We start from the raw sequence: 115343 nt of genomic DNA on the forward strand, positions 1-115343 counted from the left end.
AATACAGCAGTTTTGTAGCAAAACTAAATACGTTTACCCAAACACAGTGGCGCATTGGAAATGTGCAGCGCCGTTTTAGATGGGATATGGCAATACTTGTTGATCATAACGAAAAAGTACCACCGAGCGATAAAGACGCCATTGCCCGCTTTATAAAAGCAGCGGCTAAGCATGGTATTAATGCTCAAGCATTAAGCTTTGAAGAAATAGACAATATTGCCCAGTTTGATGCGTTATTTATTCGCCAAACAACAGCGATTGACCACCCAACGTACCGCCTTGCAAGCAAAGCGCAGAGCCTAGGTTTAGTGGTAATTGACGATGCTGAATCTATTTTACGTTGTTGTAATAAAGTGTATTTACACGATGCGTTTAATTATCAAAAAGTGCCCAGTTTAAAAACGGTGGTAGTGGCTGATCAAGCAGCGCCAACGCTTGAGCAATTAGAAGAGTCGTTTACCTATCCGCTGGTTTTAAAAATGCCTGAAGGGTCGTTTTCTAAAGGGGTGTTTAAAGTTGCAAACCGCAGTGAGCTTGAAGCTAAGCTAACCGAGCTGTTTGAATATAGCGCATTGGTACTTGCACAAGAATACATGTACACAGAATACGATTGGCGAGTAGGTGTATTAAATGGCCGCGCTATTTATGCGTGCCGCTACTTAATGGCGCGTAATCATTGGCAAATTTATAATCATGATGCTAAACGGTTTTTCTCTGGTGGCTTTGAAACGCTACCTACCTTTGAGTTACCAAAAGTTGTGTTAGATGCCGCTTTAAAAGCATGTAAAACAGTGGGCAAAGGCTTATATGGCGTAGATGTTAAAGAGCATCAGGGCAAAGCATATGTGCTTGAAGTAAATGATAATCCAAGTATTGATCATAAAGTAGAGGATGGCTATTTAGGCGACGAACTATACATGATCATTATGGACGAATTTAAACAACGTTTAGAAGCGCGAGGCCGTGGTTAATACATGAGTAACCTGGTTATTCGAAAGGCTATTGGTAGTGATTTAACTGCACTGATTGACGTTGAAAACGCGTGCTTTAATAACGATAAATTGAGCCCGCGTAGTTTAAAGCGCTGGTTAAGTGCTAAGCACGGTATTTTGCTCGTTGCAGATAATGGCGAGCAAGTATGCGGCTATGGGCTGGTGTGGTGCCATAAAGGCACGGGTTTGGCGCGTTTATATTCGCTTGCTGTAAAACCAATAATGCAAGGTAAAGGCATTGCCAAAATGCTATTAGCTGCGCTTGAAAAACAAACCAGCGAGCGTGGGCGACTTTATTTACGTTTAGAAGTGGCCGTAAATAACGAAAGTGCGATTGGGCTATACAAAAGCTTGGGTTACAGAGTATTTGGCCAATATAGCGATTATTATGACGATCACAGTGATGCACTGCGAATGCAAAAAAATATTCGCCAAACGCGTGAGCTAAAAGTAGCGCGGTTAACGCCGTGGTACCAACAAACTACCGAGTTTACCTGTGGGCCTGCTGCGTTATTAATGGCAATGGGGGCACTTGAGCCAAAGACTGAGCTTAGCCAATCGCATGAGCTGGCACTTTGGCGTGAAGGCACCACCATTTTTATGACATCGGGTCATGGTGGTTGCCATCCGTTTGGTTTAGCGTTAGCGGCTAATAAACGCGGCTTTAAAAGCGAGGTAATGGTAAATACCACAGAGCCTTTGTTTTTAGATGGCGTACGCAGTGAAAATAAAAAAGTGGTGCTTTCAACAGTACACCAACAATTTGTAGAGGGTATAGCGCAGGCAAATATACCGCTTAGCTATAAAGATGTAGAGCTTGAGCATATTGAACAGTGGTTAAGCCAAGGCTTTAGTGTGCTGTTACTAATTAGCACATACCGGTTTGATGGTAAAAAATCACCTCATTGGGTATGTGTTACACACCTTGATGAGCACTGCGTGTATGTTCATGACCCATTTTGCGAGCCAGGCAGTGACAAACAGCTCGCAATAGATTGCCAGTACGTGCCTATAGCGCGCAGTGATTTTAGTAAAATGTCAGCATTTGGTAGCCAACGTTTAAGAACCGCAGTAGCCATTGCTAATAATTAATAGGTTTTAAGTAAAGAGTGACTTTTTTAGATTTAATTGATGTAGCCCCTTATTCGTGGGCGGCCATTGGTACCGCCGCTTTTTGCGGTGCAATAATTGGGTTAGAACGGCAATTGCGCGGTAAGCCTGTGGGTATTCGTACCTCTGCGCTCATAACGCTGGGCACGTATTTGTTTTTATCGACCGCGTTTAACTTACAAGGCGATGTGATTGATCATTCGCGTGTAGTGGGGCAAATAATTACAGGCATTGGCTTTTTAGGTGCAGGGGTCATGCTTGCAAAAGACGGCGCTGTAGTAGGGGTAACATCTGCTGCAACCATTTGGGTGCTTGCCTCAATTGGCGTAATGATAGCCACCGACAGTCTAGCTGCTGCCATTAAAATTTCGGTGCTGGTGGTTGGTATTTTATACGGTGTAGATGTACTGGAGGCAAAATTTAAAAGCCTAAGCAAAGGCGTGCACACTAAAGTAAAAAATTATCAAAAGCGTTACTACCGAAAAGACTTTAACGACACAGAAAGCCACTGATTTAACGCCACTAATTTAGTGGCGTTTTTATATGAGTGTATTAGCTAAAGCGTGACTGCTTGGTACTCTATTGCCTCGTTAATAGGCGCAGGGCGACCAATAAAGTAGCCTTGGACGTTATCTACTTTTAGCTGCCTCAATGTGAGAAGCTCTTCTTTATTTTCGATACCTTCAGCTACAATCGTACAATTAATTGCTTTTGCAAAACCACATAATGCTTTTGCGAGTAAAAACTTTCTTTGGTCGTTATTTATATTTTCAGTCAGGCTTATATCAAGTTTTATAATATCGGCTTCTAGCTCAAGTATGTGCTGAAAAGACGAAAATCCAGCGCCTACATCGTCAATAGCTAATTTTACGCCTTTATTTCTCAGTGGCTCAAGTGCCGCGCGCATAGCTTGGTAATCTAAAATAGGCGAGTGCTCTGTGACTTCTAATATAATGCGGGTGCAATCAACATTTTGTAGTACATTATTAATTGAGCCCGATAATATATGTGCAGGGGATGTATTTATAGTCACGTAGGCATGTGGGGCAAGTTCATCCATACAATGTAGGGTGTTTTGTATAGCAAGAATTTCCAGTGCTTCACCTAGCCCTAAGTTGTCGGCATCTTTAAACCATACATCGGGGGTTTTGTAAGGTTGAGTAAAAAAGCGTGAAAGCGATTCATAACCCGATAGCCGATTCGTCGCTAGGTTAAAAATTGGCTGAAAATAAATAGTGATGGCATTTGTTTTTATAATATTTTCAATCAGGATTTTTGTTTCATTACTTATGGTGTCTGATTGTGATCTTTGTTCAATGAGCTCGGTAGCAAGCTCTGAAATTAGTTTTAAAAAAGCCAGGTCTCTATCATTTAAGTTGTCATCAAATGTGGTTTTATAACAGCAAAAGGTACCGTACGTTTTGCCTGATGCTAAAACAATCGGCACACCTATGTAAGCGCCTATATTTAATTTTTTGGTGACCGGCATAGTCTTAGTAATAGGGTGTTTATGTGTGTTAGGAATTATTGGTTCAAGGTCGTTGTCTGAAATTTTTTTACAGTAAGTCTCACAAATAGGATCTGAATTACCTACTGATACGCAGTGGTTATTGGTATGATTATCGACCACCTTAAAAACCCGATCTGTTTGTGTAAATTCTGATATAAACGCCACATCCATTTTAAGATGTTTGCGCACAAGCGAAAGTAACCTTAATAACTTTTCGTCTACTGAGCCATTATTTTGTTGTTCAAAAAGGTGCTGTTTTATTTCATCGCTCATACAATAACCTAGCTAGGATTTTAGCTAATAGTGTAATTTATATAAGGAAAAAAGCCACTTAATTGCAGCTTTGTATTAGCCAAATAGTTTTCTTCGTACTACTTTTCTGTACTCGCTTGGCGTTTGGCTAAGCACTTTTTTAAACACGCGGGTTAAATGACCTTGGTCGTTATAGCCGACCTCAAGTGCCACCTCTTGAATCGTTAAATTAGATGAAGCTAATAGCTCTTTAGCGCCTTCTACCCGTAATTGTTGCCAATATTCTATAGGGCTTTGATTAGTCGCAAGCTTAAAGCGGCGGGTAAATGTACGATAACTCAAACTAAATTGTGCGGCTACTTCTTGTAAGTTTAACTCGCTGGCTAAATTAGTTTTAAGCCAAAACTGAATTTGCGCTATGAGTTCATCTGGATGGCGGTCAACCGCGCCTTCAAGGTAGCGCTGATCTTCGTATGGTTTACGTACTTCGTGCGAAAAGTTACGCTCTACATGTTGAGCTGCTGCTTTGCCATAGTATTGGCTAATAATATGAACGATTACATCGGCAAGGGCATTTAAACTTGCCACTGTATACATGCGCTCTGACTGGGTGATAAAAAAGTCGGGCTTTAAGCGCACTAACGGGTAGTCGTGGCTAAATTGTTTGGCGTAATGCCAATGGGTTGTTGCAGGGTGCCCATCAAGTAAGCCTGCCTCTGCAACTAAGCAATTACCCGTGCCTACACCAATTATATGACTGCCGGTTTCAAAGCTTTCTTGTAGCCATTCAACCACTTCTTTATTAGTACGTACTACAGGGCGAGGGTTTCGCCAAATCCCAGGTACAATAATTAAGTCGTTGTAGGGCGCGTTGTGTGTGGTGCAGTCGGGAACTATGGCAAGCCCAGTACGGTTTTGTATTGGCTCATTATTTTTAGCAATTAAATTTATACTAAGCGGTCTAAAATCCGTGTGGCTTAAATGGCCTTTTGCATATGCCTCACCCGCTCTTAGCATTTCAATAGGCAGTGTTAAACTGGTAATAAGTAAATGTGGGTACACCGCTATGGCAATATTTAACGCTGGATTTACTGATTTTTTATGCATGTGAATGCTCCGACCAGTACTTTTTGGCCTTTAATGCTGAATATTTGGCTATTAAAGCACAAAGTGTTGTGGTTAATCCAATTAAACTGTTGGCTTCTCCTATAACACGTTTTAAAGGTTAATTATGACAGCATTACCCGTAATAGTAGGCATGGGTGGTATTAACGCCGCTGGCCGTACTTCTTTTCATCAAGGTTACCGCCGTATCGTGTTAGACGCATTAAACGCACAAGCTCGTAGTGAAACATTTTTAGGCCTCGCCACATTAATGAACTTAGTACGCGTTGTTGATGGTCAATTACAAGACACAAACGGTAATAATGTTGAGCAAAGCGACATAGAAGCACGCTTTGGTGAGCAAATTATTGCTGGCACACTTATTCGTAAAATTGAAAAAGAACATTTTGACGCAGATGCCACGCCTTGGCAGCAAAAGATGACGTTAAAGTCCTCTGATGAAAACGCAATTGTATTTGAAACGCGCGCACGCGACTTACCAACCCCGGTGCCTGCCAGTTGGAAAGTTCAAGAGCTTGAAGGCAAAAAAGTAAAAGTGACTATAGCGGCAGAGCTAGATGTAAAATTAGATTCTACCCGTGATAACCCAATTAAATCGGCAGGGCAGTTTCCTACCGGGTTTGATCCGTCAATAATGTATAACAGCCGTTACCAGCCACGTGGTTTGCAAGCCACTATATTTGCAGCAAACGATGCTATTAAGTCAACTGGTCTTGATTGGCAACGCATAATGAATAGCGTAGAGCCAGATAAAATTGGTACTTATTCAGCCTCGGTTATTGGCCAAATGGACGACAAAGGATTAGGCGGTTTAGTTAAAGCACGCCAGCAGGGCGATCGTGTTAGTACAAAGCAATTAGCACTTGGCTTAAACACGATGTCGACTGATTTTATAAACGCATACGTTACAGGTAATGTAGGTACTACGTTTTCTACCTCGGGTGCATGTGCCACATTTTTATATAACTTACGCGCTGCAGTAAACGATATTCAAGCAGGGCGCACCCGTGTTGCGGTGGTAGCAAGTGTTGAATGCGCTATCACGCCTGAAGTAGTAGAAGGCTTTGGTAATATGAGCGCCCTTGCCAATGTTGAAGGTCTGCGCCGTTTAGATAATTTAAGCAGTGAACAAGAGCCAAATTACCGTAAAAGTAGCCGTCCATTTGGCGAAAACTGTGGTTTTACATTAGGTGAAGGCGCACAAGTGGCCATTTTAATGGAAGATGCGTTAGCACTTGAACTAGGTGCAGACATTATGGGCTCAGTACCGGATGTATTTGTAAATGCCGATGGTATAAAAAAATCAATCACCTCACCGGGCCCTGGTAACTACATTACAATGGCCAAATCTGCAGCGCTTGCAACAAGTTTATTAGGTAAAGAGGCGTTACAAAAGCGCAGCTTTATTTTAGCGCATGGTTCTAGCACGCCGCAAAATAGAGTAACAGAGTCACTTATTTACCATAAAGTGGCACAAACGTTTGCCATTGATAGCTGGAAAGTGACGGCGCCAAAAGCTTATGTAGGGCATACAATTGCCCCCGCCAGTGGCGATCAGCTCGCTATTGCGCTTGGTGTATTTAGCCATAATATTATGCCGGGTATTACTACCATAGATAAAGTTGCCGACGATGTTTATGCTGATCACTTAGATATACGTAACAGTCATTACGACTGTGGCGACATGGACATAGCCTTTATAAACTCAAAAGGTTTTGGCGGTAATAACGCCACTGCAACTGTACTTAGCGCTAAAGTAACACTACAAATGCTTGCTAAGCGTCATGGTGAAAAAGCGATGAATGATTACGCTGATAAAAACACATCCGTTGTTGCTGCGCAAAATACCTATAAAGCGCAAGCTGACCTTGGAAAGTACGAATTAGTATATCGTTTTGGTGATGGCGCCATTGACGATAACGACATTGTAATTGGCGAGGACGGCATAGAGCTTCCTGGTTTTGATAAAGCAATTTCGTTTAATACAACCAACTCCTATCAAGATATGTTTTAAGCACACATACTTGAATCCAAAGGCGCTGTTTAAGGCGCCTTTTTTTATGCCTGTGTCTTTTATAAAACCCATAATAATACCAATCCGTAATACTCAATCATTTTGCACGGCTAAACATGTCGCTACAAGCGTTAAAATTCTCAATTAGATTAATTAAATAGCGAATTTTTTACCTAGCTACAAACACGTTTTTCCAGCCTCATAATAGCTCACTTAATAAAGCAGATTGGTATAAAGTTGATTAAGAAATGACGTGTTTTTTATGGATTAACTTGCATTTATGGAGTACCTTTGTTTTTATAATAGAAACATAATCTAGGATGGATATATCGATGAAAAAACTTTTACTAGCACTTTCTCTCGCTTCAACCTTTACTCACTTATCAGTATCAGCAGATGATTTTGTAGCTGCTGAAATTATTAATAAAAATTACGACCAGCTCACTAATACCTCGCCGCGTGCATCGAGGTTAGAAGGGATTAATTTAAGTAGCTACGTGGTTGATGAAAACGGCCAGGTGAGTGATATCGAAATTGTGGCTTCGCTTGGTCAAAAAAAATATCAACGAGAAGTTCTCGATTATGTTTCTAAGCTTAATTATAAAAGTGCACAGATAAATGGCAGTGCCGTGCCTACGGCGAAAACTATTACGGTAAGCTCGCAAAATGTACATGCTAGTTTTTCTAACAATCAGGCATCCCCGGCGTTTTTTGACGATTATGAGAAAGCCAGCCAGCTTATTGATGATAAAAAGTACGATGAAGCTAAAACGTATATTACTGAGCTTGAAAACGAACACACTAAAAACACAGTCGAAATAGTTTTACTGACTTGGCTTAAAAGCCAACATAGCTACTTTGTGCAAGATTGGAAAAGCTTTGATAAGTCTATTTATGAAGCCTTTTTGTTTAGAGATAACTTACCGGATCAAATAAAAAAACGTGTTATTAAAAATGCCTTACAGTGGTTTATTTCAAAACAAGACTACTTACGTGCTTACGATGCAATTGATGCATTAGGCGATATTGAATCAATAACGTTTAGCGAGGAAAATAGAGCGCAATTACTTGCACAAGTGAATGACATTTATAAAAATTCTGGCGCTATAAATCAGCAAATAACGCTTGAGTCTGAAAAAGCGGTTTTACCTTTACTTTCTAAAGGTACGGTTGAACTTAGCGCGAGTAAACCGTTATCTAAAGTACAACTTCGCTGTGAAAACAAAGTCGTTAATTATAATACCAACGAGATTGATAAAATATTAATATCAAAAAATGATATTCGTTGTGGGCTATTAATTAAAAGTGCACAGGCGCAAACGGTTACTTTAAAACAAACTGGTGAAAGCTTTTTATAAAGTATTTTATTGGTAATAAACACTTAAATAAAAACCCCACAATATTATGTGGGGTTTTTGTTATATATATTTAGCAATTAGAGTGTGCTTATTATTGCGCTTCCAGCCTAAATAGCGTTTTGCAAGTAAAGTGGTTAAGCCTATAACCACAGCTATAAATAACAAAGTTGCGCCATAACTCATACCGTACCCCGGTGGAAGGCCTACTAATGTGTCGCCGTATGTCATATCGCTAAAACTAAGTCCTAAAACAGGGATAAGCAACCAAGCGACAGCGTGCAATAAATACAAATGTGCAAGGTATGAGAACATACTGGTTTTACCAAGCACTTGTAAAAAGTTGCGAGAAAAGTCGGCTTTAACATGGCTTAAAAGTTTAAGCGCAATTAGCCCAAGGCCTACGGTTAGCAACATAAATTGTAATGACAGTGGGTATTTAGTCGGGTTTAAAAACGACATAACAGTATTAATAGTATTGGTATGAATAGTAAATACTGAAGTGTCGCCGTATAAATTAAAACCGCGAAGCACAGTATATAAAGCAAGGCAGCTTGCACCTAATATAGCTGCATAATTCATCACCTGAGCTTTGTACTGGTGTTTTTTATAATATACCCCCGCGCAGTAAGCTAAAGCCATTAAACCTACAATGGGCGCAACTGGGTAAGTTGTTCTCATTCTTAAGCCCAAAGGTAGTTCAAGTACATTTTTTTGATGTGTAATAGACCAAAGTGTATGTGCAAACGTATTTGGCTCAAAGCTTACGCCATCAAATAGGTTATGGCCAAACACCAACAATAAAGCACTTATTAGCACTGCATAAATGCCTAATAAACGTAATAAGCCTAATATGACAAATCCCCAGCCTATCGCCCAAATGACCTGTGCGTATAACATTGGAAAAGCGGGGTTAAAGCTCCATGACCAGGAAACAATGGTAAATTCAAAAATGATTAGCACCAAACCACGGACAATTAAATTGTAAGAAAATGCCTTAGTTGAAGCGTATTTATGCTCGGTAACAGCTGCCGAAAGGCCTGCTAAAAAAACAAATAAAGGGGCGCAAAAGTGCGAAATAAAGCGGGTGAAAAAAGTAACAGGGCTGGTACCCGGAACCGTCATAGGATCGGTTACTGAGTAATTAAGACAATAATACATACCATGGTCAATCACCATAAATATAATGATAATGCCACGCAATGAATCAATATGATGCAACCGAGGGGCTGTAAAGTGAGACGACATTATTAAGCTCAAATATGTTGTATAAATTTGCCGATATTATATGTTATATAGTATCGTCATGCGAGCTTGAGCGCTTTTAAGCACCTTGATTTATTACATTAATTTAGGTTGCAGTAGTTACTCACAATTTATCTTCTTTTTAGTAATTTCATAATGGTACACCCTAGCATTACTTAAACTTTTTAATGTACCTCAGTGTTATAAAATTAATGATAGCTAGTAAAATTGCAATTTCGTAACGGCTGTAGGCAACCGCTATACCAATTAAACCCATATTCCATATGCTTGCTGCTGTTGCGGTACCCGATGTAGAGTTATTATTTTTTAAAATTGCACCACCGCCAATAAAGCCTATGCCGGTAATAATCCCTTGTAGCATTTTAGATTGTGCTTCTGCACCTTCTAGCACTGACATAGCAATTACCGCATAGCCACATGAGGCAACTGCAACAAGTGGAAAAGTCCTTAACCCTGCACCATGGTGGCTTCGCTCCCTGTCGTAAGCCATAGGCAGGGCGAGTATGTAGGCAATGCCAAGGTGTACTAAATTATCGATGATTTCGTTCCACTGTAAATCAATTTCCATAATGGTCTCTATTGGTTAAGGGTGTAAACTAATAGCAACCTATAGGCCAGCTTATTTTATTATATAAATTCAATGTGTTAAATCTAAATGTGAGATGCATTCATTAATTAATTGGTAACATTTACATAGTTAATTTACGCTTTTACAGATAAACCCTGCCTATGCGTTTAATTAATTATGCAAAGTGCGTATTATTTTATTATTAAACATAAATAAACAGTATTTCACTTGCCTTTACATACAACCAAGCTTGAAAAAACAGCGTTATTACTTTGCCTTACTCTTTGTGCTATTGCATTTTTGGCGCCTCAATTACTCACCAATCATTTGCAACCGCTTATAAATAACGCTTTAAGTTTTTTAGGGGCGCCGTTTTTTTTATTAGTAAATTTTTTATTACTTGCAGTTATCGTTATTGCCATAAGCCCGCTTGGGAGGCGAAAAGTAGGCGGTGACAATGCCCATATTGAATTTGGCTTATTTGGTTGGCTTTCTATGCTTTTTGCCGCAGGGATGGGGTCGGGTTTAATTTTTTGGGGAGTTGCAGAGCCTGCGTTGAATGTAGTCAACTCTCCTTTAAAACATACACTTTACCCTGACAAAGTAAGTAGTGCTTTAGCGCTGACGTTGGTTAACTGGGGGGCGCATGCGTGGGCTCTTTATGCAGTATTTGGGCTTGTGTTAGGTGGCTTAACAAAAAACAGTCATTGCAGTGGTGATATTAGCGCACCGGTAATCAGTGCATTAAAAGGCGCAATAAATATAAAATACCAAAACAGGCTTACCTTTATTGTTAAATTAGTGGCCGTGCTCGCCATTTTTTTTGGTGTGGTTGGGACAATTGCAAACTCTACGTTATTGCTACGCAAGGGAATTGAAATAAACTTAGGGATAGAGTCCGCGCTTGTATCTGGTTTTATCATAATCAGCTTAATTGTATTGCTGTATACAATATCGGCCAAGCTTGGGCTTAAAAAAGGTATTCAAACGCTGAGTAAGTTTAATGTTTGGCTAGCTTTTTTACTTTTATTGTGGCTGCTTTTGTTAATGCCCATACAGCCTATAATGGCTATTGCCATTGAGGGCACAAGGGATTACTTACGGCTTATTTTTACAGGGGCATGGCAATTACAAAGCCAACTTAATAACCCCGAGTGGGCAAATGGCTGGACCTACAATTATTATTTTTGGTGGTTAGCGTGGGGACCTTTTGTTGGCGTGTTTTTAGCTAAAATTAGCCAAGGCCGGCCAGTATGGCAATATATATTGGGCGTAGTTTTGCTACCTACGCTTGTGACTATTGTGTGGTTTAGTGTGTTTTCGGGCTCGGCTATCGCATGGGATAAAACCTACCATGCCGGTATTTTAGATGCCATTAAAGCCGACTACACCCAAGGGCTATTTATATTTTTTCAGCAGTTAGGCTGGCAAGGCGCCGTACTTATTTGGTCAAGCTTGTTACTGTTACTTATTTTTGTGGTTACCTCAGCCGATTCGGCCATATTAGTAATACGTGATTTAACAAATAGCAAAAAGGCAAAAGCATGGAGTATTTATGGTTGGTCACTCGCGCTTGGGCTTTGTGCCTTTATATTGCTGGTACAAAATAATGAGCCACTAAACAGAACCATTGCTATTATTGGCGCTTTACCGTTTTTAGTTATTTTTATTTTGCAGCTGGTGGGCTTTATAAAAGAGTGTATAAGTGAATTTAAGTATTAGGGCTTAAACCCATTTTATTAATAAAAGGATGACGCACTGTATTAAATTGTACGCTTAGGCCGTTCAAAATTAAGTATATAGAACAGGTATACATATTTTTACAATACTATTTTTAAAGATGTTTATAATTTAGGTAATGTTTTTGATCAGGATGAGTCATGAGAGCGCTAACTTTATGTTTATGTGTTATTTACCTAAGTGGCTGCACAGTCGCTGGTGTTATAATTGATGGGCAGGCACAGTCAAATGCACGCGCCAATAAATATAGTAATAGCCCAGCTCGCTCTGAGCCTTATAAAAATCCACTCGAACCTCTACCGAAAGACAAAAACGGGTTTAGTTTTACCGATATAGGGTTAAAAATAGATTCATTGCTGATCAATTTAGTAAAAGGTGAGGGCAATACGGTACAAGTGTGTAGGCAAGTGAGTAAAGTATTGAAAGAGTGTGTAGAAGTAGATAAGTCTGATCTACACACTAATGAGATTACGCAGTTAAAAACTGACTATGAAATGATAAGTGTTGGTCAATAAAGCTGCTTATAAAAAAGTAACTATGATCGTAGCCAGCTTGCATTTCAATGCTAAGCGGATAGCCTTTATTTTTAGCAACAGCCGCTAAATTTTGTGGCTTAAGTTGCTCCTCTAAAAACCCATCGGCATCGCCCTGTGTAACAAGCATGGGGAGAAAATCAGCCTGCTGCGCTTTTTTCATCAACTCGCACGAATCGTATTGAGCCCAGAGCTCTTTGTCAGTGCCTAAATAACCCGTAAATGCTTTCACGCCCCATGGGCAGTCAATTGGATTAACAATAGGGCTAAAGGCCGAAGCGCTAACAAACGCTTTAGGGTTTTTAAGTGCCACCATTAAAGCGCCGTGCCCGCCCATAGAGTGACCACTAATTGCTTTAGTACTGGTTACTGGGAAGTGTTGCTCAATAAGCATAGGTAGTTCATCAACTACATAGTCATACATATTAAAATGTGTATTGAACGGTGCTTGTGTTGCGTTTACGTAAAAGCCTGCGCCTTGGCCAAAGTCGTAGTTATCGTCATCAGGGACATTATCACCACGTGGGCTTGTATCAGGCGCTACAATTGCAATACCCAGCTCAGCCGCTTTTTTAAATGCGCCGGCTTTTTGCATAAAGTTTTCGTCTGTACAGGTTAAACCCGATAGCCAATAAAGTACCGGCACTTTATTTGTTTCGCTTGCGCCTGGGGGTAAAAATACCGCAAAACGCATTGTGCAATGGGTACTTGTTGCAGTGTGGGTGTACTGTTTGTGCCATCCACCTGCTACTTTTGTACTTGAGATATTCTCTAACATAAAAATCCTTAAAAGCCGCAAACAATTAAGTATTACGGCTTTTTAATACATAGGTTACCAATAGCGTATTAGTAGTGAATTACTGTACGAATACTTTTACCTTCGTGCATTAAATCAAACGCATCGTTAATTTCTTCAAGGCTCATGGTATGCGTAATAAAGTCGTTAAGGGCAAATTCGCCAGCCATGTAACGCTCAACTATTTCAGGTAACTGTGAACGGCCTTTAACGCCACCAAATGCGCTACCACGCCATACACGCCCTGTTACTAGTTGGAATGGACGGGTTGAAATTTCTTGGCCAGCACCGGCTACACCAATAATTACCGACTCACCCCAACCTTTATGACAACACTCAAGTGCTGAGCGCATTACATCAACGTTACCAATACACTCAAACGAGTAATCAACACCGCCATCGGTCATATCAACAATGACTTCTTGAATTGGCTTGTCGAAATCTTTAGGGTTTACTAAATCGGTTGCGCCAAGTTTTGTTGCAAGGTCAAATTTGCTGGTATTAATATCAACACCAATAATGCGACCCGCGCCGGCCATTTTTGCACCAATAATAGCCGATAAACCAATGCCACCTAAGCCAAAAATAGCCACGGTATCGCCAGGTTTTACGTTTGCAGTGTTTGTTACCGCGCCCATACCTGTGGTTACGCCACAGCCTAATAAACAAATTTCTTCAAGCGACGCTTCTTTGTTTACTTTTGCGAGTGAAATTTCTGGAAGTACTGTGTACTCAGAAAAAGTAGACGTACCCATGTAGTGATAAATTGGTTGGCCGTCTTTAAAAAAGCGTGTAGTGCCATCTGGCATAAGGCCTTTACCTTGTGTTTCGCGCACTGCTGAACACAGGTTAGTTTTGCCTGAAGTACACATTTTACATACGCCACATTCAGCGGTGTAAAGTGGAATAACGTGATCGCCTACTTCAACACTGGTTACGCCTTCGCCCACTGCATACACAACGCCTGCACCTTCGTGGCCTAAAATTGCTGGGAAAATACCTTCAGGATCTTCACCTGATAAAGTAAATGCATCAGTGTGACAAACACCAGTAGCGGTAATTTTTACCATTACTTCGCCTTTTTTAGGCATCATCACATCAACTTCTTCAACGCTTAGAGGTTGGTTTGGACCCCACGCAATAGCTGCTTTTGATTTTATAAATTCAGACATGTGTTTATCCTTTGTAGTGGTTTTAAATAACAATTGTAGACCCAATTTGTTTGGGTGATGGCTCCATTGTATTTGTTTCTCAAATAATGATAATCTCTGATTTATTAAAACACTTTTACAGTATGGTAATAATGGCGCGTTGGGATGGCATAGACGAATTTATAGCAGTGGGTGAAGAGGGCAGTTTTACAGCAGCGGCTAATGTACTGGGGTTGTCGGTTGCTCATATAAGTCGCCATGTAACGGCGCTGGAGCAGCGTTTAAATACCCAGTTACTCACCCGTACCACCCGCAAAGTGGTATTAACCAAAGAAGGTGAAGCCTTTTTACATCAAACTAAGCAATTACAACATGCTATGGACGATGCCACGCAAAGCTTAGCAACGCAGCAAACAACGCCTAAAGGTAAAATTAAATTAACAGCACCAGTTATGTATGGTGAAACTTTTATTATGCCCATTGTGCACAATTTCATGCACGCTCATCCTGAGGTCGAAGTTATTGCTACGCTTTCTAACGAGCAAGAAAATTTACTCGAAGGCGGGTTTGATTTAGCCATTCGGTTAGGGCATTTAAAAGATTCAAGCCACAGAGCACGGCGTTTAAGTGCTAGGCGCTTTATAATGTGTGCCTCCCCAGATTATTTATCCCGAGTAGGTGAGCCTCATACCCTAGGCGAGCTAAACCAACATCAATGTTTAATTGGTAACAGCAGTTACTGGCGAGTAAACGAAAACGGCCGCGATAAACACATTAAAATTGCAGGACGCTTGCGCTGTAATAGTGGTTGGGCATTAGTTGATGGTGCAAAAAAAGGCTTAGGAATAGTGCAGCTGCCAAATTATTACATTGAAAATGAGCTACGAACGGGCGAGCTTGTGCCAGTATTAACTTCTTATCAGCCAGATCAAGAAGGCGTGTGGGGAATTTACCCACCGCGTCAGTTTGTTGCCACCAACGTAAGAGTATTACTCGATTATTTAGTGGCTGGGCTTGAATAAAGCGCGCTTAAAATATAGCCAAGTATAAGATTTATAAATTATTTCTTACATTTATGGTCATATTCAATTCATCTTAGTTCGTGCTACTATAGCCGCACACTTTTAGCATAAATGTTTTAAATAATATGTTTCAACCGGTTAGCTTATTTATAGGGCTCAGATATAGCCGCTCCTCCAAAGGAAATGCGTTTATATCGTTTATCTCGTTTTTTTCTATTGCCGGAATAGCCATAGGGCTAATGGCCTTGTTCACTGTAAGCAGTGTAATGAATGGCTTTGAAAACAGTTTAAAAACAAATATGTTAGGGCTCATTCCTCACGTAGAAGTACAATCCAATAAACACACCAGCGAACAAATGACAGCGTTAAAAGCCGAATTAGAGCGCTCAGATTATGTAGATCACGTAAGCCTTTACCGCCACGGTGAAGCCATTTTGCAAACCAATAAAGATTTACACGGCGTATTACTGCAAGGCTTGTATGGCAATAACGGATCGCTATATAAAATTACCGATAAAGTTGTGCAGGGCGATTGGCAAAACGTTTTAAATAATAGCTACAACATAGCTATTAGCCGTTACTTAAGCCGAAAACTTGGCGTAGGTATGGGAGAAAAACTGCGCGTAATTATGCCTAACGCCTCTACTTACACGCCACTTGGGCGCGTACCTAGTCAGCGTTTATTTAAAATAGCCGCAATATACGAAACCGGCTCAGAGATAGATATGAGCCTTGCATTTACCAGCGGCGCATCTTTACAGCGGGTATTAAAGCTTAACAAAAATACCGCGCCTAACTTAAGTGTGTCGTTACATGAACCCTTTGAATTAGCGCAATTTACAAAGGACAGCCAGCACACTTTACGCGATTACCAAGTAAGTGACTGGCGCAGTAGCCAAGGTACTTTATTTGCCGCGGTTGCCATGGAAAAACGTATTATGTCTATGTTGTTAGGGCTGATTGTATTAGTGGCTGTATTTAATATTGTTTCGGCACTGACTATGATGGTGAGTGAAAAACAAGGCGAAGTGGCGATATTACAAACCTTAGGTTTAACGCCTTCACAAGTACAAAAAGTGTTTATGGTGCAAGGCTTGTATAACGGGGTTATTGGCACCGCGATAGGGGCACTTTTAGGTGTATTGTTTAGCTTATATATTAATGAACTACTCGCTGCTGTGGGGCTAAACCTACTAGCAGGTGTAGAGCTTCCGGTAAAATTTAATGTGTTAAGCCTCGTTATTATTGCGCTTAGCAGTATTGCAATGAGCTTTTTAGCCACTTTATATCCTGCGCGCAAAGCCGCAAAAGTAAAACCAGCAGAGGTATTGCGTTATGAATGATTTAGTTATTAGCTGTCAAAACTTAAGTAAAGTTTATCAAGATGGCCAAAACCAAGTAGAAGTATTAAAAGGGGTGGACTTATCTCTTAACCAAGGTGATATGCTGGCTATAGTAGGCAGCTCAGGCTCAGGGAAAAGTACCTTATTGCATATTTTAGGAACCCTTGATACGGCTACATCGGGTAGCGCTAAAATAAAAAATCAAGACGTTGCTAAATTATCGCGAACAGAGCAAGCGGCGTTTAGAAATAAAAACTTGGGCTTTATTTATCAGTTTCACCATTTATTAATGGAATTTAGTGCGGTTGAAAACGTGGCTATGCCGCTTCTAATTAAAGGGCTCAACGCAAAAGAGTCGAAAGAGCAAGCCCTGCAAATGCTAGATAAAGTAGGCCTAGCGCATCGCAGTGAGCATAAACCTTCGGCACTGTCTGGTGGAGAGCGCCAGCGTGTTGCTATTGCTCGTGCTTTAGTGACTAAACCCGCATTAGTGTTAGCCGACGAACCTACCGGTAACCTTGATAAGCAAAACGCGATTAAAATTTACGATTTAATTAATGAGCTAAATAAAAGCTTAAATACTAGTTTTGTGGTGGTTACTCACGACTTAGAGCTTGCAGACAAACTAGGAAAAATTGCGTATTTAGATGATGGGAAACTTGCTATAAAAGAGTCGCACTATGTTGCTTAGTTTATTTTTAAGTGAACGTTTTAGAGCGTATTCTGGCCATAAAGACGAAAAAAACGCATTTGTAAGCTTTATTGCCAAAGCCTCTACTGTTGGTATTTTATTAGGGGTGGCGGTGTTAATTGTTGCGCTTTCGGTTATTAATGGCTTTGAGCAGCAATTAGTGCATCGTTTATTAAGTGTGGTACCGCAAGTTGAATACGTAGCGCCTAGCCGACCGATTGCTGATTGGCCTAACAAAGTAGAAAAACTTAGAGCAGAGCCTCATGTTACAGGTGCTGCGCCATTTATAGCAGTAAATGGTATGGCGCAATTTAAAAGCCAGCTAAAAGCGGTAGAAATACGCGGCGTTGAACCTAGCTATGAAGGGAATGTATCGGCCATAAATCAATTTACCAAAGGCACACTGGTTAGTCAGCTGCGCACGAATGACGTTATTTTAGGCAAGCAAATTGTAAAGCAATTAGGCGCTAATATAGGCGATAATATTACTTTACTCATTCCTAAAATTAGCGAGCAAGGCAAGTCTCTATTAGCCCCTAAACGCGTAACGTTAACACTTGCGGGCATTATAGAAATGGGTGGGCCAATTGACAGTAGCGCTGCATTTATTCACTTAAATAAAGCACAGTCAGTTTTAGGTTACGACGCCAGCCAAGTGACAGGTTTACGATTGAGCGTAGATGATGTGTTTGCTGCGCATCAAATTGCACTGCGAGTAGGGCAAACTATTAGTGATTATGTGTATGTCTCTAGCTGGTTTAGAACGCAAGGTAGCCTGTATCAAGATATTCAAATGGTACGCACAATTGTGTACATTGTGGTGTTTTTAATTATAGCGGTAGCTAGTTTTAACATTGTATCGTCGCTTGTAATGGAAGTGCGCGAAAAACAAGGCAACATAGCTATTCTAAAAACTATGGGTGCTAAAGACAGTACCATTTTAGCTACCTTTGTCATGCAAGGTTTAACGCAAGCCTTTGTTGGCGTGTTACTTGGCACACTAGTTGGGGTTATATTAGCGCTTAACATTAGTGAGCTGTTTACATGGGTTAGCCAGTTATTTGCAGCTAATCCGCTTGAAGGTGTTTATTTTATTGAATTTTTACCCAGTAAATTAGTACTCAGTGATATTGGAATAACAGTTATTGTTACCTTTGTTTTAGCTGTACTTGCTACTATTTACCCAGCGTGGCAAGCAACTCGAGTCGACCCTGCCAAGGTACTGGGTAATTAACAACTCTTTATAGTGTAAATATCAATAGGGCAGCGTGCCTTAAGCTGCTAAACTGCGCGCTCATTTAAGGTGGGCGCTCTAATTTAGCCTCGCTCTCAACTCAGGAAATTACTTTGACAAATAACGATATTTTACGCCGTGTTCGCTATACCTTTAATTTAACCGATACTGCCATGGTCGGTATTTTTGCTGCCGCAGAGGCTACAGTTACCACTGAGCAAGTCGTTGCATGGTTAACAAAAGAGGGTGAGCAAGGGTTTGTTAAAATGTCAGACACTGAGTTTGCTACGTTTTTAAATGGCTTTATTAATACTAAGCGTGGCAAGCGCGAAGGCCCACAGCCAGTGCCAGAGGCTAAGTTAAATAATAATATTATTTTTATGAAGCTACGTATTGCTTTAAACATGAAAGCAGAAGATGTAATAGCAACACTTGCACAGGTTGACTTTGAATTAAGTAAACATGAGCTCAGTGCGTTTTCTCGCAAAGTAGAAAATAAACATTACCGTGTGTGTAACGACCAAGTTTTGCGTTTGTTTTTAACAGGTGTTCAGCAGCAGTATCGCCCTGCAGAGTAGATAAATTATTTAACGCTAAAAGCTCAGCAATTGCTGAGCTTTTTTGTAGTTAATGTTTGCGGTTAAGAAAAGGCCTTATCAGTAAGAGATTGCTGCATTTGCTCTCGCATTTTAAACTTTTGCAGTTTACCTGTTACTGTCATTGGGTAACTCTCTACAAAGCGAATATAACGGGGCATTTTAAAATAGGCGAGTTTGTCTTTTAAAAATGCACGTATTGCTTGCTCATCAAGTACTGCATCTTCTTTTGGCTGGATCCACGCACACACTTCTTCGCCGTACTTCTCATCACTAATACCAAATATAGCGGCATCTTGAATACCTGGGTAAGTGTAAAGAACCTCTTCAATTTCGCGTGGGTAAATGTTTTCGCCACCTCGAATGATCATGTCTTTAATGCGGCCAACAATACTCACAAACCCTTCGCTGTCCATTACCCCTAAATCACCAGAGTGTAACCAGCCTTCGTCATCTATAGTGGCTTTTGTTTTTTCTTCGTCATTCCAATAGCAGCGCATTATACCGGCGCCCTTACTGCATACCTCACCAGGTACACCTATTTTTTGAATGTTACCCAGTTCGTCAATAATTTTAACTTCAGTGTGAGCAAGGGCTCGGCCAACGGTTGTTACTTGGCGCTCTATTGATGAGTCGGTTTCGGTTATATTGTTGATTGGGCTGCACTCAGTTTGCCCATACGCAATTAATACTTGATGCATGTTCATTTGTGTTTGGACTTTACGCATGACTTGCTCAGGGCACGTTGAGCCCGCCATTACACCAGTGCGTAAAGTGCTGAGGTTATAATTGGTAAAATTAGGCAGCTCTAGTTGGCTAATAAACATAGTCGGCACACCATGCAGCGCGGTACAGCCCTCTTGCTGCACAACATCAAGTGTGGTTTTTGCATCAAACGCATCGCTTGGGTATATAGCTGCGGCGCCTTTACTTACACATAACAGGCTGCCAAGCACCATCGCAAAACAATGATACAGAGGCACAGGTATGCACAGCTTATCTTGCGCTGTAAAATGCATAGCCTCTGCAACAAATAGCGCATTATTTAGTATGTTTTTATGGGTGAGTGTAGCGCCTTTAGGGTTGCCCGTGGTGCCAGAGGTAAACTGTATATTTATGTCTTGATCCGCGTTTAAATTTGCTGCAATCGCATTTAATTCAAGCTTGTGGGCTGGGGTAGCAAAATTCATCACATCAGCAAACGTAAACATACCAGGGCTTTTTTCATTGCCAATGCGTATTACATTTTTAAGGCTAGGTAGGGCATGTGCATTTAGCTCACCGGGTTCACATTGGGTAAGTTCAGGCGCTAAGCTGTTAAGCATGTCTATATAATTGCTGCCTTTAAAATGTGACGCGGTAATTAATGTGCTGCATTCTACCGAGTTCAAAGCATAGGCTAACTCGTTTGGTCTGTAGGCAGGGTTAATGCACACCATAATGGCACCTATTTTGGCGCTCGCAAATTGGATTAAACACCACTCAATGTTATTAGGTGACCATATTCCTACTCTATCTCCTGGTTTAACGCCGATTGCTAGTAGCCCCATAGCGAGTTGATTAACTTCATTTTGAAATACTTTATACGTTAAGCGTACATTTTGATGGCTAACAACGACAGCGAGCGAATCAGGGTGTTTGTCGACAATAAAGTCAAAGTACTCGCCAATCGTTTTTTCCGTTAGCGGCGTGCTTTGCGCACCTTTAAAATAGCTTTTTGTGAGCGGTAATGTGTTTATTTGTTCTACTTCTTTTACCGAGCGCGATGGTGTGTGCATATGCTTCTCCGTATTAATGTGTGTCAGTTACTTATATCAATCCGTGCTGATAAGACAGTTTTCATTTGCTTAGCCACGAATAGCTGTGTAGCTAAATAAAAAATAGTTAAGCGAATTGATATAGGCTGTAGTTAAAATAAACACAAATTGTCGACAAAGAAAGGGTGGTTAGACTAATGTACTAAGCATAAAGAAAAGTTAAATGAAACGTTTTACAGAGGGGCAATAAAAACTAACTTTTATAAAGGCATAAAAAAACGCCACTAAATGGCGTTTTTTATAGTTTATTTTAATCGCTGTGTGACTTATAGCTCGTCACTGCGGTAGGTTTTTTTCATAATGTATACATAGGCATTAACAAAAGCGTTTTCTTGGTACTTTTTAAGGCCTGTATCTTCAAAAGCAATAGGTATAGGGTTGCGTTTAAGCTGCTCTTTAATTTCGGTCGTTGAGAACACGCGAACGTCTAACTCTTCAATTAATTGAATCGCTGTTTCCATTTTAAAGCCCTTTGCACTGCCTGCAAATTTACCTTTAGGTTGGCGCTCACGAATGGCAACAGAATCAATTTGGTAATCTTGCATTAGTTTTGCAAAATCAAATTGAAATTTACGCATTATTTCAGTGTCGTTACCGTTACCTAAGGTAAAGCGTGTTTGGCGCACATCGCGAATATCAAATACGTCGTTATCTTTACTTAAAATACAAAGTAGTACATCACTACCGGTAATTTCTACACCACATGTTCTCATTGCTGTTCTCTAATATAACTTAATTGCTTGGTATTATACCCAACATCTAATAAATTGCGAGAGCAAGGCGGTGTAGGTGCATTTTAATAATCAGTAAACTCAAGTTGTCACATGCTTAATTTAAATTAGCGAGCGAAAAACAAAAAAATGACAATTTTAGGTGAAATTTCAAGTAATGAGCGCGCTTTAAACTTGTAATTGATACTCTATCACGCGACAATATCTTTTTTGTAGTTGAGCAGACTCAGCATCTACATTAGTCATTTATGGCGAAAAATAGTCAATGCTTATTCGTAAAAGCGTTGTCGAGTCATTCTCATTTAATTTATTTAAAAATACACGTGATACATTGTAGGTGTCACCACTGTATGTAAGGATTTATAATGCCAGTTATTACTCTTCCTGACGGCAGTCAGCGTAGTTTTGAAAACCCTGTAAGTACTCTTGATGTAGCTAACGACATTGGCCCAGGCCTAGCTAAAGCAACCATTGCTGGTCGCGTTAATGGCGAGCGTGTTGATGCGTGCGATATGATCAACGAAGATTCGCGTCTTGAGATCATCACCGCAAAAGATGACGATGGCCTAGAAATTATTCGTCACTCGTGTGCTCACTTAATCGGTCACGCAGTTAAGCAGCTTTTCCCAGACGCTAAAATGGCTATTGGTCCAACTATTGATAACGGTTTTTACTACGATATTGATATGGAACATTCTTTGTCTCAAGAAGACTTAGACGCCATTGAAAAGCGTATGTTGCAACTTGCAAAAACAAACTACGACGTAGTGAAAAAAAATGTAAGCTGGCAAGAAGCACGCGATACGTTTGAAGCGCGTGGCGAAACATACAAAATGGAAATTTTGGACGAAAACATCGCAAAAGATGATCGCCCAGGATTATACCACCACGAAGAATACGTAGACATGTGTCGTGGTCCGCACGTACCAAACATGAAATTCTGCCAAAACTTCAAAATAATGAAAGTAGCTGGCGCTTACTGGCGTGGCGACTCTGAAAACAAAATGCTACAGCGTATTTACGGCACAGCGTGGGGCGATAAAAAGCAGCTTAAAGCGTACCTTAAACGCTTAGAAGAGGCTGAAAAACGCGATCACCGCCGTATTGGTAAAGCGCTTGATTTATGGCACTGGCAAGAAGAAGCGCCAGGTATGGTATTTTGGCACAACGATGGTTGGAGCATTTACCGCGAGCTTGAAGAATTTGTTCGTGAAAAACTGCGTGAGTACAGCTACGAAGAAGTTAAAGGTCCAATGATGATGGACCGCTCTTTGTGGGAAAAATCAGGTCACTGGGAAAAATACTCAGACGCCATGTTTACCACAGAGTCTGAAAAACGCGAATACGCTATAAAACCAATGAACTGCCCAGGTCACGTGCAAATTTTTAACCAAGGTTTAAAATCGTACCGTGATTTACCACTGCGTATGGCTGAGTTTGGTTGTTGTCACCGTAACGAACCATCAGGCGCTTTACACGGCTTAATGCGTGTACGTGGCTTTACACAAGATGATGCTCACGTGTTCTGTACAGAAGAGCAAGTAATGGACGAAGTTTCAGCGTGTATTAAGATGGTTTATGATACATATGAGACATTCGGTTTTGACAAAATTGTAGTTAAGCTTTCTACGCGTCCTGAAAAACGCATCGGCGATGATGAAATTTGGGACAAAGCAGAGGTTGCATTAGCCGATGCACTTAAAGCAAACGACATTGAATTTGATTACCTACCAGGTGAAGGTGCCTTTTACGGACCTAAAATTGAATTTACTTTGTACGATTGTTTAGACAGAGCGTGGCAATGTGGTACAGTGCAACTCGACTTTGCATTACCGGGTCGTTTAGGCGCTACTTATGTAGCAGAAAATAACGAACGACGCACTCCAGTTATGATACACCGTGCTATTTTAGGCTCAATTGAGCGCTTTATCGGTATTTTAACTGAAGAATACGCTGGTTTATTCCCAACGTGGCTTGCTCCAAAGCAAGTGGTAATTATGAACATTACCGATAAACAAGCAGATTACGTGCACGAAATTGTACAAAAATTAAATAAACTTGGAATTAGAGCCGCTGCTGACTTGAGAAATGAGAAGATTGGCTTTAAAATCCGAGAACATACACTTAAGCGTATTCCTTACTTACTCGTTGTTGGCGATAAAGAAGTTGAACAACAGGAAGTAGCAGTACGTACCCGCACAGGTGAAGACCTAGGCAAATTTAATGTTGATGATTTTGTAGCTAAAATTAGCGAAGAAATTAAAAATCGACAGTAAAAATCGAGCGTGTAGGGCAATCACAAACAGCCAACTACACGCTTATATTATTGATATTCTTGGAGGAACGTACCATTAGAGGCGGCAAGAAAGGGCAACAAACAGCTCAAAAAAATCGTATTAACGAAGAAATTACAGCTCAAGAAGTTCGTTTAATCGACATCGAAGGCGAACAAGCTGGAATTCAGTCATTAAAAGACGCACAAGCTATGGCTGATGCAGCGGGTGTTGATCTTGTAGAGATTAGCCCAAACGCTGAGCCGCCTGTTTGTAAGGTTATGGACTACGGTAAGTTCATCTTTGAAAAAAGCAAAGAACTAAAAGAGCAGAAGAAGAAGCAAAAGCAAATCCAGATTAAAGAAATCAAATTCCGTCCTGGCACGGATGAAGGTGACTATCAGGTTAAGCTGCGCAACTTACGTAAGTTCTTAGAAGCTGGCGATAAAGCTAAGATTACTATCCGCTTCCGTGGCCGCGAAATGGCTCACCAAGAAATTGGTATCGAATTATTAAACCGTGTTAAGGCTGATTTAGAAGAACTTGCAGTAGTTGAGTCTTTCCCAAATCGTGTTGAAGGCCGCCAAATGGTTATGATGATGGCGCCTGTTGCTAAAAAATAATTTTTAAGCGATAATACGCACCGAATTTAGCGCAGGTACCCAAGTAATATGCAAATATTCACCTGTGCTAACCGGTTTTAAAGTAAAATTGCGGCATTTTTGCTGGGTTTTCACCGGAATATGGCAGTAAGTTAGGCCTAAAAGTGGAGCTATAGAAATATATCTCACGCCTGCTTACTAATTTTTAAGCAATACATTTGGAGTTATTGCAATGGCTTATAAGCTAAAAAGTCACAGAGGCGCTGCTAAGCGTTTCAAGAAAACTGCTTCTGGCGGTTTCAAGCGTAAACAAGCGCATCTTCGTCACATTCTGACTAAGAAAACTTCTAAGCGTAAGTTACACCTACGTCCTAAGATGATGGTTCATAAAAATGACCATGGTCTAGTTTCACGTATGTTACCATTCGCTTAATAGGGGTTTTTAGAAATGGCAAGAGTTAAACGCGGCGTTGTCGCACGTGCACGTCACAAAAAAGTTTTAAAGCAAGCTAAAGGTTACTACGGAGCACGTTCACGTGTTTACCGCGTAGCTTTCCAGGCAGTTACTAAAGCGGGTCAATACGCTTACCGTGACCGTCGTGCTAAGAAACGTACTTTCCGTCAATTATGGATTGCACGTATCAATGCAGCTTCACGTCAAAATGGTCTGTCTTACAGCCGTTTTATCAATGGTCTTAAAAAGACTTCTGTAGAAATCGATCGTAAGATCCTTGCAGATATCGCTGTTTACGACCAAGTTGCATTTGCAGCGCTTGTTGAAAAAGCAAAAGAAGGTCTAGCGGCAGCTTAAGCTTTTTTAAATAAGTAATAAAGAGGAGCCCTAGGCTCCTTTTTTTGTGCCTGTAATTTAAGACTCGCTTAATAATATCCCCCCGCAATAATACTTTATAATTTTGTGGGGCTAAATGTGTCGTTATCTGCGTTAAAAAACTCTCATTAAGAACTACTAAATAGCGAAGTTTTCCTTAGCTATTAACACGTTTATCCATTCTCAAAATAGATCACTTAATTAAGCGGATTGGTATAAACAACGAATTTTTTAGCAAGCTATTGACACTTTTCCCCAGCCTTAAAATTAACTACTTTAATAATCACTTTATTGAGTCCATGGGTATAAACGGGCTTTCTTTTTTGTTGAATCACCGCACTTTTATAATATCGCTATGTTTACTTGGTATAATTTATTTTATTAAAGCGTTTGTTAGAGAAAACTATGTTTGCAAGCCTGTTATTTTTATCTGCAATTGTGGCAGATAACAGTCATTTACCGCCTCTTATTCCTTGGCAAGGTGATAGCGTTTCGTTATTACAGCAGCAAGGCCCGTTAACCACTGATTTTGAGTTATCTCAGGGCAAAGCCTCGCCAAACTATGCCGATACTATGGCGTTTGTAGATAGGCTTGTAGCGGCAAATCCCACGCAGTTTCAGTCTCAAATAATAGGCTACAGTAATAGTAATCGCGCAATTAAAATGGTGGTTGCCAGTGAACAAGGTTTTTTTGAAGCAGGGCAAATGGCCAACAGCACTAAGCCAACCGTTTTTATCCAAGCCGGTATTCATGCAGGTGAGATTGATGGTAAAGACGCCATGTTTATGTTGCTGCGCGATATTGCAACCGGTAAGCGCCGTGATATTTTAAAAAAGGTAAACATACTTTTTATTCCTATTTTAAACGTAGATGGGCATGAACGCAGCAGCGCATTTAATCGCATAAATCAGCGCGGCCCTGAAAAAATGGGCTTTAGAACCAATGCAAATAATCTAAACCTTAATCGCGATTTCACTAAGTTAGATACACCAGAGGTGAGAAGTGTTTTAAAGGTTATTAATGATTACAACCCAAACTTATACATTGATGTGCATGTTACCGATGGCGCCGATTATCAGTACGATGTGACCTATGGTTATAACCCTGTATTTGCAAGCGAATCGCCTGCTATATCTGATGCATTAGATCAGTATATAAAGCCGGTTATTGACGAAACATTACAAAAGCAAGGGCATATACCTGGGCCATTGGTATTTGTTATGGATAAACGCGACTTTAAAAAAGGCCTTGCAGGTTGGGTGGCTACACCGCGTTTTTCAAACGGGTGGGGCGATTTAAAATCATTACCAACAATTTTAGTCGAAAACCATTCTTTAAAACCTTATCAACAACGCGTATTAGGCACCTATGTATTTTTAGATGGGGCAATAAACGCGCTTTCTCAGTACAGTCATGAGCTTTCGAACGCCGTTAAAAAAGAGCAAGAATTTGTACCTGAGAAACTAATTGTTAAACGAGGTTATGCTAAACAAGCAGACACGATTAGTGAGTTTAAAGGGGTAGAATACACATCAAGTGTAAGTGCGCTTTCGGGGCAAACTGAGGTTAAATATTTAGGTAAAGCCTATACCTACACTGACTTACCGATTTATTGGCAAAAAGAGGTTGAACGAGTTGTTGATGTGCCCCAAGCGTTTTTTGTTCCGCCTGTATATAGCGATATAATAGAAAAGCTTAAGTTACATGGGGTGTCAGTAAACAAACTTAAAGGCGCGAATACGCAACCTTTAAAGCTTGCCAAGGTACTTGATTACTCGTTTGACAAAGCCCCATTTGAAGGGCGCTTTAGAGTCTCTGCAAGTTTTGATTATGTACCAGCAATAAATGTAGATTTAGACGGATGGTATCAAGTAAATACGCAGCAAAAAGCAGGGGAGTTAGCGGTTCATTTATTACACCCAGAGGCTCCTGATTCATTTTTTGCGTGGGGTGAGTTTAATACAATTTTTCAACGAACAGAGTACATGGAAAACTACGCGTTAATCCCTTACGCAAGGAAAATGCTTAAAGACAACCCAAAACTTGCTCTCGAATTTGATAAAAAACTTCAAGATAAAGCATTTGCGCAAGATGCCAATGCACGTTTGCACTGGTTATATTCACATACACCGTTTTATGACGAAGCGTATTTGAAATACCCAATTTTAATGTCATATGAGCAAGTAGCCGTTATTCCCGATCAAAAAGATAAAGAAATTTAATATGCACGTTATTACGATACCCGTGACTGATTTTTCTCAAAATTGCAGAATAATTAGCTGTACAGAAACAAAGCAAGCTGTGGTGATAGACCCAGGTGGTGATACACAAAAAATTATAGCCACGCTTAGTGAGCACAAATTAGTACTGAGCGCTATTTGGCTTACACACGGGCATTTAGACCACGTAGGTGCGGCCGATGAATTACGCTCACACTACAATATGCAAATTATTGGCCCGCAAAAAGATGACTCATTTTGGTTTGATAACCTGCCTATGCAAGCACAAATGTTTGGTTTTTCAGCTATTGATGCTTTTTACCCTGACATTTGGCTTAATCATAATGATGTATTAACGCTTGGTAAACTTAGCTTTAGTGTTAAGCATTGCCCCGGGCACACACCGGGTCATATTGTGTTTTATGAGCCTGAACAGCAATGCGTTATTGTTGGCGATGTTATTTTTAAAGGTGCTGTAGGGCGTACAGATTTCCCTAAAGGCAATACAGAGCAGCTCATTGAGTCTATTAAAAGCCATATTTTAACACTTGATGACAACACGCGTATTTTAGCTGGCCATGGTGAAGATACTACTGTAGGCCACGAAAAACGCACTAATCCATTTGTAAGTGGCCAATTTGGTTAATTAAAATCCATGAAAATGCAAAATTATTGCAGACGGAATTTTAAATTGGCTGTATAATTTAACCAGTTTATTAGATAAATAAGAAATAAAATGTCTCTAAATCACGTAGATCGCCAAATTTTGGCACTATTACAACAGGACGCAAGTCTTTCAACTGCTGAAATTGCAGACAAAGTAGGCTTATCTCAATCACCTTGTTGGCGACGCATTGCAAAGCTTGAACAAGATGGCTATATCAAAAGTAAAGTTGCGCTTTTAGATGAGAAAAAGCTTGGTTTTGACATGCTTGTATACGCACATGTGCGCTTATCAAATCATGGCAAGAAAAACTTAGCTGAATTTGAAAAGCTAATTATGAGCTATGACGAAGTGACAGAATGTTACACAATGGCCGGCACCATGGACTTTATGCTGCGTATAATCTCACAAGGTATAGAAGGCTATGAGCACTTTGTACGTGACAATTTACTCAGCTTAGAATACGTTCAAGAGGTACACTCTAACGTAACCATGACATGTGTAAAACGCAGTACATCTCTTCCTCTATAAAATAAACGACACAAAGTTAAGCTATACTAAGAAAGCTAATAACGGTGTGTGCGAATTGTTAAATGAGCGCTAATTTGGTAACATTTAGCGCTTTTTCGATCCTAACCTAATAACCCCCTGAGGAACTCAATGTTTAACTTACTCAGCAAAGCGCCTAGCTCTGCTAAAAACGATATTTTATCTGGCTTAACTGTAGCACTTGCTTTAGTTCCAGAAGCTGTTGCGTTTGCTTTTGTAGCAAATGTCGAACCTTTAGTTGGTCTCTACGCCGCGTTTATCGTTGGTTTAATTACGGCTATTTTTGGTGGCCGCCCTGGTATGATTTCGGGCGCAACCGGTGCATTAGCTGTTGTAATGGTAAGTTTGGTACTTGATCACGGTGTTGAGTATTTATTTGCCACGGTGTTGCTGATGGGAATACTGCAAATACTCGCGGGGATATTTAAGCTCGGTAAGTTTATTCGCATGGTCCCTCACCCAGTTATGCTCGGCTTTGTTAATGGATTAGCGATAGTAATATTTTTAGCGCAACTAGGGCAGTTTAAAGTGCCAGATGGCGCAGGTGGCCAGCAATGGATGACGGGTAACCCGCTTTACATCATGTTAGGTTTAGTTGCATTAACTATGGCTATCATTCACTTTTTACCTAAGCTCACCACTGCAGTGCCTTCTTCTTTAGTGGCTATTGTAACGGTAACCGCGTTACTAATAGGCCTTGATTTAGACTCGCGCACTGTACTTGATTTCCTAAAAGGGATGACAGGTAATGAAGCGGCTACCATTGCTGGCGGCTTACCTGAATTTCACATTCCTATGGTTCCATTTACCCTGGAAACTTTTTATATAATTTTTCCGTATGCATTAATTTTAGCGGCTATTGGTTTAATTGAGTCGTTATTAACGCTTAGCTTGATTGATGAAATTACCGAAACCCGTGGTCACTCAAATAAAGAGTGTATTGGCCAAGGTGCTGCTAATGTAACCTGTGGTTTTTTTGGCGCAATGGGTGGCTGTGCCATGATTGGGCAATCAATGATCAATATTAATTCGGGCGGACGCTCGCGCTTGTCGGGTATAAGTGCTGCACTAATGCTGCTTGCATTTATTATATTTGCTTCAAGTTTAATTGAAATGATCCCACTGGCTGCGCTTGTAGGTGTTATGTTTATGGTTGTACTTGGTACGTTTGAATGGGCAAGCTTTAAAATGATGAAGCGCGTACCACTGTCTGATGCCTTTGTAATTGTATTGGTATCTGGCGTAACCGTAGTAACCGATTTAGCGATTGCCGTGTGTGTGGGTGTTATTGTTTCTGCCTTGGTATTTGCTTGGAATCATGCAAAACATATCTACACAACTAATTACATTGATGAGCAAGGTGCTAAAGTTTACGAGCTTCACGGTCCGTTATTTTTTGGCTCAGTTAAAAACTTTTCTGAGTTATTCGATGTTAAAAACGACCCTAAAGATGTAATTATCGAATTTGAACACAGCCGTGTTGCGGATCACAGTGCCATAGAAGCCATCGACAGCTTAGCTGATAAGTACACTAAAGCAGGTAAACAGCTTCACTTACGTCATTTAAGTAAAGACTGTAAGCAGCTGCTACACAAAGCGCGTGACTTAGTTGAGGTAAACGTAATTGAAGACCCAACTTATAAAGTAGCCTCTGATAAACTTGCTTAGTTTATAAGGTGGCTTTGCCCATACGAGCTGATTGAATCGGCATTTTAAAAGCGAAAGGTTAAAGCCTTTCGCTTTTTTATTGGCTTAACTTTGCGGTAAGGCTCTTAAAAATTAAGACAGTTGGTACTGCTAACACTTTGTAATAATCGATATAATAACCAAACCAGTGGTTAAATTAGCTAACGTAATTTTAACTTATTGGCTAACTTATACGGAGTTGTATTTTATTTTGAATTGGCAATCTTTAGTTGATAACAGGCAACGCTTTTTTTGGCTATTGCAAATTGCAGGCTGGATTGGTTATGCGCTTGTAAATTATATCGGCTCTAAAGTATTTGAAATGCGTGATATTTACGTGTTCGTTATATTATTAAATGCCTATGCGGGCTGTTTAATGACAGTCCCACTTCGTTATATTTACAGAAAAACCTGGAATGCTTCGCCGTGGATATTAATGGTGGTTGTATTTGGTGCCTCGTACATTACAGGTACATTGTGGGCAATTGTACAAAAATTTAATTTATGGGAAATATACCGCCATGGTTATCGCCCAGAAGATTGGTTTTATTATTTACAGCATGGCTTAGACTCTGTTTACATAATTTTATGTTGGAGTGGCTTATACTTTGGCATAAAGTATTACCAGCTATTACAAAGTGAGCGACAAAAAGCGCTTAAAGCAACTACAATGGCCCATGAAGCGCAATTAAAAATGCTCAGATATCAACTTAACCCGCATTTTTTATTTAATACGCTTAATGCTATTTCTACATTAGTTTTGGTAAAAGAAAACAAAGATGCTAACTTAATGGTGGCAAGGTTAAGTGACTTTTTGCGTTATACACTAAATACCGATCCCATTAAAAAAGTGCCTTTAGAGCAAGAGCTACACGCATTAATGCTGTATTTAGAAATAGAGCGGGTTAGATTTGATGAGCGCTTAAAAGTAAATGTAGATGTAAGCGAGCAAGCAAAAGAGGCACTTGTGCCAAGCTTAATTTTGCAACCGATAATTGAGAACGCAATTAAATACGCCATTGCGCATATGTCACAAGGCGGTGTGATAGACATAAAAGCACAGGTTTTTGCCAACGAGCTACTACTTGAAGTAGGTGATAATGGCCCCGGTACCGAACTAATAGACGGACAACTTGTAAATGCACAAGGGGTAGGGGTGGCAAATACCAAAGACAGATTAAAAACGCTCTATGAAAATAATTATTCGTTTGTATTATCACATAATACGCCAAGTGGATTGAAAGTTAATCTGCGAGTACCGTTTGAGAAGGCTGTGAAGAAATGACTAAAATTAAAACCATCATTGTTGATGATGAACCATTAGCAAGAAAGGGCTTAGCAGTAAGACTTGAAGAATATACTGATATAGAAGTAATTAAACTGTGTAGTTCAGGCTCTGATGCAATAGAAGCATGTAAAGAGCACCCAATAGACTTAGTTTTTTTAGATATACAAATGCCAGGAATGAATGGCTTTGAAGTTGCCCGTGCCTTAAGCGAAAGCACTAAAGCGTTACCCGCGATTGTGTTTGTTACTGCATTTGATCAATTTGCAGTAAAGGCATTTGAAATACATGCTTTGGATTACATTTTAAAACCCGTTGACGATAACAGACTAAAACAGGCGGTAGAAAAAGTGCATAGTTACTTAAAAACACAGCAAGACAACGCCCATAAGAAAAAACTAGCGAGTTTTGTTGCCGGTATTACAGGTAATAACTGTGAAGAAATACTTAAAAAATTAGCCACAGGCGATACCCTAACCGACAAACGTTACCCAGAATCACTGGCGGTAAAAGAGCAGGGTGAAATTATTCGTGTCCCGGTTGCGACAATTCAGTGGGTTGATGCCGCCGGCGATTATATGTGTTTACATTGCCAAGATGGGCAAACACATATTTTGCGCAAAACAATGAAAGAGCTTGAGCAAGAGCTCGACCCACATTTGTTTGTGCGCGTTCACCGCAGTGCAATTGTAAATACAAAACAAATAAGCAAGCTGGTTACACAAGTAAGCGGTGAGTATTTATTAGTGCTTGAAAACGGACAAGAGCTTAAAGTAAGCCGAAGCTACCGCGATAAAGTAAAAGCTGCACTAGCCAGCTAGTTTGGTATTTTACAGGCATAAAAAATGCGAGCTAAGCTCGCATTTTTTATATAAGGCAGAAATTACGCAACAGTTACAATTTTCATTGTGTTCGTTGCGCCCACAGTTTCCATAGAGTCACCGTGAGTAATAATTACTGTATCACCAGAGTGTAATGAACCTTGCGCTACAAGGGTATCAAGTGCGGCTTTAACCATTCCGTCTTTTTCAGTTTTTGTAGAATCAAAAAACACAGGGTAAACACCACGATAAAGCGCTGTTTGGCCTAGCGTGCTTGCATGGCGTGAAAGCGAGTAAATAGGTAAACCAGAGCTGATACGCGACATAAGTTTAGCGGTACTACCTGACTCAGTTAAGGTAACAATGGCTTTAACCGAATCTAAGTGATTAGCAGCGTACATAGCTGAAAGCGCGATAGATTCTGCATTGTTAGAAAAACGGCTGTCTAAACGGTGCTTAGATACATGGGTTTCTTTTTGCGATTCTGCACCTAAACAAACACGTGCCATTGTAGCGACCGTTTCTTCAGGGTAATCACCGGCAGCGGTTTCTGCTGAAAGCATAACTGCATCAGTACCATCAAGTACCGCATTTGCCACATCCATAACTTCTGCGCGTGTTGGCATAGGGTTATCGATCATCGATTCCATCATTTGTGTTGCAGTTACAACAGTACGGTTTAATGAACGAGCGCGACGAATAATGAGTTTTTGTTTACCCATTAGCGCAGCATCACCAATTTCGACACCTAAATCGCCACGAGCAACCATTACAGCGTCTGATGCTAAAACAATGTCATCTACGGCTTCTTGTGTTTCTACGGCTTCTGCACGTTCAATTTTTGCAAGTAGTTGTGCTTTAGAACCTGCAGCTTCTGCTAAAGAGCGTACATAACGCATATCATCGCCACTGCGTGGGAACGATACTGCAATGTAATCAACATCTATTTCAGCTGCAGTGATTAAATCTTCTTTGTCTTTTTCTGTAAACGCAGGGGCTGTTAAACCACCGCCTAAACGGTTAATGCCTTTATTATTTGATAATACACCACCTACGGTAACCGAGCAGTGCACTAAGTGACCTTCTACTTGCTCAACGGTTAGTTGAATAAGGCCATCGTTTAATAGTAATAAATCGCCAGGGCTTACATCTTGTGGTAATTCTTTGTAATCAATACCTACCGCGTTTACGTCGCCTTCACCTTTTTCCATTTTTGCATCTAGGGTGAATTTAGCGCCTACTTCAAGGTTTACTTTACCTTCTTTAAACGTTGAAACACGAATTTTAGGACCTTGAAGGTCTGCAAGGATAGCAACATGTTTACCTAATTTTGTGGCTATCTCGCGTACAGCTTGTGCACGGTCTTTATGATCTTGTGCAACACCATGTGAGAAGTTTAAACGTACTACATTAGCGCCAGCGCGAATAATTTTTTCTAGATTGTTATCTCGATCTGTTGCAGGCCCAAGTGTAGCGACTATTTTTGTGCGTCTTAGCATCAAATTCTCCTGTGTGCTTAGATGTGTAAGCAGGTTGACGGTTATTTTGTGACTTCAAAATACTTATAACTTATGTATAAACATTTTTAGTTATAGGCAAACTAGTTAGTATTGCCACTATTTTATACAAAACGAATATGTCATCATTATGACACCGGTGTCAAAATCCGTCAATGATCTTAAATTCAAAATACGCAGAGTATTTGTAACCGCACAGCCCTTATATTTGATACAATTGCAGTGCTTTTTAATAGCGTAATAAAAAAGCATGCTGTATTAGCTCAACGTTCGCATTTTATGACGGTATGAGTATAATGCACGCGGTATTATTTAATGAATTACTTAGTTTACTAACCAAATAGTTGTTACCGAGGAGGACACTAAATGCAAGTTGCATTAGTCGGGTTAGGCGTTATGGGCAAAAATATTGCCTTAAACATGATTGAAAAAGGCATAACGTTAGTCGCATATGATAAAAATCCACATGCGGGTGAAGAGTTATTAAGTTGTGCTAAATCGCAAGGCATGGCCGATAGACTTCATATTGTTTCTGATTTAGGAGACATGGTAAGGCGTTTAGAAGCACCTCGCTCTATTTTATTATTAGTGCCTGCAGGCGAACTGGTTGATGCTGTGTGTAATGAGCTTGTTGAAGCTGGCGTACAATGTAACGATATGATTGTAGATTGTGGTAACAGTAACTACAAAGACGGTATTAATCGTAAACTTAAGTATCAAAACAAATTTGAATTTGCCACCATGGGTATTTCTGGCGGTGCCGAAGGCGCTCGTCATGGTCCTGCAATGATGGCAAGTGGCTCAGAAGGCGGTTGGGAGCGTATCGAACCGTGGTTTGAAAAAGTAGCCGCTAGCTACAATGGCGAGTCGTGTTTTGCACGCGTTGGTCAATCGGCCAGTGGCCATTTTGTAAAAATGGTTCACAACGGCATTGAATACGCAATTATGCAGCTTATTGCTGAAGTGTATCAACTACTTCGTATTGGCACAGGTCGCTCACCAAAAGAAGTGGCTGAAATTTTTGATGACTGGTCTACCGGTCACTTAAATAGCTACTTACTTGCTATTTCTAGCCATATTTTATCTCTTGAAAACACCAAGCAAGAGCCGCTTGTTGATTTAATTGATAATAAAGTAGGCGCAAAAGGCACAGGCCTGTGGACTGCGCAAAATGCACTTGAACTGGGTATTGCTGTTCCTTCACTGGTTGCTGCGGTGCAAGCTCGCCACTTAACCAATGTATGTGACACTACCGCTGCACAAGAAATGACGTATGCCGCTAAAGCTACAAACAAGGTTGATATTGACCTTGAGGAGCTAAAAGATGCCTTTACATTGGCGAGTTTATTAGCGTATCGCCAAGGTTTAGCGTTAATTAAAGGGGCATCTCGTACCCATCAGTGGAAAGTAGACTTGTCTAAAACGCTGCAAACATGGCGTGCAGGTTGTATTATTCGTGCTGACTACCTAGATAGCGTAGCGCAAGGCGTAGAATACATTGATACGCTTGAAAATGAATCTAATGCGCTTCGCAAAGTAACTGGGCAAGCTGTAATGACTGGCTTAGCGTTCCCTGTACTTGCATCAACACAAACGTATTTAGCCACATTAACCACACCAAGTAATGGGCATTTAGTACAAGCTCAGCGTGATTACTTTGGTGAGCATGGTATTAAAACTCACTCAGGTGAAGTGTGCCACTTAACTGATTTAGTGGGTATAGACGCGAAAGTAAGATAATTAACGCGTTTATAAAATAATAAAGGCACGCTATTTAGCGTGCCTTTTGCGTTTTGGTCACTAAATTTAGCGACTTAATTCACCGCGTAAATTGTCTTGCATTAAATGGCGAATCGTTTCAATTTCTAGGTTTTGGCTAAACAAATAATGCAGCTTTGTTAAACACGCCTCTAGCGTCATATCGTAGCCACTTATTACACCAATATTTAATAACGCGTTACCCGTAGCGTAACCGCCCATATTTACATGGCCTTTTAAACACTGCGTTAAATTAACAATAACCATGCCGCGTTTACTTGCCTCACTTAGCACGTCTAAAAAGTCAGGGTCTTGTGGGGCATTACCTACGCCAAAGCTAAGCAATACCAGTGCTTTTATATTGTCATTCACCAAACTTTTAACCACGTCTTTACTAATGCCTGGGTATAAATAAAGTACACCAATTGGTTGAGGTGTAATGGTGGTTACCTGTAGTTCGTTTTCTACATAAGGACTTAGCTGACCTTTAATTAGCTGAATATTAATTCCAGATAACGCTAAAGGCTCTAGGTTAGGAGACGCAAAAGCATTAAAACCATCGGCATGTGCTTTCGTGGCTCGATTACCTCTAAATAATTGGTTATTAAAAAATAAGCTCACTTCAGCAATAGGGTAATTAGCCGCTAAAAACATGGCGTTTAATAAGTTAACTTGGCCGTCAGAGCGTAATTGCGATAAAGGAATTTGTGAGCCAGTAACAATAACGGGTTTAGTTAAGTTTTCGAACATGAACGACAGGGCCGAGGCCGTGTAAGCCATTGTATCGGTGCCATGAAGTACCACAAAACCATCGTAATCGTGGTATTTGCTTTTAATGTCATCAGCTATTAGTTGCCAATGCGCTGGCGACATATCTGATGAATCGATTAAAGGGCAGTACTCGTGAATATCAAAAAGGGGCATTTCTTCACGGTTAAATTCTGCGTTATTGACCACTGTTTCTGTTAAAAAACCTTCAGCCGGAATGTAGCCACGGCTCGATTTTTTCATACCTATGGTACCGCCAGTGTATGCGATATAAATGCGTTTACGTTTCATAAAAAAAGCCCAGTAAAAAAACTGGGCTTAGTATAACGTTAAGTTGTTTTAAATACAGCTGCTTGAGTAAATACCTGCACTTTTATTGTGCAACGCTACACTCTAAACAACGTGCGTATACACCTTGCGGATCGTTATAATCTTTCAGATCAGCTACTTCACTACTTAGGCGCTTTATCACCGTATTAATATTAGCTTGAGTGGCTAAAACAGAGGCTGTATCTGTATTTAAGCCAAGCATAGATTTAACGGATGCACTGCCAAAAATATCTTGCAGCATTTTTTCTTGTGGGCTTAGGTCTTGCTTAATTGTTTTCACTTCGTAGTGATTAAGTTTTGCAAGCGCCGCTGCGGCATCAATTGCATCTTGTTTATCGCCAAGCTTATCAACTAGGCCAAGCTCTTGTGCTTGTGAAGCAATCCACACACGCCCTTGTGCAATTTTATCAACTTGCTCTGGTGTCATATTGCGAGCATCAGCAACCACATCTATAAAGCGGCTATAAGCTTCTTCAACACTCATTTGAATAACTTGCGCCATTTTTTCATTAAGCGGGCGAGTAATAGAAAATCCAGCCATTTCTGACGTTGCAACACCATCTGAGTACACACCAATTTCAGATAAAGTATCTTCAAAAGTCATAAATGTACCAAACACACCAATAGAGCCGGTGATAGTACTTGGTGCTGCCCAAATTTCGTTAGCTGCTGAGGCAATCCAATAACCGCCAGATGCGGCAACGGAGCTCATTGATGCGATTACTGGTTTGCCTGCGGCTTTAAGTGCTAATACTTCAGCGCGAATAACCTCAGAGGCAAACATGCTGCCGCCACCTGAATCAATACGTAAAACAACCGCTTTTACTTTATCATCAAGGCGTGCTTTGCGAAGTAGTGCTGCGGTAGAATCGCCGCCAATTTCACCTGCTTTGCGCTCACCATCAACAATCGTACCTTTAGCAACAACTACGGCAACTTTTTCTGTAATTGGGTTATCAAATTCGATAGGGGGCTTAACTAAGCTTAAGTATTCACGAAAAGACACTTGCTTAAATGTTTTACCGTCTTCTTGTGCGCCAACTAAATCAATGAGTTGTTGGCGAATTTGCTGAGTTGTTTTAAGCGAGTCGACCCATTGATGGTCAAGTGCATATTTACCTGCATCGCCATTTGCCGCCTTCATTTTAGCAAGGTAAGCATCCATGGTTTCGTCAAAGTTAGATTCATCAAAAGGGCGAACCGCAGCAACATCTTGCTTATATTCGCTCCATAATGCACCAAGCCAAACGCGGTTTGCTTCTTTAGCAGCCTCAGACATATCGTTACGAATAAACGGCTCTACCGCCGACTTAAACGTACCGACACGGAAAATATGCTGCGTTACTTTAAGTTTTTCTAGTGCTTCTTTAAAGTAAAGTGGATACATTCCATAGCCTTCAATGGCTACCGAACCATAAGGATGCATTGCAATTTCATCGGCATGCGAAGCAATATAATATTGCGATTGAGTGTAATAGTAGCCCGATGCAATCACTTTTTTACCCGCTTGCTTAAAGGCATCTAACGATTTAGTAATACGCTTTAGCTTATTTAGGTGGGCTTTCGGCATTTCTTGCAAATCTAGTAAGATAACGCTGATGCGCTCGTCATTAGTGGCTTCATCAATCACTTTGACTACATCATCAAGTAAAATTTCACTAGGTGCTTCTGAATTAGACGTAGCATCGTTAATGGCTGCTTCGACAGGGTCTATATATGTTTTTTCTTCCACAATAGGCCCATTAAGATTAAGCCTAAGTACAGAGCCATCTTCTATTATTATTGTATCGTCATCGCTTGATAGCGACATAAAAAATACAACAACCAGTAATAAAAACAAAATGTTGAGTATTAAACGACGAGAAAAGTTTATTCCAGCCCAAATACCTCTAAATACCTTTGCTATCAAAATAGCTCCTTAATTTGGTACAGCTAATACATTAGTTCCATCTTAGCCTAGAATAAAAATAATTTTAACTGCTAAATCGTAACGAAGTGTTTATGAGGTAACATAAATATACGTTTTTAATAGTATTTTTAATTAAATGCAGGCACATATTGCTTATTACTTGCCATTAAAGCAGAATTAGCTAATGTATACAGGTTAGACCAGTTAACGGGGCACAGGATGTTAGAACAACAATTACAATTAAAACACACACAATTACGAAACCGCTTGGTAATGGGCTCAATGCATACAGGCCTTGAAGAGGGCTGGCACAACCGCAAAAGGTTAAGCGCTTTTTACGAGGCGCGTGCTAAAGGCGGCACGGCCATGATCATTACCGGGGGCTACAGCCCTAACTTGCGCGGTAAATTAACGCCTATTTCTTCATCATTTAACAGCTATTATGATGTATTTAAACACCGTGCATACACAGGCGCCGTTCATAAACATGGCGGAAAAATATGTTTGCAGCTTTTACATGCTGGTCGATACGCTTATCATCCGTTTAACCAGGCCCCGAGCGCTATTCAAGCGCCTATAAATCCATACAAACCTAAACAAATGTCGTTAGGCTCGATTAAAAAAACCATTAAAGACTTTGCGCACTCTGCCTATATGGCAGAAAAAGCAGGTTACGATGGTGTTGAAGTAATGGGCTCTGAAGGTTACTTAATTAATGAATTTATGGCGCCACATACCAATAAGCGCGATGACGAATTTGGTGGCAGCCTAGAAAATAGAATGCGATTAGCGCTTGAAATAGTTAAAGCCGTAAGGGCTAAAGTATCTGATACGTTTTTAATTATTTTTAGATTATCTGTTATGGACCTAATCCCGAATGGCTCAACCTCTGATGAAGTCACTATTCAGGCAAAAGCACTTGAGCAGGCCGGTGTTGATATTTTTAATACTGGCATTGGGTGGCATGAAGCACGCGTGCCAACAATCGCCAGTATGGTGCCTCCTGGAGCATTTAAAGAAGCTTCAAAACGATTAAAGTCAGTGGTGAATGTACCTGTTATAGCTGTAAACCGTATTAATACGCCGGATATAGCCAACCAAATCCTTAACGATAATGAAGCCGATTTAATTTCAATGGCGCGCCCTTTATTGGCCGATCCGGAGTTTTTTAACAAATATCAAAATCAGCAAACTAAACAAATAAATATTTGTATCGGCTGTAACCAAGGCTGTTTAGACCACGTTTTTAAAAATAAACGTGCAACCTGTTTAGTTAATCCACAAGCCGCCTTTGAACTTGATTACCCGTTAGATAAAGCTGCTAAAGCTAAAAATGTATTAGTTGTTGGCGCGGGCCCTGCTGGGCTTTCGGCAAGTTGTTATTTGGCTGAAAAAGGGCATACAGTAACGCTTATCGATCAAAAAACACAAATGGGTGGCCAATTTAATCTAGCTATGCAAATTCCAGGTAAAGAAGACTTTAATCATACGCTTAGCTACTTTACTAATGAACTTGAAAGGCTCAACGTAAATGTAGAGCTTGGTAAAGCCTACGATGATGCAATGTTACAAAAATACGATGACATCGTATTTGCCACAGGTGTACGCCCGCGTGAAGCTGCAATTGAATGCGCAGACTCTAAGCGTGTATTTGCTTATGATGAAGTTATACGCGGTGAGGTCGAACTGGGCAAATCAATAGCCATTTTAGGTGCCGGCGGTATTGGCTTTGATATGGTTGCTTTTTTAAGTGAGCATAAATCGCAATCTATTCCTGAGTTTAAAAAGCAGTGGGGTATTGAGTGCGAGGCAGAGCCGCACAAAGATGAGCGAGAATTATACATGCTAAAACGCAGTGCAGGGCGCTTTGGTAGCGGGCTTGGAAAAACCACAGGCTGGATACATCGTCAAGTTGCTAAGCAACATGGTGTTAAACAAATTGCTGATTGCCAGTACCACAGTTTTGATAAAAATGGCCTTACAGTTACTGTTGCCGGAGAAAAACAAGTACTGCCGGTTGATACGGTTATTGCGTGTATAGGGCAGGTTTCTAATAATGAAGTGCTTGAGCAACACCGGGAAAATGCAAAGGTACATGTTATTGGTGGTGCTAAATTAGCAGCAGCAATTGATGCAAAGCGTGCAATTTTTGAAGCGCTTCAAGTGGCCAGAGCCATTTAACAGTGTTAATAAAATGAAATAATTTACAGTGCCCTCAGGTCTTGTGTGTATAGAGTCCATAACTTAAAACACTGACAAAGCAGGCCACACATGAGTAAATTATTTCGTTTGTATAATAAAATCATGGGTAATCTATCGTATGCCGACGGATTACCTGCGTTACTTTTTCGCTTAATTTTAGCCCCCGTAATGATTATTGCGGGCTTTAATAAATTAGCCCTAAGTGGAGAAACCGACGGCTTTTTTAGCTATTTTCTTGCTGATGCAAGCGTTGTGCAATGGTTTGGCAATAGTGAATGGGGTTTAGGTTTACCATTTCCAGACTTACTTGCCTTTTTAGCAGGCTGGAGTGAATTTTTAGGTGGGTGGTTTTTACTCTTTGGGCTATTTACCCGCTTAGTAAGCATTCCGCTGATGTTTACAATGGTGGTGGCAGCAACAACTGTGCATTGGCATAATGGTTGGTTTGCTATAGCGCCATCAAACCCTACAACCAGTTCAGCTCAAGTACTTGATTGGTTATCAATTCCAGGGGCTAAAGAAAGCCTAGAAAACTCACTAGAAGTACAAGAACGTATAGGTAAAATTAGGGGCATAGTTGAAGAGCACGGATTTACTGATTACTTATATGAAAAAGGTAAACCTTCCATAATAAATAACGGTATTGAATTTTCTGCTATTTATTTTGCCATGTTACTTAGCTTGTTTTTTGTAGGTGGCGGTCGCTATGTTAGTGTTGATTATTGGTTAAGGCGTGCAGTAGTAAAAGAGTAGCAAACAAATTGGTTTAAAAAGGGCGTATAAATATTTTTTATACGCCCTTTTTGTTTGTAACGTGTGTTAAACGCATAGCGCCTCTCTCGGATTTATACAGTGGTATATGAATATTGTTTACGCAGTAAGGGCGCTTTAAGACGAGAGAATAATGAGGGTTTTAATAAAATTGATAATTACGCAGAGTTTATTTTTTAAAGGCATAAATGGTACTCTAACGTTTTGAATTATGAGAGTACACTATGGATGCTATTGAGCTTTTACTAACCCGCCAATCTGACGCTAAATTAACCGCCCCAGGGCCAAATTCAGAGCAGCTCGATATAATAAAGCAAGCCGCGTTACGGGTGCCTGATCACGGATGCATTGCGCCTTGGCAGTTTATTGTCGTTCAAGGTGATGCCCGCCATAAATTAGGTGAGATATACCATCAAAGCGCCGTTGCTGAGCAGCAAGAAGAAAAAGTGATTAAACGCGCAAAAGAGCTTGTGCTGCGCGCACCGATGATCATTATTGCTATTGCTAAGTATCAAGCCCATCCAAAAGTGCCGCGTATTGAGCAAGTACAAAGCGCCGGTTGCAGTGTACTTGCCATGCAACAAGCCGCATTTGCACAAGGTTTAGGTGGTGTATGGCGTACAGGGTATTTTGCACAAAGCACAGCAGTCAAAAATGCCCTTAATTTAGACGAACAAGATGAAATTGTTGGGTATTTATATTTAGGCACCCCAGAGATTGAGTGCAAAAAGGCAGCTAAGCATAAACCAGATGATTACTTCACTTATTTATAATAAATAATGAACTATTGCAGTTCTGCGCAGTCATATAGCATTAAGGTTGCTGCTGTTAGGCTCGTCCTTTTTTGATTTAGCTGTGAGAAGCGCACGGAAGCAATATAGGTTAACTTTTTCTTCTTCAGTTTGTTTTTTAATCGGTTGTTTTTTGTTAAAGTATGGAAAGTCTTAATAAAAATAACGATAAAGAAGACGAAAACGATGGGAAATTTATTTTTACAAGAAAAAGAGAATTGGCTGGCATGGTCAATTTGGGGAATAGTGGGTGCTTTTATTACACTTTATGTGGCAATGAGCACGAATACTGCACATTTTATAGCTGGCTCTGCTATGGGAATGCTTGTTTTATTAACCTGGTGGATGCAGCAGTCTAAAAGGTTTGATTTTGGTCGGGCCTTTAAAATTTGTTTTTATGTGTTATTGCTTAGTGTATTACCTGCATTTTTATTTGTGGTTGTACCAAGTGATGATTTAAACCGTTTTGATTTAATATTTCAAAGCGTTACATTTTTAGCACTTAGTTTATTACTGTGCTTAATTTGTTCGTGGATTGCACGCAGACCAAAGCAATATTATTAATAGGGTAACGCGCAACCTAGGTTTTTAGCTATTTGTGGTGATTTTTTGAACCAAATGCTGTTTTTAGCTAATTATTTACATTTAGGTCTTTACAAGTTGCTCAATACCCCCTATTATTCGCGCCGTACGGAGAGATGGCAGAGTGGTCGAATGCACCGGTCTTGAAAACCGGCAGGGTTCAAATCCCTATCTCTCCACCATTATTTAAAAAAACCGCCTTATGGGCGGTTTTTTGCTTTGTGGAGTTTAATAAATGTCAAAAGAAGCAAACCTTACAACATCCCAGCGCTTAATAAAGCATGTACTACTGTGGATTGTATTTGGCTACTGTTATCAAAGCGCGATTAATTTATTAATAAAAATGGCAGCAGATGCACAACCAGACGCAACGCTTATCACCGCCTTTGTGTATGGTATTGGCTTTAACGTATTAACTGCGCATCTTATTACTAAATACGATACGCATTGGCCTGTCATTGGCGCAGCTTTTATTGCTTTAGTTGGTTTAGTATTAGTGCCATTAGTGCTGTTTGGCAGTGGCGGTTTACTAGCGTGGCCATTGCTTGTTGGATTTTTATTCAGTTTACCCCTTTGTAGCTACATAGTTGGCAAAATTAAGGTAAAACACAGTAAAAACTAGCCCCAAACCGGTTTTATTTTATGTTAGCATGTACGCGTCTTTTAACTAACAAAACGTGAAAAACACATTATGTCAGATAATTTTACTACAGATGCTGAAAAAGCAAGTTACGGTATTGGCTTACAAATGGGTGAGCAACTTAAGTCTAACCCTTTTGAAGGCTTAAACCTAAATTCAGTATTTGAAGGCATGAAAGATGCGTACGCTGGTAGCGCTTTTCAAGTTGAGATCCCTGAGATCCAAGCTGCATTTGAAAAAATTAACGAAGAGATCCAAGCGCGTCGTGAAGAAGAAGCAAAAGTACTTTCTGCTGAAGGTATTGCATTCTTAGAAGAAAACGCTAAGCGTCCTGAAATCACTGTTACCGAGTCTGGTTTACAATACGAAGTACTAGCAACAGGCGAAGGCGAAAAGCCAACTGCTGAGTCTACAGTACGTGTTGATTACCACGGTACATTAATTAACGGTACAGTATTTGATAGCTCTTACGAGCGAGGTCAACCAGCTGAATTCCCAGTAGGTGGCGTGATCAAAGGCTGGACTGAAGCTTTACAAATGATGCCAGTAGGCACTAAATGGCGTATTTACGTTCCTCATGAGCTTGCTTATGGTGAACGTGGCGCAGGTGCTGCTATTGCACCTTTCTCAACGCTTGTATTTGACGTTGAGCTACACGAAATCCTTTCTTAATTTAGTTATTAAGTCAGTATTTAAAAAGCCGTGGTCTTGACCGCGGCTTTTTTGTGTCTTGTGGTTTTAATACCAAGCTATAAAACGTTAATAATTTAGGCCAATCCGCATAATTAAGTGCGTTATTTTGGGGGAAAGATAAACTTGCTACCTGCGCTACAAACGCTATTACAACAAGTAAATAACCTAGTTAATTAAATGAGTAGGCATAAAAAAACCGCATATAAAATGCGGCTTTAAAAGTAACTAAATAAATACCAAAGCGTTATTAAAAATAACCTCTAATACCAAAGCGGAAGTTTCTACCAGGTAGTGGGGCTTTATCTTTTATAAACGAGCTGTGAACAAAGCCAAGTTCGTCTGTAATGTTATCTACATTTAAGTATAACTGCGTATCTATAGCGCCTAAACTTAACTGATAATTAGCTTGTGCATCAACAATTGTGTAGCCGTCGGTTTTAGTTTCATAGGCGCTAATTTTATCTTGCTCAAAGTAGTGCGTACCTGTGAGCGTTAGCTGTAAATCGCCTACATTGTATTGTAATTCAGATCCTAATTTATTTGCTGGTATGCGCGGCAAGTTACCTTCGTCGTCTTTTAGCTTAGCGCGTGTTGAATCACCAAATACTTTAACCATGGCATTAGGGTCAATTTGATAGTGTACATCAAATTCTACACCGTAGAGTTCAGCATCTTTGCTGGCAAATTGATATACGGCAACCGCACCATCATGAGCGCCAATTGCAGACTCTAAACCATCTTCTTCGTCGTAAACTAATCCAGTGTTTTGTTGATAATAAAAGTTTTTAATATCGTTATAGAAAAAATTAACTGTGTAACCAAAGTCACCGCTAAAACGTCTAAAGCTAAAATCTAAATTGGTCGATTTTTCTTGTTTAATGTCTTCTGGCTCAAAGTGAACCTCGTTATCTTCAATATGATAGCCAAGGCCTAGCTCGTAAGTACCTGTAGCAATGTGTAATCCGTTTGATAAAAGCTCAGCAGAAAGGGGCGCACGCTCAGAGTGAGATAAGCTAAGTGCTACGCTTTGCCCTGGTGTGTATTGCCAAATAGCACCGGCAGAGGCGCTTACATTAGTAAAGCTTTCGCTGTATGCAATGCTTTCTTCTTCGCCTTCGTCATGATCTTCTTCTTCATCGTGATCATGTGCGTGCTCGCTTTCGGTAATTGTGCTTGTTATTTCGTAATCTTCAATACGCGCACCAAGCTCTAGTGTAACATCACCAAACTCACGTTCTTCAAGTAGATATAACGCATGTGTAGTGGTCACACTTGCAGGAGTAAATGCTTCTTCGCCAATTGCGTCGTAGTCCGATTCGCTATAATGATAGCCCATCATACCGTGCCACTGCGCTAACTTGTGCTCTACATTTAAGCGTGCTTCGGTTGTTTCATTTTTAAAGGTGGTGCCAATTTCACCGTCTTCAATTTCACTGTGTTTGTAATCAGTGTAGCCAACACGAAGATTAATATTTTCAATCCAGTTGTTATCGAGCGCATAGCTTATAAGGCCTTGCCAACGATCTTGCTCTAGATGTGCATAAACAGACTCTTCTTCCTCTTCATCTGCGTGCTCATCGTGTTCTTCTTCGGTTTCACCTTCATGGTCATGATCATGATGCTCATGCCCAGGAATACCGTAATCGGTTTCAATGCTACCGTAAGAAAAGCCAACCGTTAAATGATCGCCCACATAACTCGTACCCACATTAAATGTGTCGCTATCAATAAAAGTGTTTTCTACAGAGTTATGAGTTTCAACATCACCATCTTCATCTGTAATGTTAAATGTAGGCGTTTCATAGTCATCGCCGCTGCGTTTAGTCCCATCAAAATGAAAGTTAAATCCGTCATTTCCGGTTTCTAGTTTTGCAGCCACGGTATTTGAGTTAGAAACCGTGTCATGGCTGTATTCAGCAGCACCGGTTAAATCATCTAAATTGCTCGTTGGAATACGGTTATCAACCACATTTACCACACCACCTATTGCGCCTGAGCCGTAAAGTAGGGTGCTTGGTCCGCGCAATACTTCAATTTGTTCCGCTGCTAAGCTGTCGCTTGAGGTTGCATGGTCAGGACCAATGCGCGATGCATCGCTGGCATCTAAACCGTTTTGGGTAATTTTAACGCGAGGGCCATCTAAACCACGGATAATAGGGCTTGATGATACCGGACCAAAGTAACTGGCATTAACACCTGGTAAGCCCTTTAGTGTTTCGCCAAGGGTCGCCTTTGATTTGTTTTTAAGCTCATCACCTGATAAAACGCTCACCGGCGAAATCATTTCTAAGCTATTTTTATGCAGTGCAGAGGCATATACAACGACGGTTTCTACCGAGGTAGGGGTAAGCGACACCGTCACATTGTTTGAGTTTTCATTTACCGCAATACGCGAGTCTATAAAGTTGTCTTTACTTACATGCAATTGACTTTGAGAGTCTACATCAATAGAAAATTCGCCCTGTGCGTTGGTTTTTACACCTTGGTCTTTACCATGTACGTGTACAGCTGCGTTTTCAATAGGTTGGTTTTTATCGTCTGTTATTTTACCGGTAACGGTAGCAGCAAGTGCTGAATGAGAACATAAAACAGAAAAAACTGCAGAGGAAATTAATGTTAACTTTGTCATTATCTTAAAGGTTCGCGGTTACTATGTTGTGATATAATATAACACCGCGTTTTTGACTTATCAACAATGTTATACTATAGCTTAACGTTTTTCGATGAATAAACACGCAAATAAGATAAGCTGATTAAGAGCGGCTATCAAGCATAATTATATTAAGCTTATGTTGTGCTCTAGTTTGGTTTTTTACATCGATAGGTTCTATCATTTCGCATTCATCACGTATCATTTCTGACACTAGGCTTGGATAATGGCGGCAATCTTCTGGCCTATCTAGGTAAATGCTACAGGTATACATTGTTTTATGGGAGGGCTCTTTTTTGGGCGCTATTTCTAAAAAGGGGCAAGTGGAGAGTCGCATTTGCGTTTTTGGATCAAACCAAATTTCATCATCTTTAACATATTGATAAATCTCTGGGTTAAACAGTGCCCACATTTCAATTTCTTGTACGGTTGCACTTAAATCGCCCCCACCGTATTTAATACAGCATTTACCGCATTGGTTGCACTCTTTCATTTTTAGCCAGTATATTAGGTAACGATTAGTTTCTCAGTGTATCACTGTAATTAACGTGGATTACTTTTTTATATATAATTTTAAAACCACACTTTTAATTCCAACCCGCTATCTATTATTAATGTATTATTACACCTAAATAATTAGCCGTTCTAATAAGATTAGGACGCCTCTAAATAGTTAGTTTAGTGACCAGTTAAGGATAGTTCCTGATGATGAACACCAAAGTATATAAAGCAGTACATGATTTAGCAGAGCAACTGATGGAAGCTGCAAATAGAAACGACCGTAAAAGGTTTGAATTATTATTTTCTAGGCTCAAAGCTATTTGTGAAGAAAACGAGAATACTTCAAAAGATCACCCCGTACAGTGGGAAACCTTAGCTGACTTTACCGAAGAACTTGAAGAGGCAATTACCACGTATGAAAAAGCGCTACAGAAGTCGGTTGCAATCAATAATAAAGATCATATGTCGTCGGTTGCTTATTCAATGGCAACTCTACAAATAGAGCTTGGACAAAAAAACGAAGCGATTAAAAACTTAAAAAATGCCAAGGTAAGCGCTAATAAAATTGAAGATAAAGCGCTTAAAGCTGAAATTCATGATTTACTTGAGTCACTGACTGAAGAAGAAGGTTAATTAAGCCTAGTTAGTCGCGATTTTAATGAGGCTTGGAATATGGATATATTAACCGCAATCGAGCAATGGATTGATGAGGTAAATCATAAATATAAATACAAACGGGTGTGCTGTACTCAATTTGCATCACAGTTTGCAGGTTTTTACCCAACTGAATTTTTGGAAAATGCCTTTTATGTTGTAATCGATGAAATACCCAAGCCCGATTTTGCTGCTTTACGTGCCATGGGGCTGGGTGATTTTATTGATATGAAAGTCAGCGGCATAACTTATAAAAATACTTACTACTTGTTGCCGACAAGTGTTGATAACTTGCGCGTACATTTTCATGAATTAGTGCATGTATTGCAGTGGCAAAATCTTGGTGCTTTAGCCTTTATAGAGCGCTATATGAATGAAATTAAGCACTTTGGTTATCACAATGCACCGCTAGAAATTTTGGCTTATTCGCTCGATACTCACTTTATAAATTCAGGCGAGGAAATAAATGTGCCTGAGTATGTACTGGATGCATTATAAATTTTTTTACAAGGAACAGAATATGGCTAATGTATGGTTATATTTTAGTGTATTAGCGCCTTTTAGTGCCTTAGCAAATTCATTTGAAGAAGACATAACTGCTGCATTAATACAGCGAACAACACACCAAGTTACGTATGATGGGAGCTATCGTTCAATAAGTTACCCAGGTGGGGACGTGCCAAGTAATATTGGGGTGTGTACCGATGTGATTATTCGTGCTTATCGCCAGTTAGGTATAGACTTACAACAGTTAGTACACGAAGACATGCGTGACAATTTTACTCTATACCCCTCAAAGCGTATTTGGGGACTGACCAAGCCCGATAAAAATATAGACCACCGCAGAGTGCCTAACTTACAAACCTACTTTAAAAGACAGGGTCGTGCGTTAGTATTATCTGATAGCCCTGAAGAGTATAAAACAGGTGATATAGTGACTTGGATGTTACCGGGTAACCTGCCACATATAGGGATGGTAGTTAATGAGCGTTCAGTACAAACTGGCAATCCATTAATTGTACATAACATTGGGCGTGGGGCAGAAAAAACCGATATGCTTTTTGATTATAAAATCACGGGGCACTACCGGTTTGAACCACAGTATTTGAATAAAACGCAGTAAATTTATTTTAAATTAATACTTATATTACCGTTTGGCTTACAACAGCACAGCAGTATTTCTCCCTCGCGTACAAACGCTAAAGGCTCTTCGTTATAGTGCACTTGGCCAGAGACTAACGTGGCTCTGCACGCGCCACAATAACCTTCGCGACATTGATACGCTACGTCTATTTTTTGGTTTTCTAAGCAATGTAAAACAGAAGGGCAGCCAGTGCTAAATTCTATACACTGGCTGTTATCTGCAAGCGTTATACTTGCAGTGGGTTTGTCACTCATTATAAATCAAAGTCACCAAATTCTGAGGCATCTACTTGTGAGTCAATTTGACCTACAAGGTATGAGCTAATTTCAGCTTCTTGCGGTGCAACTTGCACGTTGTCAGACACAAGCCATGAGTTGATCCATGGAATCGGGTTACTGTTGTTTTCAAATTGCGCAGGCAGGCCAATGGCGGTCATACGTGCGTTGGTGATGTATTCAACATACTGACATAAAATGTGTTTGTTCAAACCAATCATAGAGCCATCTTTGAATAAGTACTCTGCCCATTCTTTTTCTTGCTCTGCGGCTTCAACAAACATTTTAATGGCTTCTTCACGGCACTGCGCGGCAACAATCGCCATTTCAGGGTCGTCTTTACCATCTTGCATAATGTTTAAAATATGCTGCGTACCCGATAGGTGAAGCGCTTCATCACGTGCTATTAGCTTGATGATTTTAGCGTTACCTTCCATTAATTCACGCTCAGCAAAGGCAAACGAACACGCAAAGCTGACATAAAAACGAATGGCTTCAAGAATATTTACCGACATCATGGCAAGGTAAAGTTTCTTTTTAAGATCAAATAAGCTAATCACAACGGTTTGACCGTTAATTTCGTGCTTGCCTTCGCCATACAGGTTATAAAGCGACACACCATTGATTAAATCATCGTAGTAGGTGGTTACCGCATCAGCACGTTCGCTAATTTTTTCGTTACTAACTATGTCATCAAAAATAAGTTCTGGTGACTGTGTAACGTTACGAATAATGTGGGTGTAAGAGCGACTGTGAATAGTTTCACTAAATGCCCACGTTTCAATCCATGTTTCTAGCTCAGGAATAGACACAATAGGGAGTAGGGCAACGTTTGGCGAGCGGCCTTGTACACTATCAAGCAGCGTTTGATATTTTAAGTTACTTAAAAATATGTGCTTTTCGTGCTCTGGTAATGCTTGAAAGTCTAAACGGTCTTTACTTACGTCTACTTCTTCTGGACGCCAAAAAAACGAAAGTTGCTTTTCAATCAATTTTTCAAAAATAGGGTATTTTTGTTGATCGTAACGCGAAACGTTAACGGTTTGGCCAAAAAACATCGGCTCTTGCATTTGATCATTGTGGTTACGACTAAAAGTAGTATAAGACATGTCTATCACTCAAAAAACTATCACTAAAACTATCAGGACAAAGCGGGCAAAGAGCCCGCTTTAAGTTTAACTATTAAATTTTACACGCGCCGCCTGCACAATCATCATCTTCCACTTCTGGAGTGTCGTCTTGTGCATCTGATGCGCCATCGCGGGTGTTATGGTAGTAAAGTGTTTTAACACCAAGCTTGTATGCACCTAGTAAGTCTTTTAATAAGACTTTCATAGGTACTTTACCGCCTTCGTATTTGTTTGGATCATAATTAGTATTGGCCGAAATAGTTTGGTCAATAAACTTTTGCATTATGCCCACTAACTGTAAGTAACCATCGTTTGATGGAATATCCCACAGTAGCTCGTAGTTATCTTTTAAGCGTTCGTACTCAGGAACTACTTGTTTTAAAATGCCGTCTTTACTTGCTTTAACGCTAATGTGACCACGTGGTGGCTCAATACCGTTAGTTGCGTTAGAGATTTGCGACGATGTTTCTGAAGGCATTAATGCGCTAAGTGTTGAGTTACGCATGCCGTGCTCTTTAATGCTGGCACGTAACGAATCCCAATCTAAGTGTAGTGGCTCATCACAAATTTTATCTAGGTCACGTTTGTACGTATCAGTTGGCATAATACCTTGAGAGTACGTTGTTTCGTTAAACTTAGGACACGCGCCACGCTCTTTAGCCAGCTCGTTTGATGCCTTCATTAAGTAGTATTGAATTGCTTCAAACGTTTTGTGAGTCAGTGCATTAGCACTACCATCTGAGTAACGCTTACCATTTTTAGCAAGGTAGTAAGCGTAGTTAATTACGCCTATTCCTAACGTACGACGGCCCATAGTGGCATTACGTGCAGCCGGTACTGGGTAGTCTTGGAAATCAAGTAGGTTATCAAGTGCACGTACTGCAAGCTCTGCAAGCTCTTCAAGTTCATCAAGTGACTCAATAGCGCCTAGGTTAAATGCAGATAGCGTACAAAGTGCAATTTCGCCTTCTTCATCGTTTACGTTATTTAACGGCTTAGTTGGCAATGCAATTTCTAAACATAAGTTAGATTGGCGAATTGGCGCCACTTTAGAAATAAACGGGCTGTGCGTATTACAGTGATCCACGTTTTGTAAATAAATACGACCTGTGCTGGCACGCTCTTGTGCGAACATTGAGAAAAGCTCAATCGCTTTAATACGCTTTTTACGAATTGACTCGTCTTGCTCGTATTTTACGTATAACGCGTCAAACTCGTCTTGGTCTTCAAAGAATGCATCGTAAAGGCCAGGCACATCTGATGGGCTAAATAACGTAATGTAGTCGTCTTTAATTAAACGAGAGTACATTAGTTTATTAAACTGTACGCCGTAATCTAAATGACGAACACGGTTATCATCAACACCACGGTTATTTTTAAGTACCAGTAGGTTTTCTACTTCTAAATGCCAAAGCGGGTAGAATAACGTTGCAGCACCGCCACGTACGCCACCTTGCGAGCAGCTTTTAACCGCTGTTTGAAAGTGCTTATAAAAAGGAATACAACCTGTGTGGTACGCCTCGCCATTACGGATATGGCTACCTAATGCACGAATACGGCCGGCGTTAATACCAATACCTGCACGTTGTGAAACGTACTTAACAATGGCAGATGATGTGGCGTTAATTGAATCAAGGCTGTCGCCACATTCAATAAGTACACACGAGCTAAACTGACGCGTAGGGGTACGCACACCCGACATAATTGGCGTAGGTAAAGAGATTTTAAACGTTGATACTGCATCGTAAAAACGTTTGATGTAGTCAGTACGCGTTTCGCGCGGGTAGTCAGAGAATAAACTCGCAGCCACTAAGATATATAAAAACTGGGCGCTTTCGTAAATCTCACCCGTTACGCGGTTTTGTACTAGGTATTTACCTTCAAGCTGCTTTACTGCTGCGTAGCTAAAGTTAAGATCGCGCGAATGATCAAGATAAGCATCTAGCTCATCAAGCTCTTGCTCTGTGTAATCAACGAGTAAATGAGCGTCGTAGCGTTTGTCTTCAACCATTTTTGTAACATGGTCAAATAAACGTGGAGGCTCAAACTGGCCATACGCTTTTTTGCGTAAGTGGAATACAGCTAAGCGGGCAGCTAAGTACTGGTAGTCAGGTGACTCTTTTGAAATTTGATCGGCTGCTGCTTTAATGATGGTTTCGTGAATGTCTTTTGTACGAATACCGTCGTAAAATTGAATGTGTGACTTTAATTCAACCTGTGAAACCGATACGTTGTTTAAACCTTCGGCGGCCCATTCAATAACGCGATGGATCTTATCAAGATCTAGAGGCTCTTTACGCCCGTCACGCTTGCTTACAGATAACTGTTGGTTCATAGCTTTGCCTGTATTCCTTGGGAATTGTGTATTTTGACCAATGCTTTATACCTCGCTAAAGCAAGGTACGTATTCATTTATTATAAGTTTCACCGTATTGGCGAATTTAATTGAATAACATTTGGCCACAATATCTGGTGTTGTTCAATTTAGAGATCACAAGATAGTGTGGTCTGAGCTGATTTGCAAGGGACATAATTGCCCCTATTTGTGGATAACTTTGGGATAACGTATTTGTGTTAGTAGTCACTCACCTTCGAACAATCATTTAAGTTGAAATAGCTAAAAATCAACTAATGATCTGCTAAATTTATGCATTTTGAAAATAAATTTCGACTGCTTTTTTTATCATCAAGCTTTGCATAAAAACTCACAATATATAGTGTTTAAAAATTTACATGGCACTATATATGGTTTTAGTGGGCTACCTAAGAGAATTGTTTTGACTGAGTGATCTAACAATTTCAATAAAAAAAGCATAATCAAAGCTAAGAAATAGAAATGGGCTAAAAAATAGCCCATTTAAATTTAAGCAAACAGCATGCTGCTGAATGTAAGAATTTTAAAAATAGTAATTATCGCACTCTCTGAAATTTCTATAGACAAACTGAATTTCAATTTTAATTTTCCTAAATCTGAAGTTAGTCACTTGCCGATAATATAAGAATAAGTTACGCTCAAATTTCCACAATTAGGCGCCTTTCTAAAATTTTAGCAAGTGTCTTTGCTGATATCATATTCCAGTTTTGAATGTGATATCAGCCCCTCCACTTAGTTGAAATATCAACTCCATCAAAGTGTTAATAAAACTTTAATCCTGCCTGTGCTGATTTGCAAGGGACATAATTGCCCCTATTTGTGGATAAGTCTAGGATAAAATAATTGTGTTAGTAGATACTTACCCGTAAACAATTACTTGGTTTAGCTGTTTAAAAAGTAAACTAATGTTCTGCTGAATTTATGCATTTTTAAAATAAATTTCGACTGCTTTTTTTATCATCAAGCTTTGCATAAAAACTTTACATGGCACTATATATGGTTAAAAGCATCAATAGGGGTGTGCCAGTTAAAATCGGCTTCCCAGCCCTTGGCCTCATCAATACTTGGTATATAGCCCCAAAGCGCTGTTGCTGTGTGCATACCTGCGGCTTTACCTGCTTCTATATCACGTTGAGCATCACCTATGTATAAACAACGCTTAGGATCTACGTTCATCAGTTTTGTACAGTGTAGTAAGGGTAAAGGCGATGGTTTAGCCTCGGTGAGGGTATCGCCACTGATCACAACGTGTGCATTTTTTAAAGCGGGTATAGCAGCCACTAATGGATCGGTTAAAAACCCTGGCTTATTAGTCATTATTCCCCATTTTATACCTTGGTTATCAAGGGCTATGAGTAATGATTCTATGCCTTCAAAGCAGCGGGTGTGTGTCGCTAGGTTTTGGCTGTAGTGGCTGACTAATTGTTTTATACGTTCAGTTTGTGGTTGCGATGCCCATTGCGCTTTAAAGCCAAGTTCAAGTAGTGCGCCGGCGCCATTAGATGCTACTTTTCTATACGCTTCAGGCGTAACTTGCGCAACACCTTCACTTTTAAGTACAGCATTTAAAGCAGCACCTAAATCGTCTGCTGTATCAAGCAAGGTGCCATCTAAATCAAATAAGAAAGCGTCGTACTCAAAAGGAGTTAAGGGGATATGAGATCTAGCCATTATGCTAACTTCTCAAAATGAAGAATGTAATTAACACTCACATCTGTATTTAATGAATACTGCTTAGAAAGAGGGTTGTAGCCCAGGCCAGCACTGGCACGTACTTTTAAACCGGCTTGTTCAGCCCATGCAATCAGTTGTGCAGGTTTGATAAATTTGTTGTGATCGTGTGTGCCCTCAGGCACCATTTTTAACAGCTTTTCAGCACCTACAATAGCAAACAAATAAGCTTTAGGTGTTTTATTTAGGGTTGAGAAAAACACATCAGCCCCTGGCTTGGCAAGCTCTGCGACTGCATGAATAATAGAAGCAGGGTCAGGTACATGCTCTAGCATTTCCATACAGGTTATTACATCAAAGCGAGCAGGGTGCTGGGTTGCAAATTCTTCTGCAGGTACTTTTATATAGTCAACATTTACACCGGTTTCTAGGCTATGAAGCTTTGCTACGGTGAGTGGCTCTTGGCCCATGTCTATACCGGTTACGTGTGCCCCCATGCGTGCCATGCTTTCGCTAAGAATGCCGCCACCACAGCCTACATCGAGTGTTTCTTTATCAAATAAGCCTTGGGTTTTGTTAGCCACAAAGTCTAATCGTAATGGGTTAATTTCGTGAAGAGGTTTAAACTCTCCGTCTTGGTCCCACCATCGCTCTGCAATGGCTTCAAATTTTGCTATTTCTGCGTTATCTACATTTTGATGTTCGGTCATAAAATACTTCCTCGTCAATCTGAGGCCATTATATAGGGCTAAATTGATAAATCGCAAAGTTTTGCGCCTGTAAATTTAAATTAATTGTGATAGCATGGTCGCTTAGAAATAATAACAAATACTCTTGGCGCCTAATACTGGGTTGCTAAGAGCTGATACTGAAGGAATGTGATATCAAATGACTGATCTCGCCAATGAAATTCTGCCAGTCAATATTGAAGACGAGTTAAAAAACTCCTACCTTGATTACGCAATGAGCGTAATTGTAGGACGTGCATTACCAGACGTACGTGATGGTTTAAAACCTGTTCACCGCCGCGTTTTGTTTGCAATGAACGAGCTTAGTAATGACTGGAATAAGCCTTACAAAAAATCGGCCCGTGTGGTCGGTGACGTAATCGGTAAATACCACCCACACGGCGACAGTGCAGTTTATGACACCATCGTGCGTATGGCACAGCCATTCTCACTACGTTATATGCTTGTAGATGGCCAAGGTAACTTCGGTTCGGTTGATGGTGATTCAGCAGCGGCAATGCGTTATACAGAAGTACGTATGGCAAAAATGTCGCATGAGTTATTAGCCGATCTTGAAAAAGAAACGGTTGATTTCGTTCCTAACTACGACGGTACCGAACAAATTCCTGACGTTTTACCAACCAAAGTGCCTAACTTGCTCGTTAACGGTTCATCGGGTATTGCGGTAGGTATGGCAACAAACATTCCACCTCATAACTTAACTGAAGTGGTTAATGGTTGTTTAGCGCTTATTCAAAACCCTGATTTAACGATTCATGAATTAATGGATTACATTCCGGGTCCTGATTTCCCAACGGCTGCCATTATCAATGGTAAAAAAGGCATTGAAGATGCTTATTTAACCGGCCGTGGTAAAGTGTACATGCGTGCACGCGCCGACATCGAAACCGATGAAAAAACAGGCCGCGAAACCATTATCGTGCACGAAATTCCTTATCAGGTTAACAAAGCACGCTTAATTGAAAAAATTGCTGAGCTTGTTAAAGATAAAAAAATTGAAGGCATTAGCGCACTACGTGATGAATCAGATAAAGACGGTATGCGTATCGTTATTGAGATCAAACGTGGTGATGTAGGTGAAGTTATCCTCAACAACTTATATTCACAAACTCAGTTACAAACTGTGTTTGGTATGAATATGGTTGCATTAATTAACAACCAACCTAAGTGTTTCAACTTAAAAGAAATGCTTGAAGAGTTTGTTATTCACCGCCGTGAAGTGGTTACACGCCGTACCGTATTTGATTTACGTAAAGCGCGCGACCGTGCTCATACCCTTGAAGGTTTAGCAATTGCGCTTGCCAACATTGACCCAATTATTGAGCTTATTCGTAAATCGCCAACCCCAGCTGAGGCTAAAGTAGCCTTAACAGCTCGCCCATGGGATTTAGGTAACGTACAAGCTATGCTTGAAAAAGCAGGCGAAGACAACGTAGCACGCCCAGATTGGCTGGCAAGTGAGCTGGGTATTCGCGATGGTCAGTACTATATTTCTGAGCAGCAAGCACAAGCAATTCTTGATTTACGTTTACACAAACTAACCGGTCTTGAGCATGAAAAAATCTTAGCAGAGTACCAATCGCTGTTAGATTTAATTGCTGAGCTACTACACATTTTAGCTAGCCCTGAGCGTTTAATGGAAGTTATTCGTGATGAGTTAGTTGAAATTAAAGAGCAATATGGTGATGAGCGTCGTACAGAAATTAACGCGGCAGCGCACGATATTAGCCTTGAAGATTTAATTAACGAAGAAGATGTTGTTGTGACCCTATCTCACGAAGGTTACGTTAAGTATCAGGCATTGTCTGATTACGAAGCACAGCGCCGTGGTGGTAAAGGTAAGTCAGCAACGAAGATGAAAGATGAAGATTTCATTGAGCGTCTTTTAGTGGCTAATACCCACGATACCATTTTATGTTTCTCTACTGCGGGTCGTTTGTACTGGCTTAAAGTATACCAGTTACCACTGGCTAGTCGCGCCGCTCGCGGTAAGCCAATTGTTAACTTACTGCCACTTGAAGATGATGAGCGCATTACTGCTATCTTACCTGTACGCGAGTACGAAGAAGATAAATACATTTTCATGGCAACTGCATTTGGTACTGTGAAGAAAACACCACTAACGGCATACAGTCGTCAACGTGCAAGCGGTATTATTGCGGTAAACCTTAACGAAGGCGATAGCCTAATTGGGGTTGATATTACCGACGGTAGCAACGAAATTATGTTGTTTACTGATGCAGGTAAAGTGGTACGCTTTAAAGAAGCGGAAGAGTCTGCTGTTGTTGATGAAAACGGCAACCCGGTACTTGACGAAGAAGGCAACCCTGAAATTCGTTTCAAAGGTGTTCGCCCTATGGGGCGTACTGCTACCGGTGTTCGTGGTATTAAAATGGCCGACGACCAACGCGTAGTGTCGTTAATTGTGCCTAAGTCTGATGGTGCTATTTTAACTGTGACTGAAAATGGTTACGGTAAACGTACTCAACTTGAAGATTACCCATCTAAGAGCCGTGCAACACAAGGTGTTGTATCTATTAAGGTGAGTGAGCGTAATGGCGCAGTAGTTGGCGCTGTACAAGTTGACGACAACGACGAAATAATGATTATTTCAAACCGTGGTACGCTAGTACGTACCCGCGTTAATGAAGTATCGACGGTTGGACGTAACACCCAAGGTGTTATTTTGATCAGAACTATTGACGAAGAGCAAGTAGTTGGTTTACAACGTATCGAAGAGATTGAAGTTACAGACAGTGACTTAGTTGATATTGAAGACGTTGAAACGGTTGATACAGTAAATGAAGAAGCAACGGATGATAATCCACCTTCTGAATAACTGAAATTGAAAAAGCGGCTAAGGCCGCTTTTTTTAATCATGTTGAAAAAAATTAATAATCCTTTTTTGTTTATCAAAAGAGTTTAAATTACTGGAATGAGGCAAAGGTAATGAGTAAATATAATTTTTGTGCGGGGCCAGCTATGCTTCCACAAGCTGTTATGCAAAAAGCACAAAAAGAATTTTTAGACTGGCAAGACTTAGGCGTATCTGTGATGGAAATAAGCCATCGTAGTAAAGATTTTTTAGCGCTTACAGCAAAATGCGAAGCCAGCCTTCGTCGTTTAATGAACATTAGCGATGAATTTGAAGTGTTATTTATGCACGGTGGTGGCCGCGGTCAATTTAGCGCTGTGCCATTAAATTTACATCAAAATGGTAAAACGGCGGTTTACTGCGAGAACGGCGTTTGGTCTAAAAGTGCCACTGATGAAGCTAATAAATTTACTCAAACCCACTCAATCAACGTTAGAAATGACGCAAACGGGCTGTTTTCTATAAAAGAAGTGGCGCAGTGGGAGTTACCTGCAGATGCATCTTACATTCACTACTGTCCAAATGAAACGGTAGACGGATTAGAGATTTTTGATGTGCCTAGTCACCCAACAGCGCCTATTATTGCTGATATGTCGTCGACTATTTTGTCGCGAGAAATTGACGTAAATAAATTTGATTTAATTTATGCCGGTGCACAAAAAAATATAGGTCCATCAGGTATAGCTATTGTTATTGTGCGCAAAACATTACTTGAGCGTGAAGGTTTAGCTAAACCTGGCATTTTAGATTACGCACTTGAAGCAAAACAAGGCAGCATGTTTAATACACCGCCTACTTTTGCATGGTATTTAGCGGCCGAAGTATTTGAATGGCTAGAGCAAAACGGTGGCGTTAAGGCAATGGAAGCACAAAATATTGCTAAAGCTAAGCTGCTTTATGACTTTATTGATGAATCGCCTTTTTATACTAATAAAGTAGCGACGCATTGTCGTTCGCGTATGAATGTACCGTTTTGGCTAAACGATGAAAGCTTAAACGAAAAGTTTGTAACGCAATCTAAAGAAGCCGGCTTACTTGCCCTAGAAGGGCACCGAATTGTAGGCGGTATGCGCGCAAGTATTTATAACGCAATGCCACTTGCAGGTGTTCAAGCCTTGGTTGACTTTATGGCGGCATTTGCACAGGAGCACAGCTAATGGAACAACTTCGTTTAGAGCCTATTTCTCGTGTAAATGGCAGTGTTACCTTACCAGGGTCTAAAAGCCTATCAAACCGTATTTTATTATTAGCAGCGCTGGCTCAAGGGACTACCGTTGTAGAAAACCTGTTAGATAGCGATGATATTCGCCATATGTTGGGTGCATTAAAACTACTAGGTGTTAACGTAACGCTTAATGTTGATCGCACTGTGGCAACCGTAGAAGGGGTTGGCGGTGTATTTAAAACCCCAAGTGAACCTTTATTTTTAGGCAATGCAGGTACTGCTTATCGTCCTTTAACCGCGGTACTCGCAGCTGTAGCTGGGGAGTATGAGCTTATAGGTGAGCCGCGCATGGAAGAGCGCCCAATAGGGCACTTAGTCGATGCGCTACAAGCACTTGGCGGCGATATTACCTACACAAAACATAAAGACTACCCACCACTAAAAATAATTGGTGGGCAAATTAAAGGCGGTACTGTTGAAATTGATGGCAGTATTTCTAGCCAATTTTTAACAGCATTGCTAATGGCTGCCCCTTTATTTAGTGGTGATACGCAAATTACCATTAAGGGTACTTTGGTATCTAAGCCTTACATTGATATAACGTTAGATGTAATGGCGCGTTTTGGGGTGACTGTTGAGCACAGCGACTATACAACATTTAAAGTTAAAGGCGGCCAACAATACCAATCACTAGAGCGTATTATGGTGGAGGGGGATGCATCATCAGCGTCTTACTTTGTTGCGGCAGCGGCCATTGCCGGTGGCGAAATTGAAATTAAAGGCGTGGGCGCTAAATCAGTTCAAGGTGATATTGGTTTTGCTAAAGTGATGGAACAAGTTGGCGCTGAAATAAAATGGTATGACGAGCGTTTAGTTGTTCGCAAAGGTGAATTAAAAGGTGTTGATATTGACGCTAACGCTATCCCTGATGCGGCCATGACACTTGCTACGGTTGCTTTATTTGCTAAAGGGCCTACGGCTATTCGCAATATTTATAACTGGCGTGTAAAAGAAACCGACCGTTTATATGCTATGGCAACTGAACTTCGTAAAGTGGGTGCCGAGGTTGTAGAGGGTGAAGATTTTATCGAAATTACACCACCGAGTGCATTCAATGATGTGGCTATAGATACGTATGACGATCACCGTATAGCGATGTGTTTTGCAATGGTTGCCGTAGGCGGAAAGCCTATTACAATCAACGATCCTAAGTGTACATATAAAACTTTTCCAACCTTTTTCAAGGTTTTAGCATCAGTGAGTGAGTAGGCTTTTTATAAATAATTATAAAAAGTTACACACTAAAGCGGATCTATTTGCAGAAGTGACGTATAATATCGCGGTTTTATTTAGGTGTGCATTGCAGGAGGTTTTAAATGCAGGCGTTATTAATGCCCGTAATCACCGTTGATGGCCCAAGTGGTTCAGGTAAAGGAACTGTTTGTCGCTTGTTAGCCGACAAATTGGGGTGGGATGTATTGGATAGCGGCGCAATTTACCGTGTATTATCCCTTGCCGCACTTCATCACCAAATAGCATTAGACAACGAAGAAGCGCTTGTCCCGCTTGCTGCAAACTTAGATGTGCAGTTTTTGGTTGATAGTCAAACTAATGCTGGAAAAGTTATTTTAGAAGGCGAAGATGTAACCTCGACAATTCGTAATGAAGAGGTTGGGGCAGCTGCTTCAAAAGTGGCTGCATTACCGCGTGTACGTGAAGCGTTACTTCGACGCCAGCGTGCGTTTAAAACCGAACGGGGCTTAATTGCTGATGGCCGAGATATGGGCACCGTGGTTTTTCAAGACGCACCATTAAAAATATATTTAACCGCTAGTGCACAAGAACGCGCGCGCAGACGTTATGTTGAGTTGAATGAGCGCGGCCTTGATGTTACACTAAGTGGTCTATTACAGGACATTCAAGCTCGTGATGAGCGCGATATGAATCGCACCGTTGCGCCGCTTGTTCCTGCTGATGATGCAATTGAAATAGACACAAGCGAGCTTAACGCTCAGCAAGTGTTTGATAAAGTTATAACTTTAGTAGATATTGCTATCTCACAAGGCAAGCTTCCTAAACGAAGCTAAACACATTTTATGCACCAGCAGGACGCCAGTGCTATTTTAACAACCCCATGCAGCATGGTTGCTTATTGGTATTAATATATGAGACGTATATTCGTATGTCAGAAAATTTTGCGCAGTTATTTGAAGAAAGCTTAAAGGGTTTTGAAGCAGAGCAAGGCTCTATTGTTAAAGGTACAGTAATCTCTATCGAGAATAACATTGTACTTGTAGATGCTGGTCTTAAATCAGAAAGTGCTATCCCTGCAGAGCAGTTCAAAAATGCTGCTGGTGAACTAGAAGTTGCTGTAGGCGACGAAGTAGATGTTGCACTAGATGCAATCGAAGACGGTTTCGGTGAAACTATCCTTTCTCGTGAGAAAGCGAAGCGTCACGAAGCGTGGATCCGTCTTGAGAAAGCATGTGAAGAGCAAGAGACTGTTACTGGTGTTATCAACGGTAAAGTTAAAGGCGGTTTCACAGTTGAAGTTGATTCAATCCGTGCTTTCCTACCTGGTTCACTTGTTGATGTTCGTCCAGTACGTGACACAACTCACCTTGAAGGTAAAGAGCTTGAATTTAAAGTAATCAAGCTTGACCAAAAACGTAACAACGTTGTTGTTTCACGTCGTGCAGTTATCGAATCTGAAAACTCACAAGAACGTGAAGAGCTTCTTGCTAACCTTGTTGAAGGTCAAGAAGTTAAAGGTATCGTTAAGAACCTTACTGACTACGGTGCATTCGTTGACCTTGGTGGTGTTGATGGTCTACTACACATCACTGATATGGCGTGGAAGCGTGTTAAGCACCCTTCAGAAATCGTTAATGTTGGCGACGAAATCGCAGTTAAAGTTCTTAAATTCGACAAAGATAAAACTCGTGTATCTCTAGGCCTTAAACAGCTTGGCGAAGATCCATGGGCAGCTATCGCTGGTCGTTACCCAGAAGGTTCTAAGCTTTCTGGTCGTGTAACTAACCTTACTGATTACGGTTGCTTCGTAGAAATCGAAGAAGGCGTTGAAGGTCTAGTTCACGTTTCTGAAATGGATTGGACTAACAAGAACATCCACCCTTCAAAAGTTGTTTCACTAGGTGACACTGTTGAAGTTATGGTTCTTGAAATCGACGAAGAACGTCGTCGTATTTCTCTTGGTCTTAAGCAATGTATTGCTAATCCTTGGCAGGAATTTGCTCGTCTACAAAACAAAGGCGACCAAGTTACTGGTAAGATCAAATCAATCACTGACTTCGGTATCTTTATCGGTCTTGACGGTGGTATTGATGGTCTTGTACACCTTTCAGACATTTCTTGGAACACGCCTGGCGAAGAAGCTGTACGTGAATTCAAGAAAGGCGACGAAATCACTGCTATCGTATTGCAAGTTGACCCAGAGCGTGAACGTATCTCTCTAGGTGTTAAGCAAATCGAAGCTGACCCGTTCAATAACTACCTTGATGCAAACAAAAAAGGTGCTATTGTTAAAGGTAAAGTGACTGAAGTTGATGCGAAAGGCGCAACTGTAGAGCTTATCGAAGGCGTTGAAGGTTACATCCGTGTAGCTGATATCGCTCAAGAGCGCGTTGAAGATGCAACAACTGTTGCTTCTGTAGGCGACGAAATCGAAGCTAAATACGTTGGCGTTGATCGTAAGAACCGCACTTTAAGCTTATCTGTTAAAGCTCTTTTCGAAGCAGAAGAGAAAGAAGTACTAGAGAAGCTTAAGAAAGAAGAGCCAGTGTTTGAAAACGCAATGGCAGCTGCTTTCGCAAATGCACAAAAAGACTAATTACTAATTAGTTTTTAATTGGAAGGGCAGTTTTGCCCTTCCACTATTCTCTTTAAGGAAACGCTATGACTAAGTCAGAACTGATAGAAACACTTGCCGAACAGCACGCACACGTTCCAGTGAAAGATGTTGAAAATGCAGTAAAAGAAATTCTTGAACAAATGGCCGGCTCATTATCTACTTCAGATCGTATTGAGATCAGAGGTTTTGGTAGTTTCTCTTTGCATTACCGCGCTCCTCGCACAGGTCGTAATCCTAAGACTGGCGATACAGTAGAGCTTGATGGTAAGCATGTACCTCATTTTAAACCAGGCAAAGAATTACGCGACCGCGTAAATGAGAGTATTGCCTAGTTAACCAGTTGGAGTAGTTACTTGTTTAAGGTATTAAAAATTATTCTGGTTGTACTATGCCTATTTTGCGCATTTTTATTGGGTTCTCAAAATCCACAATTAGTACAAATCAATTATATTATTGCCAGTAATACCTTGCCACTCGCTGTAATAATAAGTATCTGCTTTATACTGGGTGTAATAATAGGGTGTTTTATTAGCTTTAAATTGTTTTCTAAATTAAAGTGGCAAAATTACCGCTTAAAAAAACAATTAGCGCCAGAAAAAAATAATAGTAAGCTTATTGCTAATAAAGACACCTAATCATGATTGAGCTTTTGTTTTTACTACTGCCTGTTGCTGCCGGTTATGGCTGGATTATGGGCAAAAATAGTGCAAAAAACCAAGCTCATCAACTCAATCGCCAAATCACTTCAGAATACAGTAAAGGCTTAAAGTTTTTATTAGACAGAGAAGAAGATCAGGGCTTAGAGCATCTAATAAACCTATTAGAAGTGGCTGCTGACTCTGTTGACCATTATTCAACCCTTGCTACCATGTTTCGCCGAAGAGGCGAGCTTGACCGCGCAATAAAAATTCATGAACTCCTTTTAAAACACCCAAGCTTAAATGAACAACAAGCTGCCGCTAGCCGTTTAGAATTAGCTGAAGATTATATTATGGCCGGCTTATTAGACGGTGCAGAAGAGCATTTAGTGTGGCTTGTTAAAGCTGGGCATGAACAAGCACTTGACCCAATTATTACTTTATACTCGCAAACCCGAGAGTGGGAAAAGGGCATTAATATGTTCGAAGCCCATAGTGAGTTATTCGTTAAAGAGCAGCATTTTAAAGCAATTGCTAATTTTTACAGCGAAGCTGCCTTAAGCGAAAATAAACCACAATTAATGAACAAAGCTATTAGCTTAAATTACAAAGCGGTTCGCCCTTTATACGAATTAGGGTTATCGGCTTACACAAGTGAAGACTACGTAAAAGCAATTTACTATTGGCGTGAACTCGTTTGCCAATTTACGTTATTTGCGCCTTTGTTTATTGACCAGCTTGCACATAGTTATAAGCAGTTAAATTTAACACATCAGTTTCATGATTTATTATGTGACTTGCTCGATAAAGGCGGGGTGCTAATAAAAATAAAACATTGCCAAGCACTGTTAGAGCAGGGAAATACTAAACAGGCATTTGATTTTTTAACCGACAGCTTAAAGCGTCAGCCTACAATTCGAGGTTTTAGCTTTTTACTACAGCTAATGGGTGATAAAAATCCAAATACCAAAGAAGTACTTGATGAAATTGATAAGCTAGTTACGTCGTATATAGCTACAAAACCAGACTTTCAATGCCAACATTGTGGTTTTACAAGCCACACTATTTATTGGAACTGCCCATCTTGTAAACATTGGGAAACCATTGTGCCAAGTAGAGGCCTAGACGGATTTTAATAACCCCCAACTATTTATAACTTTACTGCCATTCATTAGGATAGTTATGTCTTTAGAAGATACAAAAAAAGTTCTTATTGCCCTAGATTACGATTCACAAGACGCGGCTCTTAATTTTGTAAAAAAACTCTCACCAGATACGTGTCGCTTAAAAGTAGGTAAAGAAATGTTTACTTATTTTGGCCCTGCATTCGTTAAACAGTTAATCGATTTAGGCTTTGACGTATTTTTAGATTTAAAATTTCATGATATCCCTAATACAGTGGCAAAAGCGGTCACCGCAGCGGCTAATATGGGCGTTTGGATGGTAAACGTTCATGCATCAGGTGGTTTTGAAATGATGAATAAGGCAAAGCAGGCACTTGAAAAGTTTGGTGATAAAGCACCTTTATTAATAGCAGTGACAGTGCTAACCAGCATGGACGAAGCTGAACTAAAGCGTTTGGGTGTTGAAAAATCAGCGCAAGAACAAGTTATTCATTTAGCTAAATTAACAAAAGAAGCAGGGCTTGATGGCGTAGTATGTTCTGCCCAAGAAGCGAAAGCGCTAAAAGCACAATTAGGTAGCGAGTTCAAGCTAGTTACTCCAGGCATTCGCCCTGCTGGTAGTGATGTGGGTGACCAAAAACGCATTATGACACCTAAGCAAGCTATTGAAGCGGGTAGCGATTACTTAGTGATTGGTAGACCAATTACACAATCGTCAGATCCGGTACAAACTTTAACTGATGTTAATAAATCACTAGTTTAAGTTAACAAAAAGCAATTATTTAGTGCTAAACCTCTTTTATGAATACATTTTTATGCTACATTAGTACTAAGAATGCAGTAAGGGGTTTATTTTGAAGTTAATTTTTGGATCTATTTTAATTGTTGTTGCAGGTTTTTCAGTAAATAAATATGTTTTTTCTAGTAAAGCTTATGATGGAGTAGCGACGATTACTGACTTAGTCGCAAATTACCCTGTCGATTTATTTGAATTTAAGCAAACCATGCATGGCTACGCACACCACTTATGCTATAAAAATGAAGAGCGCTTAACGCGCCAAAACGTAACTACGTCAGATTGCATTTCAAATCACGACGACAAACAAAGTGAATGTGAAAATAAAGTATTTAGGTTGGCGCCACTAAGCTTAGAAACCAAAGCTGAGATACTTGATTATTCAAAGCAATATACAGAATGTACGTTGCCGTATAAGCGTATTATGGGCTAATGCCTATTAGTAATTCCCTAATTATTTTTGAAGGGAAAACCAAGTGTTAGCTTTGTTTAAAAATTTCATTTACGCGAAGGTGAGGGCAGAGAATAGGGCAATATAAGTACCATTAGCGATAATAGCTAAATAACGTTTTTTATTCATCAAAACGTTATATGACCTTTGAACAATCATTTAATTAAACTATTTAGAAAAGATTTAACTATAAGCGCCAACATAATGTTAGCGCTTATAAAAAGTGTACAACTATTTTAAGCGGATAGATTTGGCTTCTATGTCTATCAAGCCTTGCTTAAATAAACCACCAATGGCTTTTTTGTAGTTAGCTTTACTGGTTGAAAATACTTTTTTGATAAGCTCAGGATCAGATTTATCACCAATGGCTAGTATGCCGCCTTCGTTTTTAAGCTTTTCCATTATTTTATCGCCAAGTTCACTTACTTTACCCATGCCTGGCTTTTCAAGTATAACGTCGATTTTTCCGTCTTCTCGTACTTTTTGAACAAAGCCTTTAAGCTTTTGCCCTACAAATAAGTTTTTAAATACCATGTTGTAAAACACAACCCCAAAGTGAGACTCTTCAATAAGCACTTTGTAGCCAATATCTGTTTTACCAGCAACAATTAAATCAACTTCTTGAAGATGTGTGTACTCAGGTTCATCTTTTGATAAAAAGCGATTAAAGTTGCTTGATGCACAAATACGTTGGCTCGCATTATCTAAATATAAGCGAACTAAATAAGAATGACCTTCTTGCATACGTGGTTTTTGCTCGTTAAATGGAGCTAAAACATCTTTCTCTAGTCCCCAATCTAAAAAAGCGCCAATGCTATTTATTTCTTTAACACGAAGCAGTGCGTATTCACCTACTTGGGCATGGGGTTTTTTTACTGTTGCTGTAGGTAAGTTGGCGTTATCTAAAAAGATAAAAACGCTTATGCTATCGCCAGCTTCAAGTTCATCTTTAATTTCGTGTTTTGGTAAAAACACTTCCCCTAAATCGTGGCCATCAAGGTAAGCACCTTCATTGCTCACTTCTTTTACAAATAAGGTTTGTGTTGTTCCTAGGTAACTCATAATTATTCCTGCTCAGGCTTTTTTTTACGGCGCATTGGTGAATTGCCATCAATGTTCATCGGGGCTTTTATAGGTGCAGCTGGTTTTTTAGGTTTTGCCTTGCGTTTAACTTGCGGCTTTTTCACCTGTGCAACTTTTTTAGTTTTTACAGCGGCTGTTGCAGGCTTTTTCTCTTTTATACCTTTAAATTTAGCTTTAAGGCCATCAACGCTTGCAAAAACCAGCTCGTCGTTCAAAAACGACTTAATTGCTAAGTAGCTTGCCCAGTCTTTAGGGCCTACCAGCGATAATGCATTACCTTTAAATCCGGCGCGGCCTGTACGACCTATACGGTGTACATACTCTTCAGCGTGTTTTGGTAAATCAAAATTGATTACGTGCGTTACACTTAATAAGTCCAATCCTCGCGAAGCAACATCAGTGGTGATCAAAATTTTAAAGTTTTCGCGGCTAAACGAGTCCATGATCTCTAGGCGTTTGCTCTGTGTTAAATCGCCAGCTAAAGCCACCGATTTAAAACCTTTTGCATTTAATGCTTCACTTAAACGGCTGGTATCGGCACGGGTTGCTGTAAATATAATACATTGGCCAACATCATCTTGTTTTAAAAAATGCTCAAGTAACGCTTCTTTATGATCAAGGTGATCGGCTAAATAGAGTGTTTGTTTAATATCACTGTGTTGCTCGTTAGCGGCGCTCAGTGTAATTTGTTTTGGCTTTTTTAATAAATTACGCGATAGGGCATCGACTTGAGCGTGATCTAGTGTCGCTGAAAACAACAATGTTTGGCGCAAGCGGTGATTAGCTTGCTCGTTAATCATTTTCAGCTGTTCAGTAAAACCTAAGTCTAAAATGCGGTCGGCTTCATCAAAAATTAATAGCTCTAACCCGCTTAATTGTAATGAGCGTTTTGTGATGTGATCGGCCAAACGCCCAGGGGTTGCCACAACAAAGTGCGGGTCGTTACGAAGGGCTTTAATTTGATCGTTAAAGTTCTCGCCACCGAGTATTTTTACAGCTTTAATGTTTGTGCCCGCAATTAATAAACGCAATTGCGTAAATACTTGCGTTGCAAGCTCACGGGTTGGTGCAACGATGAGGACACGTGGATCGCGTTTACTGAGCGCTTTTTGTTTCATAACTCGCTGAACAGCAGGTAATAAAAACGCTAATGTTTTGCCCGACCCAGTTTTAGACTGAGCAAAAATGTCATGCCCTGCAAGTGCGGTAGGCACTGCATGTGCTTGAATATCTGTGGGCTGGGTGATCCCTTGATGTGCTAATTGTGTTTCAAGGCGAGTATCAATCCCAAGATCAGTAAAGTGCAAAGTCGTGTTCTCCAATGTGCAACTTAAATTAATGGCCGCATTATAGCTTACACAAGGGTTATGCCGACAGTAAAAACCATTCTAACGCGCTATTTTTTGCAATTAATTATAAAAAGCGTAAAATACGCGCCCCATATGCGCCGGATTTACGATTCGGTAAACGCCACTTAAGGCTATCAAAGCAAAATAGGAAGTAAAATGACTGCTGTTCATAAAGATGATGTAACAAACGAGCACTTTGTAGTGTGTGCAATGTACAAATTTGTAGGTTTGCCAAATTTTGAAGCGCTACGTAAACCCCTTTTAGATGTGATGGAAGCAAACGAAGTACGCGGTACTTTATTGCTTGCGGCTGAAGGTATTAACGGTACTGTATCGGCTAAGCGCGAAGGAATAGATAACTTACTTGCGTGGTTAGACACACAAGAAAACCTAAAAGACATAGTGACTAAAGAATCATACGATGATGAATGCCCGTTTTACCGCACTAAAGTAAAGCTAAAAAACGAAATTGTTACTATGGGCGTTGAAGGGGTTGACCCACTAAAAGTAGTGGGAAGCTATGTTAAGCCTAAAGAGTGGAATGCATTAATATCAGACCCTGAAGTGATTTTGATTGATACACGTAACGATTACGAAATTGAAATTGGCACTTTTCAAAATGCAGTCGATCCTAATACTAAAACTTTCCGAGAGTTCCCTCAGTGGGCTAAAGAGAATTTAGACCCAGAAAAACACAAAAAAGTAGCCATGTTTTGTACCGGTGGTATTCGCTGCGAAAAATCAACGGCTTACATGAAAGAGCAAGGGTTTGATGAAGTTTACCACCTTGAAGGCGGTATTTTAAAATACCTAGAAGAAGTGCCAAAAGAAGAAACAATGTGGGAAGGTGAGTGTTTTGTTTTTGATAATCGTGTAGCAGTAAATCATGATTTACAAAAAGGCTCTTACGATCAATGTCATGCGTGTCGTATGCCGATTACAGAAGAAGAAAAGCAAAAGCCAGAATACATGGAAGGTGTTTCGTGCCATCACTGTATCGACAATGTAACTGATGAGCAACGTGCTCGTTTTGCTGAGCGTCAAAAGCAAATAGAATTAGCACAAGCACGTGGTGAAGGGCACATTGGTAATGAAGCGCAAGCGGTTCTACAACAACGTAAAGAAGCTAAAAAAGCACAAAAAGAAGCCCAGCGCGGTAAATAATCTTTAACTACCTATTATCTACATAGCCCAGTTTATACTGGGCTTTTTTATTTATATAGCCACTTTTTAGTTTAATCCTGCCTGTATTTGTATAAATGCTTAGTCTTTAGGCGCCTTTTTCAAAGATTAATTGGTATTACCAATTTAATTTCATCTTGTAGTTTTGCTAATTTATCGTTCTATCCTACCTATTGATCAATCAGCTGTTAGACTTCGTAAGGTAATGGAAATAATAATTAATTAAGGTGTTACTTTGAAATCGCAAAACTTTTTAATCGGTGTGCTTAGTTCGCTGCTGTTTTTCAGCCTTCCTGCAATGAGCGCGAACGTTGTTGTACAAAAAATTGCCCTCGAAAGTGCTAAACAACAAGTGCAAGCGGTAGGAAATACAGAGGCAATACATTCGGTTGTAATGTACCCTGCAGTAGGCGATAGAGTAACAGGCGTTTTTTTTAAGCCAGGTGATAAAGTAAAAAAAGGCGATACTTTACTCGAACTTGATTCTCGTAGGCAAAAAGCAGCGCTTGATGAGGCTAAAATTAAACTTGCCGACACCCAGCGAATACTAAAACGATTAGAACAAAGTCAGGCCAAAGGCGCAGTGCCTAAAAGCGATGTTGATGATGCTAAAACCGTTGTAGAGCTTGCCAAAGTCACCCTCATACAGGCCCAAACTGAGCTTGAAGACAGAAAAGTAATTGCGCCGATAAATGGCATTATGGGTTTAACAGATGTTGAGGTAGGCGATAGAATAACCGAGCTAACCCCCATAGCCACAATAGATGACACAACAAGCTTGTACATAAATTTTAACGCACCGGAGTCGGCTATCAGTATGCTGCGTAATAAAAGCAACTTAACGGTGTTTCCTTGGCAATCAGACACTGCCATTAACGCTGATATTGCTTATTTAGATTCACGCGTAGACCCACAAACTCGTACTTTACGTGTTAAAGCCAAGCTAAATAATGAAAAACAACAATTTTTACCTGGCATGAGTTTTAGGGTACATATTGAAGTGTTAGGCGAGCGTTTTGCTGCAGTTCCTGAGGCTGCATTACTGTGGGGGGCAACAGGCCCGTATGTATGGACCAGCGTTGATAAAAAAGCCACACGTGTTGATGTAAAAATAGAGCAGCGCTTGGCGGGGCGATTATTGGTTTCTGGGCCGTTAAATAAAGGCGATATTTTAGTAATTGAAGGGGTACAACGCTTACGTGCAGGCCAAGAGCTAAGCTTTAATTTACCCGCGCAAGACACGCAGGAGTAGGTATGAAACAGCAACCTATGATGCAAGACTTACCCTCAATGGCGATTCGCCGCCCAGTACTTATTGTGGTGCTTAACTTATTAATTATTATTGCAGGTATTGCTGCTATTGCGGGTGTTGAAGTAAGAGAACTTCCAGATGTAGATAGACCACGTATTACGGTTTCGGCGCCATTTCCTGGCGGCTCGCCTGAGACCGTTGATACCGAAGTAACCAGCAAATTAGAAGGCGCAGTAGCGCGTGTAAGTGGCGTTAAATCAATACGCGCACAAAGTGAAGAGGGAAATGCACGTATTGTGGTCGAATTTAGACCAGGCATAAATTTAGATGACGCTGCGAATGAAACGCGTGAGTCTGTTGCACGTGTAGAGCGAGACCTTCCAGAGGAGGTCGAGCGTGTTTCTATTATTAAAGCCGACAACGACGCCGAAGCAGTTGTGTCTCTCACTGTTTCAAGTGAAAGTTTATCGCTTGAAGCACTTACCGAGCGTGTAAATGTTGACTTAGCGCCGCAATTTTTAACTATTCCGGGTGTCGCAGATGTTCGCTTAAACGGAGATAGAGAACGCGTATTAAGAGTACGAATAGACCCGCTAAAACTAAGTAGCTTTAATTTAACAGTGCCCGATGTAGCACAAGTGCTTAGCCAAGCACCGTTTGATGTGCCAGCAGGGAGTTTAAAGTCAAACGATCAGCAAATTATTGTACGTGCCGATGCAACCTCCATTACCACAGAACAAGTTGGCGATATTATAATACAAGGCGATACCCGAATTAGTGATATTGCGGCTGTGTATTTTGGCCCTGCCGATCCGCGCTCTATGGTAAGGCTAAATGGTAAGCCCGTTATTGGTATGGAAATTATTCGACAAGCACAATCAAATACAATTGAAATATCAGATGAAGTGCTCAAGCTCATTACAAGCATGCAAACGCGCTTTCCAGAAATGGAATTTACACTTACCTCCGATGACGCACAATTTATAAGAAGCTCAGTAGATGAAGTAATTTACTCTTTATTGCTTACAGTATTGTTAGTGGTTGTCACTTTGTGGGTATTTATTGGCTCTTGGCGCGCCACTTTAGTGCCTGCTTTTGCTATTCCTGTTGCCTTAATAGGGTCTTTAGCACTTATATGGGCACTGGGTTTTTCAATAAATATTTTAACCTTGTTGGCGCTAGTATTAGCCGCAGGCTTAATTGTTGATGATGCCATAGTAGTAAGTGAAAATATTCAGCGCCAGCGGGGGCTAGGTTTAGGGCGTCGGGCAGCTGCTGTAATAGGCACGCGCGAGGTGTTTTTTGCTGTTGTAGCAACCACGGCTGTACTTGCCGCTGTATTTATACCTATTGCGTTTTTACCCTCTACTGCGGGTCGCTTATTTAGAGAGTTTGGTGGAGTACTTGCCGGTGCGGTAATTATATCAAGCTTTGTGGCACTTTCATTAGTGCCTGCTCTTACCTCCAAATTAAAGTTAAAGCAGGGCGTTTTTCACCCATTTGCTAAACTAGGCCATTGGTTGGGTGGTATTTATACAAAAACAATTCATAAAGTGCTAAACCATGCATGGCTTACGTTTGCGCTCTGTTTATTGGTTGCAGCAGGCTCAGGGGCGTTGTACGCCAGTTTAGACAGCGAGCTTTTGCCAACAGAAGACCGAGGAAAAATTCGTATATTTGCACGTGGCCCAGATGGTGTAGGGCTAAACTTTATGGATAGGCAGGCGATAAAAATGGAAGATATTTTACTTCCGTTTGTCGATAGCGGCGAAATTGAGTCAATTTATACTGTGGTAGGCCAATGGGACCCTAATATTGTGTTTATTACTGTGCCATTAAAGCATTGGGATGAGCGCCATTTTAGCCAACAAGAAATTATTAATAAGATACGCCAGCCACTTGGCGATATTCCAGGAGCACCGGCTTACCCAGGTGGGGCTAATAGTTTAAATTTACGTGGCCAAGGGGGAGGTGTTGAAATAGCATTGCTTGGGCAAGATTATTTGCAAATATTTAAAGCGGCTCAGCAGTTTTCTGCGGCATTAGAAAAAGCCGTTCCTGAGGTGGCACCTGTGCGTATTTCTTATCAGCCATCGCAACCACAGCTTAGAGTAAATATAGACAGACGCCGTGCACAAGAGCTCGGTGTATCGCTAAACGACATTGCCATTACCTTGCGCGCAGCAATAAATGGCGACGATGTAGAAGATTTAAACATTGGCGATCAGTCTGTGCCAATTATGCTCCAAGCGCAAAACCAAACCATAAACAGTCCAAGTGATTTGGCTAATTTATATATCAGAGCGGGTAATAGCAGTTTAGTACCATTAAGTAGTGTGGCCTATATTTCTGAAGAAGGCGTGGCTGCAGAGCTTGAACGTCATGCCCAGCGCCGCTCAATAGAGCTCAGCATGGAGTTGCCAGAATCGTTAACCATTGCTGCTTTAGTAGAGCAAATAAAAACGGTGTCTGAGCAGTCGTTAGAGCCAGGTATTGCACTTGCGTTTAAAGGCGAAGCGTTAACGTATGAAGAAACATCCAGCGAAGTACTTGTAACTTATGTACTTGCTTTTTTAATTGTATTTTTAGTTTTGGCTGCTCAATTTGAAAATGTAAATAGTGCCATTGTGGTTATGATAACCGTTCCCTTTGGTATTACTTCTGCCATATTAGCGCTTTATTTAACCGGCACGTCGTTAAATATTTACTCTCAAATTGGTTTAGTGATGCTTATAGGCTTAATCGCTAAAAACGCAATTTTGCTTGTTGAATTTGCAGACCAATTACGCGATCAAGGCTTAACGGTCAGAAAAGCCGTCGAGCAAGCTGCGTTGGTACGTTTACGCCCAATTACGATGACCCTTATATCTACTCTACTTGGAGCATTGCCGTTAATTCTCTCTACAGGCGCAGGGGCTGAAGCCCGAAATGCAATTGGCTGGGTGGTGTTTGGCGGCTTAGCACTTGCGGTGTTGTTTACGCTTTATCTTACTCCGGTAATTTACTTAGGCTTAGCACGCTTTACCACGCCAAGGGGGGATGAATCTAAGCAGCTCGCACAAGAGCTTGAAAAAATAGACTAACCTTAAAGCCATGCCCAGCAACGTTTTTAAATTAAAAGTGTACTGGGCATGGTTATGGCTTGATTGGCACTACTTGTTTGTTAAGATAGCCACTTAAGCATATACATGCCTTTTTGTGTGGCCACAAGGAATTCCCAATGCAAGCCGAACAAGTTGAAATTGCGCAGTTTTTAGCGCAGCACCCGCCATTTGATGACTTACCGACAAACGCTTTAAATGAGCTTGCGCAACAAGTTGAGGTAGCTTACTACCGCTCGCAAACTGATATTTTAACGTTAGGCCAAGACATCGCTGATTTATTTATAATTCGCAGTGGCTCTGTGGAAATTTATCGTCGTAATAACGAGCTTTATAACCGCTTAGATGTGGGCGGTATTTTTGGCCAAATGGGCTTGTTGATGAATCGTAAAGTGCGCTTTCCTGCAAAGGCACTCGAAGACACCCTAGTGTATTGTATTAACTTTACGCTGTTTAACCGTTTTTGTGACGAGTTTGACGGCTTTGCTGATTACTTTGAAGCCGATGGCAATGTACGCCTTCGCCAAGCATTAGTTGAGCAAGCCGACAGCAACGATTTAACAACCGCCAAAGTTAAATCGCTCATTCATCGCGATGTTGTAACACTAAGTACTCAAACCACCATACAGGATGTGGCTAAAGTAATGACAGAAGAAGCGGTATCTTCTGTGTTAGTTACCGATTTAGACAAACCAATAAGCGACGACCCAGAAGAAGACGATGGGCAAATCGTAGGCATTATTACCGACCGCGATATACGCACAAAAGTGGTAGCCGAAGGCCTAGGGCTTGATGTTACTGCAGATAAAATTATGTCGACTAATCTTGTACTGCTTGATTCAAATGCCTATGTATTTGAAGCCGTCCTTGCCATGCTGCGCGACAACTTGCACCACTTACCTGTGGTACAAAAGCGCCGACCTATTGGGGTTATTTCACTATCCGATATTTTAAGGTACGAGTCGCAAAGTAGTTTACTCTTGGTACGCGGTATTTTAGCGCAGCAAACCATTGAAGATTTAGCACATTACGCGCGCCAGCTACCCAATGTATTTGTACGTATGGTGAACGAAGATGCTAATTCACATATGATTGGTACGGCAATGGCGGTAATAGGGCGTACTTTTAAACAGCGCTTATTAGTACTGGCTGAAGAAAAATATGGCCCGCCGCCAGTACCTTACTGTTTTATAGCGTTAGGCTCTATGGCGCGAGACGAACAACTTATTGTAACAGATCAAGATAACGCGCTTATTTTGGATGACAATTACGATGATGAAAAACACAACGAGTACTTTCAAAATATTTCTGATTTTGTCTGTGATGGCTTAGCGCAATGTGGTTATACCTATTGCAGCGGCGAGATTATGGCCTCATTTAAAAAATGGCGTAAAACACGCTCGCAATGGTTTGATCAATTCTCACAGTGGATAGCCTTACCTAAACCACAAGCACTGCTTAACAGCTCAATATTCTTTGATTTAGATGGGGTGTGGGGTAAAACAAAATGGGCCGACGAGCTTAAAATTTTTATTGCTAAACAAAGTAAACAAAACCGTGTGTTTTTAGCAAATATGGCCGCCAATGCCCGAAACCGCACACCGCCACTTGGTTTTTTTAAAGGCTTTGTGCTTGAGCATAACGGCCAGCATAAGCGCTCAATGAACTTAAAACGCAGAGGCACCGCGCCGCTTTCTGATGTGATAAGAGTGCATGCACTGGCGATAGGCTCTCGTAAGCAAAATTCGTTTGAACGCCTTGAAGATATTATTGAATCGCGCCTGTTACCTGAGGGTAAAGCACAAGATTTACGTGACGCGTTAGAATACATTGCCATGATGCGAATTCGCCATCAAGCATGGCAAATAGAGCAAGAAGAAGAGCCCGATAACGACATAGACCCGCATTTACTTTCGCCGTTTGAGCAACGCAATTTAAAAGAAGCGTTTGCCATACTCGAAAAAGCACAAAGCTACTTAAAATTTAGTTACTCAGCCAATGCGGGTGTTAAGTAACGAATGGCTAAGCAATCGTATTTTGACTGGCAGGCTCATTATAAAACACTGGCTAACAACGCTAAAAATGAGCATTTAAAAGCGTTTTATCAGCACGCTTATGGTGATACGCACACGCCCATAAAAGACATTTCGTTTGTGGCTCTTGATTTTGAGACAACCGGTCTAAATAGTGAGGTGGACGATATAGTCAGTATTGGCTTAGTCCCCTTTACAGTGCAAAGAGTATATTGCACACATGCTAAGCATTGGGTAGTACAGCCTCGTAAAAGCTTAAGCGAGGAGTCGATTGTTATTCATGGTATTACGCATTCAGAAGTGGATGATGCTCCCGATTTAAACTCTCGACTAGGGCCGCTACTTAATGCACTTAGTGGTAAAGTGGTGGTGGTGCATTATGCAGCGATAGAGCGGCACTTTCTAAACAATGCATTACTTGCGAGAATTAACGAAGGGATCCAGTTTGCATTAGTCGATACCATGGAAATTGAGCAACGAGCGTTGCGCGCCCGCCAAGGCTTAATAGGGCGTTTGTTTAATCAAAAGGTAGGCTCACTTAGACTCACAGATTGCCGCAGCCGATACTCTTTGCCTGCTTATCATAATCACAATGCGCTAACTGATGCATTAGCCACAGCAGAGCTGTTAATTGCACAGCTGCAATACCATTACCGCGATGATACGCCACTAGCTGAATTACTAAGTTAAATCTATTTTTAAATTTTAGCGAATGCAATACAGGTTTAAATTATTAACCAGCGTTTAGCTTAGCCAATAAAAACGCCGCATATTATGCGGCGTTTTTTATTGTTTACTGGCAAGCGACTAATTATTTAACAGCGCGAGGCTCAGTACGTAATCCTAATAATAGGCTTACACACATTAGTAGTAACACTAAAGTAAACGGAAGACCTGTTGAAACAGCACCCGCTTGTAATGCTTGAATCGCCTCTGTACCGCCAATCCATAATAGAGCAGCAGCAATAGAGCCCTCAACCGTAGCCCAAAATATACGTTGTGGTACTGGCGCATCCACTTTACCGCCTGCTGTAATCGAGTCGATAACTAATGAACCCGAGTCAGAAGAGGTAATAAAAAACACTAATACTAAAACCACAGCAAGGAACGAAAGCACGCTCGACATAGGTAGTTCGTCTAGCATTTGGAACATCGCCATAGGCACATCGGTTAAACCGTTTACGCCTAAGCTACCAACACCCTGAACAACTTGGTCTATTGCAATGCCGCCGTAAATAGACATCCATAAAATAGTAACCGCAGTAGGAATTAATAATACAGCGATTAAAAATTCTCTAATTGTACGACCACGAGAAACACGCGCAATAAACATACCTACAAACGGTGACCACGAAATCCACCATGCCCAGTAAAATACAGTCCAACCGTGCATCCATGTTTCGTCTTCTCGGCCATGTGGGTTGCTCAGTGGAATAATATTTTCAACATAACCCATAACCGTATTTGGTACGTTACCGATTGCCACAGCAAAGCCAACTAAACCAACAAACAGGAGTAAGGCAAATGCAATTAGCATGTTTATATTACTAAGGACCTTTACGCCGCCATCAATGCCGCGTACTACTGAGATAATAGCCAGTAAGGTAACGCCAATAATAACCAATAATTGTGCGCCTACGCCGCCATCAGTTCCAAATACATGATTAATACCTGCAGAAGCCTGCTGTGCGCCTAAACCTAACGAGGTTGCAAGGCCAAATAAAGTGGCAAGCACGGCAAGAATATCAATAATATGACCAGGCCAGCCCCAAGCTCTGTCGCCTAATAGTGGATAAAAAATTGAACGGATTGATAAAGGAAGACCTTTATTATAAGTAAAAAACGCAAGTGAGAGCGCTACAACGGCATAAATAGCCCACGGGTGAAGACCCCAGTGAAACATGGTTGCACCCATTGCCACTTTTGCAGCCTCTGGCGTATTTGCGGTTACATTAAGTGGGGTTTCGTACCAGCCAGTAAAGTAAGCTACAGGCTCTGCAACACCCCAAAACATTAACCCAATACCCATACCTGCGGCAAATAACATGGCAAGCCATGACATACGCGAGTGCGTTGGTTTAGCACCTTCTCCGCCTAAACGAATATTACCATAGGGCGATACAATTAATGCCAAACAAAATATAACAAAGAAGTTTGCTGCCCACATAAAAAACGCATCAAAGTTATTTATTATATCGAGCTTAATACCATCAAGCGTTGCTTTGGCTGTTTGCGCATCCGAAACGAGAATGGCGACTAAAAAGATGACAATCAAACCGGCACTAATACCAAAAACAGGATTATGTATATCAAATCCCCATTTTTGCACGTTATCTTGACCTACGGTGTAGTCCGTATTATCAATACTATACTTGTCATGATTTTCGCTCATGAATACCTCTTATGTTGTCCTAACAAGCCAGAGAGTTCCGGCATAACACTAAGTTAATTAGCCACAAAGTAAGTTGCATTATTTACAATAAAACTTATTTGAGGACTAACTAAATTAATCGCTGATCATACCCTTAATAGTGTATGAGTTAAATCGTAAATGTAAAACTATTTGGTTATATATGCCTGATTACTTAGCGCTAAAAGCTATTTATCACTAAAAAGATAAGCTATTGTTAATTCAGTGAGTGTTAAAAATTAGTTTGTTATTAAACTAAAATTAAAGCAGCGCCACCAAACTCGTTAAGTCGTTAAGTCGTTAATACATTAGTCTACGTTTTAAATGGGTAGAGGGTTTGATTTAATCATTATGTAACATGCATAAAGGTAAAATCTGGGGTAGGCTTTATTTAATCGCAAAGAGTGAAAAGGACTAACTTTAATATGCTAAACACGAAAACGAATGAAGCGCACAGTACTGAAAAAATACACGCTCAATTTCAGTCAATTCGCCAACATAGTCTTACACTTATAAAAAACCTCAGCGCAGAAGATTGCCAACTACAAGCAATGGATGATGCAAGCCCAATGAAATGGCACTTAGCTCACACCACGTGGTTTTTTGAAACATTTTTACTTGCTAAGTATCTGCCTAACTACACGCTCTTTGATGAACAATTTAAAGTGCTTTTTAACTCCTACTATAACGGCATAGGTGAGCAGTTTAAGCGTGCTAATAGAGGATGTTTATCTCGCCCCAGTTTAGAGGTGGTGTTGCGCTACAGAGCTTATGTTGATAATGCGCTAAACGAGCTGCTTCAATTAGGCACTAACCAAACACTGTGCAATATAATAGAACTTGGGCTGAATCATGAGCAGCAACATCAAGAGCTCATGCTAATGGATATTAAATATAATTTTTCGGTTAATCCAAGCTTTCCTGCCTACAGCCAAACCCCAAATGACTTAATAAAGGTGAGTGATTCGCTAGGCACTTTAAAATATACCGAATTTAGCCAAAGCATAACCAATATAGGGGCTGATGCTAAAAACGGCTTTTCGTACGATAACGAACAACCTAAACATCAAGCCCTTATCCATGCGTTTAGTTTTGCTAATCGATTAGTGACTAATAGAGAGTACTTACAATTTATAGAGGCGGGCGGGTATAAAAACCCTTCATTTTGGTTAAGTGATGGCTGGACTAATATAAACACCGAGCAACTTAGTCACCCTTTATATTGGCAGTATATTGACGGGCAGTGGTTTGAATTTACTCTCTACGGACTGCAGCCTTTAAATTTAGATGCGCCAGTGAGCCATGTAAGTTATTTTGAAGCGGCAGCCTATGCTAATTTTGTAAATGCGCGCCTACCTACTGAGTTTGAATGGGAGTATGTAGCGCAGCAGCAAGCACTTAAGCAACAGCAAAACGATTTGCTTACGCCAAGTGTATGTAAAAACCCAGGTGTTATCTCGCAGTTAAGCGATACATGTTGGCAGTGGACTAATAGCGCCTATTTACCTTACCCAGGCTTTAAACCCTTTAGCGGAGCCGCAGGGGAATACAATGGTAAATTTATGAATAATCAAATGGTTTTGCGTGGCGGGTGTGTATTTACCCCAAAAGATCATTTAAGACAGACCTATCGTAACTTTTTTTATCCGCACCAAGCGTGGATGTGCAGCGGCATTAGACTAGCAAAGGACATACTATGAGCCAAGTAACAGCAATTAATCAGCAATCAATCACCGATCTAGACTTTTTAAATGATGTATTACATGGACTTGCTCAACAGCAAAAGTCGCTGCCGTGTAAGTATTTTTACGATGATAAAGGGGCGGCTTTATTCGAGCAAATAACCTCATTGCAAGAGTACTATGTTACCCGTACTGAACTTGCCATATTAGAAGATTACTCAAAAGCTATCGCTAATAGACTGCCCGAGAACCTATCAATTATTGAGCCTGGCTGTGGCTCGGGTAAAAAGGTCGCGTATTTACTCGCCCATATGAGCAATGTAAAAACCTTTGTTCCTTTTGAAATATCATCAGAGATGCTTAATTACTCGTTAGCGCATTTATCACCGTTATTTCCGGAGCTGGCCATTACGCCATTGCTAGGTGATTTTACCCATAGCCAAATGGTTAAGCAGTTAACAAAAGACACCGCCTTAGACAGCCAAACAAATTTAGTTTATTTTCCAGGCTCTACACTGGGTAACTTTGCGCCAGTAAAAGCCATTGAAATAATGAATAATTTCCACCGTTTATGTGGTGTTGATGGCTATGTATTAATAGGTATTGATTTAGTAAAAGAGCGACAAGTGTTACTTGATGCTTACGATGACAAAGCCGGCATTACCGCCGCCTTTAATAAAAACTTGCTCCAGCGTATAAATAACGAATTAAATGGCACGTTTATTTTAGATAATTTTAAACACGAATCGCGATTTAACGAAGTGCACAGCCGCATTGAAATGCATTTAGTGAGCAAGTGTAATCAAAGCGTGGTCATTAACGATAAGCAAATAGACTTTGTAGCGGGAGAGAGCATTCACACTGAAAACTCGCACAAATATACGCTTGAGTCGTTTAAAAATCTTGCTGCTCAGGCTAATTTATCGCTTGCACAAACATGGCAAGACGAGAAAAGCTACTTTGCACTTTGCCTACTAAGGCCAATGTAATAGCTTAACTTACAACTGCCTGATTGCTGCTAAACGTATAGTTTAGCAGCGCGCCCTTTGGTGACTGCTGTAAAAGGGTTACTTTATTTAAACCATGCAGTCTAAAAATAAGTGGCGCAATAACCGACACGGCAGAGCCTGTAGCAGTATCTTCATTTACCCCAAATTGCGGCGCAAAATACCTAAAATACGCGCTTGCGCTGTTTTTATTAATACTATGTATTTGCAGTGCAATTACCGCATTGTTATGCACATTTACTAAATGTGTAAAATTAACCTCTAAATGCTTTAAATCAGCTATGTTTTTAAACAGTACAACGGTATAGCCATTTTTATAAGCTGTTGAGTAAATTGCTTTTATAGAGTGCGAAAACACATCACTAAGGCTGTTAAGCTCATTACTCTTTTTTAAATTAATAACCGCTAGCTGAAGTTGAACCCGGCCTGTAGCTAGCTTGATTTTAAACCGTTCTTTATCGTTTGAAATAAAGTGTGAAGGGCAAAAACCAAAGTGTGCTAATAAACATTTTGCAGCAGCAAGGGTGCCATGGCCGCAGCGCTTAATTTCTGATGTTTGGTTAAACCAGCGAATGTTACATACCCGGTGAGAAATTTCATTTTCATTTATAAAAACGCTAGCTGGGTGCTGCGAATTTGATGCAATTTTTTGCATTACGCGCGTACTTAACCCTTGCGTATAAATAACAATTAACGCACTTGAACCGGCTAAGTTATGCTGTGAACTAGAAAATACAGGAACTGAATAAAGGTGCTTTATATATCGCAACCTAGGCTGTTGTAGCCAACGTTGCGATAAAAGGGTGCGTTTAGCCTTTGCTTGCATACGCGTCGTTGTGAACGCCAGCAGCACGGCCTGAAGGATCAGCATTATTTTGAAATGATGCATCCCATGCAAGTGCTTCAGGGGTTGAACACGCAACCGACTTACCATGTGGTACACATTTAGCTGATGCATCACCCGGGAAGTGTGATTCAAAAATAGAGCGATAGTAATACGCTTCTTTAGAATCAGGCGTGTTAATAGGGTATTTAAACTTAGCGTTAGCAAGCTCTTGGTCGCTTACTTGCTCGTTTACAAACTCTTTTAACGTGTCTATCCAGCTGTAGCCAACACCGTCTGAGAATTGCTCTTTTTGACGCCACAGTACTTCTTCAGGCAGGTAGCCATCGAAGCCTTCGCGTAAAATGTGCTTTTCAATTTTGCCATCTTTACACATTTTTGCTTCAGGGTTGATACGCATAGCCACATCAACAAACTCTTTATCAAGAAACGGTACGCGTGCTTCTACGCCCCATGCAGCCATTGACTTATTGGCACGTAAACAGTCAAACATATGCAGCTTTGACACTTTACGGTTTAGCTCTTCATGAAATTCTTGTGCGTTTGGCGCTTTATGGAAGTATAAATAGCCACCAAATAGTTCATCAGCGCCTTCGCCCGATAATACCATTTTAATACCCATAGCTTTAATTTGGCGCGCCATTAAATACATTGGCGTTGAGGCACGGATGGTGGTTACATCGTACGTTTCAATGTGGTAAATGACCTCACGAAGCGCATCAATACCTTCTTGAATGGTAAAGTGAATAGGGTGATGTACTGTGCCAATCATATCCGCTACTTTTTGCGCAGCGGCTAAATCAGGTGAACCCTCAAGCCCAACAGAAAATGAATGTAGTTTAGGCCACCATGCGTCGCTTTCATCGTTATCTTCAATACGTTTAGCAGCAAAACGTTGCGTAATAGCCGAAATAACCGACGAGTCTAAACCGCCCGATAGCAATACACCATACGGTACATCACACATTAGCTGGCGTTTTACAGCGCTTTCTAGCGCTTCTTTTACGTCTTGCGCTTGTGCACTGTTATCTTTAACTGCATCAAAGGTTTCCCAATCGCGCTTATAATAAGGCGTTAGTTCACCATTTTTGCTGTATAGGTAGTGCCCAGGTGGAAACTCTTCAATGTGCTTACAAATTGGTGAAAGCGCTTTAAGCTCTGAGGCAACATAAAAATTACCATGCTCATCGTGACCAGTATAAAGCGGAATAATACCAATGTGATCGCGGCCAATTAAGTACGCATCGTTTTCTTCATCGTATAAACAAAATGCAAAAATACCATTTAAGTCATCTAAAAACTCAGGCCCTTTTTGTTTGTATAACGCTAAAATAACTTCACAGTCTGATTGAGTCTGAAATTCAAAATCAACCTCTAACTCTGCTGCCAGCTCTTTGTGGTTATAAATTTCGCCGTTAACCGCTAAAATATTTGTTTTTTCAGGGTTATATAATGGTTGTGCGCCGCTTGATACACCAACAATGGCTAAGCGTTCATGCACTAAAATCGCTTTTTCAGATGAATACACACCAGACCAATCTGGGCCACGGTGCCTTAGTAGTTTTGACATTTCAATTGCTTGGGTACGCAACTGAGTGGCGTTAGATTTAATATCTAATACACCAAAAATTGAACACATAGTAACTCCTCATTCCTATTATGTGTGCAGCAGGGCAACTTTGCTGTGCTGCGAAACCTTGTTTTATCAGAAATAATTACTCAAGTCACACTGCTTTTACAATTAATTAAGAATAATTTATGCACCAACTGAAAAGTGCGCGCACCAAAGTAGTGCGCCACGCACAAGTGCGGCTATATTTACAACACCTTTGGTGTTTAAAGTGGCGTTAATATGGCATTTAGTGCAGTGTTTGCAAAAACGCACACTGCACAAATGCACCAAGTGTGTGCGAAAATTAAAGCAGAGCTTAAATTGCCTTATTATAATTTTTTGCGTTAGCGTGTTTTAATTTTATGCACTTAATTAACCAAACTATGCATACTTATTGCAAGTTAAGTAGAGCGCCGCTTGTACTTTTATTAGCTCCTTGTAATAGGTTTATTTCTCAGCTTAAAGTTAACTGTATTTAAGCGCTAAGCTTAGCTGATGTAAGTGACCTTTAAGCTTTTGTTTTGCTAATCTAGCTTGCTCATGGGTTACTTGCTTAAATTCAATTGAGTCACCGGGTCTAAATTGCGCAAACTGATGTAAATCAGCCTCTATTACCGTGCCAAGTAATGGGTAGCCACCGGTTGTTTGGGCGTCGTTAAGTAATACAATAGGCTCACCACTGGGCGGTAATTGAATAGAGCCCGGGCCTGTACCAAGAGAGGCAAGTGAGTGACTATGAGTTAGGGGGCTTTCGTTTGTTAGCCTAAGGCCCATTCTGTTGCTGTTATGGCTTACTTTAAACGCCGTTGAAAAAAACTGTTTAAGTAGCGTATCACCTAATAGTTGCGCATGTGGGCTTGCATATACCCTAATCACCTTTAGTTTAGGCGGAGTAATAGCGCCGCGCTGTATAAAGCGCGTTATTGGCACGGGCGATGTTTTAATAGGAATAATGTCGCCCTCGCTAAGTGCTTTACCTGCTAAACCACCAAAGAGCGCGTTTAAATCGGTTGATTTTGAGCCCATGATATCTTTAACATCAATGCCACCTTGTACGGCTACATAGGCACGCAAACCAGCGCGGCCTGTATCAAAGCTTAAAGTTTGTTTGGCTCTTACTTGGTAACTCCAGCCAGGGTACAAGGGCGTTTCATCAAGCGCAGCATTTAAATCAGCACCTTGTAGGGCAATAACAGTATCGGTTTCAAACTGTAACTCGCACAGGCCTAACGTAACTTCAAGCACAGCTTCATTATCTTTGTTACCCACTAATTTATTAGCAATTATTTGTGCGTAAGGGTCTAAACAACCCGCTTGGCTTACACCTAAATGACGATAACCGCAGCGCCCGCCATCTTGAATTGTAAGTTGTACGCCGGGTTTAAGAACTTTTATCACTTTATGCTCCTTGCACTGTGTTTATTGAAACGAACGATAGCGTGTCGCCGGGTTTAAATAAGCAAGGATCTGGGTGTGTGCTATCAAAAAGGGGCGTGTTTGTGTGGCCAATGATATGCCAACCGCCAGGTGTTTCTGCTGGGTAAATGGCAGTTTGCTCTGCGCCTAAAGCAACGGCACCTTTAGGTACTTTAGTACGCGGCGTGTCTCTGCGTGGGATATGCAAGCGTGAATCTAATCCATGTAGATAAGCAAACCCGGGCTGAAACCCTAAAAATAAAACGTGGTAAGTGGGTTGGCTATGTATTTGAATAATTTGCTGGGGTGTTAAATTAGTTTGTTTGGCAACTAAATCTAAATCTTCTCCATCATAAGTAGTGTGTATTTTATGGTGAGTGCCTTTAAATGTTGTTGCTTGTACTTTGTCCCATAAATCAGGCAAGGCGTTTTGCCATTTTTTTAAATTACTTGCCGATTTTAAATAAAGCGTTAAAGAGTTCATGCCTGGGACTAAATCAATAAATTCGTTACTTTGCTTTAGCTGCTTAGTGAGTGCCCAAATTTTTTTTTGAGTGTCTAACACATTGTTTTGTTTATGCTGTGTGGCATCTAATAGCAAACTGTTATTTGTTAAAGTAAATACCTGTAAAAATGCAGTCATAATTTAATCTTTTTATACAACGTGCAGCAAAGCTAACATAGTTTTGTCAATTTATTCAGTACCTAGCCATAAGAAAAATAAACGAAAAAGAAATGCAGACTCAAACTGTATTCAAATTTAGCACGTATTTATTTACTGAAATTAAAACAAGGGATGTTGGGTCTTAATTAAAACACGTAGGTATTAAGAGGTATTTATGACATTTTCTCGCTCAGTTTATTTATTAGGCGCCGCTATTACATTTAGCGCCGGCTGTTTTGCTTTATCAACCGAAAAAATAGAGCACAGCAACGTAGAGGCCACAATGCATATAAAAACCATTGTGTTAGGCTCTGGCTGTTTTTGGGGAGCCGAAAAGCGCTACGAAGCACTAGAAGGGGTTATTGATGCAGAGTCAGGCTATGCAGACGGGCACGGCTTTAAAGCAACCTATAAAAATATCACCGACAAATCTCGCCGGTTTGACGAAAACAACTACGCTGAAGTAGTGCAAGTGATGTACAACAGCAATATCATTTCTTCTAAAGCGCTATTACAAAATTACTTTGAAAGCCATGATCCTACACAATCGAATCGCCAAGGTAATGATATTGGCACGCAGTATCGATCAATTATTCTTACTACCACTAAAGAGCAAGCGCAGCTTGCAGAGCAAGTTAAAGCCGAGTATCAGCCGTTATTAAGTGAAGCCGGTTATGGGGCAATTAAAACAGTAATAAAACCGCTTGAGGGGTTTGTATCTGCTGAGGAGTACCATCAAAATTATTTACAAAAGAACCCAAATGGCTATTGCCCAGATCACGCCACGGGTGTGGTATTTAATAAAACTAAAAAAGCAGATGTAGACAATAGTGTTTTACTCACGGGCAAGCAGATTGTGGTACTTGATTCGCGCGAATACTGCCCTTACTGTGAAAAATTTAAAAAAACAGTCGCTAACAATTACAAAGGTTCAATCCCACTGACATTTCGTCACGCCGATGAGCTTAATGGCCTAACTATAAAATCGGCAACTTGGGCAACCCCCACCATTTTGTTTTTAGAAAATGGAAAAGAGGTGTACGCGCGTCAAGGCTATGCAAGCCCCGCTGAATTTTACAAAGCGCTTGGCGCCTTTAAGCTAGGCGATAGTGATGCCTACGAAGTCGCATTTAATGAGCGCACCGACAGACCTTACTGTAAAGAGTATAAAGAATTTAAAAACACTCCCGATGGCGTATTTGTTGATAAATTAAGTGGTGAGCCATTATTTGATACTCGCGATAGATTTAATTCGGGCACGGGGTGGCTGTCGTTTAAACATCCGGTTAAAAATAGTGTTACTAAGCATAAAGATACCAGCTGGGGGATGACTCGAATTGAGCTTAAATCAAAAAGCACTGGTATACATTTAGGGCATTTATTTAAAGGTGAGGGGCCAAGAGGCACAGATAGATACTGTATTAATGCTACTGTGTTAGAGTTTATACCTCGTGACAAAAGCTAATTTATAAGAGCGATTAATTCGCTCTTTTATATTTAATAAATCTAAACTTTAATTAACTGTGATTATGATATATAAATTAATAATCCAAACGATATAAACGGCATTTACTATCAAATTGATTAACACGTTAGCACTTGTATCAGGGCTTATAACTATAAGCCCTGTATTAGCACAGCCAACCGAAAAATATGTAATAGGGGTAGAGAATATAGAATACCTGCCTTATTACGATGGCAGTGGCACTAATAAGCGTGATTATTTTGGTTTTAGTAAAGAGTTACTGGAACTATTTGCAAAACAACAAAATATTAAATTTGAATTTTACACTTTGCCTATTCCGCGCCTTTATAAAGAATTTATAGAGCATCACCATGTTGACTTTAAATACCCCGACAACCCTAATTGGCAAGTAAGTTATAAAAATCAGCATCAACAAGATATTAATTATTCTGTGCCTTCATTAGTTACACATACAGGGATAGCGAGCTTAAAGGACAATATTAATCTTGAAGATTGTAAATCACTTGCAAAAGTGCGTGGCTTTACATTGCAAGGGCTTGAAAAGTTAACCTCAATGCCAGGCTTGCAAGTACTCGAAAATGATAACGTTATAGAGATGATTTATTTGCTGCATAAAGAGCGAGTTGATTGTATATATATTTCACACGATGTACTTAAATACAATATAGAAGAATTTTTTGATACTCCCGTCCCTGTGTTTTTTCAGCATCAGTTGCCTGTTGATCAGCAAGCATTTATGTTATCGAGCATTAAACACCCACAGCTCGTTAAAAAGTTTAATGTATTTTTAAAAGACAATGAAAATGCCATTGAAGAGCTTAAACAAAAACATAACTTTATAGTTGAATAATACTAAATTTAAGCGAATTGGTATAAAACGGTGGGGCAGGTAATTGTGTTTATAAAACAAAAACGGCCCATATAAGGTCACCACCTCACATGAACCGCTTTTCACACTGACAACATCTTACACACACAATATAAGATTTGGTTTGCTACAAAGTAGCTAATTTAGTTATTGCTGCGTGCTGCTGGTGGAATAAAAAACAGTCCAAACCAAGTCACCACCTGACTTGAACTGCCTTTTCACACTGACAACATCTTACACACACAATATAAGATTCTTTTCTTACCTTGTTAGAGCTATCACATCTAAAAAGGTTGCATTTATTTGGTGCAAAACAGTAAATAATGTCTAATTAGTAAAAACGTTTAGCTGTTTGCTTGCGATGGGTTAACTTTAAAATAATCGTAAAAGTCAGACAAACGATAAAAATAAAACCAATAAGTGAAAAAAATTAAGCTATAGACTTTAGTCTAACGTGTTGTATTATTTTATTGATTTTAAATGATAAATTTATATAGGTTAGTTTGTAGGGAAAAAACGAATGATTAAATAAAAATATTTAATTAATAATAAATCACTAAACGGTGTTGTTAAGCTTCAGGAAAGTAAAAAAGAAGGAGCTTTACAGTTTACTGTGTGCAGCTTTAGCACTTGCTACGTGCTGCACACATTAAAATTGCCGTTATTAAACCAAAATGTAAATTGCATTTACTAAGGCAACACTAACCTTGAATGTTGCTAAATGTAGATACAACCCATTTAGCAAATAAATCTAGCGCCGGATTTGGGGAATTAGCTTCATGCTGTACTAAATAGTATTTATCTTTGGTTGTAAGAGGCTGTTGAAATAATTTATAAAGCCATTTTTCATCAAACCAGCTTTGGCTAATAGGCAGCGGTATAAGTGAAATGCCAATGCCCTGTTGCGCTGCACGAGCGACCCCAAACATACTATCAATTTGTATAATTTGCGTAGGCGAAAAGTCATCTATACCCGCTTTTTCAGCCCATTGGTGCCATGCCCACGGCCTTGCTTTGTGAAGGATTAATGGTACTTGGTTTAATGCTTGGCAGTGATCATCTTTCCACTGTTTTAACAGTTTTTCGTTACACGCCGGTATATATTCAAGATTAAATAGCTCTGTAGTAAGGCCCTCAGTGGGTTTACTTGAGGATAAAACAATCGATAAATCACTGTGACGGGTTAGCTCTTTACGGGTTTTGAGCGTATCCATTTGTAAATTTATATTAGGGTGCTCAGATGTCCACTCACTTAATTTAGGCATAAGTAGTTCACTGGCAAAAAATTCAGGCAGCGTAATAGTTATATTAGTATTTTGCTGCAATTGACTGAACTCATTGATGGTGTTTTCAAGCGTATAGATAATAGGCGAAATGGCATCAAAAAAGTTTTTACCCGCAGCCGTTAAACTAATGGATCGGGTTTGGCGTTGAAAGAGTTCAATGCCTAGTTGTTCTTCAAGTTGTTTTATCTGATGGCTTACCGCAGAGGGCGTTAAGTACAGCTCTTTAGCTGCATGTTTAAAACTTAAGCTTTTTGCTGCAAAGCAAAAAGAGCGGAGGCCTCGAATAGGAGTTTGCATGTTTTCCAGAATTGTTTAATTAATTTAAGACGCCTTTAATAGGCAATAATCGAACCAATAATTTAATATAATAATATCAATAGTTTAATTTTAAATATAGCACTAGTTCACAAAAAAGGTGCAGACAATCCACAAATTAGTGCAAATAATCTAAGCGCTTACATTAAAAGCTATTTGTATTATAGATAATATTTACTACAACTGTATTAAAACTGAAAAAAAGTTTATGGCAGGCAAAAAAAATCCCTCTTGCGAGGGATTTTGGGTAACTCAGCGCCATTGGCACTGGGAATGAGGTCGGTACATGGTAAAGCGTTAAAAAACCATTTCTGGTACTTCACCGTCAACAAGTAATTTACCTGCTGTTTTACTAATGATTTCATCAACCGATACGCCCGGAGCGCGCTCGAGTAAATGAAATGCGCCGTCTTTAACTTCAAGTACGGCCAAATCTGTTACTATTTTTTTAACGCAATTAACGCCCGTTAGCGGTAATGTGCAAGACTCTAATAATTTAGAATCACCATGCTTACTGGCATGGGTCATAGTAACAATAATATTCTTTGCCCCAGCGACTAAATCCATTGCGCCCCCCATGCCTTTTATCAGCTTTTTGGGGATCATCCACGAGGCAATGTTGCCGCTTTGGTCTACTTCAAATGCACCCAGAACGGTTAAGTCTACATGACCACCCCGTATCATGGCAAAACTATCTGCACTATTAAATATGGCTGCACCTGTGGCAGCTGTCACGGTTTCTTTACCCGCGTTTATCATATCTGCGTCTAGCTCGGCTTTTGTTGGGTAGGGACCCATACCTAAAAGCCCATTTTCTGACTGTAACATAACTTCAATACCATCAGGTACATAGTTTGCGACGAGTGTCGGAATTCCTATGCCCAAATTAACGTAAAAGCCGTCTTGTAGTTCCTGTGCAACGCGCATTGCAACTTGTTCACGTGATAATGCCATAACCTATGCTCCTGCTTAATCTCGTGTTGTTACACGTTCAATGCGTTTTTCAAAGTCGCCTTTAATAACGCGATTTACAAAAATGCCTGGGGTATGAATTTGGCTTGGCTCAAGTTCACCGGGCTCTACTATTTCTTCTACTTCGGCAACGGTAATTTTACCTGCTGTTGCGGCCATTGGATTAAAGTTCATGGCAGTGTGCCTAAATACTAAATTACCGTATCGGTCGGCTTTCCACGCTTTTACAATGGCAAACTCACCGGTGATCGACTCTTCTAAAATATATGGGCGTCCGTCAAATTCTTTTACATCTTTTCCCTCTGCAACGGGCGTACCGTAACCTGTAGCGGTATAAAATGCAGGAATACCTGCACCGCCCGCACGCATTTTTTCAGCCAAGGTACCTTGCGGGGTAAGCTCTACATCTATTTCACCGCTTAGTAATTGCTGCTCAAATAGGGCGTTTTCACCCACGTATGAGGCAATTACTTTTTTAATTTGTTTATCTTTAAGTAAAATTCCTAATCCAAAGTCATCTACACCACAGTTGTTAGAAACCACGGTTAGCTCTTTGGTGTTCATTGCCTTAATTTGTTTAATTAAGCCCTCAGGAATACCGCATAAGCCAAAGCCGCCAGCAATAACGGTATCGCCGTCTTTTAACCCTGCCATTGCAGCTTCGTAACTAGAAACCACTTTATCAAAACCGGCCATGAGACTCTCCTCATTTTATTAACTGCCATTTGGCAAGTTAAGCTATTATTTTTGTGTGTTGCCTAATGCAATTGAAACTTTGCTTACAGGCGTTTTGCCAAGTGCTTGTGTAATTTTCCAACCAGCGCTACTTAACCTTTGTAAATCAATTCCATGTTCAATGCCAAGCCCATTGAGTAAGTAAACCACATCTTCGGTGGCAACATTTCCTGACGCCCCTTTGGCATAAGGGCAGCCGCCAAGGCCTGCAACAGCGGCATCAACCGTTGCTATACCTAAGCTTAACGCTGCGTAAATATTTGTGAGCGCTTGCCCGTACGTATCATGAAAATGCACCGCCAGTTTTGATTTATCAATATGCTCAAGCAAAAGTGTTAAAAGCTGGGTAACTTTATTTGCAGTGCCAACACCTATGGTATCGCCAAGGCTTATTTCGTAGCAGCCTAAATCTAAAAGCTTTTGCGAAACGCTAAGTACTTTATGCGGGTCTATTTCTCCCTCATAAGGGCAACCGAGTACACAACTTACATAACCGCGTACACGTATGTTATTGGCTTTTGCAAATGCCATAACGTCGCTAAAACGCTCAATACTCTCATCAATACTGCAATTTATATTTTTTTGGCAGAACGATTCGCTTGCCGCGGTAAATATGGCAAATTCTTTTATGCCAACGGCATGAGCTGCTTGGGCGCCTTTTATGTTGGGTGTAAGCGCACTTAAATTTACATGGGGTAAATTAAGCGCTGTTATCACCTCGGCTGAATCGGCCATTTGTGGCACCCATTTAGGCGATACAAAAGCACCGGCTTCAATATATTTTAAGCCCGCGTCACTGAGTGCATTTATTAATGAAATTTTATCAGCTGCAGTGACTGATTTTTCGTTTTGTAGGCCATCTCGCGCGCCTACTTCAACAATTTTTACTTCAGTTGGGAAAGCAGCCATCACTATGCCTCCTGCGCCGTGGTGTCTTCTACAATTGCTAATAAAGCGCCGTGCGAAACTAACTCGCCTTCATCAAAACAGTAGCTTTGTAAAATACCATCGTGCGGGGCGTTGAGCGTGTATTCCATTTTCATGGCTTCAATAATCACTACAGCATCGCCTTTGGTAATGGTGCTGCCTACATCAACTAAATGCTTAACCACAGTGCCATTAAGTGGTGCCGCAAGGGGCAGGGCGTCACTTTCATGGCTGCTAATGTAATGTTTAGTGTTTAAAGCAAGCTTAATTTGCAGCGCAGCAAACATCACGCTAATACTGTTATCAACGTGGCAAACATGGGCGGTAAATTTTTCCCCATTAATAAACACATTACATACGTTTTGGTTTACAAAGCCTGCTATATCGAACGACTTATCATTATGCGTTACAACATAACCCGTTTTAGTTTTAACGGCGCTTATAGCTAAGTCTGTAAATGGTACATCCACTTTTTGTGGTGCGTTAAGCGTAAAACCACTGAGTTGCTGCCAGGGGCTTGCGCTTTTGTGAGTTGCCTTTTTAGCACTAAGCGATTCAAGGTAGGCAAAGGCTGCAATTAGTTGTGCTTTTTCAAGCGCGGCGCTATCAACACTTACCAATGCATCGCCTTGCTCGGCAATAAAGTGGGTGCTTGGCGCACCTCGAGCAAATGTAGGGTGGCTTGCTAAGTTGTGTAAAAAGCCAATATTAGTGCTAAAACCCGCTAAGTGGAATTGCTCAAGTGCTTGGCGTAAACGCGATAATGCTTGCTCTCGGTTATCATCATGTACTATAAGCTTTGCAATCATCGGGTCGTAAAACGGGCTTATTTCATCGCCTTGTGCAATACCGGTATCAATACGTACAAACTCACTGTTAAGCGGTGTGCTTAACGCTTCTATTGTGCCCGAGCAGGGAATAAAGTCATTACTTGGATCTTCTGCGTAAATACGCGCTTCAAAGCTGTGGCCTTGGAGTTGTATATCTGATTGCGTTAACGGCAGTGTTTGCCCAGCGGCAATATTAATTTGCCAATTAACTAAATCTACGCCGGTTACCATTTCGGTCACAGGGTGCTCTACTTGTAGGCGCGTGTTCATTTCCATGAAAAAGAACTCATCGCCACACAGTAAAAACTCAACCGTACCTGCACCTCTGTAGTTTATTGCAAGGGCACAGCGTACTGCGGCTTCACCCATTTCTTTACGTAGTTCGTCAGACAAACCTGGCGCTGGGGCTTCTTCAATTACTTTTTGATGACGGCGCTGTAATGAGCAATCACGATCACCTAAATAAACACAATTACCGTGGTTATCAGCAAAAACTTGTACTTCAACATGGCGAGGCTGGTTAACATAGCGCTCAAGCAGCACTAAGTCGTTACCAAAGCCCGCAATTGCTTCACGCTGTGCGCCCTCAAGTGCACTTATAAAATCGTTGGCTTGCTCAACAATGCGCATGCCTTTACCGCCACCACCAAAGGCCGCTTTAATGAGCACGGGGTAACCAATTTTTTCAGCCTCAGATTGTAAAAAAGCAGGGTCTTGGTTATCACCGTAATACCCTGGCACTAATGGTACATTTGCCGCGGCCATAATTTCTTTGGCGCGGGTTTTAGAGCCCATGGCTTCTATGCTGCTTGCAAGTGGGCCAATAAACGCAATGTTGTTAGCTTCACAGGCGTTAGCAAATTCGCTGTTTTCAGATAAAAAACCGTACCCAGGGTGTATACAGTCGGCACCGCTTGTTTTTGCAACCTGTAAAATTTTATCTGTTACAAGGTATGAGTCTTTACTTGGTGCAGGGCCAATGTGGTAGGCCTCATCAGCCATTTTTACATGTTGTGCATGTTTGTCGGCGTCAGAGTAAACTGCCACCGTTGTTAGGCCCATTTGCTTTGCACTTCGCATTATACGGCATGCAATTTCACCACGGTTGGCAATGAGTATCTTTTTTAATGTGTTTGTGTTCATAATTAGTCCTACAGTTGCCAAGCGGGAGGGCGTTTATCAAAAAAGGCGCTTAGTCCTTCTTGGCCTTCGTCCGATACCCGAATATTTGCAATACGTTCGGCCGTGAGTTCAATAAGAACATCATTAATAGGCTTATTTGCTACATCGTTAATTAATGATTTAGCGGCTTTTACAGCTACTGGGCCGTTATCGATTAATGTTTGCAGCATGTTATCAAGGGCGCAGTCTAAATTACCTGTCACCTGATGAACCAAACCAAGTTGTTTTGCTGTGTGGGCATCAAACACCTCGGCAGTTAAAAAGTAGCGGCGCGCGGCACGCTCACCAATGGCTTTAATTACATACGGGCTAATTACCGCAGGAATAAGCCCTAGTTTTACTTCACTTAAACAAAACTGCGCATCGTCTTTACTTAAGGCAATATCGCAACATGCAATTAAGCCTAATGCCCCACCAAATGCAGCACCTTGTACAGCACATATGGTTGGGTGAGGAGAGGCGGCTAGTACCTGCATTAATTTAGCGAGCTGCATAGAGTCGGCCAAGTTATCGGCGTAGTTGTTATCAGCCATTGATTTCATCCAGGCTAAATCGGCACCGGCAGAAAAGTGCTTGCCTTCAGTTTTTAAAACCAAAGCGCGAATATCGAGCGTATTTGCATGCTCTATGCACTGAATTAGCTCGTGTATCACTTCACTATTAAATGCGTTACGTTTTTCAACTCGGCTTAAAACAAGTACAGCCACATTAGATTTTGTTATTTGTAGTGTTACTGACATTTTTGCGCTCCGGTTACATTCTAAATACGCCAAACTTAGAGTCTTGCTGTGGTGCATTTTTAGCTGCACTTAAGGCAAGGCCTAATACGTTACGGGTATCGGCAGGGTCAATAATGCCGTCGTCCCACAAGCGGGCGCTTGCGTAATACGGATGGCCTTGCTCTTCGTACTGATCAATTATTGGCTTTTTAAAATCGCTAACTTCTTGCTCGCTCATGCTATGGCCTTTACGTGCTAAGCCATCTTGCTTAACTTGAGCCATTACACCGGCGGCTTGCTCGCCACCCATTACCGAAATACGGGCATTGGGCCACATCCACATCATGGTAGGTTCAAATGCGCGGCCACACATACCGTAGTTACCAGCGCCATAAGAGCCACCAATTAGTACCGTAAATTTTGGCACATCGGCACACGAAACCGCCATTACCATTTTAGCGCCGTGCTTTGCTATGCCTTCAGCTTCGTATTTTTTACCCACCATAAAGCCGGTAATATTTTGTAAAAACACTAAAGGAATATTGCGCTGTGCACATAGTTGAATAAAGTGCGCCCCTTTTTGCGCCGACTCACTAAATAAAATGCCGTTATTAGCCACTATGCCTACAGGGTTACCGTAAATACTGGCAAAACCTGTTACCAGCGTTTCACCAAAGTAGCGTTTAAATTCATCAAACGACGAATCATCCACCGTACGGGCAATAACTTCACGCACATCAAACGGCTTTTTAAGGTCGGTGCCTACAATGCCGTAAAGCTCGTTTATATCGTAACGTGGTGGTTTTACATCCTCTAAAAGAGGGGCTGTAGGGCGCGTGTAATTAATACGCTCAATACATTGGCGCGCAATAGACAGCGCATGCTCGTCATTTTCTGCAAAGTGGTCAGCCACCCCCGATGTTTTACAATGCACATCGGCGCCGCCTAATTCTTCAGCGCTGACTACTTCACCAGTCGCTGCTTTTACAAGTGGCGGGCCGGCTAAAAATATAGTGCCTTGCTCTTTTACAATTATGCTTTCATCGGCCATTGCGGGTACGTATGCGCCGCCTGCGGTACATAACCCCATTACCACGGCAATTTGAGGAATGCCTTTACCCGACATACGGGCTTGGTTATAAAAAATACGGCCAAAATGTAATTTATCAGGGAATACATCGTCTTGCTCAGGCAGGTTAGCACCGCCCGAATCAACCAAATAAATACACGGTAAGTGGCAACGCTCGGCTATATCTTGTGCGCGTAAATGCTTTTTAACGGTAAGCGGAAAGTACGTACCGCCTTTTACCGTGGCATCATTTGCAATGATCATGCATTCAATACCTTTAACACGGCCAATACCAGCAACTACACCCGCACAGGCAATTTCTTGTTCGTACACACCAAAGGCTGCAAATTGCGAAATTTCTAAAAACGGTGAGCCTTCATCTAATAAAGTGCTAATACGGTCGCGTACAAATAATTTACCTCGGCCTTCGTGGCGCTCTTTTAACGCAGCGCCGCCGCCTAAGCTAATGGTGGCTACTTTACTATGTAAATCATCAACCAAAGCTGCCATGTTTTTGTGATTTTGCACAAAAGTAGGATCGTGAGGATTAACGCTCGATTTTAATATCGTCATAATTTAATCCTTAACGGCTTTCGGTAAAGAGTTCGCGGCCAATAAGCATGCGGCGTATTTCTGATGTACCAGCACCAATTTCGTATAGTTTGGCATCACGCAGTAAGCGCCCTGTGGCGTATTCGTTTATGTAGCCGTTACCCCCTAAAATTTGAATGGCATCAAGCGCCATTTTAGTGGCAAGCTCAGCTGCATATAAAATGGCGCCGGCGGCATCTTTACGGGTGGTTTCGCCGCGGTCACACGCTTTTGCAACGGTATAAACGTATGAGCGCGCTGCGTTCATTTGTGTATACATGTCGGCTACTTTGCCTTGAATTAACTGAAATTGGCCAATAGGGGTGTCGAACTGTTTACGTTCATGAATGTACGGTACAACAATATCCATACAGGCTTGCATTATGCCAAGGGGGCCTGCAGCAAGTACTACACGTTCGTAATCTAGGCCGCTCATTAGTACCTTAACGCCTTCGTTTAGGTTACCTAAAATGTTTTCTTCGGGTACTTCGCAGTTTTCAAACACCAGTTCACACGTGTTTGAGCCACGCATACCAAGCTTGTCTAGCTTTTGCGCGGTAGAAAAACCAGGGAAGTCTTTTTCAACAATAAATGCGGTAATGCCTTTAGCGCCGGCTTCTAAATCTGTTTTTGCATAAATAACAAATGTGTGTGCATCGGGGCCGTTGGTGATCCACATTTTATTGCCATTTAAAATGTACTTATCGCCTTTTTTTTCAGCTTTAAGTTTCATTGATACCACGTCAGAGCCTGCATTTGGTTCGCTCATGGCAAGGGCACCAATGTGTTCGCCGCTAATAAGCTTTGGTAAGTATTTTTCTTTTTGTGCTTGGTTACCGTTACGGTTAATTTGATTTACACACAAGTTTGAATGCGCACCATAGCTTAATCCAATTGATGCACTCGCACGGCTAATTTCTTCCATGGCTATTACATGCTCTAAGTAACCTAAGCCTGCACCGCCAAAATCTTCAGATACGGTCATGCCTAGTACACCCATTTCGCCCATTTGCGGCCAAAGCTGATTAGGAAACGCGTTGTCCATATCGGTTTGTTCAGCCAGTGGCGCAATTTCTTGGCTTGCAAAGCTATTTACGTGGTCGCGGATCATATCGGCGGTTTCGCCAAGGCCAAAGTTCATCTCTTTATAAAGTGAAATAGTGCTCATGATTCATTCCTGTGTGTGTTGTCAGTGTGTTTTTATTATTAAAATAGGCTACTCGTCTATTTTATTAAGTGTGTCTCTGCAGCGGCGCTCCGCTGTCACTAATTCCATAAGCACAACTTTTATGTCGTCCATTTGCTGAGAAAGGTCGGCTTTTTTCTCTGCTATTAAATCGAGCATAGTCACCAGCTGTTTAGCGCTTGATTTATCAGCGTCGTACAGTTCAAACAAACGGCCTGTTTCAGCCAATGTAAAGCCTAAGCGTTTGCCTCGCAGTATTAGTTTTAAGCGAACTTTGTCGCGTTTTGAATAAATACGGGTTTGGCCATTGCGCTCAGGGCTTACTAAACCTTGGTCTTCGTAAAAACGAATAGAGCGGGTGGTAATATCAAACTCTTTAGCTAAATCGCTAATACTAAAGGTTTGATCGTTACTGCTTGGCGCTTTTGCAGAACTTGCAAAGTTTGTTTGGTTATCTGGTTTCATAGTTGTGTTTACCTCATTCGAATAACTCCAATATAAGTGAAGTTTACGTAAAGGTAAAGCTTGGTGTGGTATGAAACTATTTATAAAGGAGTGTTGATGTGAAATGTTAAATTATATCATTAATATTCAATAGTTTATTTTTATTGATTGTTCACTTCGCCGTTACTGGAAAATAATGCTTACACTTTTAAAACTAAAAATTAAACGCTTTTTAGTTGACGTTAGCGTAAACGTTAGTATTGTGTAAGGGTGTTAAACAATAAATGAATACTAAATTAATAGAGCAAATATTCTAACAACTATTTGCATATAAATACAACGGAGTTAATTATGACTTTAGAATCAGTGGTAATTGTAGCAGCAAAGCGTACGCCAATGGGCGGGTTTATGGGCGCATTGACCGATGCACAATCTACCGAGCTAGGCGCAACCGCCATTGCAAGTGCGCTTGCACAAACTGGTTTAGCAAATGATGCAATAGATGAAGTAATTATGGGCTGTGTATTGCCAGCGGGCCTTGGCCAAGCGCCAGCACGCCAAGCAATGTTAAAAGCAGGCCTTGCTCTGGGCACGGGTGCTACCACCATTAATAAAGTATGTGGCTCTGGTTTAAAAGCCGCCATGCTAGGACACGACTTAATTAAAGCGGGCTCAATTAGCAGCGCAATTGCTGGCGGCATGGAAAGCATGAGTAATGCACCGTATTTTATACCTAAAGCACGTGGCGGTATGCGTATGGGCCACGGCGAAATTAAAGATCATATGATGAGCGATGGCCTAGAAGATGCTTACGATAACAAAGCAATGGGCTGTTTTGCACAAGATACTGCCGATGAGTACGGCATTGGCCGTGAGCAAATGGATGAGTTTGCACTTAGCTCGTTAAGTAAAGCCAATGCGGCAATCGAAAACGGCAGCTTTGAAAACGAAATTGCGCCGCACACCATAAAAACCCGCAAGGGCGATGTAACCGTATCGGTTGATGAGCAACCCGGTAATGCCCGCCCAGAAAAAATACCAAGCCTGCGTGCTGCCTTTAAAAAAGACGGCACCATCACTGCGGCTAATTCATCGTCAATTTCTGATGGTGGCGCAGCGCTTATATTAATGAGCGAATCAAAAGCAAAAGAGCAAGGCTTAACACTGCTTTGTAAAATTGTAGCGCACAGCACGCACTCTCAAAAACCAAGCGAATTTACAGTAGCACCTGTGGGCGCTATGATCAGCGTGCTTGAAAAAGCAGGCTGGACAACCGCTGATGTTGACCTGTGGGAAATTAACGAAGCCTTTGCCATGGTTACCATGCTTGCTATTAACGAATTAAAACTTGATGAAAGCAAAGTAAACGTAAACGGTGGGGCGTGTGCACTTGGCCACCCAATTGGTGCCAGCGGCGCGAGAATTTTAGTCACGCTTATTCACGCGCTTAAAAACCGTGGCCTTAAAAAAGGAATTGCGTCTTTATGTATTGGCGGCGGCGAAGCTGTAGCCATGGCTGTAGAGGCTTACTAACAAAACAGTTAATTAACTAACAGCAACTAAAATGCACCGTACTCATACTAATAACAAAACGGTGCCATTTTTTAAAAGAACACACTAACAACAGGATTTACCCATGCACCAAGTTCCACTACTTATAAATGGCGAATTTGTTCAGTCGGCTTCAAACGAGCTTATTGATGTAATTAACCCAGCAAACCAAGAAGTACTTGCGCAAGTTCCATGCACTACCGACTCAGAAATGGATGCAGCGATTGCCTCGGCCTCAGAAACATTTAAAACATGGAAAGATGTGCCCATTACCGAGCGTGCCCGCATTATGATGAAATACGCGGCGCTGTTAAAAGAGCACCACGATGAGCTTGCAACCATTATTTGCCACGAACTAGGTAAAACGTTTGAAGATGCAAAAGGCGATGTATGGCGCGGTATTGAAGTAGTAGAACAAGCAGCTAACGCACCATCACTAATGATGGGCGAAACAATGGAAAACGTTGCCCGTAAAATCGATACCTATTCTTACATGCAGCCCCTTGGCGTATGTGCAGGCATTACGCCGTTTAACTTTCCGGCGATGATCCCACTTTGGATGTTTCCGCTAGCTATTGTATGTGGTAACACCTTTATTTTAAAACCCTCTGAGCAAGACCCACTCACACCAATGCGTTTAGCTGAGCTATTTATTGAAGCCGGCGCACCAAAAGGCGTATTACAAGTGGTTCATGGTACAAAACCGCAAGTAGACCGCTTATTAGAAGACAAAGCCGTACGTGCAATTTCGTTTGTGGGCTCGTGTGGTGTAGGTGCATACATTTATTCTAAAGGCACACAAAACCTTAAGCGCGTACAAGCGTGTGTGGGTGCTAAAAATCACATGGTTATTATGCCAGATGCGAGTAAATCGCACGTGGTAAATAACCTAGTTGGCGCATCGGTTGGCGCAGCAGGCCAGCGTTGTATGGGTATTTCGGTGGCTGTGTTTGTAGGGCAAGCAAGTGAGTGGGTAGATGAAATAAAAGCTGGCTTTGAAAACGTACGCCCAGGCGTGTGGGATGACAAAAACGCAGCCTACGGCCCACAAACATCAAAAGCAGCAAAAGAGCGTATTTTATCGCTTATAGCAAGCGGTAAGGAGCAAGGCGCCACCTGTTTAATTGATGGTTCAAACTACACAGTAGAGGGCTTTGATCAAGGTAACTGGGTTGGCCCAACACTATTTACCGATGTGACAAAAGACATGGACTTATACAAAGAAGAAATCTTTGGCCCTGTGCTTGCCTGTATGTTTGTAGATACGCTTGATGAGGCAATTGCTCTTATTAACGAAAGCCCGTACGGCAACGGTACCTCGTTATTTACCTCAAGTGGTGCTGCGGCTCGTAAATTTCAACACGAAATTGAAGTAGGGCAAGTGGGTATTAATGTGCCTATTCCGGTGCCGCTGCCGTTTTTCTCGTTTACGGGTTGGAAAGGCTCGTTTTACGGCGATACGCACACCTATGGTAAGCAAGGTATACGTTTTTACACAGAAACTAAAACCATTACTTCACGTTGGTTTGAAGATGACATCGCTTCAGGTCCAAACATGAGCATTAATTTAAAATAAACACACTCAAAAATAATAAAGAAGGGCGCAAAGGCTAAATCTGCTGACAAGCAACTAGAACACACACATCAGCCTTTGCCGCTCTTCACTCATTTACCCTAATGGGACACACTAACAACACAATTAAAGAGGTCTACCATGGACTTTAACTTATCAGAAGATCAACAAGCCTTTGCAGAAACTGCACGCCAATTTGCAGAATCAGAACTTGCTCCACATGCAGCAAAGTGGGACCGCGAGCATATTTTTCCTAAAGATACAATTAAAGCGGCGGGCGAGCTTGGCTTTTGCGGTTTATACACGCCAGAGGAAGCCGGCGGCCTTGGTTTATCACGCTTAGATTCAAGCATTATATTTGAGCAGCTTGCGATGGGCTGTACAGCTACAACGGCCATGCTAACTATTCATAATATGGCCACCTGGATGGTAGCAAGTTTTGGTACAGATGCAGTTAAAGATGCATACGTAGAGCAACTAGTAATGGGCGAGCTACTTGCCTCTTATTGTTTAACAGAGCCAGGGGCGGGCTCAGATGCAGCATCACTAAAAACAAAAGCTGTGCTTGAAGGTGATGAGTACGTTATTAACGGCTCAAAAATGTTTATATCGGGTGCGGGCGAAACCGAAGTGCTAGTGGTAATGGCACGTACCGGTGGCGAAGGCGCTGCGGGTATTTCGGCATTTGTAGTCCCTGGTGACGCACAAGGCGTTGAGTACGGTAAAGCAGAAGAAAAAATGGGTTGGAACGCACAACCAACACGCTTAATTAGTTTTGAAGATGTACGTATTCCGGCGCATAACTTATTAGGTAAAGAGGGTGAAGGCTTTAAATTTGCCATGCAAGGCTTAGATGGCGGGCGTATTAATATTGCCACATGCTCAATTGGTACTGCACAAGCTGCGCTAAACACGGCAAAAGAATACTTAAAAGAGCGCACTCAATTTGGTAAGCCCTTAGCTGCGTTTCAGGCTTTGCAATTTAAAATTGCAGATATGAATACCGAACTTGTAGCTGCGCGCCAAATGGTAAGGCTGGCGGCATTTAAACTTGATACCGGCGATAGTGAAAAAACTACTTATTGCGCCATGGCTAAACGTTTTGCCACCGATGTTGGCTTTAACGTGTGTAACGAGGCACTGCAAGTACATGGTGGTTACGGTTACATAAAAGAATACCCGCTTGAGCGCCATGTACGTGATGTGCGCGTTCATCAAATTTTAGAAGGTACTAACGAAATAATGCGCGTAATTATAGCGCGCCGTATTTTAGCCGAGTCTGCAAGCGACGTTTTATAAGGAGCAAGTTATGTCACAATCTAACCCGAGTATTGAACTGACTACCGAAGGCCATGTTGCTATTTTAACTATGTCTAACCCACCAGCTAATACCTGGACAAAAGACACCTTAATTGATTTAAAAAACAAAGTTAACGAGCTTAATAACAACAAAAACATTTATGCTTTAGTGCTTACTGGCGAAGGCGAAAAGTTTTTTAGCGCCGGTGCCGATTTAAACGTATTTGCCAGTGGCGATAAAGGCGTTGCCGCTGATATGTCACGTGTATTTGGTGAAGCCTTTGAAGCACTGACTAATTTTACAGGGGTGTCGGTTGCGGCCATTAACGGTTATGCCATGGGCGGCGGGTTAGAAGTAGCGCTTGCGTGTGATATTCGTATAGCAGAAGAGCAAGCACAAATAGCACTGCCAGAGGCAAAAGTGGGCTTGTTACCGTGCGCGGGTGGCACGCAAAATTTAGCATGGCTTGTCGGCGAAGGCTGGGCAAAACGAATGATTTTATGTGGCGAGCGCTTAAAAGCCGATAAAGCCCTGCAAATTGGCTTAGTAGAGGAAGTAGTCCCACAAGGCGAAAGCTTTGCAGCGGCGTTAAAACTTGCCAATCAAGTAAGCGAGCAAAGCCCAAGCTCGGTTTCTGCGTGTAAAACATTAATTCAAAAAGGCCGCCATCAACCTATGGCGAGTGTATTACCACTTGAGCGTGAATTGTTTGTTGGCTTGTTTGATACACAAGATCAACAAGAGGGCGTTAATGCCTTTTTAGAGAAACGCCGCGCAAATTGGGTAAATGGCTAATGAGTAATTTAACGTTATTAAATAATGCCGATGACCCCGTGCTATTTGAAACGGCAAGTGCAGCAAACGGCAGCTTAATTGGGGTTATTACACTCAACGTACCTAAAGCATTAAACGCCCTTAATTTTGACATGATCAAATTACTCGAGCCGCAATTGCGGGCTTGGCAAAGCGATGATGCAATTGCAATGGTATTGTTAAAAGGCGCAGGGGATAAAGCATTTTGCGCCGGTGGCGATGTAGTGAGTCTTCATCATGCAATGGCGCAAGGTAAACCAACAAGCTTAGTGGAAGACTTTTTTACCCTAGAGTACCAGCTTGACTACCTTATTCATTGCTACGAAAAACCACTTTTAGTATGGGGGCACGGCATAGTAATGGGGGGCGGTTTAGGCCTAATGGCCGGTGCTAGCCACCGCGTAGTAACCGAAACATCGCGCATTGCTATGCCAGAGCAAACCATAGGCTTATACCCAGATGTAGGCGGTAGTTACTTTTTACATAAAATGCCACAAAGCGTCGGGCTATTTTTAGGGCTAACATCGGCCTCTATTAATTGTGAAGATGCACGCTTTGTATCGCTTGCCGATCACTTTATCGACAGCACTAAATATGATGCCATGCTAGCGCAAATTTTAGCGGCTAAGTGGGGCAAAACCGCAAGTTTAAATCATGAGCGTTTGACTAAATTATTAACCGATTTAGATAACCAATCTGCGCGTATGCCCAAAGGCAATATTAAAGCTAACTTAGCAACCATTCAAAAATTAGCTGAACTTAATACGCTACAAGAACAAGTTGATTATATTTTAGGCCTAGCTACAGACGATAAATGGCTGCAACGCGCCCAAAAGTCACTTAAGCATGGTTGCCCACTAAGTTGCGCGCTAGTAAGTGAGCAGCTAAAAGCCAGTAAAGGCAAAAGCTTACTAGCGTGCTTTAAAATGGAGCTGGGTATGTCGGTACGCGCTGGCGAAGTAGGTGAATTTCAAGAAGGCGTAAGAGCACTATTAATAGATAAAGACGGCGCGCCTAATTGGCAATACAAAACACTGAGTGAAGTACCACAAGCCATAATAGAGAGCTTTTTTGCTAACCGTTTTGGCGAAAATCACCCACTCAATGGCTTAGACACCCCAACACACACATAAAGGAAAGACGATGACTAAACTCAATATTGGTTTTATCGGCTTAGGTAATATGGGCGGCCCAATGGCGGCTAACTTAATTAAAGCCGGCCATAATGTTACAGCATTTGATTTAAACCAGTCGGTCTTAAATGAACTTGCAAGTAAAGGCGCACACGCAGCTGATAATGCAAATGCATGTGCAACCAATGCCGATATACTTATTAGTATGTTACCTGCGGGCAAACATGTTAAATCACTTTATTTAGGCAATAACGACGATAGCGGCTTAATTAATGTGCTTAGCAACAACACCTTAGTGATAGATTGCTCAACAATAGATGCAGAGTCGGCCCGTGTGGTTGGCAGCGCACTTGGCGAGCAGGGTATTAGCTTTGTAGATGCACCGGTATCGGGCGGTGTTGCTGGAGCAACCGCAGGCACGCTTACGTTTATTGTTGGTGGTAGTAAAGCCGCGTTTAATACCGCACAACCTGTACTTAATGATATGGGTAAAAACATATTTCATGCAGGCGATATTGGCGCAGGACAAGTTGCAAAAATATGTAACAACATGCTTCTCAGTATTTTAATGGCAGGTACGAGCGAAGCCCTGCAAATGGGTATTAATAATGGGCTAGATGCAAAAGTACTTAGCGACATTATGACTGCAAGCTCTGGCCGTAACTGGACCCTTGAACTTTACAACCCATGCCCAGGCGTAATGGATACAGCCCCTGCAAGTAACGATTACAAACCGGGCTTTATGGTCGATTTAATGGCTAAAGATTTAGGACTTGCCATGGAAGCCGCGCAGCAAAGTAATTCTTCAACCCCAATGGGTTCAATGGCTAAAAATTTATACACTATGCTACAGCACCAAGGTGCTGGCAGTGATGATTTTAGCGCCATTTTTAAACTGTTTTCTAAGTAGGAGCAAAGCGTGGAAATTAAAAATAACACGGTAGTAATAACCGGTGGCGCACAAGGCTTAGGCTTTGCAATGGCGCAAAAATTTGCCCTTATGGGCGCTAACATCGCACTTATAGATATGGCGCAAGAGTTATTAAACACAGCGTGCGAGAAACTAACACAGCTGGAAGGTGTATCTGGCACTATTAAAAGCTACGCCGCAAACGTAACTGTTGAGAGCGAAGTAGAAAACGTATTTAATACCATTAATAGCGATTTTGGCCACATTGGCGTGCTTATAAACAACGCTGGCATTTTACGCGACGGCATGTTTATAAAAGCAAAAGACGGCAAAGTGGTAAAAAAAATGTCCCTTGAGCAATTTCAATCAGTGATTGATGTAAATCTCACTGGCGTATTTTTAGCAGGGCGCGAAGCTGCAAGCCACATGATTGAATCAGGCAAAGGCGGCGTAATAGTGAATATGTCGAGCGTAGCGCGAGCAGGTAACATAGGCCAAACAAACTACGCGGCATCAAAAGCAGGCGTAGTGGCACTTACCACCACATGGGCTAAAGAGCTTGGCCGTTTTGGTATACGTGTAGGCGCTATTGCACCAGGTGTAATAAGTACCGCTATGACCGACGCCATGAAACCCGAAGCCAAACAGCGTATGCTTGCAGTAACACCCGTAGGGCGCTTAGGCGAAAGCGACGAAATTGCCCATACCGCACAATACATAATCGAAAACGACTTTTTTACAGGTCGCGTGGTAGAAATAGACGGCGGGATTCGTTTGTAAATTAAGTTTTTACGCTTGAATTTAAAAAGCATGGCCCTTGTAGGCTGTGCTTTTTTGTTTTAAAAAATGCCTAATAAGAGTGGCTTTTGAATCACCTCTTTAAATAATAAGCTCAACGCATTTAAGGCTTGGTTTGAGTGTTAGGAGCCACTTTTTTTGGTTGACTAAGTGATTCAAAATAAGTTCGGCTTCATTATTTCTCATTGTTGTTGGGTGCCTCATAGAGTTAAATCGAATAAACGAAGCTATCCAGTATAAATACGCTTTAATGGTACTTTTAGCATAACGCTTTAGATACATTTGTTCGGCTATCATAGTTAAAAAAGATGATTTCATGATATGAATCTCTAGTAAAAATTAACTGTATATATAGACAGTGCTTGTTGTTTTGTCCAATATTACTGATCTCCACCATTTCGGTGTTTTTGTGCATTGATTAAAAAAATATTTTCCAGTTAACTAATTGTTTACAGGTGTTTATTTGATGGTTAAGATAAATGCACTGTTTTGTCGGTTTATAAAACGACAAATGTCGTAGACAAAATTGTTAGCCACTAAAAAGGATTTTCCATGGATACAGGTTTTCTAATTCTTTTAATATCTTGCCTAAGTGGCTTTATATATTTAATCATTGGCTATTTACTTACCTTTAAGCAAAAAGCGGATGTACTTAACGGCATCGACTTTTCTAAAATTGCCGACCTACATGCTTTCTGCAATTACGTAGGCAATAGCTTTTTATTATCTGGTGTAGTACAAATCTTAATTGGGTTGTTGGCTTATTTAGCTTATTTAAACCTTTTGCTGTTCGTAGCTATTTATGTTGTCTTCGCGACATTGCCCATTGTTAATGTCCTCAGAGCTATGCGCAAATTTCAAAAAAGTGCTTCGTAAGCAAAGCGTGGCTAACAAGCCAATCAACACACTCACTGCGTTCGCTGGGACGCATACACGCGGGGCGGCTGCGCCATTATGCCCCACATGTCTGCGCCCGTTATTGGAAAGTTAGGCAGCTGGTTAAGTTGTGCCTCAGTCAAGGAAGAAGAAATAATGCAAAAAATTATAACTCAAGTTTTTCTGATTTTACTTATCTATTTAGCAAGCACACCTGCAATTGGTGTTGTACATTCTCAAGATAAAAGCGCTCTTGTAGATAACTTAAATGTAATACTTTCAAAGCAAAAAGAAGACCAGCCAGGTGTTAGTGTTTTAGTTAAAAAAAATAATGAAATTATTTATCAGTTAAGTAAAGGGCTTGCTAATAAAGTTAATAATAATTCGATTAGCTCTCATACAGGGTTTAGAATTGGCTCAATTAGTAAACCTTTTACTGCACTGGCAATTATGAAGTTAGTTGAGCAGAAAAAGCTTTCTCTAGACGATCAAATAACCAAATACATTCAAGAGCTACCCACAGGTTGGGAAGATATTACGATAAAGCATTTACTATCTCATAGGGTGTATATTTCTGATGACTTCTTCTCTGATTCAAACCTGAACTTAGTAAATTCATCAACAAATCAGGATGTTATAAAGTTTATTTCCTCAAATATGATTAAGGTTAAACCACAAGCTTTCGATAAAGCGATTTATTGTAATAGTTGTTACGTATTGTTAGCTGAGGTTATAGCAAAGGTTAGCGGAGTTAGTTTTTCAGAATATTTGAGTGAGAATATCTTTGTTCCTGCAAATATGAAAAATAGCTACATTGTCGAGAAAGGCGTCACTATTAAGCCTAATGACGCTCTTAATTATGCTAAAACGGAATCTATTTTTGGTATTCGTCAATATACCACAGGGGCAATGGCTCAAGTCAGTAGTATTGAAGACCTGAACAACTTTATTGTCGCATGAAAGAGGGACAAATTATTAGTCAAAAATCGTTAATTTCGATGACAAAAGTGCATAGTGATGCAGGTAATGATGGCACCTTTGGTTTAGGTTGGATTATAGGTTGGGGTGATGAGCCTTTTTATTCTCATGGCGGTTCACAAGATGGCTATCAAGCAGAATTATTTTTTTATCCGAAGCATGATCTTGAAATTGTTATTTTAACTAATGGCGGTGATGAGACTTATGAACTTCAATCGAAGGTGATGAGAGCAATTATTACTCACTATAATTAAGTTTGTTTAATGCTGCCTAACAAGGGTTTTCAAGTCGGACAAATTACAGTTGGCTTTTTGTTCGTGCCTCACTTATTTTAGCCAACTGCAATTAGCCGCTTAAAACGGCGTTATATACCCCAAGGGGTTTGTGTTTATGGATATAGATCAAAGTATAAAAATTATCGAGCAACAAAATCGAAAACTTTTCAGTGCAACCCACACATGGCTTATTGTCATTGGAATTTCCACAACCGCGCTCATCCTTACTCTAACTATTCCGCCTATACCAGCCGCTTTAATAACAGGTATATCAGCATTTTTTGTTCTTTATTATTATGTTGCTCATGCGATTAAAAAAGTTAATGCTCGTATCACGTTAATGGAAACAAGAAATAAAACAAAGTAAGGTTATATAACAAGCGCCTAAACTCCGACAATGTTACGTTATCATGTTTTTGGCAAACAACGCAAAAAGCTATGCCAACACATTGCGTGTTAGGCGGGCGTTAGCAAGCAAGGAAAGCTCGGTGAAATACTCACTATTATTTTTACTACTTTGTAATCTGGTCTCATTCAACAGTCTTTCCTGTTCAATTGCTGGTTGGAGAATGTTTACCCCAATTCCCGATAGTTGGAATGCGGTTACCCTTGAACAACCCGAAAACGGTTACTTTTGGGAGCTAGTGCCAGAGCCAGTAGTGGAATTAAGTAGTTTGTCTCGGGGATCAGGCAAACGAAGTTCAGCTTGTTCTGATTTCGGAATTATAGAGTTAAGCGTATCTCTTCCAGAAAGCAGTTCATATAAAATTTCAGATTTTGGTGTTTACGTTAGACTCACCGAAGGAAAACAACCTGATTTAATATTTCCGGATACGCCCATGACTGGACGTATAGATAATGGAGTAATGAAATTGGTATTCCCTTGGCTAGAGCCTCAAAAATCAGAGATAGAGCCATTAAATTTAACATTAGATATATTTCTGGTATCACACAGACTTAATGTAGGTAAATCCGTTAAACTTGTGGTTCAATAGCTTGCTAACAAGCTAATTAATAAGGACAAAAAACAGTTGGCTGTTTTCGTTCCTCAACATTTTAGCCAACAATTTTTTGCCCATTATTAGGGCGTTAGTGAGCAGGAGGCTTAACATGAATATTTGGTATATTTTAATAACTTTATCGAGTTTAGTTGGTTTGTTGGTCGCCAAGTATATGAGGCACAAATTAGCAATTTTTGTTGCAGGTGCAGTGCCTTGGTTGGGCCTATTAGGTTCACTGTTATATACAGAGTATTTTGTGCCTTACCAAGGTGGTGGTGCTTCTATGTGGCCGGTCGCACTACTTTTCGGCGGAACTGCCGCTGCAGTAATAGGCGTTGTAGTGTTTTTCGTGGCTCGTAAGTTCATCTGGCCAATTAAAGATGCTCACTAACAAGTTGCCTAAGTTCGCCGCAAAAAGCGCGGCATTAGCAAAGTAAGCCATCAGCAATTAAAAAAGGTAGAGGAGCAACTAAATAATCGCCCTAGAAAATGTTTAGGATTTAAAACACCAAATGAAGTCTATAATGAATTAGGTGGTGCACTTCCAATTAGAATCTAGGTAATGGGTGTCAGATTTAATAAAGTGGGTGTCAAATTTAATGATTTTCAGATTTAATAATTTACTCAGAAGCCTTCACCACTTTTTTGCCATTGTCTCTTGAATAACATCAGATTTTAACCGCTCTTCAGCATACATTTTCTTTAAACGACGATTTTCATCTTCAAGTTCTTTCATTCGTGTCATTAAAGACGCATCCATACCGCCGTATTTAGCGCGCCATTAATAAAAGGTTGAATTGCCCATGCCATGTTCGCGGCACAGCTCAGGAATAGGCACGCCGCTTTCTGCTTGTTTTGAAATGGCAAGGATTTGGCTGTCTGTAAAATGTGTTTTTTTCATAATTTTCTCCTGTGTTTACAAAAAGAGAAAATTCTACATTGGCTTCTATTATTTTTTGGGGAGATTACCCCCTTTTACCCTAAATAAGGGACACTCAAACACTCGTAATCCCTTAAAAACGCCAATTAAAACAATATCAAACACTTCAATATTCTGCGTAAAAATACAGTAATCAATTGAACCAAAATAGGAACTCAGCTATGGTTTGTTAATCAATAAAAACAAATTTAATAACGAGTTAATCTACAGGCTCATCATATGCCTAAAAAGGAGTTTTAAACAATGAAGCTTTTTCTAATACCATTATCAATAGTTGTTCTTTGTTCTTGCGCTACAAAATCAATTCCAGAAGCTACAAAAACGGAAATGGATAGTGATATAAAAAGATATCTAAATTATAGGAATCAGAAAGCTTATGCAGTTGCCGTGGAAAAAGACGGCGCATGGGTAGGTGGCTATGGGTATGGATATCCGAATCAAGAACTCGCCAACAAAAGAGCTTTACTAGAGTGCGAAGTACAAAAACAGTCTCGTAAAATTAGTGCAGACTGTTTTGTTCTTTATGAAGATGGACGTAGAAAAAACGGCATATAACAAAACGCTAAACACGTTCACTGGGACAGTAACGCAGCGGCTCTTCGCAATTATGCAGCTACGTCACTGCTCGTTAGCTTTACAAGGAAAATTTGGTGTTTGATAGTATAAAAATAGCGATGTCAAAGGGGTTTTGGCACGCTTTAGCGGTAATCATAGTCATGCTGTTAGCTGGGCCAGAAATAGTGGTTAGTATTGAACTTATGGCCATGGTAGAAGTGCTTGGGGCTTCTACCTTTGTATTGATGTATCTCTCAGGTATCAAGCTGTTTATCTCAAAGGTGTGGGATAAATATAAAAATTTTGAAAAGCATTCAGTTTTCTTTTTTCCAACTTTTCCTGTTTTTAAAAAAATGCCATCACTGATAGTTCATTCTATTCCTGAGCGGACTGTGGTTATTGGACTTCTTACGTTTATTACTGTTGCAATGTTAATATTTTACATACAAATTTTAATTTAATTTAGTAAAGCTAATTAGCACCCTGAATCAACTTTGCTAAACATACGCTTGAGCTTGCAAGCCCCTTTGTAGCTATACGTATTAGCGCACTTAATTTTAAAATAAGTGCGCAGGTTTTAATTACATAGCTGGTTTTAAAGCAAGCTTTACTGCGTTAATAGCTCTTTTCTTACTATTTCCGCGCCTTTACTCAATGCATTAAGCTTAGCGTTCGCAACTTCGCGCGAAAGCGGGGCCATGCCGCAGTTTGTGCAGGGGTAGAGTTTGTCGGCATCTACAAACTGTAGGGCTTTGCGTAAAGTAGCGGCTACTTCTTCGGGTGTTTCTATTTCATTGGTGGCAACATCAATAGCGCCTACCATTACTTTTTTACCGCGAATTAGTTCAAGTAAGTCCATAGGTACGTGTGAGTTGTGACACTCAAGTGAGATAATATCAATATTTGATTGCTGTAATTTAGGAAAAGCTTCTTCGTACTGGCGCCATTCATTGCCAAGTGTTTTTTTCCAATCGGTGTTGGCTTTAATGCCGTAGCCATAACAAATATGCACAGCAGTTTCGCATTTTAACCCTTCAATTGCGCGCTCTAAACAGGCAATGCCCCAATCGTTTACTTCATCAAAAAAAACATTAAACGCGGGCTCATCAAATTGGATAATATCAACACCTGCGGCTTCTAGTTCTTTGGCCTCTTGGTTGAGTATTTTGGCAAATTCCCAGGCTAGTTTTTCGCGGCTTTTGTAGTGGTCGTCATAAAGTGTATCTATCATGGTCATTGGGCCGGGTAGTGCCCACTTTATAGGTTGGTTAGTTTGCGAGCGCAAAAACTTAGCGTCTTCTACAAATACAGGTTTTTGGCGGCTAACAGGGCCCACTACGCTTGGTACACTTGCATCGTAACGGTCGCGTATTTTTACCGTTTTTCGTTTTTCAAAATCAACACCGTTTAGGTGCTCTATAAATGTAGTTACAAAATGTTGGCGTGTTTGCTCGCCATCGCTCACTATATCAATACCAGCGAGTTGTTGTGAGTGAAGTGCAATGCGCAGGGCGTCTTTTTTGCCTTCAATAAGTTCGTTGTTTTGAAGCTTCCACGGCGACCAAAGGGTTTCTGGCTCTGCAAGCCATAAGGGCTTTGGTAAACTGCCAGCTGTAGATGTAGGTAATAATGTTTTCATAATAAGAGTGACCCTTTATTAAAATAAGGTTAAACGTTTGCTAATGTAAATTGCTCAAGCACTGATTTATACGGTTTTATAAAATGCTCTTCAGCAAACTTGCCTTGCTCGGCGGCTAATTTACTGCGCTCATCTCTGTCGTAAATAATTTGCGTAAGTGAGTGGTCGGCATTTTTTAAATTAGGCTTAAAGGCGTTACCCGCTTTGGCATTGGCGTTATAAATTTCTGGGCGATAAATTTTTTGAAAGGTTTCCATTGTGCTAATGGTGCTTATTAGCTCAAGGTTGGTGTAATCGTTTAGTAAGTCACCAAAGAAAAACAAGGCAAAAGGTGCGGCACTATTTGCAGGCATAAAGTAACGCACCTGTAGGCCCATTTTTTTAAAGTATTGCTCTGTTAACGAAGATTCGTTTGGTTGGTATTCAATACCTAAAATAGGGTGCTGGTTGGCAGTGCGATGATAGGTTTTGTTATCTGACACACTGAGGCATATTACCGGTGGCTTTTTAAAGTGTTGCTTATAGGTGTTGGAGCTTACAAACGATTGAAATAACTTACCATGCAGCTCACCAAAATTATCGGGAATACTAAATTGTGGTTTATTTTTATTATGTTGCTGAAGTAACACGCTAAAGTCGTAGTCGCGAACGTATGATGAAAAGTTATTACCAACAATACCTTCTATGCGCTTGTTTGTTTTGGTATCAATAATATTCGTTTTTAATATTTCTATAGAAGGAAAGCTTTGGCTGTTTTCATCTAAACCAATATCTACAGAAATAATCTCAAGCTCTACGCTGTAGCGCTCAGCGGTTGGGTTATCCCAATTAGCAAGGGTGTTAAAGCGGTTGGTGATCATATTTAGCGCTTTTCGTAAGTTTTGTTGGCGGTGTTCGCCTCGTGCTAAGTTTGCAAAATTAGTGGTAATACGGGTGTTTTCAGCGGGTTGGTAGTTTTCATCAAGGCGCTGACTTTTAATATTAAATGTAATGTTTTTACTCATGGTGACTCTATCCATATTGTATATTTAAAACCTGAGCCTTTAGCGTGCTCAAAGAGTGGTTTTGTAATAAACAGGCTTAATGCTTATAAGCGCTGGCCGATGGATAATTTATACGTTGATTGGTGCTTTAATAAAAACGGTTTAATTTCACATAAAACATGAGTTTGATTCATTTATATAAATTAAATGTGTTACTGAGAGAACATATACCTGTGTTTGGGCATGTAAAAAAATAGTGCAGCGTATAATTTATAGGTGCTTAGACGTCTAGAAGTGTTTGTTGTGGCAAATTCACGTTGCGCATTAATAAAATTCAGGCACGGCTGTAACCCTTATTTTAATTAACGCTTAAAATTACAGTTTTAAAAATTACTGTAATTTTACGGCGAGTTATAGGCACTTATTTATTAAAATAGCGGTTAAAAGGGAGTGGTTTTTAATGCAACAACTAACAATAATACCCGCAGGCATCTATGTGTTGTTCATCTACGCTTAGTTACACTGACTTAACTAACTTGATAATAATAAAGTACATTATGTACGGACACTAAAATAAATGAACAAACTAAAAAATCTCATTACTCAATTTATAGTGGCAATGCAAAAGCGACCAGGGCTATTGGCTGTATTGGCGTTTTGCTCAGGTGTTGCAAGCTATGTAATGGTTGATAGAAAAGAGTCGTTCTCGCAGGTTATTGCCATTGTTTTACTGGTGAGCTGGTTTTGGTTGATCATCGACAATTGGCTACGCGATAAAGTACAAGAGCGCTTTGGGGTCGCCGTATCTCCTAATGTAATGCGCTTTGCACTGCAAATGGTGCAACAAGAAAGCCTATTTTTTGCGTTACCGTTTTTTTTAGCGGTTACTCAGTGGGATCACCCACAAGCACTCTTTACATCGCTGATTATTATATGTGCCTTTATATCGGTAATAGATCCATTTTACTA

Annotated in this window: 104 protein-coding genes, 1 tRNA gene and 1 pseudogene (2 of these 106 only partly in view); 68 read left to right on the forward strand and 38 right to left on the reverse strand. The window is 40.7% G+C overall.

Features of this window, described 5'->3' with window-relative positions; all coding sequences use genetic code 11:
- The 3 genes in view from AN395_RS06290 to AN395_RS06300 are tightly spaced (at most 17 nt apart) and all read left to right on the forward strand, a layout consistent with a single transcriptional unit that may run on beyond the window.
- Positions 1-971: the 3' portion of a RimK family protein gene (locus AN395_RS06290; protein ID WP_054982426.1), read on the forward strand. 424 nt of this gene lie to the left of the window's left edge; 971 of the gene's 1395 nt are visible here — the last part of the coding sequence; its start codon lies off the left edge, out of view; its stop codon occupies positions 969-971.
- Between the two features lie 3 nt (positions 972-974).
- Positions 975-2084, forward strand: a complete 1110-nt coding sequence (locus AN395_RS06295) for a GNAT family N-acetyltransferase/peptidase C39 family protein (protein WP_054982427.1) — start codon at positions 975-977, stop codon at positions 2082-2084.
- A 17-nt stretch (positions 2085-2101) separates the two neighbouring features.
- A complete protein-coding gene (locus AN395_RS06300; protein ID WP_054982428.1) occupies positions 2102-2614 on the forward strand; it encodes an MgtC/SapB family protein in 513 nt (170 codons plus the stop codon).
- Positions 2615-2658: 44 nt separating this feature from the next.
- Here the strand turns inward: AN395_RS06300 and AN395_RS06305 are convergent, their stop codons facing one another.
- Both AN395_RS06305 and AN395_RS06310 read right to left on the reverse strand, forming a co-directional pair.
- The gene (locus AN395_RS06305; RefSeq protein ID WP_054982429.1) at positions 2659-3885 is read right to left on the reverse strand and encodes an EAL domain-containing protein; all 1227 of its coding nucleotides are present in this window, start codon (positions 3883-3885) and stop codon (positions 2659-2661) included.
- Positions 3886-3960: 75 nt separating this feature from the next.
- Positions 3961-4971, reverse strand: coding sequence for a GlxA family transcriptional regulator (locus AN395_RS06310; RefSeq protein WP_054982430.1), 1011 nt, complete (start codon positions 4969-4971; stop codon positions 3961-3963).
- A gap of 124 nt (positions 4972-5095) precedes the next feature.
- On the opposite strand from AN395_RS06310, the gene AN395_RS06315 reads away from it, so the two are divergent.
- Positions 5096-7003 carry a beta-ketoacyl synthase gene (locus AN395_RS06315; protein ID WP_054982431.1) on the forward strand — a complete coding sequence of 636 codons (1908 nt, stop codon included), beginning with the start codon at positions 5096-5098 and terminating at the stop codon, positions 7001-7003.
- Positions 7004-7335: 332 nt separating this feature from the next.
- Positions 7336-8361: an energy transducer TonB gene (locus tag AN395_RS06320; protein ID WP_054982432.1), complete on the forward strand. Its 1026-nt coding sequence runs from the start codon at positions 7336-7338 to the stop codon at positions 8359-8361.
- A 60-nt stretch (positions 8362-8421) separates the two neighbouring features.
- On the opposite strand, the gene AN395_RS06325 is transcribed toward AN395_RS06320, so the two are convergent.
- Entirely contained in the window at positions 8422-9606 is a 1185-nt protein-coding gene (locus tag AN395_RS06325; RefSeq protein ID WP_054982433.1) for a DUF1624 domain-containing protein, read from the reverse strand.
- Positions 9607-9775: 169 nt separating this feature from the next.
- Positions 9776-10192: an MgtC/SapB family protein gene (locus tag AN395_RS06330; RefSeq protein WP_054982434.1), complete on the reverse strand. Its 417-nt coding sequence runs from the start codon at positions 10190-10192 to the stop codon at positions 9776-9778.
- Positions 10193-10420: 228 nt separating this feature from the next.
- Here AN395_RS06330 and AN395_RS06335 point away from each other — a divergent pair, with 228 nt between their 5' ends.
- Together AN395_RS06335 and AN395_RS06340 are read left to right on the forward strand one after the other, a co-directional pair.
- A complete protein-coding gene (locus AN395_RS06335) occupies positions 10421-11914 on the forward strand; it encodes a BCCT family transporter (protein WP_054982435.1) in 1494 nt (497 codons plus the stop codon).
- Between the two features lie 158 nt (positions 11915-12072).
- Entirely contained in the window at positions 12073-12447 is a 375-nt protein-coding gene (locus AN395_RS06340; protein ID WP_054982436.1) for a hypothetical protein, read from the forward strand.
- Here the strand turns inward: AN395_RS06340 and fghA are convergent.
- Together fghA and AN395_RS06350 are read right to left on the reverse strand one after the other, a co-directional pair.
- Positions 12401-13243: an S-formylglutathione hydrolase gene (fghA, locus tag AN395_RS06345; RefSeq protein WP_004587829.1), complete on the reverse strand. Its 843-nt coding sequence runs from the start codon at positions 13241-13243 to the stop codon at positions 12401-12403. The two genes, AN395_RS06340 and fghA, sit on opposite strands and share 47 nt — an antisense overlap.
- Before the next feature lie 68 nt (positions 13244-13311).
- The gene (locus AN395_RS06350; RefSeq protein ID WP_004587830.1) at positions 13312-14433 is read right to left on the reverse strand and encodes an S-(hydroxymethyl)glutathione dehydrogenase/class III alcohol dehydrogenase; all 1122 of its coding nucleotides are present in this window, start codon (positions 14431-14433) and stop codon (positions 13312-13314) included.
- Between the two features lie 131 nt (positions 14434-14564).
- On the opposite strand from AN395_RS06350, the gene AN395_RS06355 reads away from it, so the two are divergent.
- The 5 genes from AN395_RS06355 (at position 14565) to AN395_RS06375 (ending at position 19280) form a co-directional block, all read left to right on the forward strand.
- The gene (locus AN395_RS06355) at positions 14565-15434 is read left to right on the forward strand and encodes a LysR family transcriptional regulator (RefSeq protein ID WP_029774426.1); all 870 of its coding nucleotides are present in this window, start codon (positions 14565-14567) and stop codon (positions 15432-15434) included.
- A 125-nt stretch (positions 15435-15559) separates the two neighbouring features.
- Positions 15560-16777 (forward strand): lipoprotein-releasing ABC transporter permease subunit, encoded by a 1218-nt coding sequence (locus AN395_RS06360; RefSeq protein ID WP_054982437.1) that lies wholly within the window; start codon positions 15560-15562, stop codon positions 16775-16777.
- Positions 16770-17468 (forward strand): lipoprotein-releasing ABC transporter ATP-binding protein LolD, encoded by a 699-nt coding sequence (gene lolD / locus AN395_RS06365; protein WP_054982438.1) that lies wholly within the window; start codon positions 16770-16772, stop codon positions 17466-17468. The genes AN395_RS06360 and lolD overlap by 8 nt, the downstream gene beginning before the upstream one ends.
- Entirely contained in the window at positions 17458-18702 is a 1245-nt protein-coding gene (locus AN395_RS06370) for a lipoprotein-releasing ABC transporter permease subunit (protein WP_054982439.1), read from the forward strand. The genes lolD and AN395_RS06370 overlap by 11 nt, the downstream gene beginning before the upstream one ends.
- A 113-nt stretch (positions 18703-18815) precedes the next feature.
- Complete coding sequence (locus AN395_RS06375) at positions 18816-19280, forward strand: DUF1456 family protein (RefSeq protein WP_054982440.1); 465 nt, start codon at positions 18816-18818, stop codon at positions 19278-19280.
- Between the two features lie 62 nt (positions 19281-19342).
- Here AN395_RS06375 and AN395_RS06380 read toward each other — a convergent pair whose 3' ends face one another.
- Positions 19343-21076, reverse strand: a complete 1734-nt coding sequence (locus AN395_RS06380) for an AMP-binding protein (protein ID WP_054982441.1) — start codon at positions 21074-21076, stop codon at positions 19343-19345.
- A gap of 305 nt (positions 21077-21381) precedes the next feature.
- The gene (locus AN395_RS06385) at positions 21382-21828 is read right to left on the reverse strand and encodes a DUF3010 family protein (RefSeq protein ID WP_004587837.1); all 447 of its coding nucleotides are present in this window, start codon (positions 21826-21828) and stop codon (positions 21382-21384) included.
- Between the two features lie 383 nt (positions 21829-22211).
- On the opposite strand from AN395_RS06385, the gene thrS reads away from it, so the two are divergent.
- The 10 genes from thrS (at position 22212) to AN395_RS06435 (ending at position 32775) form a co-directional block, all read left to right on the forward strand.
- Positions 22212-24122, forward strand: a complete 1911-nt coding sequence (thrS, locus tag AN395_RS06390; RefSeq protein WP_004587838.1) for a threonine--tRNA ligase — start codon at positions 22212-22214, stop codon at positions 24120-24122.
- A gap of 59 nt (positions 24123-24181) precedes the next feature.
- Positions 24182-24742: a translation initiation factor IF-3 gene (gene infC / locus AN395_RS06395; RefSeq protein WP_024034072.1), complete on the forward strand. Its 561-nt coding sequence runs from the start codon at positions 24182-24184 to the stop codon at positions 24740-24742.
- 211 nt (positions 24743-24953) lie between these two features.
- Positions 24954-25154 carry a 50S ribosomal protein L35 gene (gene rpmI / locus AN395_RS06400; protein WP_004587840.1) on the forward strand — a complete coding sequence of 67 codons (201 nt, stop codon included), beginning with the start codon at positions 24954-24956 and terminating at the stop codon, positions 25152-25154.
- Between the two features lie 15 nt (positions 25155-25169).
- The gene (gene rplT, locus AN395_RS06405) at positions 25170-25532 is read left to right on the forward strand and encodes a 50S ribosomal protein L20 (protein WP_004587841.1); all 363 of its coding nucleotides are present in this window, start codon (positions 25170-25172) and stop codon (positions 25530-25532) included.
- 423 nt (positions 25533-25955) lie between these two features.
- On the forward strand, positions 25956-27773 hold the full coding sequence (locus AN395_RS06410; RefSeq protein ID WP_054982442.1) for a M14 family metallopeptidase: 1818 nt from the start codon (positions 25956-25958) through the stop codon (positions 27771-27773).
- A gap of 1 nt (position 27774) precedes the next feature.
- Positions 27775-28416, forward strand: a complete 642-nt coding sequence (locus AN395_RS06415) for an MBL fold metallo-hydrolase (protein ID WP_054982443.1) — start codon at positions 27775-27777, stop codon at positions 28414-28416.
- Between the two features lie 90 nt (positions 28417-28506).
- Positions 28507-28965 carry an Lrp/AsnC family transcriptional regulator gene (locus tag AN395_RS06420; protein WP_002960703.1) on the forward strand — a complete coding sequence of 153 codons (459 nt, stop codon included), beginning with the start codon at positions 28507-28509 and terminating at the stop codon, positions 28963-28965.
- A gap of 129 nt (positions 28966-29094) precedes the next feature.
- Entirely contained in the window at positions 29095-30651 is a 1557-nt protein-coding gene (locus tag AN395_RS06425; RefSeq protein WP_054982444.1) for a SulP family inorganic anion transporter, read from the forward strand.
- Between the two features lie 229 nt (positions 30652-30880).
- On the forward strand, positions 30881-31954 hold the full coding sequence (locus AN395_RS06430; RefSeq protein ID WP_024034075.1) for a sensor histidine kinase: 1074 nt from the start codon (positions 30881-30883) through the stop codon (positions 31952-31954).
- Complete coding sequence (locus AN395_RS06435; protein ID WP_024034076.1) at positions 31951-32775, forward strand: LytTR family DNA-binding domain-containing protein; 825 nt, start codon at positions 31951-31953, stop codon at positions 32773-32775. The genes AN395_RS06430 and AN395_RS06435 overlap by 4 nt, the downstream gene beginning before the upstream one ends.
- Before the next feature lie 62 nt (positions 32776-32837).
- On the opposite strand, the gene pyk is transcribed toward AN395_RS06435, so the two are convergent.
- Positions 32838-34274, reverse strand: a complete 1437-nt coding sequence (gene pyk, locus AN395_RS06440; RefSeq protein WP_004587847.1) for a pyruvate kinase — start codon at positions 34272-34274, stop codon at positions 32838-32840.
- A gap of 384 nt (positions 34275-34658) precedes the next feature.
- Between pyk and gndA the strand changes: the two genes are divergently transcribed.
- Positions 34659-36032 carry an NADP-dependent phosphogluconate dehydrogenase gene (gene gndA / locus AN395_RS06445; protein ID WP_024034078.1) on the forward strand — a complete coding sequence of 458 codons (1374 nt, stop codon included), beginning with the start codon at positions 34659-34661 and terminating at the stop codon, positions 36030-36032.
- Between the two features lie 66 nt (positions 36033-36098).
- On the opposite strand, the gene ansA is transcribed toward gndA, so the two are convergent.
- On the reverse strand, positions 36099-37109 hold the full coding sequence (gene ansA / locus AN395_RS06450) for an asparaginase (RefSeq protein WP_024034079.1): 1011 nt from the start codon (positions 37107-37109) through the stop codon (positions 36099-36101).
- An 82-nt stretch (positions 37110-37191) separates the two neighbouring features.
- Positions 37192-39057, reverse strand: a complete 1866-nt coding sequence (gene sppA / locus AN395_RS06455; RefSeq protein ID WP_054982445.1) for a signal peptide peptidase SppA — start codon at positions 39055-39057, stop codon at positions 37192-37194.
- 219 nt (positions 39058-39276) lie between these two features.
- On the opposite strand from sppA, the gene AN395_RS06460 reads away from it, so the two are divergent.
- The 7 genes from AN395_RS06460 (at position 39277) to AN395_RS06490 (ending at position 44715) form a co-directional block, all read left to right on the forward strand.
- Positions 39277-41238: an FAD-dependent oxidoreductase gene (locus tag AN395_RS06460; RefSeq protein ID WP_054982446.1), complete on the forward strand. Its 1962-nt coding sequence runs from the start codon at positions 39277-39279 to the stop codon at positions 41236-41238.
- Between the two features lie 90 nt (positions 41239-41328).
- On the forward strand, positions 41329-42012 hold the full coding sequence (locus AN395_RS06465; RefSeq protein ID WP_054982447.1) for a DoxX family protein: 684 nt from the start codon (positions 41329-41331) through the stop codon (positions 42010-42012).
- Between the two features lie 242 nt (positions 42013-42254).
- Positions 42255-42803 carry an NAD(P)H nitroreductase gene (locus AN395_RS06470; protein ID WP_004587853.1) on the forward strand — a complete coding sequence of 183 codons (549 nt, stop codon included), beginning with the start codon at positions 42255-42257 and terminating at the stop codon, positions 42801-42803.
- A 204-nt stretch (positions 42804-43007) separates the two neighbouring features.
- Positions 43008-43385: a hypothetical protein gene (locus tag AN395_RS06475; protein ID WP_024034084.1), complete on the forward strand. Its 378-nt coding sequence runs from the start codon at positions 43008-43010 to the stop codon at positions 43383-43385.
- Positions 43386-43513: 128 nt separating this feature from the next.
- Positions 43514-43585 (forward strand) — tRNA-Ser (locus AN395_RS06480).
- Positions 43586-43638: 53 nt separating this feature from the next.
- On the forward strand, positions 43639-44025 hold the full coding sequence (locus AN395_RS06485) for a hypothetical protein (protein WP_054982448.1): 387 nt from the start codon (positions 43639-43641) through the stop codon (positions 44023-44025).
- Positions 44026-44094: 69 nt separating this feature from the next.
- Complete coding sequence (locus AN395_RS06490) at positions 44095-44715, forward strand: FKBP-type peptidyl-prolyl cis-trans isomerase (protein WP_004587856.1); 621 nt, start codon at positions 44095-44097, stop codon at positions 44713-44715.
- A 268-nt stretch (positions 44716-44983) separates the two neighbouring features.
- On the opposite strand, the gene AN395_RS06495 is transcribed toward AN395_RS06490, so the two are convergent.
- Positions 44984-47365, reverse strand: a complete 2382-nt coding sequence (locus tag AN395_RS06495; protein ID WP_054982449.1) for a TonB-dependent receptor domain-containing protein — start codon at positions 47363-47365, stop codon at positions 44984-44986.
- 124 nt (positions 47366-47489) lie between these two features.
- Complete coding sequence (locus AN395_RS06500) at positions 47490-47879, reverse strand: YkgJ family cysteine cluster protein (RefSeq protein WP_004587858.1); 390 nt, start codon at positions 47877-47879, stop codon at positions 47490-47492.
- Between the two features lie 212 nt (positions 47880-48091).
- Here AN395_RS06500 and AN395_RS06505 point away from each other — a divergent pair, with 212 nt between their 5' ends.
- Genes AN395_RS06505 through AN395_RS06515 form a run of 3 tightly spaced genes read left to right on the forward strand, consistent with a single transcriptional unit; the run spans position 48092 to position 49664 of the window.
- A complete protein-coding gene (locus tag AN395_RS06505) occupies positions 48092-48520 on the forward strand; it encodes a hypothetical protein (RefSeq protein WP_054982450.1) in 429 nt (142 codons plus the stop codon).
- A gap of 39 nt (positions 48521-48559) precedes the next feature.
- Complete coding sequence (locus AN395_RS06510; RefSeq protein WP_095206623.1) at positions 48560-49039, forward strand: hypothetical protein; 480 nt, start codon at positions 48560-48562, stop codon at positions 49037-49039.
- 22 nt (positions 49040-49061) lie between these two features.
- On the forward strand, positions 49062-49664 hold the full coding sequence (locus AN395_RS06515) for a DUF1287 domain-containing protein (RefSeq protein ID WP_054982451.1): 603 nt from the start codon (positions 49062-49064) through the stop codon (positions 49662-49664).
- A gap of 2 nt (positions 49665-49666) precedes the next feature.
- On the opposite strand, the gene yfaE is transcribed toward AN395_RS06515, so the two are convergent.
- The 5 genes from yfaE to ubiG all read right to left on the reverse strand — a co-directional run bounded on the left by yfaE (position 49667) and on the right by ubiG (position 55845).
- Positions 49667-49939, reverse strand: a complete 273-nt coding sequence (gene yfaE / locus AN395_RS06520) for a class I ribonucleotide reductase maintenance protein YfaE (RefSeq protein ID WP_004587862.1) — start codon at positions 49937-49939, stop codon at positions 49667-49669.
- Complete coding sequence (gene nrdB / locus AN395_RS06525) at positions 49939-51069, reverse strand: class Ia ribonucleoside-diphosphate reductase subunit beta (RefSeq protein WP_004587863.1); 1131 nt, start codon at positions 51067-51069, stop codon at positions 49939-49941. The genes yfaE and nrdB overlap by 1 nt, the downstream gene beginning before the upstream one ends.
- 73 nt (positions 51070-51142) lie before the next feature.
- On the reverse strand, positions 51143-53425 hold the full coding sequence (gene nrdA / locus AN395_RS06530) for a class 1a ribonucleoside-diphosphate reductase subunit alpha (RefSeq protein ID WP_054982452.1): 2283 nt from the start codon (positions 53423-53425) through the stop codon (positions 51143-51145).
- Between the two features lie 1029 nt (positions 53426-54454).
- Positions 54455-55135 carry an HAD family hydrolase gene (locus AN395_RS06535; RefSeq protein ID WP_054982453.1) on the reverse strand — a complete coding sequence of 227 codons (681 nt, stop codon included), beginning with the start codon at positions 55133-55135 and terminating at the stop codon, positions 54455-54457.
- Positions 55135-55845, reverse strand: coding sequence for a bifunctional 2-polyprenyl-6-hydroxyphenol methylase/3-demethylubiquinol 3-O-methyltransferase UbiG (gene ubiG, locus AN395_RS06540; RefSeq protein WP_004587866.1), 711 nt, complete (start codon positions 55843-55845; stop codon positions 55135-55137). Before ubiG ends, AN395_RS06535 begins: the two co-directional genes overlap by 1 nt.
- Before the next feature lie 178 nt (positions 55846-56023).
- On the opposite strand from ubiG, the gene gyrA reads away from it, so the two are divergent.
- The 10 genes from gyrA to AN395_RS06590 all read left to right on the forward strand — a co-directional run bounded on the left by gyrA (position 56024) and on the right by AN395_RS06590 (position 66786).
- Positions 56024-58723, forward strand: coding sequence for a DNA topoisomerase (ATP-hydrolyzing) subunit A (gene gyrA / locus AN395_RS06545; RefSeq protein WP_054982454.1), 2700 nt, complete (start codon positions 56024-56026; stop codon positions 58721-58723).
- Positions 58724-58833: 110 nt separating this feature from the next.
- Entirely contained in the window at positions 58834-59916 is a 1083-nt protein-coding gene (gene serC / locus AN395_RS06550; RefSeq protein WP_024034095.1) for a 3-phosphoserine/phosphohydroxythreonine transaminase, read from the forward strand.
- On the forward strand, positions 59916-61193 hold the full coding sequence (aroA, locus tag AN395_RS06555; RefSeq protein WP_054982455.1) for a 3-phosphoshikimate 1-carboxyvinyltransferase: 1278 nt from the start codon (positions 59916-59918) through the stop codon (positions 61191-61193). Before serC ends, aroA begins: the two co-directional genes overlap by 1 nt.
- Positions 61194-61300: 107 nt before the next feature.
- Positions 61301-62011: a (d)CMP kinase gene (cmk, locus tag AN395_RS06560; protein WP_004587870.1), complete on the forward strand. Its 711-nt coding sequence runs from the start codon at positions 61301-61303 to the stop codon at positions 62009-62011.
- Positions 62012-62106: 95 nt separating this feature from the next.
- Positions 62107-63774, forward strand: coding sequence for a 30S ribosomal protein S1 (gene rpsA / locus AN395_RS06565; protein WP_004587871.1), 1668 nt, complete (start codon positions 62107-62109; stop codon positions 63772-63774).
- Between the two features lie 65 nt (positions 63775-63839).
- A complete protein-coding gene (gene ihfB, locus AN395_RS06570) occupies positions 63840-64127 on the forward strand; it encodes an integration host factor subunit beta (RefSeq protein WP_004587872.1) in 288 nt (95 codons plus the stop codon).
- A 21-nt stretch (positions 64128-64148) separates the two neighbouring features.
- The gene (locus AN395_RS06575) at positions 64149-64430 is read left to right on the forward strand and encodes a lipopolysaccharide assembly protein LapA domain-containing protein (RefSeq protein WP_004587873.1); all 282 of its coding nucleotides are present in this window, start codon (positions 64149-64151) and stop codon (positions 64428-64430) included.
- A 2-nt stretch (positions 64431-64432) separates the two neighbouring features.
- Complete coding sequence (lapB, locus tag AN395_RS06580) at positions 64433-65569, forward strand: lipopolysaccharide assembly protein LapB (RefSeq protein WP_054982456.1); 1137 nt, start codon at positions 64433-64435, stop codon at positions 65567-65569.
- Positions 65570-65615: 46 nt separating this feature from the next.
- Positions 65616-66320, forward strand: coding sequence for an orotidine-5'-phosphate decarboxylase (pyrF, locus tag AN395_RS06585; RefSeq protein WP_024034097.1), 705 nt, complete (start codon positions 65616-65618; stop codon positions 66318-66320).
- 91 nt (positions 66321-66411) lie between these two features.
- Positions 66412-66786, forward strand: a complete 375-nt coding sequence (locus AN395_RS06590) for a hypothetical protein (protein ID WP_004587876.1) — start codon at positions 66412-66414, stop codon at positions 66784-66786.
- Positions 66787-67035: 249 nt separating this feature from the next.
- Here AN395_RS06590 and AN395_RS06595 read toward each other — a convergent pair whose 3' ends face one another.
- Complete coding sequence (locus AN395_RS06595) at positions 67036-67866, reverse strand: S1 RNA-binding domain-containing protein (RefSeq protein WP_054982457.1); 831 nt, start codon at positions 67864-67866, stop codon at positions 67036-67038.
- A gap of 2 nt (positions 67867-67868) precedes the next feature.
- Positions 67869-69194, reverse strand: a complete 1326-nt coding sequence (locus AN395_RS06600; RefSeq protein WP_029774003.1) for a DEAD/DEAH box helicase — start codon at positions 69192-69194, stop codon at positions 67869-67871.
- 198 nt (positions 69195-69392) lie between these two features.
- Between AN395_RS06600 and AN395_RS06605 the strand changes: the two genes are divergently transcribed.
- The 5 genes from AN395_RS06605 to AN395_RS06625 all read left to right on the forward strand — a co-directional run bounded on the left by AN395_RS06605 (position 69393) and on the right by AN395_RS06625 (position 77494).
- Entirely contained in the window at positions 69393-70400 is a 1008-nt protein-coding gene (locus tag AN395_RS06605; RefSeq protein ID WP_054982458.1) for a rhodanese-related sulfurtransferase, read from the forward strand.
- A gap of 253 nt (positions 70401-70653) precedes the next feature.
- Complete coding sequence (locus AN395_RS06610; RefSeq protein WP_054982459.1) at positions 70654-71670, forward strand: efflux RND transporter periplasmic adaptor subunit; 1017 nt, start codon at positions 70654-70656, stop codon at positions 71668-71670.
- Between the two features lie 2 nt (positions 71671-71672).
- Positions 71673-74753: an efflux RND transporter permease subunit gene (locus AN395_RS06615; protein WP_054982460.1), complete on the forward strand. Its 3081-nt coding sequence runs from the start codon at positions 71673-71675 to the stop codon at positions 74751-74753.
- A 137-nt stretch (positions 74754-74890) separates the two neighbouring features.
- Positions 74891-76786: a DUF294 nucleotidyltransferase-like domain-containing protein gene (locus AN395_RS06620; RefSeq protein WP_004587882.1), complete on the forward strand. Its 1896-nt coding sequence runs from the start codon at positions 74891-74893 to the stop codon at positions 76784-76786.
- A gap of 3 nt (positions 76787-76789) precedes the next feature.
- Positions 76790-77494: a 3'-5' exonuclease gene (locus AN395_RS06625; RefSeq protein WP_054982461.1), complete on the forward strand. Its 705-nt coding sequence runs from the start codon at positions 76790-76792 to the stop codon at positions 77492-77494.
- Positions 77495-77615: 121 nt separating this feature from the next.
- Here the strand turns inward: AN395_RS06625 and AN395_RS06630 are convergent, their stop codons facing one another.
- Positions 77616-79196, reverse strand: coding sequence for a BCCT family transporter (locus AN395_RS06630; RefSeq protein WP_004587884.1), 1581 nt, complete (start codon positions 79194-79196; stop codon positions 77616-77618).
- A gap of 443 nt (positions 79197-79639) precedes the next feature.
- Between AN395_RS06630 and egtB the strand changes: the two genes are divergently transcribed.
- Together egtB and egtD are read left to right on the forward strand one after the other, a co-directional pair.
- Entirely contained in the window at positions 79640-80914 is a 1275-nt protein-coding gene (gene egtB / locus AN395_RS06635) for an ergothioneine biosynthesis protein EgtB (RefSeq protein ID WP_054982462.1), read from the forward strand.
- Positions 80911-81885, forward strand: coding sequence for an L-histidine N(alpha)-methyltransferase (gene egtD / locus AN395_RS06640; protein WP_054982463.1), 975 nt, complete (start codon positions 80911-80913; stop codon positions 81883-81885). The genes egtB and egtD overlap by 4 nt, the downstream gene beginning before the upstream one ends.
- Before the next feature lie 4 nt (positions 81886-81889).
- Here the strand turns inward: egtD and AN395_RS06645 are convergent, their stop codons facing one another.
- The 4 genes from AN395_RS06645 to pxpB form a co-directional block, all read right to left on the reverse strand.
- Positions 81890-82729 (reverse strand): PhzF family phenazine biosynthesis protein, encoded by an 840-nt coding sequence (locus tag AN395_RS06645; RefSeq protein ID WP_054982464.1) that lies wholly within the window; start codon positions 82727-82729, stop codon positions 81890-81892.
- Complete coding sequence (asnB, locus tag AN395_RS06650) at positions 82713-84386, reverse strand: asparagine synthase B (protein WP_024034109.1); 1674 nt, start codon at positions 84384-84386, stop codon at positions 82713-82715. The genes AN395_RS06645 and asnB overlap by 17 nt, the downstream gene beginning before the upstream one ends.
- Positions 84387-84824: 438 nt before the next feature.
- Positions 84825-85757, reverse strand: coding sequence for a biotin-dependent carboxyltransferase family protein (locus AN395_RS06655; protein WP_054982465.1), 933 nt, complete (start codon positions 85755-85757; stop codon positions 84825-84827).
- A 1-nt stretch (position 85758) separates the two neighbouring features.
- The gene (pxpB, locus tag AN395_RS06660; protein ID WP_054982466.1) at positions 85759-86418 is read right to left on the reverse strand and encodes a 5-oxoprolinase subunit PxpB; all 660 of its coding nucleotides are present in this window, start codon (positions 86416-86418) and stop codon (positions 85759-85761) included.
- Between the two features lie 196 nt (positions 86419-86614).
- Here pxpB and msrA point away from each other — a divergent pair, with 196 nt between their 5' ends.
- Positions 86615-87904, forward strand: coding sequence for a peptide-methionine (S)-S-oxide reductase MsrA (gene msrA / locus AN395_RS06665; protein ID WP_054982467.1), 1290 nt, complete (start codon positions 86615-86617; stop codon positions 87902-87904).
- 115 nt (positions 87905-88019) lie between these two features.
- Positions 88020-88775, forward strand: a complete 756-nt coding sequence (locus tag AN395_RS06670; protein WP_054982468.1) for an ABC transporter substrate-binding protein — start codon at positions 88020-88022, stop codon at positions 88773-88775.
- A 719-nt stretch (positions 88776-89494) separates the two neighbouring features.
- Here the strand turns inward: AN395_RS06670 and AN395_RS06675 are convergent.
- From AN395_RS06675 to AN395_RS06715, 9 genes are all read right to left on the reverse strand, one after another.
- Entirely contained in the window at positions 89495-90376 is an 882-nt protein-coding gene (locus tag AN395_RS06675; RefSeq protein ID WP_004587893.1) for a LysR family transcriptional regulator, read from the reverse strand.
- Positions 90377-90691: 315 nt separating this feature from the next.
- A complete protein-coding gene (locus AN395_RS06680) occupies positions 90692-91348 on the reverse strand; it encodes a 3-oxoacid CoA-transferase subunit B (protein ID WP_004587894.1) in 657 nt (218 codons plus the stop codon).
- Positions 91349-91363: 15 nt separating this feature from the next.
- Positions 91364-92062: a CoA transferase subunit A gene (locus AN395_RS06685; RefSeq protein WP_004587895.1), complete on the reverse strand. Its 699-nt coding sequence runs from the start codon at positions 92060-92062 to the stop codon at positions 91364-91366.
- Positions 92063-92107: 45 nt separating this feature from the next.
- On the reverse strand, positions 92108-93010 hold the full coding sequence (locus tag AN395_RS06690; RefSeq protein ID WP_054982469.1) for a hydroxymethylglutaryl-CoA lyase: 903 nt from the start codon (positions 93008-93010) through the stop codon (positions 92108-92110).
- A 2-nt stretch (positions 93011-93012) separates the two neighbouring features.
- A complete protein-coding gene (locus AN395_RS06695; protein WP_054982470.1) occupies positions 93013-95001 on the reverse strand; it encodes an acetyl/propionyl/methylcrotonyl-CoA carboxylase subunit alpha in 1989 nt (662 codons plus the stop codon).
- An 8-nt stretch (positions 95002-95009) separates the two neighbouring features.
- Entirely contained in the window at positions 95010-95780 is a 771-nt protein-coding gene (locus tag AN395_RS06700) for an enoyl-CoA hydratase/isomerase family protein (RefSeq protein ID WP_054982471.1), read from the reverse strand.
- A 13-nt stretch (positions 95781-95793) separates the two neighbouring features.
- A complete protein-coding gene (locus tag AN395_RS06705; RefSeq protein WP_024034118.1) occupies positions 95794-97401 on the reverse strand; it encodes a carboxyl transferase domain-containing protein in 1608 nt (535 codons plus the stop codon).
- Between the two features lie 10 nt (positions 97402-97411).
- Positions 97412-98587, reverse strand: a complete 1176-nt coding sequence (locus AN395_RS06710; protein WP_024034119.1) for an isovaleryl-CoA dehydrogenase — start codon at positions 98585-98587, stop codon at positions 97412-97414.
- Positions 98588-98635: 48 nt separating this feature from the next.
- Positions 98636-99070, reverse strand: coding sequence for a MerR family DNA-binding transcriptional regulator (locus AN395_RS06715; protein WP_004587901.1), 435 nt, complete (start codon positions 99068-99070; stop codon positions 98636-98638).
- A gap of 330 nt (positions 99071-99400) precedes the next feature.
- On the opposite strand from AN395_RS06715, the gene AN395_RS06720 reads away from it, so the two are divergent.
- The 7 genes from AN395_RS06720 to AN395_RS06750 all read left to right on the forward strand — a co-directional run bounded on the left by AN395_RS06720 (position 99401) and on the right by AN395_RS06750 (position 107109).
- Positions 99401-100582 (forward strand): acetyl-CoA C-acyltransferase, encoded by a 1182-nt coding sequence (locus AN395_RS06720; protein WP_054982472.1) that lies wholly within the window; start codon positions 99401-99403, stop codon positions 100580-100582.
- A gap of 103 nt (positions 100583-100685) precedes the next feature.
- Positions 100686-102176: a CoA-acylating methylmalonate-semialdehyde dehydrogenase gene (locus AN395_RS06725; protein WP_054982473.1), complete on the forward strand. Its 1491-nt coding sequence runs from the start codon at positions 100686-100688 to the stop codon at positions 102174-102176.
- Positions 102177-102314: 138 nt separating this feature from the next.
- On the forward strand, positions 102315-103472 hold the full coding sequence (locus AN395_RS06730; protein ID WP_054982474.1) for an acyl-CoA dehydrogenase family protein: 1158 nt from the start codon (positions 102315-102317) through the stop codon (positions 103470-103472).
- Between the two features lie 10 nt (positions 103473-103482).
- The gene (locus AN395_RS06735) at positions 103483-104268 is read left to right on the forward strand and encodes an enoyl-CoA hydratase (RefSeq protein WP_054982475.1); all 786 of its coding nucleotides are present in this window, start codon (positions 103483-103485) and stop codon (positions 104266-104268) included.
- On the forward strand, positions 104268-105419 hold the full coding sequence (locus tag AN395_RS06740) for an enoyl-CoA hydratase/isomerase family protein (RefSeq protein ID WP_054982476.1): 1152 nt from the start codon (positions 104268-104270) through the stop codon (positions 105417-105419). Before AN395_RS06735 ends, AN395_RS06740 begins: the two co-directional genes overlap by 1 nt.
- Positions 105420-105429: 10 nt before the next feature.
- Positions 105430-106329, forward strand: a complete 900-nt coding sequence (mmsB, locus tag AN395_RS06745; RefSeq protein WP_004587907.1) for a 3-hydroxyisobutyrate dehydrogenase — start codon at positions 105430-105432, stop codon at positions 106327-106329.
- Positions 106330-106338: 9 nt separating this feature from the next.
- A complete protein-coding gene (locus AN395_RS06750) occupies positions 106339-107109 on the forward strand; it encodes an SDR family oxidoreductase (protein WP_054982477.1) in 771 nt (256 codons plus the stop codon).
- Positions 107110-107208: 99 nt separating this feature from the next.
- On the opposite strand, the gene AN395_RS06755 is transcribed toward AN395_RS06750, so the two are convergent.
- Entirely contained in the window at positions 107209-107445 is a 237-nt protein-coding gene (locus AN395_RS06755) for a phage integrase N-terminal SAM-like domain-containing protein (protein WP_054982478.1), read from the reverse strand.
- Between the two features lie 234 nt (positions 107446-107679).
- Here AN395_RS06755 and AN395_RS06760 point away from each other — a divergent pair, with 234 nt between their 5' ends.
- The 6 genes from AN395_RS06760 to AN395_RS06785 all read left to right on the forward strand — a co-directional run bounded on the left by AN395_RS06760 (position 107680) and on the right by AN395_RS06785 (position 110648).
- Positions 107680-108003, forward strand: a complete 324-nt coding sequence (locus tag AN395_RS06760) for a hypothetical protein (protein WP_054982479.1) — start codon at positions 107680-107682, stop codon at positions 108001-108003.
- An 87-nt stretch (positions 108004-108090) separates the two neighbouring features.
- On the forward strand, positions 108091-108963 hold the full coding sequence (locus AN395_RS06765; protein ID WP_054982480.1) for a serine hydrolase: 873 nt from the start codon (positions 108091-108093) through the stop codon (positions 108961-108963).
- Positions 108960-109235, forward strand: coding sequence for a serine hydrolase (locus AN395_RS19755; protein ID WP_157683947.1), 276 nt, complete (start codon positions 108960-108962; stop codon positions 109233-109235). The genes AN395_RS06765 and AN395_RS19755 overlap by 4 nt, the downstream gene beginning before the upstream one ends.
- Positions 109236-109371: 136 nt before the next feature.
- Positions 109372-109623, forward strand: a complete 252-nt coding sequence (locus AN395_RS06775) for a hypothetical protein (protein WP_054982482.1) — start codon at positions 109372-109374, stop codon at positions 109621-109623.
- Positions 109624-109744: 121 nt separating this feature from the next.
- Positions 109745-110251 (forward strand): hypothetical protein, encoded by a 507-nt coding sequence (locus AN395_RS06780; protein ID WP_157683948.1) that lies wholly within the window; start codon positions 109745-109747, stop codon positions 110249-110251.
- 115 nt (positions 110252-110366) lie between these two features.
- The gene (locus tag AN395_RS06785) at positions 110367-110648 is read left to right on the forward strand and encodes a hypothetical protein (protein WP_054982484.1); all 282 of its coding nucleotides are present in this window, start codon (positions 110367-110369) and stop codon (positions 110646-110648) included.
- 249 nt (positions 110649-110897) lie between these two features.
- On the opposite strand, the pseudogene AN395_RS06790 reads toward AN395_RS06785, so the two are convergent.
- Positions 110898-111158 (reverse strand): annotated as a pseudogene (locus tag AN395_RS06790) (transposase); the annotation flags it as partial.
- A gap of 282 nt (positions 111159-111440) precedes the next feature.
- On the opposite strand from AN395_RS06790, the gene AN395_RS06795 reads away from it, so the two are divergent.
- Both AN395_RS06795 and AN395_RS06800 read left to right on the forward strand, forming a co-directional pair.
- Positions 111441-111752: a hypothetical protein gene (locus tag AN395_RS06795; protein WP_054982485.1), complete on the forward strand. Its 312-nt coding sequence runs from the start codon at positions 111441-111443 to the stop codon at positions 111750-111752.
- A 95-nt stretch (positions 111753-111847) separates the two neighbouring features.
- The gene (locus AN395_RS06800) at positions 111848-112213 is read left to right on the forward strand and encodes a hypothetical protein (protein ID WP_054982486.1); all 366 of its coding nucleotides are present in this window, start codon (positions 111848-111850) and stop codon (positions 112211-112213) included.
- A gap of 146 nt (positions 112214-112359) precedes the next feature.
- On the opposite strand, the gene AN395_RS06805 is transcribed toward AN395_RS06800, so the two are convergent.
- Complete coding sequence (locus tag AN395_RS06805) at positions 112360-113391, reverse strand: methionine synthase (RefSeq protein WP_054982487.1); 1032 nt, start codon at positions 113389-113391, stop codon at positions 112360-112362.
- A gap of 29 nt (positions 113392-113420) precedes the next feature.
- Positions 113421-114395 carry a DUF1852 domain-containing protein gene (locus AN395_RS06810; protein ID WP_054982488.1) on the reverse strand — a complete coding sequence of 325 codons (975 nt, stop codon included), beginning with the start codon at positions 114393-114395 and terminating at the stop codon, positions 113421-113423.
- Positions 114396-114951: 556 nt separating this feature from the next.
- Here AN395_RS06810 and AN395_RS06815 point away from each other — a divergent pair.
- Positions 114952-115343: the 5' portion of a DUF5924 family protein gene (locus AN395_RS06815; RefSeq protein ID WP_054982489.1), read on the forward strand. 622 nt of this gene lie beyond the right edge of the window; the window shows 392 of its 1014 coding nt (coding positions 1-392); the start codon lies at positions 114952-114954; its stop codon lies off the right edge, out of view.

The sequence above is a fragment of the Pseudoalteromonas sp. P1-30 genome (assembly GCF_001400005.1).
Classification (GTDB): Bacteria; Pseudomonadota; Gammaproteobacteria; order Enterobacterales; family Alteromonadaceae; genus Pseudoalteromonas; species Pseudoalteromonas atlantica.

Excerpts from the sequence above, each read along its gene's own strand:
- AN395_RS06295 (WP_054982427.1), top strand. The coding sequence starts at position 975 with ATGAGTAACCTGGTTATTCGAAAGGCTATTGGTAGTGATTTAACTGCA.
- AN395_RS06305 (WP_054982429.1), bottom strand. The coding sequence starts at position 3,885 with ATGAGCGATGAAATAAAACAGCACCTTTTTGAACAACAAAATAATGGC.
- AN395_RS06310 (WP_054982430.1), bottom strand. The coding sequence starts at position 4,971 with ATGCATAAAAAATCAGTAAATCCAGCGTTAAATATTGCCATAGCGGTG.
- AN395_RS06315 (WP_054982431.1), top strand. The coding sequence starts at position 5,096 with ATGACAGCATTACCCGTAATAGTAGGCATGGGTGGTATTAACGCCGCT.
- AN395_RS06320 (WP_054982432.1), top strand. The coding sequence starts at position 7,336 with ATGAAAAAACTTTTACTAGCACTTTCTCTCGCTTCAACCTTTACTCAC.
- AN395_RS06325 (WP_054982433.1), bottom strand. The coding sequence starts at position 9,606 with ATGTCGTCTCACTTTACAGCCCCTCGGTTGCATCATATTGATTCATTG.
- AN395_RS06330 (WP_054982434.1), bottom strand. The coding sequence starts at position 10,192 with ATGGAAATTGATTTACAGTGGAACGAAATCATCGATAATTTAGTACAC.
- AN395_RS06340 (WP_054982436.1), top strand. The coding sequence starts at position 12,073 with ATGAGAGCGCTAACTTTATGTTTATGTGTTATTTACCTAAGTGGCTGC.
- fghA (WP_004587829.1), bottom strand. The coding sequence starts at position 13,243 with ATGTTAGAGAATATCTCAAGTACAAAAGTAGCAGGTGGATGGCACAAA.
- AN395_RS06350 (WP_004587830.1), bottom strand. The coding sequence starts at position 14,433 with ATGTCTGAATTTATAAAATCAAAAGCAGCTATTGCGTGGGGTCCAAAC.
- AN395_RS06355 (WP_029774426.1), top strand. The coding sequence starts at position 14,565 with ATGGCGCGTTGGGATGGCATAGACGAATTTATAGCAGTGGGTGAAGAG.
- AN395_RS06360 (WP_054982437.1), top strand. The coding sequence starts at position 15,560 with ATGTTTCAACCGGTTAGCTTATTTATAGGGCTCAGATATAGCCGCTCC.
- lolD (WP_054982438.1), top strand. The coding sequence starts at position 16,770 with ATGAATGATTTAGTTATTAGCTGTCAAAACTTAAGTAAAGTTTATCAA.
- AN395_RS06370 (WP_054982439.1), top strand. The coding sequence starts at position 17,458 with ATGTTGCTTAGTTTATTTTTAAGTGAACGTTTTAGAGCGTATTCTGGC.
- AN395_RS06380 (WP_054982441.1), bottom strand. The coding sequence starts at position 21,076 with ATGCACACACCATCGCGCTCGGTAAAAGAAGTAGAACAAATAAACACA.
- AN395_RS06385 (WP_004587837.1), bottom strand. The coding sequence starts at position 21,828 with ATGAGAACATGTGGTGTAGAAATTACCGGTAGTGATGTACTACTTTGT.
- thrS (WP_004587838.1), top strand. The coding sequence starts at position 22,212 with ATGCCAGTTATTACTCTTCCTGACGGCAGTCAGCGTAGTTTTGAAAAC.
- rpmI (WP_004587840.1), top strand. The coding sequence starts at position 24,954 with ATGGCTTATAAGCTAAAAAGTCACAGAGGCGCTGCTAAGCGTTTCAAG.
- rplT (WP_004587841.1), top strand. The coding sequence starts at position 25,170 with ATGGCAAGAGTTAAACGCGGCGTTGTCGCACGTGCACGTCACAAAAAA.
- AN395_RS06410 (WP_054982442.1), top strand. The coding sequence starts at position 25,956 with ATGTTTGCAAGCCTGTTATTTTTATCTGCAATTGTGGCAGATAACAGT.
- AN395_RS06415 (WP_054982443.1), top strand. The coding sequence starts at position 27,775 with ATGCACGTTATTACGATACCCGTGACTGATTTTTCTCAAAATTGCAGA.
- AN395_RS06420 (WP_002960703.1), top strand. The coding sequence starts at position 28,507 with ATGTCTCTAAATCACGTAGATCGCCAAATTTTGGCACTATTACAACAG.
- AN395_RS06425 (WP_054982444.1), top strand. The coding sequence starts at position 29,095 with ATGTTTAACTTACTCAGCAAAGCGCCTAGCTCTGCTAAAAACGATATT.
- AN395_RS06435 (WP_024034076.1), top strand. The coding sequence starts at position 31,951 with ATGACTAAAATTAAAACCATCATTGTTGATGATGAACCATTAGCAAGA.
- pyk (WP_004587847.1), bottom strand. The coding sequence starts at position 34,274 with ATGCTAAGACGCACAAAAATAGTCGCTACACTTGGGCCTGCAACAGAT.
- gndA (WP_024034078.1), top strand. The coding sequence starts at position 34,659 with ATGCAAGTTGCATTAGTCGGGTTAGGCGTTATGGGCAAAAATATTGCC.
- ansA (WP_024034079.1), bottom strand. The coding sequence starts at position 37,109 with ATGAAACGTAAACGCATTTATATCGCATACACTGGCGGTACCATAGGT.
- AN395_RS06460 (WP_054982446.1), top strand. The coding sequence starts at position 39,277 with ATGTTAGAACAACAATTACAATTAAAACACACACAATTACGAAACCGC.
- AN395_RS06465 (WP_054982447.1), top strand. The coding sequence starts at position 41,329 with ATGAGTAAATTATTTCGTTTGTATAATAAAATCATGGGTAATCTATCG.
- AN395_RS06470 (WP_004587853.1), top strand. The coding sequence starts at position 42,255 with ATGGATGCTATTGAGCTTTTACTAACCCGCCAATCTGACGCTAAATTA.
- AN395_RS06475 (WP_024034084.1), top strand. The coding sequence starts at position 43,008 with ATGGGAAATTTATTTTTACAAGAAAAAGAGAATTGGCTGGCATGGTCA.
- AN395_RS06485 (WP_054982448.1), top strand. The coding sequence starts at position 43,639 with ATGTCAAAAGAAGCAAACCTTACAACATCCCAGCGCTTAATAAAGCAT.
- AN395_RS06490 (WP_004587856.1), top strand. The coding sequence starts at position 44,095 with ATGTCAGATAATTTTACTACAGATGCTGAAAAAGCAAGTTACGGTATT.
- AN395_RS06495 (WP_054982449.1), bottom strand. The coding sequence starts at position 47,365 with ATGACAAAGTTAACATTAATTTCCTCTGCAGTTTTTTCTGTTTTATGT.
- AN395_RS06500 (WP_004587858.1), bottom strand. The coding sequence starts at position 47,879 with ATGAAAGAGTGCAACCAATGCGGTAAATGCTGTATTAAATACGGTGGG.
- AN395_RS06505 (WP_054982450.1), top strand. The coding sequence starts at position 48,092 with ATGATGAACACCAAAGTATATAAAGCAGTACATGATTTAGCAGAGCAA.
- AN395_RS06510 (WP_095206623.1), top strand. The coding sequence starts at position 48,560 with ATGGATATATTAACCGCAATCGAGCAATGGATTGATGAGGTAAATCAT.
- AN395_RS06515 (WP_054982451.1), top strand. The coding sequence starts at position 49,062 with ATGGCTAATGTATGGTTATATTTTAGTGTATTAGCGCCTTTTAGTGCC.
- yfaE (WP_004587862.1), bottom strand. The coding sequence starts at position 49,939 with ATGAGTGACAAACCCACTGCAAGTATAACGCTTGCAGATAACAGCCAG.
- nrdB (WP_004587863.1), bottom strand. The coding sequence starts at position 51,069 with ATGTCTTATACTACTTTTAGTCGTAACCACAATGATCAAATGCAAGAG.
- nrdA (WP_054982452.1), bottom strand. The coding sequence starts at position 53,425 with ATGAACCAACAGTTATCTGTAAGCAAGCGTGACGGGCGTAAAGAGCCT.
- AN395_RS06535 (WP_054982453.1), bottom strand. The coding sequence starts at position 55,135 with ATGGCTAGATCTCATATCCCCTTAACTCCTTTTGAGTACGACGCTTTC.
- ubiG (WP_004587866.1), bottom strand. The coding sequence starts at position 55,845 with ATGACCGAACATCAAAATGTAGATAACGCAGAAATAGCAAAATTTGAA.
- gyrA (WP_054982454.1), top strand. The coding sequence starts at position 56,024 with ATGACTGATCTCGCCAATGAAATTCTGCCAGTCAATATTGAAGACGAG.
- serC (WP_024034095.1), top strand. The coding sequence starts at position 58,834 with ATGAGTAAATATAATTTTTGTGCGGGGCCAGCTATGCTTCCACAAGCT.
- aroA (WP_054982455.1), top strand. The coding sequence starts at position 59,916 with ATGGAACAACTTCGTTTAGAGCCTATTTCTCGTGTAAATGGCAGTGTT.
- cmk (WP_004587870.1), top strand. The coding sequence starts at position 61,301 with ATGCAGGCGTTATTAATGCCCGTAATCACCGTTGATGGCCCAAGTGGT.
- rpsA (WP_004587871.1), top strand. The coding sequence starts at position 62,107 with ATGTCAGAAAATTTTGCGCAGTTATTTGAAGAAAGCTTAAAGGGTTTT.
- ihfB (WP_004587872.1), top strand. The coding sequence starts at position 63,840 with ATGACTAAGTCAGAACTGATAGAAACACTTGCCGAACAGCACGCACAC.
- lapB (WP_054982456.1), top strand. The coding sequence starts at position 64,433 with ATGATTGAGCTTTTGTTTTTACTACTGCCTGTTGCTGCCGGTTATGGC.
- pyrF (WP_024034097.1), top strand. The coding sequence starts at position 65,616 with ATGTCTTTAGAAGATACAAAAAAAGTTCTTATTGCCCTAGATTACGAT.
- AN395_RS06595 (WP_054982457.1), bottom strand. The coding sequence starts at position 67,866 with ATGAGTTACCTAGGAACAACACAAACCTTATTTGTAAAAGAAGTGAGC.
- AN395_RS06605 (WP_054982458.1), top strand. The coding sequence starts at position 69,393 with ATGACTGCTGTTCATAAAGATGATGTAACAAACGAGCACTTTGTAGTG.
- AN395_RS06615 (WP_054982460.1), top strand. The coding sequence starts at position 71,673 with ATGAAACAGCAACCTATGATGCAAGACTTACCCTCAATGGCGATTCGC.
- AN395_RS06620 (WP_004587882.1), top strand. The coding sequence starts at position 74,891 with ATGCAAGCCGAACAAGTTGAAATTGCGCAGTTTTTAGCGCAGCACCCG.
- AN395_RS06625 (WP_054982461.1), top strand. The coding sequence starts at position 76,790 with ATGGCTAAGCAATCGTATTTTGACTGGCAGGCTCATTATAAAACACTG.
- AN395_RS06630 (WP_004587884.1), bottom strand. The coding sequence starts at position 79,196 with ATGAGCGAAAATCATGACAAGTATAGTATTGATAATACGGACTACACC.
- egtB (WP_054982462.1), top strand. The coding sequence starts at position 79,640 with ATGCTAAACACGAAAACGAATGAAGCGCACAGTACTGAAAAAATACAC.
- egtD (WP_054982463.1), top strand. The coding sequence starts at position 80,911 with ATGAGCCAAGTAACAGCAATTAATCAGCAATCAATCACCGATCTAGAC.
- AN395_RS06645 (WP_054982464.1), bottom strand. The coding sequence starts at position 82,729 with ATGCAAGCAAAGGCTAAACGCACCCTTTTATCGCAACGTTGGCTACAA.
- asnB (WP_024034109.1), bottom strand. The coding sequence starts at position 84,386 with ATGTGTTCAATTTTTGGTGTATTAGATATTAAATCTAACGCCACTCAG.
- pxpB (WP_054982466.1), bottom strand. The coding sequence starts at position 86,418 with ATGACTGCATTTTTACAGGTATTTACTTTAACAAATAACAGTTTGCTA.
- msrA (WP_054982467.1), top strand. The coding sequence starts at position 86,615 with ATGACATTTTCTCGCTCAGTTTATTTATTAGGCGCCGCTATTACATTT.
- AN395_RS06675 (WP_004587893.1), bottom strand. The coding sequence starts at position 90,376 with ATGCAAACTCCTATTCGAGGCCTCCGCTCTTTTTGCTTTGCAGCAAAA.
- AN395_RS06680 (WP_004587894.1), bottom strand. The coding sequence starts at position 91,348 with ATGGCATTATCACGTGAACAAGTTGCAATGCGCGTTGCACAGGAACTA.
- AN395_RS06685 (WP_004587895.1), bottom strand. The coding sequence starts at position 92,062 with ATGGCCGGTTTTGATAAAGTGGTTTCTAGTTACGAAGCTGCAATGGCA.
- AN395_RS06690 (WP_054982469.1), bottom strand. The coding sequence starts at position 93,010 with ATGGCTGCTTTCCCAACTGAAGTAAAAATTGTTGAAGTAGGCGCGCGA.
- AN395_RS06695 (WP_054982470.1), bottom strand. The coding sequence starts at position 95,001 with ATGAACACAAACACATTAAAAAAGATACTCATTGCCAACCGTGGTGAA.
- AN395_RS06700 (WP_054982471.1), bottom strand. The coding sequence starts at position 95,780 with ATGTCAGTAACACTACAAATAACAAAATCTAATGTGGCTGTACTTGTT.
- AN395_RS06705 (WP_024034118.1), bottom strand. The coding sequence starts at position 97,401 with ATGACGATATTAAAATCGAGCGTTAATCCTCACGATCCTACTTTTGTG.
- AN395_RS06710 (WP_024034119.1), bottom strand. The coding sequence starts at position 98,587 with ATGAGCACTATTTCACTTTATAAAGAGATGAACTTTGGCCTTGGCGAA.
- AN395_RS06715 (WP_004587901.1), bottom strand. The coding sequence starts at position 99,070 with ATGAAACCAGATAACCAAACAAACTTTGCAAGTTCTGCAAAAGCGCCA.
- AN395_RS06720 (WP_054982472.1), top strand. The coding sequence starts at position 99,401 with ATGACTTTAGAATCAGTGGTAATTGTAGCAGCAAAGCGTACGCCAATG.
- AN395_RS06725 (WP_054982473.1), top strand. The coding sequence starts at position 100,686 with ATGCACCAAGTTCCACTACTTATAAATGGCGAATTTGTTCAGTCGGCT.
- AN395_RS06730 (WP_054982474.1), top strand. The coding sequence starts at position 102,315 with ATGGACTTTAACTTATCAGAAGATCAACAAGCCTTTGCAGAAACTGCA.
- AN395_RS06735 (WP_054982475.1), top strand. The coding sequence starts at position 103,483 with ATGTCACAATCTAACCCGAGTATTGAACTGACTACCGAAGGCCATGTT.
- AN395_RS06740 (WP_054982476.1), top strand. The coding sequence starts at position 104,268 with ATGAGTAATTTAACGTTATTAAATAATGCCGATGACCCCGTGCTATTT.
- mmsB (WP_004587907.1), top strand. The coding sequence starts at position 105,430 with ATGACTAAACTCAATATTGGTTTTATCGGCTTAGGTAATATGGGCGGC.
- AN395_RS06755 (WP_054982478.1), bottom strand. The coding sequence starts at position 107,445 with ATGAAATCATCTTTTTTAACTATGATAGCCGAACAAATGTATCTAAAG.
- AN395_RS06760 (WP_054982479.1), top strand. The coding sequence starts at position 107,680 with ATGGATACAGGTTTTCTAATTCTTTTAATATCTTGCCTAAGTGGCTTT.
- AN395_RS06765 (WP_054982480.1), top strand. The coding sequence starts at position 108,091 with ATGTCTGCGCCCGTTATTGGAAAGTTAGGCAGCTGGTTAAGTTGTGCC.
- AN395_RS19755 (WP_157683947.1), top strand. The coding sequence starts at position 108,960 with ATGAAAGAGGGACAAATTATTAGTCAAAAATCGTTAATTTCGATGACA.
- AN395_RS06775 (WP_054982482.1), top strand. The coding sequence starts at position 109,372 with ATGGATATAGATCAAAGTATAAAAATTATCGAGCAACAAAATCGAAAA.
- AN395_RS06785 (WP_054982484.1), top strand. The coding sequence starts at position 110,367 with ATGAATATTTGGTATATTTTAATAACTTTATCGAGTTTAGTTGGTTTG.
- AN395_RS06795 (WP_054982485.1), top strand. The coding sequence starts at position 111,441 with ATGAAGCTTTTTCTAATACCATTATCAATAGTTGTTCTTTGTTCTTGC.
- AN395_RS06805 (WP_054982487.1), bottom strand. The coding sequence starts at position 113,391 with ATGAAAACATTATTACCTACATCTACAGCTGGCAGTTTACCAAAGCCC.
- AN395_RS06810 (WP_054982488.1), bottom strand. The coding sequence starts at position 114,395 with ATGAGTAAAAACATTACATTTAATATTAAAAGTCAGCGCCTTGATGAA.